This window comes from Streptomyces sp. NBC_01707, assembly GCF_041438805.1.
Lineage (GTDB): Bacteria > Actinomycetota > Actinomycetes > Streptomycetales > Streptomycetaceae > Streptomyces.
Genome location: NZ_CP109190.1, coordinates 6479687 through 6595029, shown reverse-complemented (window position 1 = coordinate 6595029; position 115343 = coordinate 6479687). Strand labels below are relative to the sequence as shown.

At 70.2% G+C, this 115343-nt stretch carries 94 protein-coding genes, 1 tRNA gene and 6 pseudogenes (2 of these 101 running past the window's edge); 57 read left to right on the top strand and 44 right to left on the bottom strand.

Annotated elements, in window-relative coordinates; translation table 11 throughout:
- Positions 1 to 470, bottom strand: partial view of a ribose-5-phosphate isomerase gene (locus tag OG963_RS29560; RefSeq protein WP_093774320.1) — the 5' portion only. The gene continues 19 nt to the left of window position 1, outside the view; the window shows 470 of its 489 coding nt (coding positions 1–470); its start codon is at positions 468 to 470; the stop codon falls past the left edge of the window.
- 250 nt (positions 471 to 720) lie between these two features.
- On the opposite strand from OG963_RS29560, the gene OG963_RS29555 reads away from it, so the two are divergent.
- Positions 721 to 2190, top strand: a complete 1470-nt coding sequence (locus OG963_RS29555; protein ID WP_051878118.1) for an amino acid permease — start codon at positions 721 to 723, stop codon at positions 2188 to 2190.
- Between the two features lie 263 nt (positions 2191 to 2453).
- Entirely contained in the window at positions 2454 to 2645 is a 192-nt protein-coding gene (locus OG963_RS29550; protein WP_371799646.1) for a hypothetical protein, read from the top strand.
- A 168-nt stretch (positions 2646 to 2813) separates the two neighbouring features.
- Here OG963_RS29550 and OG963_RS29545 read toward each other — a convergent pair whose 3' ends face one another.
- On the bottom strand, positions 2814 to 3407 hold the full coding sequence (locus OG963_RS29545) for a biotin transporter BioY (RefSeq protein WP_030921299.1): 594 nt from the start codon (positions 3405 to 3407) through the stop codon (positions 2814 to 2816).
- 261 nt (positions 3408 to 3668) lie between these two features.
- Here OG963_RS29545 and OG963_RS29540 point away from each other — a divergent pair, with 261 nt between their 5' ends.
- Together OG963_RS29540 and OG963_RS29535 are read left to right on the top strand one after the other, a co-directional pair.
- Positions 3669 to 5060, top strand: a complete 1392-nt coding sequence (locus OG963_RS29540) for an amino acid permease (protein ID WP_093774316.1) — start codon at positions 3669 to 3671, stop codon at positions 5058 to 5060.
- A gap of 159 nt (positions 5061 to 5219) precedes the next feature.
- Positions 5220 to 6662, top strand: a complete 1443-nt coding sequence (locus OG963_RS29535; RefSeq protein ID WP_093774315.1) for an amino acid permease — start codon at positions 5220 to 5222, stop codon at positions 6660 to 6662.
- Here the strand turns inward: OG963_RS29535 and OG963_RS29530 are convergent.
- Positions 6652 to 7284, bottom strand: a complete 633-nt coding sequence (locus OG963_RS29530) for a histidine phosphatase family protein (protein ID WP_093774314.1) — start codon at positions 7282 to 7284, stop codon at positions 6652 to 6654. The genes OG963_RS29535 and OG963_RS29530 overlap by 11 nt on opposite strands.
- A 645-nt stretch (positions 7285 to 7929) precedes the next feature.
- Between OG963_RS29530 and OG963_RS29525 the strand changes: the two genes are divergently transcribed.
- From OG963_RS29525 to OG963_RS29505, 5 genes are all read left to right on the top strand, one after another.
- Complete coding sequence (locus OG963_RS29525; RefSeq protein ID WP_371799645.1) at positions 7930 to 8571, top strand: superoxide dismutase; 642 nt, start codon at positions 7930 to 7932, stop codon at positions 8569 to 8571.
- Positions 8572 to 8729: 158 nt separating this feature from the next.
- Entirely contained in the window at positions 8730 to 9068 is a 339-nt protein-coding gene (locus OG963_RS29520) for a metalloregulator ArsR/SmtB family transcription factor (RefSeq protein WP_030970052.1), read from the top strand.
- The gene (locus tag OG963_RS29515; RefSeq protein ID WP_093930290.1) at positions 9065 to 9796 is read left to right on the top strand and encodes a DUF2071 domain-containing protein; all 732 of its coding nucleotides are present in this window, start codon (positions 9065 to 9067) and stop codon (positions 9794 to 9796) included. Before OG963_RS29520 ends, OG963_RS29515 begins: the two co-directional genes overlap by 4 nt.
- 186 nt (positions 9797 to 9982) lie before the next feature.
- A complete protein-coding gene (locus OG963_RS29510; RefSeq protein WP_093930291.1) occupies positions 9983 to 10642 on the top strand; it encodes a CatB-related O-acetyltransferase in 660 nt (219 codons plus the stop codon).
- On the top strand, positions 10639 to 11478 hold the full coding sequence (locus OG963_RS29505) for an MOSC domain-containing protein (protein WP_093774306.1): 840 nt from the start codon (positions 10639 to 10641) through the stop codon (positions 11476 to 11478). Before OG963_RS29510 ends, OG963_RS29505 begins: the two co-directional genes overlap by 4 nt.
- Positions 11479 to 11484: 6 nt before the next feature.
- Here OG963_RS29505 and OG963_RS29500 read toward each other — a convergent pair whose 3' ends face one another.
- Positions 11485 to 12063 carry a TetR/AcrR family transcriptional regulator gene (locus OG963_RS29500; RefSeq protein WP_093930292.1) on the bottom strand — a complete coding sequence of 193 codons (579 nt, stop codon included), beginning with the start codon at positions 12061 to 12063 and terminating at the stop codon, positions 11485 to 11487.
- 79 nt (positions 12064 to 12142) lie between these two features.
- On the opposite strand from OG963_RS29500, the gene OG963_RS29495 reads away from it, so the two are divergent.
- A complete protein-coding gene (locus OG963_RS29495) occupies positions 12143 to 12961 on the top strand; it encodes an NAD(P)H-binding protein (RefSeq protein ID WP_093774302.1) in 819 nt (272 codons plus the stop codon).
- Between the two features lie 294 nt (positions 12962 to 13255).
- Here the strand turns inward: OG963_RS29495 and OG963_RS29490 are convergent, their stop codons facing one another.
- Positions 13256 to 13906, bottom strand: a complete 651-nt coding sequence (locus tag OG963_RS29490; RefSeq protein WP_030921336.1) for a DsbA family protein — start codon at positions 13904 to 13906, stop codon at positions 13256 to 13258.
- A 131-nt stretch (positions 13907 to 14037) separates the two neighbouring features.
- Between OG963_RS29490 and pepN (OG963_RS29485) the strand changes: the two genes are divergently transcribed.
- The 4 genes from pepN (OG963_RS29485) to OG963_RS29470 all read left to right on the top strand — a co-directional run bounded on the left by pepN (OG963_RS29485) (position 14038) and on the right by OG963_RS29470 (position 22658).
- Positions 14038 to 16659 carry an aminopeptidase N gene (gene pepN, locus OG963_RS29485; protein ID WP_093774300.1) on the top strand — a complete coding sequence of 874 codons (2622 nt, stop codon included), beginning with the start codon at positions 14038 to 14040 and terminating at the stop codon, positions 16657 to 16659.
- A gap of 258 nt (positions 16660 to 16917) precedes the next feature.
- A complete protein-coding gene (locus OG963_RS29480; protein ID WP_093774298.1) occupies positions 16918 to 17970 on the top strand; it encodes a hypothetical protein in 1053 nt (350 codons plus the stop codon).
- Between the two features lie 168 nt (positions 17971 to 18138).
- Positions 18139 to 21444 (top strand): S8 family serine peptidase, encoded by a 3306-nt coding sequence (locus OG963_RS29475; protein ID WP_371799644.1) that lies wholly within the window; start codon positions 18139 to 18141, stop codon positions 21442 to 21444.
- A gap of 185 nt (positions 21445 to 21629) precedes the next feature.
- Positions 21630 to 22658: an aspartate-semialdehyde dehydrogenase gene (locus OG963_RS29470; RefSeq protein WP_030921345.1), complete on the top strand. Its 1029-nt coding sequence runs from the start codon at positions 21630 to 21632 to the stop codon at positions 22656 to 22658.
- 97 nt (positions 22659 to 22755) lie between these two features.
- On the opposite strand, the gene OG963_RS29465 is transcribed toward OG963_RS29470, so the two are convergent.
- Positions 22756 to 23103: a type II toxin-antitoxin system PemK/MazF family toxin gene (locus tag OG963_RS29465; protein WP_093774296.1), complete on the bottom strand. Its 348-nt coding sequence runs from the start codon at positions 23101 to 23103 to the stop codon at positions 22756 to 22758.
- The gene (locus OG963_RS29460; RefSeq protein ID WP_030921349.1) at positions 23096 to 23320 is read right to left on the bottom strand and encodes a ribbon-helix-helix domain-containing protein; all 225 of its coding nucleotides are present in this window, start codon (positions 23318 to 23320) and stop codon (positions 23096 to 23098) included. Before OG963_RS29460 ends, OG963_RS29465 begins: the two co-directional genes overlap by 8 nt.
- A gap of 103 nt (positions 23321 to 23423) precedes the next feature.
- Between OG963_RS29460 and pepN (OG963_RS29455) the strand changes: the two genes are divergently transcribed.
- Positions 23424 to 26000: an aminopeptidase N gene (gene pepN, locus OG963_RS29455; RefSeq protein WP_093774843.1), complete on the top strand. Its 2577-nt coding sequence runs from the start codon at positions 23424 to 23426 to the stop codon at positions 25998 to 26000.
- Positions 26001 to 26092: 92 nt separating this feature from the next.
- Here pepN (OG963_RS29455) and alc read toward each other — a convergent pair whose 3' ends face one another.
- The 5 genes from alc to OG963_RS29430 all read right to left on the bottom strand — a co-directional run bounded on the left by alc (position 26093) and on the right by OG963_RS29430 (position 31172).
- Entirely contained in the window at positions 26093 to 27238 is a 1146-nt protein-coding gene (gene alc, locus OG963_RS29450) for an allantoicase (protein WP_319325040.1), read from the bottom strand.
- A gap of 65 nt (positions 27239 to 27303) precedes the next feature.
- The gene (locus OG963_RS29445) at positions 27304 to 28224 is read right to left on the bottom strand and encodes a LysR substrate-binding domain-containing protein (protein WP_371799643.1); all 921 of its coding nucleotides are present in this window, start codon (positions 28222 to 28224) and stop codon (positions 27304 to 27306) included.
- A 144-nt stretch (positions 28225 to 28368) separates the two neighbouring features.
- Positions 28369 to 28599 (bottom strand): hypothetical protein, encoded by a 231-nt coding sequence (locus tag OG963_RS29440; protein ID WP_078878836.1) that lies wholly within the window; start codon positions 28597 to 28599, stop codon positions 28369 to 28371.
- A 20-nt stretch (positions 28600 to 28619) separates the two neighbouring features.
- The gene (gene malQ, locus OG963_RS29435; RefSeq protein WP_093774290.1) at positions 28620 to 30941 is read right to left on the bottom strand and encodes a 4-alpha-glucanotransferase; all 2322 of its coding nucleotides are present in this window, start codon (positions 30939 to 30941) and stop codon (positions 28620 to 28622) included.
- Positions 30942 to 31172: a hypothetical protein gene (locus OG963_RS29430; protein ID WP_093774288.1), complete on the bottom strand. Its 231-nt coding sequence runs from the start codon at positions 31170 to 31172 to the stop codon at positions 30942 to 30944.
- A gap of 310 nt (positions 31173 to 31482) precedes the next feature.
- Here OG963_RS29430 and OG963_RS29425 point away from each other — a divergent pair, with 310 nt between their 5' ends.
- Complete coding sequence (locus OG963_RS29425; RefSeq protein ID WP_371799642.1) at positions 31483 to 34488, top strand: beta-N-acetylglucosaminidase domain-containing protein; 3006 nt, start codon at positions 31483 to 31485, stop codon at positions 34486 to 34488.
- Positions 34489 to 34575: 87 nt separating this feature from the next.
- On the opposite strand, the gene OG963_RS29420 is transcribed toward OG963_RS29425, so the two are convergent.
- A complete protein-coding gene (locus OG963_RS29420; protein WP_371799641.1) occupies positions 34576 to 35112 on the bottom strand; it encodes an HNH endonuclease in 537 nt (178 codons plus the stop codon).
- 364 nt (positions 35113 to 35476) lie between these two features.
- On the opposite strand from OG963_RS29420, the gene OG963_RS29415 reads away from it, so the two are divergent.
- The 14 genes from OG963_RS29415 (at position 35477) to OG963_RS29350 (ending at position 54543) form a co-directional block, all read left to right on the top strand.
- Positions 35477 to 36544, top strand: a complete 1068-nt coding sequence (locus tag OG963_RS29415; RefSeq protein WP_030921384.1) for a mechanosensitive ion channel family protein — start codon at positions 35477 to 35479, stop codon at positions 36542 to 36544.
- Between the two features lie 229 nt (positions 36545 to 36773).
- Positions 36774 to 37997 (top strand): ROK family transcriptional regulator, encoded by a 1224-nt coding sequence (locus tag OG963_RS29410; RefSeq protein WP_093774283.1) that lies wholly within the window; start codon positions 36774 to 36776, stop codon positions 37995 to 37997.
- 100 nt (positions 37998 to 38097) lie between these two features.
- A complete protein-coding gene (locus OG963_RS29405; protein ID WP_319736273.1) occupies positions 38098 to 39435 on the top strand; it encodes an ABC transporter substrate-binding protein in 1338 nt (445 codons plus the stop codon).
- A 7-nt stretch (positions 39436 to 39442) separates the two neighbouring features.
- Complete coding sequence (locus OG963_RS29400; RefSeq protein ID WP_093774278.1) at positions 39443 to 40384, top strand: carbohydrate ABC transporter permease; 942 nt, start codon at positions 39443 to 39445, stop codon at positions 40382 to 40384.
- Position 40385: 1 nt separating this feature from the next.
- A complete protein-coding gene (locus tag OG963_RS29395; RefSeq protein WP_030921393.1) occupies positions 40386 to 41288 on the top strand; it encodes a carbohydrate ABC transporter permease in 903 nt (300 codons plus the stop codon).
- Between the two features lies 1 nt (position 41289).
- Entirely contained in the window at positions 41290 to 42555 is a 1266-nt protein-coding gene (locus OG963_RS29390; RefSeq protein ID WP_371799640.1) for a 6-phospho-beta-glucosidase, read from the top strand.
- The gene (locus OG963_RS29385; RefSeq protein WP_093774274.1) at positions 42546 to 43529 is read left to right on the top strand and encodes an N-acetylglucosamine kinase; all 984 of its coding nucleotides are present in this window, start codon (positions 42546 to 42548) and stop codon (positions 43527 to 43529) included. The genes OG963_RS29390 and OG963_RS29385 overlap by 10 nt, the downstream gene beginning before the upstream one ends.
- 316 nt (positions 43530 to 43845) lie before the next feature.
- Positions 43846 to 45240 carry a hypothetical protein gene (locus tag OG963_RS29380; protein WP_371126396.1) on the top strand — a complete coding sequence of 465 codons (1395 nt, stop codon included), beginning with the start codon at positions 43846 to 43848 and terminating at the stop codon, positions 45238 to 45240.
- Between the two features lie 11 nt (positions 45241 to 45251).
- Positions 45252 to 46283, top strand: coding sequence for a glutamate ABC transporter substrate-binding protein (locus OG963_RS29375; RefSeq protein ID WP_093774270.1), 1032 nt, complete (start codon positions 45252 to 45254; stop codon positions 46281 to 46283).
- A 50-nt stretch (positions 46284 to 46333) separates the two neighbouring features.
- The gene (locus OG963_RS29370) at positions 46334 to 47659 is read left to right on the top strand and encodes a hypothetical protein (RefSeq protein WP_093774268.1); all 1326 of its coding nucleotides are present in this window, start codon (positions 46334 to 46336) and stop codon (positions 47657 to 47659) included.
- 67 nt (positions 47660 to 47726) lie between these two features.
- Complete coding sequence (locus OG963_RS29365) at positions 47727 to 50483, top strand: serine/threonine-protein kinase (RefSeq protein ID WP_093930300.1); 2757 nt, start codon at positions 47727 to 47729, stop codon at positions 50481 to 50483.
- Between the two features lie 2 nt (positions 50484 to 50485).
- Positions 50486 to 51904 carry a PP2C family serine/threonine-protein phosphatase gene (locus OG963_RS29360; RefSeq protein WP_030921414.1) on the top strand — a complete coding sequence of 473 codons (1419 nt, stop codon included), beginning with the start codon at positions 50486 to 50488 and terminating at the stop codon, positions 51902 to 51904.
- Positions 51905 to 51986: 82 nt separating this feature from the next.
- Entirely contained in the window at positions 51987 to 53348 is a 1362-nt protein-coding gene (locus OG963_RS29355) for a VWA domain-containing protein (RefSeq protein ID WP_030921417.1), read from the top strand.
- A gap of 97 nt (positions 53349 to 53445) precedes the next feature.
- Positions 53446 to 54543 (top strand): FHA domain-containing protein, encoded by a 1098-nt coding sequence (locus OG963_RS29350; RefSeq protein ID WP_093930301.1) that lies wholly within the window; start codon positions 53446 to 53448, stop codon positions 54541 to 54543.
- 9 nt (positions 54544 to 54552) lie between these two features.
- Here the strand turns inward: OG963_RS29350 and OG963_RS29345 are convergent, their stop codons facing one another.
- Positions 54553 to 55548, bottom strand: coding sequence for a methyltransferase domain-containing protein (locus OG963_RS29345; RefSeq protein ID WP_319325043.1), 996 nt, complete (start codon positions 55546 to 55548; stop codon positions 54553 to 54555).
- Between the two features lie 117 nt (positions 55549 to 55665).
- On the opposite strand from OG963_RS29345, the gene OG963_RS29340 reads away from it, so the two are divergent.
- The 4 genes from OG963_RS29340 to OG963_RS29325 all read left to right on the top strand — a co-directional run bounded on the left by OG963_RS29340 (position 55666) and on the right by OG963_RS29325 (position 63388).
- Positions 55666 to 56070: a globin gene (locus tag OG963_RS29340; RefSeq protein WP_030921426.1), complete on the top strand. Its 405-nt coding sequence runs from the start codon at positions 55666 to 55668 to the stop codon at positions 56068 to 56070.
- 211 nt (positions 56071 to 56281) lie between these two features.
- Positions 56282 to 59602, top strand: coding sequence for an FtsX-like permease family protein (locus OG963_RS29335; RefSeq protein ID WP_371799639.1), 3321 nt, complete (start codon positions 56282 to 56284; stop codon positions 59600 to 59602).
- 1 nt (position 59603) lies between these two features.
- The gene (locus OG963_RS29330; RefSeq protein WP_093930304.1) at positions 59604 to 62429 is read left to right on the top strand and encodes an FtsX-like permease family protein; all 2826 of its coding nucleotides are present in this window, start codon (positions 59604 to 59606) and stop codon (positions 62427 to 62429) included.
- On the top strand, positions 62426 to 63388 hold the full coding sequence (locus OG963_RS29325) for an ABC transporter ATP-binding protein (RefSeq protein ID WP_093930305.1): 963 nt from the start codon (positions 62426 to 62428) through the stop codon (positions 63386 to 63388). Before OG963_RS29330 ends, OG963_RS29325 begins: the two co-directional genes overlap by 4 nt.
- A gap of 37 nt (positions 63389 to 63425) precedes the next feature.
- Here the strand turns inward: OG963_RS29325 and OG963_RS29320 are convergent, their stop codons facing one another.
- The 5 genes from OG963_RS29320 to OG963_RS29300 all read right to left on the bottom strand — a co-directional run bounded on the left by OG963_RS29320 (position 63426) and on the right by OG963_RS29300 (position 68708).
- Positions 63426 to 64124: a hypothetical protein gene (locus tag OG963_RS29320; RefSeq protein WP_093774252.1), complete on the bottom strand. Its 699-nt coding sequence runs from the start codon at positions 64122 to 64124 to the stop codon at positions 63426 to 63428.
- Entirely contained in the window at positions 64121 to 64543 is a 423-nt protein-coding gene (locus OG963_RS29315) for a thioesterase family protein (RefSeq protein ID WP_030921448.1), read from the bottom strand. The genes OG963_RS29320 and OG963_RS29315 overlap by 4 nt, the downstream gene beginning before the upstream one ends.
- A gap of 5 nt (positions 64544 to 64548) precedes the next feature.
- Positions 64549 to 66213 (bottom strand): energy-dependent translational throttle protein EttA, encoded by a 1665-nt coding sequence (gene ettA, locus OG963_RS29310; protein WP_078878838.1) that lies wholly within the window; start codon positions 66211 to 66213, stop codon positions 64549 to 64551.
- A 1472-nt stretch (positions 66214 to 67685) separates the two neighbouring features.
- Positions 67686 to 68075: a hypothetical protein gene (locus OG963_RS29305; protein WP_371799638.1), complete on the bottom strand. Its 390-nt coding sequence runs from the start codon at positions 68073 to 68075 to the stop codon at positions 67686 to 67688.
- A gap of 330 nt (positions 68076 to 68405) precedes the next feature.
- Positions 68406 to 68708, bottom strand: a complete 303-nt coding sequence (locus OG963_RS29300; protein ID WP_319736268.1) for a hypothetical protein — start codon at positions 68706 to 68708, stop codon at positions 68406 to 68408.
- A gap of 429 nt (positions 68709 to 69137) precedes the next feature.
- On the opposite strand from OG963_RS29300, the gene OG963_RS29295 reads away from it, so the two are divergent.
- Together OG963_RS29295 and OG963_RS29290 are read left to right on the top strand one after the other, a co-directional pair.
- Positions 69138 to 69500 carry a hypothetical protein gene (locus OG963_RS29295; protein ID WP_093930307.1) on the top strand — a complete coding sequence of 121 codons (363 nt, stop codon included), beginning with the start codon at positions 69138 to 69140 and terminating at the stop codon, positions 69498 to 69500.
- Positions 69501 to 69786: 286 nt separating this feature from the next.
- Positions 69787 to 71160 carry a PQQ-binding-like beta-propeller repeat protein gene (locus tag OG963_RS29290; protein WP_371799637.1) on the top strand — a complete coding sequence of 458 codons (1374 nt, stop codon included), beginning with the start codon at positions 69787 to 69789 and terminating at the stop codon, positions 71158 to 71160.
- Between the two features lie 112 nt (positions 71161 to 71272).
- Here the strand turns inward: OG963_RS29290 and OG963_RS29285 are convergent, their stop codons facing one another.
- Positions 71273 to 71518 carry a hypothetical protein gene (locus OG963_RS29285; protein ID WP_371799636.1) on the bottom strand — a complete coding sequence of 82 codons (246 nt, stop codon included), beginning with the start codon at positions 71516 to 71518 and terminating at the stop codon, positions 71273 to 71275.
- A 302-nt stretch (positions 71519 to 71820) separates the two neighbouring features.
- Here OG963_RS29285 and OG963_RS29280 point away from each other — a divergent pair.
- The 6 genes and pseudogenes from OG963_RS29280 to OG963_RS29255 all read left to right on the top strand — a co-directional run.
- Positions 71821 to 72429, top strand: a pseudogene (locus tag OG963_RS29280) (replication initiator); the annotation flags it as partial.
- Positions 72426 to 72620: an AlpA family transcriptional regulator gene (locus tag OG963_RS29275; protein WP_093930340.1), complete on the top strand. Its 195-nt coding sequence runs from the start codon at positions 72426 to 72428 to the stop codon at positions 72618 to 72620. The pseudogene OG963_RS29280 and the gene OG963_RS29275, both read left to right, overlap by 4 nt.
- Positions 72620 to 73879 carry a tyrosine-type recombinase/integrase gene (locus OG963_RS29270; RefSeq protein ID WP_371799635.1) on the top strand — a complete coding sequence of 420 codons (1260 nt, stop codon included), beginning with the start codon at positions 72620 to 72622 and terminating at the stop codon, positions 73877 to 73879. Before OG963_RS29275 ends, OG963_RS29270 begins: the two co-directional genes overlap by 1 nt.
- Positions 73880 to 74017: 138 nt before the next feature.
- Positions 74018 to 74623 (top strand): hypothetical protein, encoded by a 606-nt coding sequence (locus OG963_RS29265; protein ID WP_093930311.1) that lies wholly within the window; start codon positions 74018 to 74020, stop codon positions 74621 to 74623.
- Between the two features lie 570 nt (positions 74624 to 75193).
- Complete coding sequence (locus tag OG963_RS29260; RefSeq protein WP_319325074.1) at positions 75194 to 75865, top strand: RNA polymerase sigma factor; 672 nt, start codon at positions 75194 to 75196, stop codon at positions 75863 to 75865.
- Positions 75862 to 76959, top strand: a complete 1098-nt coding sequence (locus tag OG963_RS29255; protein ID WP_371799634.1) for a CU044_5270 family protein — start codon at positions 75862 to 75864, stop codon at positions 76957 to 76959. Before OG963_RS29260 ends, OG963_RS29255 begins: the two co-directional genes overlap by 4 nt.
- 200 nt (positions 76960 to 77159) lie before the next feature.
- Here the strand turns inward: OG963_RS29255 and OG963_RS29250 are convergent, their stop codons facing one another.
- The 4 genes and pseudogenes from OG963_RS29250 to OG963_RS29235 all read right to left on the bottom strand — a co-directional run bounded on the left by OG963_RS29250 (position 77160) and on the right by OG963_RS29235 (position 83163).
- A complete protein-coding gene (locus OG963_RS29250) occupies positions 77160 to 78614 on the bottom strand; it encodes an LAETG motif-containing sortase-dependent surface protein (RefSeq protein WP_176902206.1) in 1455 nt (484 codons plus the stop codon).
- 398 nt (positions 78615 to 79012) lie between these two features.
- Positions 79013 to 79396 (bottom strand): annotated as a pseudogene (locus tag OG963_RS29245) (single-stranded DNA-binding protein); the annotation flags it as partial.
- 93 nt (positions 79397 to 79489) lie between these two features.
- On the bottom strand, positions 79490 to 81514 hold the full coding sequence (locus OG963_RS29240) for a GTPase (RefSeq protein WP_371799633.1): 2025 nt from the start codon (positions 81512 to 81514) through the stop codon (positions 79490 to 79492).
- Positions 81511 to 83163, bottom strand: a complete 1653-nt coding sequence (locus OG963_RS29235) for a dynamin family protein (RefSeq protein ID WP_319325046.1) — start codon at positions 83161 to 83163, stop codon at positions 81511 to 81513. Before OG963_RS29235 ends, OG963_RS29240 begins: the two co-directional genes overlap by 4 nt.
- Positions 83164 to 83481: 318 nt before the next feature.
- Between OG963_RS29235 and OG963_RS29230 the strand changes: the two genes are divergently transcribed.
- Positions 83482 to 83554 (top strand) — tRNA-Arg (locus OG963_RS29230).
- Positions 83555 to 84183: 629 nt separating this feature from the next.
- Positions 84184 to 85101: an NADP-dependent oxidoreductase gene (locus tag OG963_RS29225; RefSeq protein WP_093774238.1), complete on the top strand. Its 918-nt coding sequence runs from the start codon at positions 84184 to 84186 to the stop codon at positions 85099 to 85101.
- A 433-nt stretch (positions 85102 to 85534) separates the two neighbouring features.
- Here the strand turns inward: OG963_RS29225 and OG963_RS29220 are convergent, their stop codons facing one another.
- Both OG963_RS29220 and OG963_RS29215 read right to left on the bottom strand, forming a co-directional pair.
- A complete protein-coding gene (locus tag OG963_RS29220) occupies positions 85535 to 87499 on the bottom strand; it encodes a SpoIIE family protein phosphatase (protein ID WP_093930320.1) in 1965 nt (654 codons plus the stop codon).
- Between the two features lie 401 nt (positions 87500 to 87900).
- Positions 87901 to 88050, bottom strand: a pseudogene (locus OG963_RS29215) (IS3 family transposase); the annotation flags it as partial.
- Positions 88051 to 88326: 276 nt separating this feature from the next.
- Here OG963_RS29215 and OG963_RS29210 point away from each other — a divergent pair.
- Together OG963_RS29210 and OG963_RS29205 are read left to right on the top strand one after the other, a co-directional pair.
- Positions 88327 to 88557: a DUF397 domain-containing protein gene (locus OG963_RS29210; protein ID WP_093774234.1), complete on the top strand. Its 231-nt coding sequence runs from the start codon at positions 88327 to 88329 to the stop codon at positions 88555 to 88557.
- Between the two features lie 656 nt (positions 88558 to 89213).
- The gene (locus OG963_RS29205) at positions 89214 to 89468 is read left to right on the top strand and encodes a DUF397 domain-containing protein (RefSeq protein WP_371127933.1); all 255 of its coding nucleotides are present in this window, start codon (positions 89214 to 89216) and stop codon (positions 89466 to 89468) included.
- A 512-nt stretch (positions 89469 to 89980) separates the two neighbouring features.
- Here the strand turns inward: OG963_RS29205 and OG963_RS29200 are convergent.
- The 6 genes from OG963_RS29200 to OG963_RS29175 form a co-directional block, all read right to left on the bottom strand.
- Positions 89981 to 90421 carry a PPOX class F420-dependent oxidoreductase gene (locus tag OG963_RS29200; protein ID WP_218133094.1) on the bottom strand — a complete coding sequence of 147 codons (441 nt, stop codon included), beginning with the start codon at positions 90419 to 90421 and terminating at the stop codon, positions 89981 to 89983.
- A gap of 173 nt (positions 90422 to 90594) precedes the next feature.
- A complete protein-coding gene (locus OG963_RS29195; protein ID WP_093774230.1) occupies positions 90595 to 91320 on the bottom strand; it encodes a 2OG-Fe dioxygenase family protein in 726 nt (241 codons plus the stop codon).
- 111 nt (positions 91321 to 91431) lie between these two features.
- Positions 91432 to 92718: an acetyl-CoA carboxylase biotin carboxylase subunit family protein gene (locus OG963_RS29190; protein WP_218160179.1), complete on the bottom strand. Its 1287-nt coding sequence runs from the start codon at positions 92716 to 92718 to the stop codon at positions 91432 to 91434.
- Positions 92719 to 92722: 4 nt separating this feature from the next.
- The gene (locus OG963_RS29185) at positions 92723 to 93979 is read right to left on the bottom strand and encodes an ATP-grasp domain-containing protein (protein ID WP_093774228.1); all 1257 of its coding nucleotides are present in this window, start codon (positions 93977 to 93979) and stop codon (positions 92723 to 92725) included.
- Positions 93980 to 94027: 48 nt separating this feature from the next.
- On the bottom strand, positions 94028 to 95251 hold the full coding sequence (locus tag OG963_RS29180; protein WP_319736242.1) for an MFS transporter: 1224 nt from the start codon (positions 95249 to 95251) through the stop codon (positions 94028 to 94030).
- Positions 95252 to 95299: 48 nt separating this feature from the next.
- Positions 95300 to 96589 carry an ATP-grasp domain-containing protein gene (locus OG963_RS29175; protein WP_319325051.1) on the bottom strand — a complete coding sequence of 430 codons (1290 nt, stop codon included), beginning with the start codon at positions 96587 to 96589 and terminating at the stop codon, positions 95300 to 95302.
- Between the two features lie 142 nt (positions 96590 to 96731).
- On the opposite strand from OG963_RS29175, the gene OG963_RS29170 reads away from it, so the two are divergent.
- Together OG963_RS29170 and OG963_RS29165 are read left to right on the top strand one after the other, a co-directional pair.
- Positions 96732 to 97784 (top strand): LuxR C-terminal-related transcriptional regulator, encoded by a 1053-nt coding sequence (locus OG963_RS29170; protein ID WP_371799632.1) that lies wholly within the window; start codon positions 96732 to 96734, stop codon positions 97782 to 97784.
- A 253-nt stretch (positions 97785 to 98037) separates the two neighbouring features.
- Positions 98038 to 99087, top strand: coding sequence for a LuxR family transcriptional regulator (locus OG963_RS29165; RefSeq protein WP_319736241.1), 1050 nt, complete (start codon positions 98038 to 98040; stop codon positions 99085 to 99087).
- A gap of 142 nt (positions 99088 to 99229) precedes the next feature.
- Here OG963_RS29165 and OG963_RS29160 read toward each other — a convergent pair whose 3' ends face one another.
- From OG963_RS29160 to OG963_RS29115, 10 genes and pseudogenes are all read right to left on the bottom strand, one after another.
- Entirely contained in the window at positions 99230 to 100741 is a 1512-nt protein-coding gene (locus OG963_RS29160) for a solute carrier family 23 protein (protein ID WP_093930324.1), read from the bottom strand.
- A gap of 114 nt (positions 100742 to 100855) precedes the next feature.
- Entirely contained in the window at positions 100856 to 102091 is a 1236-nt protein-coding gene (locus tag OG963_RS29155) for an ATP-grasp domain-containing protein (protein ID WP_093930325.1), read from the bottom strand.
- Between the two features lie 59 nt (positions 102092 to 102150).
- Positions 102151 to 103200 (bottom strand): isopenicillin N synthase family oxygenase, encoded by a 1050-nt coding sequence (locus OG963_RS29150; RefSeq protein WP_176902203.1) that lies wholly within the window; start codon positions 103198 to 103200, stop codon positions 102151 to 102153.
- Between the two features lie 17 nt (positions 103201 to 103217).
- Positions 103218 to 103778 (bottom strand): TIGR00730 family Rossman fold protein, encoded by a 561-nt coding sequence (locus OG963_RS29145; protein WP_030921520.1) that lies wholly within the window; start codon positions 103776 to 103778, stop codon positions 103218 to 103220.
- 30 nt (positions 103779 to 103808) lie between these two features.
- The gene (gene thyX, locus OG963_RS29140; RefSeq protein ID WP_093774214.1) at positions 103809 to 104573 is read right to left on the bottom strand and encodes an FAD-dependent thymidylate synthase; all 765 of its coding nucleotides are present in this window, start codon (positions 104571 to 104573) and stop codon (positions 103809 to 103811) included.
- Positions 104574 to 104637: 64 nt separating this feature from the next.
- Complete coding sequence (locus tag OG963_RS29135) at positions 104638 to 104835, bottom strand: hypothetical protein (RefSeq protein WP_030921525.1); 198 nt, start codon at positions 104833 to 104835, stop codon at positions 104638 to 104640.
- A gap of 221 nt (positions 104836 to 105056) precedes the next feature.
- Entirely contained in the window at positions 105057 to 105401 is a 345-nt protein-coding gene (locus tag OG963_RS29130) for a hypothetical protein (protein ID WP_063756066.1), read from the bottom strand.
- 29 nt (positions 105402 to 105430) lie between these two features.
- Positions 105431 to 106072: a hypothetical protein gene (locus OG963_RS29125; RefSeq protein ID WP_362270773.1), complete on the bottom strand. Its 642-nt coding sequence runs from the start codon at positions 106070 to 106072 to the stop codon at positions 105431 to 105433.
- A gap of 405 nt (positions 106073 to 106477) precedes the next feature.
- Positions 106478 to 106675 (bottom strand): annotated as a pseudogene (locus OG963_RS29120) (hypothetical protein); the annotation flags it as partial.
- A gap of 104 nt (positions 106676 to 106779) precedes the next feature.
- A pseudogene (locus tag OG963_RS29115) lies at positions 106780 to 107526 on the bottom strand (SDR family oxidoreductase).
- 250 nt (positions 107527 to 107776) lie between these two features.
- On the opposite strand from OG963_RS29115, the gene OG963_RS29110 reads away from it, so the two are divergent.
- From OG963_RS29110 to OG963_RS29090, 5 genes and pseudogenes are all read left to right on the top strand, one after another.
- Positions 107777 to 108241: a hypothetical protein gene (locus tag OG963_RS29110; RefSeq protein WP_371799631.1), complete on the top strand. Its 465-nt coding sequence runs from the start codon at positions 107777 to 107779 to the stop codon at positions 108239 to 108241.
- Positions 108242 to 108406: 165 nt separating this feature from the next.
- Positions 108407 to 109273 carry an acetyl-CoA carboxylase biotin carboxylase subunit family protein gene (locus OG963_RS29105; RefSeq protein WP_371799630.1) on the top strand — a complete coding sequence of 289 codons (867 nt, stop codon included), beginning with the start codon at positions 108407 to 108409 and terminating at the stop codon, positions 109271 to 109273.
- Positions 109254 to 109769, top strand: a complete 516-nt coding sequence (locus OG963_RS29100; protein ID WP_256328119.1) for a hypothetical protein — start codon at positions 109254 to 109256, stop codon at positions 109767 to 109769. Before OG963_RS29105 ends, OG963_RS29100 begins: the two co-directional genes overlap by 20 nt.
- A gap of 84 nt (positions 109770 to 109853) precedes the next feature.
- A pseudogene (locus tag OG963_RS29095) lies at positions 109854 to 110051 on the top strand (aspartate 1-decarboxylase); the annotation flags it as partial.
- A 154-nt stretch (positions 110052 to 110205) separates the two neighbouring features.
- Positions 110206 to 110601 (top strand): molybdopterin-binding protein, encoded by a 396-nt coding sequence (locus tag OG963_RS29090; RefSeq protein WP_093774837.1) that lies wholly within the window; start codon positions 110206 to 110208, stop codon positions 110599 to 110601.
- Positions 110602 to 110859: 258 nt separating this feature from the next.
- On the opposite strand, the gene OG963_RS29085 is transcribed toward OG963_RS29090, so the two are convergent.
- Positions 110860 to 111336 (bottom strand): molybdopterin-dependent oxidoreductase, encoded by a 477-nt coding sequence (locus OG963_RS29085; RefSeq protein WP_093930327.1) that lies wholly within the window; start codon positions 111334 to 111336, stop codon positions 110860 to 110862.
- A gap of 295 nt (positions 111337 to 111631) precedes the next feature.
- Between OG963_RS29085 and modA the strand changes: the two genes are divergently transcribed.
- The 4 genes from modA to OG963_RS29065 all read left to right on the top strand — a co-directional run bounded on the left by modA (position 111632) and on the right by OG963_RS29065 (position 114743).
- Positions 111632 to 112462 carry a molybdate ABC transporter substrate-binding protein gene (modA, locus tag OG963_RS29080; protein WP_093774205.1) on the top strand — a complete coding sequence of 277 codons (831 nt, stop codon included), beginning with the start codon at positions 111632 to 111634 and terminating at the stop codon, positions 112460 to 112462.
- On the top strand, positions 112459 to 113316 hold the full coding sequence (gene modB, locus OG963_RS29075) for a molybdate ABC transporter permease subunit (RefSeq protein WP_362270738.1): 858 nt from the start codon (positions 112459 to 112461) through the stop codon (positions 113314 to 113316). The genes modA and modB overlap by 4 nt, the downstream gene beginning before the upstream one ends.
- The gene (locus OG963_RS29070; RefSeq protein ID WP_319325058.1) at positions 113313 to 114404 is read left to right on the top strand and encodes an ABC transporter ATP-binding protein; all 1092 of its coding nucleotides are present in this window, start codon (positions 113313 to 113315) and stop codon (positions 114402 to 114404) included. The genes modB and OG963_RS29070 overlap by 4 nt, the downstream gene beginning before the upstream one ends.
- A gap of 159 nt (positions 114405 to 114563) precedes the next feature.
- Positions 114564 to 114743 (top strand): hypothetical protein, encoded by a 180-nt coding sequence (locus OG963_RS29065; RefSeq protein ID WP_037822304.1) that lies wholly within the window; start codon positions 114564 to 114566, stop codon positions 114741 to 114743.
- Positions 114744 to 114913: 170 nt separating this feature from the next.
- Here the strand turns inward: OG963_RS29065 and OG963_RS29060 are convergent, their stop codons facing one another.
- Positions 114914 to 115343, bottom strand: the final stretch of a protein-coding gene (locus OG963_RS29060) for a SpoIIE family protein phosphatase (protein WP_319325059.1). It continues 2603 nt past the right edge of the window; the window shows 430 of its 3033 coding nt (coding positions 2604–3033); its start codon lies beyond the right edge, outside the window; its stop codon occupies positions 114914 to 114916.

Genomic DNA, 115343 nt, shown 5'->3' with positions numbered 1-115343 from the left:
TGGGCCGGGATCGGGGGAAGCTCGCCCGTCGCCTCGTAGGCGGTCAGCATCGCGATGCGGCGGGTGTGACGCTCCTCACCCGAGTACGGCGTGGCGAGGAAGATCTCGACGAACTTCGTCGACTCCTCCACGGTGTGCATGCGGCCACCGATGGCCACCACATTGGCGTCGTTGTGCTCGCGGCCGAGAGCGGCGGTCTGCTCGCTCCAGGCGAGTGCGGCACGTACGCCCTTCACCTTGTTGGCGGCCATCTGCTCGCCGTTGCCGGAGCCACCGATCACGATGCCGAGGCTGCCCGCGTCCGCGGCCGTCCTCTCGGCGGCGCGCAGGCAGAACGGCGGGTAGTCGTCCTGGGCGTCGTAGATGTGGGGGCCACAGTCGACGGCTTCGTGGCCCTGGGCCGTGAGCCACTCGACGAGGTGGTTCTTGAGTTCGAAACCGGCATGGTCTGAGCCGAGGTACACGCGCATGGGTCGAGTGTGGCATGCGGATCACGGGGTAGCCGTCATCGGGGTCGGGACCCTCCGGGCCTACCCCGTGCGGAGCCCTTGTGCGGAGCGTGTGTGCGAAAACCCACACCGGCAACGATCCGGACAACGATCCGGAAGAGGGGGTTCCGCTTCCAGGGTTCTGCGGCTTCAATGCCTGGGACTCGCCGCCCACCACCGTGCAGCGGCACAGCCACGGAACCGAGTGATCCAGAACGTAAGGATTCGATCCATGACGCAAACGACTCTGGCAGGGCCGGGCCACCAGCCCGGCGAGCCGGGCCGGGCGGACAAGCCGGGCTCCTCGGACGGGCTCCAGGCCGGTCTCAAGAACCGTCACCTCTCGATGATCGCCATCGGCGGAGTGATCGGCGCGGGCCTCTTCGTGGGTTCCGGTGCCGGTATCGCCGCCGCGGGACCCGCCATTCTGCTCTCGTACGCGCTGGTCGGCCTCATGGTCGTCTTCGTGATGCGGATGCTCGGCGAGATGGCCGCGGCCCGGCCCAGCTCGGGCTCCTTCTCCGCCTACGCCGACCACGCCCTCGGCCGCTGGGCCGGCTTCTCGATCGGCTGGCTGTACTGGTTCTTCTGGGTCGTGGTGCTCGCCGTCGAAGCCACGGCGGGTGCCAAGATCCTGGAGGGCTGGGTACCGGGCGTCCCGCAGTGGGCATGGGCGCTGATCGTCATGGTGGTGCTCACCGCGACGAACCTGGTCTCGGTCAGTTCGTACGGAGAGTTCGAGTTCTGGTTCGCCGGGATCAAGGTCGTGGCGATCGCCGCGTTCGTGGTCGTCGGGTTGCTCGCCGTCTTCGGACTGCTGCCCGGTTCGGACAACCCGGGGTCGGGGCTCGCCCATCTCACCGACAGCGGCGGCTTCTTCCCCCACGGCCCGGGTGCCATCCTCACCGGTGTGCTCATGGTCGTCTTCTCCTTCATGGGCAGCGAGATCGTGACGCTGGCGGCCGGCGAGTCGGAGAACCCGCAGCGCGCCGTCCAGAAGGCCACCAACAGCGTGATCTGGCGGATCGCCGTCTTCTACCTGGGCTCGATCTTCATCGTGCTGACCCTGCTGCCGTGGAACGACGCGTCGATCCTCAAGGACGGCAGCTATGTCGCCGCCCTGAACTCGATCGGCATTCCGCACGCCGGACAGGTGATGGACGTCATCGTGCTGACGGCCGTGCTGTCCTGCCTCAACTCCGGCCTCTACACGGCCTCGCGGATGGCGTTCTCGCTCGGCGAGCGCGGTGACGCGCCGAAGGCGTTCGCCCGGACGAACAAGCGGGGCGTGCCGCGGGCGGCCATCCTGTCCTCCGTCGTCTTCGGTTTCGTCGCCGTGTTCTTCAACTACCAGTGGCCGGACACCGTCTTCCAGTTCCTGCTGAACTCCTCCGGTGCCGTCGCCCTGTTCGTCTGGCTGGTCATCTGCTTCACCCAGCTGCGGATGCGCGGCATCATCCTGCGCGAGTCGCCGGAGAAGCTGGTCGTGCGGATGTGGCTCTTCCCGTACCTGACCTGGGCGACGATCGCCATGATCTCGTTCGTGCTGGTCTACATGCTGACCGACGACAGCGGACGTGAGCAGGTGCTGCTCTCGCTGCTCGTCGCGGCGATCGTGGTGGCGATCTCGCTGGTGCGTGACGTCCGTCAGCGCAGGGCCGGAGCGGCCGCGGTCACGGCGGACGCGTCCGCCGACGCCTGATCGAGCCCTTCCCCACCTGACGGTCGATGTCAGGTGCACCGGGGAGGCTCCCTCCTGCCGCACACCGCGCGAACGGAGAGCGCCTCCCCGAGTACCACCAACTGTCCGCCCGGATCACCCTCCGCCCCCGGCGACCCCGGACATGCGGAGGCACTGGCCGGGTTCCGGACAGGTTCCACGTTGCGGCCCGGACCTTGTCGGCATCACCGATGCCGACAAGGTCCGGGCCGCTGTCGTGTACACCGCCGGGCACGGACAGCGCGATGCCGAACGCACCGGTCGACGATGACGGTGGTACGGATCAGCCGGTCGGGCCGCCGGCCGCGGTGCCCGCGGTGACCCATGCCGTGCCGAACCGCGGCGCCGCCTGTCCGGTGCGGCTGCTGTCGCTGCTCGACGGTACGGACGTGACGCGGCGGTACGGGAGCTGTACGCGCGGGTGTCCGGTGCCCTGAGCCACCGTCCGTGGGCCGGCCGCCGGACTTCTCGTCGGGCGACGGGGACCGCACCGAAGCACCACGACGAGCGCGCACGGAAGAGGCCCGCCGGTCTGGTGTCGCAGTGCGACCCGGCGAGCCTCTTCGGAACGGTTCACGAAAGCGCGTGAGGCGCGTGAGCCTCCGTCAGCCGCGGCGGCCGACGAGCTTCCAGGCTGCGGGCAGCGCGCCCATCGCCAGCGCCGCCTTCAGCGCGTCACCGAGCAGGAAGGGCACCAGGCCGGCGGCGATCGCGGCGCTCGCCGACATGCCGGTGGACAGTGCGAGGTACGGGACACCGACGGCGTAGATGATCGCGGAGCCGAGCACCATGGTGCCGGCGGTGCGCAGCACGGAGCGGTCGCCGCCGCGGCGGGCGAGATCGCCGACCACGGTGGCGGCGAGGAGCATGCCGAGGACGTAACCGAACGAGGCGCCGCCCGCGCCGGAGCTGCCGCCGGCGAACCACGGCATGCCCGCCATGCCGACGAGCGCGTACACCGCGAGGGAGAGGAAGCCGCGGCGCGCGCCGAGCGCGGTGCCGACGAGGAGCGCGGCGAAGGTCTGGCCGGTGACGGGGACCGGGGAGCCGGGGATCGGGACGGCGATCTGGGCGGCGATGCCGGTGAGCGCGGCGCCACCGACGACCAGGGCCGTGTCGACGGCGTAACGGTGCCTGACGGCGGGCAGCAGGTCGGCGAGGACCGCTCCGGTACGGACGGGGGCGGCAGCAGTGCTCATCGGGACTCCGCGGTGGTGAGGGCAGGTGGGGACAGACTGAGGCTGACGTTAACCCACGGGTTAACGCTCGATCACCATCAGCCGCCCACAAAGCGGCGGTTGGCGGGTTGGTGGGATTCGCACAAAGACCGCCACACAATCATGTGACGGCGTGATGCTTGTCACTGAGGTGGGGGCCTGGAGGGGGTGCCCGAGGGGGCGCGTCTCGCAGCGTGAGACTGTAGGTTCCCCATAAATTATCCGAGAGTGACCCGCACCCCCATGCACGACGCCCCTCCCCCCACGCAGCAGGAACCGCTCTCGCACGGACTGAAGCAGCGCCATCTGACCATGCTCGGCCTGGGCGGGGTGATCGGCGCCGGACTCTTCGTCGGTTCGGGCGCCGGGATCGCGGTCGCCGGGCCGGGCATCGTCGTGTCGTATCTGATCGCCGGCGCGCTCGCGATGCTGGTGATGCGGATGCTCGGCGAGATGTCGGCCGCGATACCTGCCTCCGGCGCCTTCTCCGTCCATGCCGAGCGGGCGCTCGGTCGCTGGGCCGGGTTCAGTGTGGGATGGCTCTACTGGTTCCTGCTGGTGGTCGTCCTCGCCGTGGAGGCGACGGCCGCCGCGCAGATCGCCCACGGCTGGGTGCCGGGCGTGGACCAGTGGGCGTGGGTGCTGGCGTTCATGGTGGTGTTCACCGTCACGAATCTGACCGCGGTGAAGAACTTCGGCGAGTTCGAGTTCTGGTTCGCCGCTCTCAAGGTCGCCGCGATCGTGAGCTTCCTGGTGCTCGGGCTGCTCGCCGTGTTCGGTCTGCTCCCGGACACCGATCCGGTCGGGCTGACCGATCTCACCGGGCAGGGCGGCTTCCTGCCGAACGGCTGGGGCGGCGTCGTCTCGGGCGTGCTGACCGTCGTCTTCGCGTTCGGCGGCCTGGAGGTCGTGACGATCGCTGCGGCCGAGACCGACGACCCGGCGCGCGCGGTGGGACGTGCGGTGCGCAGCGCGGTCGTGCGGATCCTCTTCTTCTACGTCGGCTCGATGCTGGTGATCGTCACGGTGCTGCCCTGGACCGCGCAGCAGGCCGGACTGAGTCCGTACGTCAAGGTCCTGGACGCGATCGGGGTGCCGTCGGCCGGGCAGATCATGAACATCGTGGTGTTCGTGGCGCTGCTCTCCGCGCTGAACGCCAATCTCTACGGCGCGTCCCGGATGGTCTTCTCGCTGGCCGAGCGCGGCGAGGGGCCCCGCGGACTGCTCAAGGTGTCGGGGAGCGGTGGCGGGGGCGGGGTGCCGCGGCGGGCGGTCCTCGCATCGGTCGCCTTCGGCTTCGTCTCCGTACTGCTCAATCTGAAGTGGCCCGACTCCGTCTTCCTCTATCTGCTCAACTCGGTGGGCGCGGTGCTGCTGTTCGTCTGGGGGCTGATCGCCGCGTCGCAGCTGCGGCTGCGCCGCCGGCTGGAGCGCGAGGCGCCCGAGGCGCTGACCTTGCGGATGTGGTGCTTCCCGTGGCTGACCTGGGTGACGCTGGCCGCGCTCGTGGCCGTACTGGTGCTGATGCTGACCGATGACGCGGCGCGCCCGCAGGTGCTGTGGTCGGCGGGGGCGACGGGTCTGGTGCTGCTCGTCGCGGGGGCGCGGGAGCTGCGGGACCGGCGACGGGCCTGACGACCGGTTCCGTGGCGGGGCGTGTACCCGGGGTGTGTGCCCAGGTGTTCACCTTGTGTGAGCCTGGTGCCCGTATAGCGGACACATGTTCCGTGTGAGCGGCGGGCGCGCACAGACTGTGGGCTCGTCCCTGTCTCAGCTACCGAACAGAGCACGTCCATGTCTCGGACCTCCGCGTCTCCCCCCACCGCCGGCTCCGAAGTCTCCGCAGTCCCGGCCGGCTCCGACGTGTCCGCCGTCAAGGCCGACTCCGCCCTCACCCATGGACTCAAACAGCGCCATCTGTCGATGATCGCCCTCGGCGGCGTCATCGGTGCCGGGCTGTTCGTAGGTTCCGGAGCGGGTATCGCCTCCGCCGGGCCCTCGATCGTCATCGCGTACGCCATCTCCGGGCTGCTGGTCATGTTCGTGATGCGCATGCTCGGCGAGATGTCCGCGGCCAATCCGGCCTCCGGTTCCTTCTCCGTCCACGCCGAACGGGCGATCGGGCCGTGGGCGGGGTTCACCGCCGGCTGGGCGTTCTGGGTACTGCTCTGTGTCGCCGTCGGGCTGGAAGGGATCGGCGCCGCGAAGATCGTCACCGGCTGGCTGCCCGGCACTCCCGAGTGGGCGTGGGTGGCGCTGTTCATGGCTGTCTTCCTCGGCACGAACCTGGCCGCAGTGAAGAACTTCGGCGAGTTCGAGTTCTGGTTCGCCTCGCTGAAGGTCGCCGCGATCACGCTCTTCCTGGTGCTGGGCGTGCTGGCGATCCTCGGGGTGCTGCCCGGCACGGACGCCCCGGGCGGCACCAATCTCCGCGGCGACGGCGGGTTCCTGCCGAACGGCTCCAACGGCTTCATCATCGGACTGCTCGCCTCCGTCTTCGCGTACGGCGGTCTGGAGACGGTCACCATCGCCGCGGCCGAGTCCGAGAACCCGGTGCGGGGCGTCGCCAAGGCGGTCCGGACGGCGATGTGGCGGATCGCGCTGTTCTACGTCGGTTCGATGGCGGTCATCGTCACTCTCGTACCGTGGGACGACCCGAAGGTCGCGGCGGTCGGCCCGTTCTACGCGGCCCTCGACCACCTGGGCATCAGCGGCGCCGCGGAGATCATGAATGTGGTCATCCTGATCGCGCTGCTCTCCGCGATGAACGCGAACATCTACGGTGCTTCGCGGATGGCCTGCTCGCTGGTCGCCCGCGGCCAGGGGCCGAAGCGGCTCGGCCGGGTCAGCTCCGGCGTGCCCCGTACCGCCGTGCTCGTCTCGTCCGTCTTCGGCTTCCTGTGCGTGCTGTTGAGCTACTGGCGGCCGGACGATGTCTTCCCGTGGCTGCTCAACATGATCGGCGCGGTGATCCTGGTCGTCTGGATCTTCATCGCGGTGTCGCAGCTGCTCCTGCGCCGCCGGCTGGAGCGCGAGGCACCCGAGAAGCTGGTCGTGCGGATGTGGCTGTTCCCGGTGGGGACGCTGCTCGCGCTGGCGGCCATGGCAGGCATCTTCCTGCTGATGCTGCGCGAGCCCGACACGCGTGACCAGCTGCTGGCGACCGGTGCACTGACCGTCGTACTGGCCGTCATCGGTGTGGTACGCCAGCGGCGGGCCGCGGCCGTCAAGAACTGACGTCGGGGGCACACGGCACGTTGAGGGAGAGCAGCGCGCCGCCCTCGTCCCCCAGTTGCACCTCGCTCACCGCCGCGTTGCGCAATTGCGGAAGGACCCGGCGGTAGGCGCCGAGCGGGATCGACAGCAGTTCGCACAGCACCAGCCGCAGCAGCGTGTTGTGTGCGACGACCAGTACCCGCTGCCCCGGATGGAAGTGCGCGATCCGGCGCAGCGCCGCCGTCCCCCGGGCCGCCGCCGTGCGCGGGTCCTCGGCCCCGGGGAACGGATGGGTCACCGGGTCGGCGACATACGCCTCGGCCCATTTCGGATCCTCGGCGGCGAATTCGGCAAGGGTGCGCCCCTCCACCGCCCCGAAGTCGCACTCGCGCAGATCGTGTTCGCGGCCGGGTACGAGGCCGAGCGCCCGGCAGGCGGGTTCCGCGGTCTCGATGGCGCGGGAGACGGTCGACGTCCAGATCGCGTCGACCGGATGCCGGACCGCCCACTTGGCCAGCTGCTCGGCCTGGTGGCGGCCCTCGTCGGTGAGTGCGACCTCGCTGACCCCGGCGTAGCGGTTCTCGGAGTGCCAGACGGTCTGTCCGTGCCGGGCGAGCAGCAGCGTCGTGGGGAAGATGGTCATCGGCTCTCCGTTCGGGCCCGGGCGTGGGCGGCGAGCGCCCCGGGCCGTCGGCCCCGCCGTTCCAGTTCGTCACCAGCTTGAGGTACGGGGCGGTGCGGCGGGCAGTGCGCGCCGGGGCCCGGCGCAGGATCTGCCGGATTCTCACCATGTGGCCCGCCGCCGGTGGCTCGTGGTCACGGGCCGAGGCGTCCGGTCGCGCCGGGACCCGTCCAGGGAATGCGGCGGTCGGCGCCCCGCCGCCGCAGCCCGGCACTCGCCCGGTGCCCAACTTCCTTTCGGGAAAAGGCAGTTGTCAACCACGCCGGTACGGTACCCGACCGACGGCGCGGTGACGCCCATGAGGACCGGGGTCGCGCCAAGCACCGGATTCCACGATCCGGCGGACAGTGCACCGGAGGCGATCCGCGCCGCGCATCCGCCCTTCGCCGCGGCCGCGACGAGCCGGGCCGCCGCCATGCCGGACCGCTCGGCCCCGCCCTCCCGTCGCCGTACACCGGACCGACGGCGAGCCACCTGACGGCGCCCGCCCGGGACGGCCTGCGGTCCTGGGCCGAAGGGCTGATCACATTCCCTCCTTCCTGCTGTTAGCCTGCTCTTGCATATAGGTTGCAATAACAACAGGACAGCAGTTGGAGGGTTCGCCTCATGGCCACCTACACGCTCCCGGAACTCCCTTACGACTACGCGGCGCTCGAACCGGTCATCAATCCGCAGATCATCGAGCTCCACCACGACAAGCACCACGCCGCCTACGTCAAGGGCGCCAACGCCACCCTGGAGCAGTTGGAAGAGGCGCGTGACAAGGAGGCCTGGGGAGCCGTCAACGGCCTGCAGAAGAACCTCGCGTTCCATCTCTCCGGCCACATCCTGCACTCGATCTACTGGCACAACATGAGCGGCGACGGCGGCGGCGAGCCCCTCGCGGCGGACGGCGTCGGCGACCTCGCGGACGCCATCACCGACTCCTTCGGCTCGTACGCGGGCTTCAAGTCCCAGCTGACGAAGGCCGCCGCCACCACGCAGGGTTCCGGCTGGGGGGTGCTGGCGTACGAGCCGCTCAGCGGCAGGCTGATCGTCGAGCAGGTCTACGACCACCAGGGCAACGTCGGCCAGGGCTCGGTTCCGATCCTGGTCTTCGACGCCTGGGAACACGCCTTCTACCTCCAGTACAAGAACCAGAAGGTCGACTTCATCGAAGCCATGTGGCGCGTCGTCAACTGGCAGGACGTGGCGAAGCGGTACGCGGCCGCCAAGGAGCGCGCCGACGTCCTGCTGCTCGCCCCCTGACCCGGGCGCACGGACGCCCTGCCTCGTGATCGTCTTCTCAACCTTCACCGGCAGGCGGATGAAACGGGGAGCCCCCGCGAGGACGTGACTCGCCGGGGCTCCCCCATTCCCGCACATTTAGCTTGTTCGCTAATTAGCTCATGTGCTAAATATGAGCCATGGCAACGACCGATGACGAGGCGAGCGCCTTCCGCGCCCTCGCCGATCCGACCAGGCGCCAGATCCTGGAGGACCTCCGGGGCGGCGAGCTGGCGGCCGGGGAGATCGCGGCCCGGTTCGCGATCAGCGCACCGTCCATCTCCCGCCACCTGGGCGTACTGAAGGGCGCCGGGCTGGTCACCGAGCGCCGCGACGGCAACCGCATCCTCTACTCGCTGGCCGAGGACCGGCTGGCGACCAGCATCGGACGGTTCCTGAGCTCCGTCTGCCCCGAGCAGATCGTCCTGCGTCACACCAAGTGGCGGTCCGCCACGCAAGAGGAAGGCGGCACATCATGATCCAGCCCCGACTCTCCAGCGTCATCGAGCGCCGTCTCCTGGTGAACTACCGGGTCGCCCCGGACGCCGCCGCCCGCCTGCTGCCCGCCGGCCTGCGGCCCCAGTTGGTACGCGGTCACGCCGTCGCCGGCATCTGCCTCCTGCGCCTGGGCTCCGCACGCCCCACATGGGCGCCCGCGCCGGTGGGTCTGCGAAGCGAGAACGCCGCGCACCGCATCTCTGTCGAGTGGGACGGTCCGGACGGCGTCGAGACCGGCGTCTACATCACACGCCGCGACACCGACTCCCGGATCAACTCCTGGGCGGGCGGGCGGTTTTTCCCCGGTGAGCACGGCCGCGCCGACTTCACGGTGCACGAGAGGCCCGCCGAGGTACGCGTCGCTCTCGCCACCCGGGACGGTGAGATCCGGGTCGACGTCACGGCCGAGGTCACCGACGAACTGCGCGGCAGTGAACTCTTCACCGATCTCCAGGAGGCATCGGACTTCTTCCGCGCCGGGGCCAGGGGCCTGTCCCCGACAGCTGCAGGCCGCCGCCTCGACGCCATGGAGCTGGAGACGGACGCGTGGCAGGTGGCAGCCGGACGGGTGCGATCCGCGCGGTCGTCCTTCTTCGACGACCCGGGCCGCTTCCCGCCCGGCACCGCGTCCCTGGACAGCGTCCTGGTCATGCGCGACGTCGCGGCCCGCTGGCGGCCGCTGCCGACGAGGCCCATGGCCCGTCGCTGACGAGCTGCGGTCATCGGCCCGTCGTGCCGCTCGGCACCGGCGGTCCGTACCGCGGGGCACCCGGCGTCGGCCCGACCGCGACCGGTTCGGCGAACCGGTGCCCGCCCCACACCTTCCGCCGGCGTCACGGCATCGCCTCCTTGCCATCCAGCGGCTGCCCTTCGGGGTGAATGCGATGATGGCGCCATGAGTCCGGTCCCCGCCGCCCCCGCCGATCCCACCGCTGTGCACCCCATGCCCGGGCAGCCGCGTGTGGTCCAGCTGAAGCCCCTGGTGACATCGGAACTGATCGAGGTGGGCGCCTACTCGTACTACGACGACCCCGATGACGCGACCGCCTTCGAGACCCGCAACGTGCTGTATCACTACGGCCCGGAGAAGCTCGTCATCGGAAAGTTCTGCGCGCTCGGGACCGGCGTGCGGTTCCTCATGAACGGCGCCAACCATCGTATGGACGGCCCCTCCACGTTCCCGTTCCCCACGATGGGCGGCTCCTGGGCCGACCACTTCGACCTGCTCACCGGACTGCCGAACCGGGGCGACACCGTCGTCGGCAACGATGTCTGGTTCGGCTACGGATCGATGGTCCTGCCGGGCGTACGGATAGGGCACGGCGCCGTCGTCGGTGCCGGCGCGGTCGTCGCCGGCGACGTCCCGGACTACGGCATCGTCGGCGGCAACCCGGCGCGGCTGATCCGTACCCGCTACGACGACGAGACCGTCGCCCGGCTCCTCGCCGTCGCCTGGTGGGACTGGCCCGTCGAGCTCATCACCCGGCACATCCGCACGATCATGTCCGGCAGCGTCGACGCACTCGAAGCGGCTGCCCGGGAGGGGACGTCATGACCATCACCGTTCAGGGACTGGCGTACTACCCCGTCAAGGGCTGCGGCGCGGTTCCGGTCGACCGGGCGGAGATCACCGCGACCGGTCTCGTGCACGACCGTACGTTCATGGTGGTGAACGCCGAGGACGGCGCGTTCCGTAGTCAGCGGACACACCCCGCGATGGCTGCGATCAGGGCCGAAGTCCTGGACGGCGGCGCCGTCCTGGCCCTCTCCGTGCCGGACCTGGAGCCGCTGGAGCTGGCCGTCGACCGGGACGGTCGGCGCCGCGCGGTCAGTATGTTCGACCGTCCGCTCGGCGAGGCGTGCGACCAGGGGGACGCGGTCGCCGAGTGGTTCTCGGAGGTGCTCGGCGCGAAGTCCCGGCTGGTACGGGTGGCGCCCGGCTTCGACCGGGACGGCTGGGGCGAGACCCCCGGCAAGGTCGCCTTCGCCGACGCCCATGCGGTGCTGGTCGCCTCCACCGCGTCGCTGGCCGGCCTCAACGCCCGTATCGAGGCCCGGGGCGACGCGGCCGGCGTACCGATGGACCGCTTCCGCCCGAACATCGTCCTGTCCGGTGCCGACGAGCCGCACTTCGAGGACCGGGTACGCCGGATGACCATCGGATCGGCCGAACTGGCCTACTCCGTGAGGGCGATGCGGTGCAACGTCCCGCTGGTGGACCAGTCGACGGGCCTCCGGGCGGGCCCGGAGCCGGTCCGGACCCTGGCGACGTACCGCCGCGAACCCGACTACGGCAACAAGGTCAGCTTCGGCGTGAAGAACGCAGTGGTTTGCGACGGTGTGGTGGCCGTCGGCGACACCGTCGAGATCATGAGCCGACTCGACGCGTGAACCCCGTCAGGTGAGCGAGTCGATCCAGCGTTCCAGCCGGCGCCCTTCGGCGGCCATCAGGTCGGGGTCCCGGAAGGTGTTGGTGAGCAGCGAGATCCCCTGATAGGCGGCGATCAGAGCGACCGCCAGTTCACGGGAGTCACTGCGGCCCATCGACTGGAACTGCTGCTCGACCCAGTCGAGCAGCACCTGGATGACCTTGGCGACCGACTGGTCGAGACCGTCGGCCCGCTTGTCGAGTTCCGAGGCCATGGTCCCGGTGGGACAGCCGTACCGAGCCGTCAGCTCGCGCTGTTCGACCCAGCCGTTCAGGAGTGCCTTCAGCCGGTCCTGGGGTGCGGGAAGCTCGTCGAGCACGCCGATCATCGACCTCAGGCTCTGCGCATGCGCGTCGATCGCCGCCTCGACGAGCTGATCCTTGGTCTTGAAGTAGTAGTACACGTTGCCCAACGGGACATCGGCCGCTCGTGCGATGTCGGCGATCGTCGTCTGTTCGACGCCCTGCTCGTGAAGTACCTGGGCCGCGGCGGCCGCCAGCCTTTCCCGCTTGCCCGGCGACTGCCGGACACTTTTTGAGTGAGTCACCTGACTAACTGTAGACGCGCGCCGGGCGACCCGCTATCGTCACGTCTAAGTCAGTCAACTAACTAACTCGGGGAACCTCATGATCGTTGTAACGGGAGCGACCGGAAACGTCGGACGGGAACTCGTACGGATCCTCGCCTCGGCCGGTGAGCAGGTGACGGCCGTCTCCCGGCGGCCTCCGGCGGACCTGCCCGACGGCGTACGACACCAGCGGGCCGATCTCGCCGATCCGGAGAGCCTGCGCACCGCACTGGACGGCGCCGACGCACTGTTCCTGCTCGTCGCGGGCGACGACCCGCAGGGCATCCTCGACATCGCAGAGGCCGGCGGGGTGCGGCGCGTCGTCGTGCTCTCCTCCCTGGGCGTCGGGACACGGCCGGAGGCCTACCGTCACCCGGGGGCGTTCGAGGACGCCGTCCGCCGGCCGGGCCTCGCATGGACGGTCCTACGGTCCGGCGGCCTGAACTCCAACACCTTCGCGTGGGCCGAGTCGATCCGTACGCAGCGCACAGTCGCCGCACCCTTCGGCGACGTCGGGCTGCCCACCGTCGACCCGGCGGATGTCGCCGAGGTCGCGGCCGTGGTCCTGCGCGAGGCCGGACACGCGGGCCGTACGTACGAACTGACCGGTCCCGCGGCGGTCACCCAGCGGGAACGGGCCGAGGCGATCGGCGACGCGCTGGGCACTGCGGTGCGGTTCGTCGAGCAGACCCGCGAGGAGGCCCGCGCGCAGATGTTGCAGTTCATGCCCGCGCCGGTGGTGGAGGGCACGCTCGGCATCCTCGGCGAGCCGCTGGCGGCGGAGCAGAAGGTCAGCCCCGACGTCGAGCAGATCCTCGGCCGCGCGCCGCGCACCTTCGCCGACTGGGCAGCACACGCCGCCGGGTCCTTCCGGTGAGACCGCTGCGCGGCGAACTTCGCGGGCCTCGGGATCGAGCGCCACGGCGTGGCCCGCCGGACAGCGCAGCCCGGAAGCCCCTCCGCCACCGGCCGCCGAGGCAGTCGCAACATGGGCGGACCGCCAGGAACTCCGCCGAACCGCCCGGTTGTTGACCCTGCGGAGCTGATTGCCTGACCCGTCCGGATGCTGCGACGGGTGGGCCGGGCGGCTGCCGAAGCCCGCCCAGCTGTACGCCTGACGCACCAGGGTGCGGGTTCCGGACGGTGGCCGGAACCCGCACCGGTGGGTACGTCAGTCGAAGATCGGGCCCTGCGTCCGGGTCCGCTTGATCTCGTAGAAGCCGGGGATCGACGCCACCAGCAGCGTGCCGTCCCACAGCTTCGCCGCCGCCTCGCCCTTCGGGGCGGGGGTGACGACCGGGCCGAAGAAGGCGATCTGCTCGCCGTCGGAGCCCGGCACGGCGATGACCGGCGTGCCGACGTCCTGGCCGACCTTGTCGATGCCCTCCTGGTGGGAGGCGCGCAGCTCCGCGTCGTACGTGTCCGAGTCGGCGTACTCCGCGAGTTCGGCCGGCAGACCGACGTCTTCGAGCGCCGCCACGATCGCCTCACGGGTGGGGCCCTCGCCCTGGTTGTGGAAGCGGGTGCCCAGCGCGGTGTACAGGGGGCCGACGATGTCGTCACCGTGCTTCTGCTGGGCGGCGACGACGACGCGGACCGGGCCCCAGGCCTTGGTCTCGAGCATGTCGCGGTACTCGTCGGGCAGCTCGTCGAGCCTGTTCTCGTTGAGGACGGCAAGGCTCATCACATGCCAGCGGACCTCGACGTCGCGGACCTTCTCCACCTCCAGCATCCAGCGGGAGGTCATCCACGCCCAGGGACAGAGCGGGTCGAACCAGAAATCGGCGGGCGTCTTGCCGTTCACCGTGGCGTTCTCAGACATGTCTCTCCTCAAGAGGCGATCGCACCTGTGCGCGAGAACACCGCCGAACGGCCCTGCCATTCCCGCGCGCCCGGGCCGGGACGCACATGGGAGGATCAAACTGTTCGAACGTGACACAAAGGAGTGCACCAGTGCCCGGTCAAAACCTGTCCCGCGACGAAGCCCACGAGCGGGCCGAGCTGCTGACCGTCGACGGATACGACGTCGTGCTCGACCTGCGGTCCGCGATCGGCGATCCCGACAGCGGCGGCTGGGACGGCGGGGACCGGCCGGCCGTCGATCCCCGGACCTTCCGCTCGGTGACCACGATCCGGTTCCGCTCCGCGCGAGCGGGGGCGTCGACGTTCGCGGATCTGCTGGCGCCGAGCGTGACCTCGGTGACCCTGAACGGGCAGGCACTCGACCCCGCCGCCGTCTTCGACGGGACGCGGGTGGCGCTGGACGGTCTGCCGGAGGGCGAGAACGTCCTGGTGGTCGACGCGCAGTGCGCGTACAGCCGGACCGGCGAGGGCATGCACCGGTTCGTCGACCCGGAGGACGGCGAGGTCTACCTCTACACGCAGTACGAGCCGGCCGACGCGCGGCGCGTCTTCGCGAACTTCGAGCAGCCCGACCTGAAGGCCCCTTTCCGCTTCGAGGTGACGGCACCCGAGGGGTGGACGGTCTGGAGCAACGGGGCCGAGGAGTCCCGGGACGGCGGGGTCTGGCGGTTCGCCGAGACGAAGCCGATCTCGACGTACATCACGGCGGTCGTCGCCGGTCCGTACCACCATGTGACCGACTCGTACAGCCGTACCTTCGACGACGGCACGACGCTGGACATCCCGCTCGGCGCGCTCTGCCGCAAGGGGCTCGCCCGGCACTTCGACGCGGACGACATCTTCCTCGTCACCAAGCAGGGCCTGGACTTCTTCCACGACAACTTCGACTACCCGTACCCGTTCGGGAAGTACGACCAGGCGTTCGTCCCCGAGTACAACCTCGGCGCGATGGAGAACCCGGGCTGTGTCACGTTCCGCGAGGAGTACATCTTCCGCGGCAAGGTCACGCAGGCGTCGTACGAGAGCCGTGCCAACGTCATCCTGCACGAGATGGCGCACATGTGGTTCGGCGACCTCGTCACCATGCAGTGGTGGGACGACCTGTGGCTGAAGGAGTCGTTCGCCGACTTCATGGGCGTCTTCGCCATGGTGGAGTCGACCCGCTTCAAGGACGGCTGGATCACCTTCGCCAACAACCGGAAGTCCTGGGCGTACCGCGCCGACCAGCTGCCGTCCACGCACCCGATCACGGCCGACATCCGTGACCTGGAGGACGCCAAGCTGAACTTCGACGGCATCACGTACGCCAAGGGTGCGTCGGTGCTGAAGCAGCTGGTGGCGTACGCGGGACGGGACGCGTTCCTGGAGGGGGCCCGGCGCTACTTCAAGAAGCATGCGTACGGCAACACGCAGCTGGGCGACCTGCTGTCGGTGCTGGCCGAGACGTCCGGGCGGGACATGGTCACCTGGTCGCGGTCGTGGCTGCAGACCGCCGGCGTCAACTCGCTGACGCCGGTGGTGACGTACGGCGCGGCGGACCGGATCACCGAGCTGGCGGTCCTCCAGGAGGCAGCCGACTCGCACCCCGAGCTGCGGCCGCACCGGGTCGCGGTCGGCCTGTACCGCCGCACGACCCGCGGCGACCTGGTGCGGTACGCGCGCGCCGAGGTGGATGTGGCGGGACCGCGCACGGTGGTCGCCGCGCTGGCCGGCGTCGAGAGGCCCGAGCTGATCCTCGTCAACGACGACGACCTCACGTACTGCAAGGTCCGCTTCGACGAGGCGTCCCTCGCCACCCTGCGCGCGCACCTCGGGGACATCACCGACCCGCTGGCCCGGGCGCTGTGCTGGTCCGCGCTGTGGAACCTGACGCGGGACGGGCTGATGCCGGCCCAGGACTTCATCTCGCTCGTGCTGGCCTTCTCCGGCCAGGAGTCCGATATCGGCGTCCTGCAGATGCTGCATGCCTGGACCCGGACCGCGCTCGTCCACTACGCCGCCCCGGGGTGGCGTGAGGAGGGCGGACGGGCGCTGGCCGAGGGTGCGCTGCGGGAGCTGCGGATCGCCGACCCGGGGAGCGAGCACCAGCTGGCGTGGGCGCGGTTCTTCGCGTCGGTCGCGGACTCGGAATCGGACTTCCAGCTGCTGTCCTCACTGCTGGGGGAGTCCGCACGGATCGACGGGCTGGAGGTCGACCAGGAGCTGCGGTGGGCGTTCGTGTCCGCGCTGGCCGCGCACGGGGTCGCCGACGAGTCGGTGATCGATGCCGAACTGGCCCGGGACGACACGGCGTCCGGCAAGCGGCACCAGGTGCGGTGCCTGGCGTCGCGGCCGTCGGCGGCGGTCAAGGCGCAGGCGTGGGCGGCCGTGGTGGAGTCGGACGCGCTGTCCAACGCGCTGGTCGAGGCGACGATCGCGGGGTTCGGGCAGTCGTCGCAGCGGGAGTTGCTGGCGCCTTACGCAGCCCGGTACTTCGATGCGATCGAACGGGTGTGGGCCGAGCGGTCGATCCAGATCGGGATGTCCGTGGTGAAGGGTCTGTTCCCGGCGCTGCAGGACGATCCGGCGACGCTGGCGGCGGCGGATGCCTGGCTGGAGGCGCATGCGGATGCGGCGCCGGCGTTGCGTCGGCTGGTGCTGGAGGCGCGGGACGATCTGGCGCGGGCGTTGCGGGCGCAGGCGTGTGACGCGGGGGCCGGGGCCGGCCTCTGACGGGGCGCCCCGGGGCGAGCGCGGCAGCGCCACCCTCGATCGCCGGACGGGCCTGATCTTCGGCCCGTCCGGCGCCGGGGCCGGCAGCAGCCGAGGCGAGCCGCAGCGGCCCGCGTGGGCCGACGCGACGCACAATCCCCGTCGGGATCGCCCTTTTCGGTTGTCGAACGTCTGTACTTTAGGACGGCGTTGTCCTGAATTGTCGACGGGCGTGTAACAGGGGTTAGCCGCACCGCGGCCTGCGGCATACCCCGGAGCATGACCCAGAACACCCCTCTCTCCCCCCACTTCCGACCCCCCGTCGGCGAACGGCAACGCGTGCTGTCCGTCGAGCAGTTGAAGACACTCGGCGTCTCCCCCGCACGGGCTGCCGCGCAGTGCCGGGCCGGTGGTCCGTGGCAGCAGCCGCTGCCCGGCGTGTACGTGCTGCACCCGGGGCCGCCCACCGGCGAGGAGCGGCTGCGGTCCGCCCTGCTGTACGTCGGGCGGCGGCGCACCGTCCCCGCGCAGGGCGGCCCGGCGCGCACCACCGGCTACGGCGAGGCCATGGTCACCGGCTCGGCCGCGCTCGCCCTCCACGGGTTCTCCCTCGTACCGCCGTTGGGTTCGCTCGGCCGGATCGACGTGCTGGTACCGCGCCACCGGCGGCTGCGGTCCGTCCGGTACGTGCGCGTGGTGCGGACGACCGAACTGCCCAGCCCCGAGCAGCTCGCCGGTCTGCCGGTGGCCCCCGTGGCACGAGCACTGGCGGATGCGGTCAGCGGCCTCGGGGACACCGCAGCCGTACGGCTGCTGCTCACCGAGGCGGTCCGCGGCGGACACTGCGAACCCGCAGCGGTCGTACGTGAGCTGAGCCGCAGCAAGTTGCTGGACCGGCCCCACATCGTGGACGCCGTCGACTCGCTGCTCGCGGAGGGGCGGGCGCTGGCGGAGAGCCGGCTGTACGACATGGTGCGGACCTACGACCTGCCGGAGCCGCTCTGGAATGTGGACCTGCGGCTGCCCGGCGGCCCGCACCTCGGCGGGGTGGACGCCTACTGGCCCGACCAGGCCGTCGCTGTCGAACTCGACAGCAGGGCGCCCCTGCACAGCACGCTCGACGGCGACCGGCGCCAGGAGGGGCACGACGCCGAGTGGTACGGCTGCGCCGCCGAGCGGGAGCATCTGGAACGGCTCGGGGTCACCGTCGTCCACGTCGCGCCGAGGAAACTGCGCGTCGCGGCGGAGCAGCAGGCGACCGTGGTGCGCACCGCGCTGATGGCGGCGGCCGACCGCGAACCCGCCGCGTATGTGGTCGTTCTTCCCCGGTGACAAGGCAGTTATCGACCCTTTCGTCCCTCATGACGCATCAGCCCCAGTGGCGGGAGTACGCCATGGCCGCATCTCGCCTCCCTCAACCCTCCACAAACCCAGGTCATTTGCGAAAGGCTGAGCGGTCATCCGGTACCGAATTCCGGACTTTCTCTTTCACATACAGGGATGCTGATGACCTCCGAATCCCCCAGCTCCATATCCGGGGCGAGACGCGTGGCCCGAGTCGCGGCCGCCGCCGGTCTGGTGGCCGCACTGGCCGCCTCCGGCGCGGCCCCGGTCTTCGCCGCCGACGACCCGGCCGATGCCCCCGTGAAGGCGGCCGCCACCAGCGACAAGCTCGGTACGGCCGACGCCGACCTCCTGACCAAGGCGAAGGCCAAGGGCGAGAAGAACGTCACCATGATGGTCGCCACCGCGCCCGGTGCGACCGAACAGGTCGCCGCGCAGCTGGACGCCGTGAAGGGGTCCGTGCTGGGTCGTACGTACGACAAGCTCGGCTACGTACGCGCGACCGTGCCGACCGCGACCGCCGAGGCCACCATCAAGGCGGCCTCGAAGCTGACCTCCGTCCACGGCATCGATCTCAAGCAGGAGATCATGCTCGACGACCCGACGCCCACGGGCGACCGGGCCGCCGGGGCGAAGACGAAGACGAAGACCACGGGCGACTACCCGGCGCCCGGCAAGAACACGCCGGCGAAGAACCCGTACAACCCGTCCTTCGAGACGGGCGCGGTCGACTTCGTCAAGCAGCACCCGAAGGCCGACGGCCGCGGCGTGACCATCGGCATCCTGGACTCGGGTGTCGACCTCGGTCACCCGGCGCTCCGGAAGACCAGCACCGGCGAGCGCAAGATCGTCGACTGGGTGACGGCCACCGACCCGGTCAGCGACGGCGACGGTACCTGGCTGCGGATGACCGCCTCGGTGACCGGCCCCGTCTTCACGATCGGTGGCCGCACCTACTCGGCGCCGGCCGGATCGTACAAGATCCAGCTCTTCTCCGAGGCCGCCACCAAGGGCGGCGACATGGCCGGGGACCTGAACCGGGACGGCGACACCACCGACACCTGGGCCGTGCTCTACGACCCGGTCGCCGGTACCACGCGCGTCGACCTGAACAACGACGCCAACTTCTCCAACGACGCCGTCATGAAGCCGTACAAGGAGAAGTACCAGGTCTCCTACTTCGGCACGGACGACCCGCGGACCCAGGTCGTCGAGCGCATCCCGTTCGTCGTCGAGACGCGCAAGGACGTCGTGTACAACGCGGCGGGCGACAAGGCCGACTACGTCAACATCGGTGTCATCGAGAGCGAGCACGGCACCCACGTCGCCGGCATCACCTCCGCCAACGGGCTCTTCGGCGGCAAGATGAACGGCGCCGCGCCCGGCGCGAAGATCGTCTCCTCGCGCGCCTGCACCTGGTCCGGCGGCTGCACCAACATCGCGCTCACCGAGGGCATGATCGACCTCGTCGTCAACCGCGGTGTCGATGTCGTCAACATGTCGATCGGTGGCCTGCCGCCGCTCAACGACGGCAACAACGCCCGCGCCGCGACGTACAAGCGGCTCATCGACACGTACGGCGTCCAGCTGGTCATCTCGGCCGGCAACGACGGCCCGGGTGTGAACACCATCGGTGACCCCGGCCTCGCCGACCACGTCATCTCCGTCGGCGCGTCCATCTCCAAGGAGACCTGGGCGGCCAACTACGGCTCCAATGTCACCAAGAAGTACGACATGCTGCCGTTCTCGTCCCGTGGTCCGCGTGAGGACGGCGGCTTCGCCCCGATCCTGACCGCGCCCGGCGCCTCCATCAACACCACCCAGACCTGGCTGCCCGGCGGCCCGGTCAAGGAGGCGGGCTACTCGCTGCCGGCCGGATACTCCATGCTGCAGGGCACCTCGATGTCCTCGCCGCAGGCCGCCGGTGCGACCGCTCTGCTGCTGTCCGCCGCGAAGCAGAAGCACATCGAGCTGCCCCCGGCCGACCTGCGTACCGCGCTGACCAGCACCGCGACCCACATCCAGGGTGTGCCCGCGCACGCCCAGGGTTCCGGCCTGATCAACATCGTGGGCGCCTGGAAGCAGATCGAGAAGCAGGGTTCCCCGGCGCACGAGTACTCCGTGAAGGCCCCGGTCGACACGGCGATCGACTTCGCGCTGAAGACCCCCGGCTTCGGCACCGGTCTGTACGACCGCGAGGGCGGCCTGAAGGCCGGCCAGAAGAAGTCGTACGACGTCACGGTCACCCGCACCACGGGCCCGGACAAGGCCGTCGCGCACAAGCTGTCCTGGAAGAACAACGACGGCACCTTCGCACTGACCGGCAGCAGCACCGTCTCGCTGCCGCTGGGCAAGCCGGTGACCGTCAAGGTCCAGGCGAAGCCGGGCAGCGCGGGCGTGCACAGCGCGATCCTGCAGGTCGATGATGCGAAGACCTCCGGTGTGGACCAGCAGATCCTCGCCACCGTCGTCGTCGCCAAGGACCTGGTGAAGCCCGCCTACGCGTTCGCCGCGTCCGGCTCGGTGCAGCGCAACGGCACCACGTCGTACTTCGTGAACGTGCCGGAGGGCGCCAAGACCCTCGAGGTCGCGATGAGCGCGCTGCGCTCGGGCAGCCAGACCCGCTTCATCTCCATCCACCCGTACGGGGTGGCGATGGAGGACAGCGGTACGCCGTTCTGCTACCCGAACTACGACAACCCGACCAACACCTGCCGCCCCGACGTGCGCTCGTACACCGACCCGCAGGCCGGTGTCTGGGAGATCGAGGTCGAGGCACGGCGTACGTCGCCGCTGCTGGACAACCCGTTCAAGCTGGATGTCAGCCTGCTCGGCGCGTCCTTCGACCCGGCCGTGCAGACGCTGCCCGAGGCGAAGGTCGGCACGCCGACCGCGGTGAACTGGACCGTCACCAACTCCGCGGGCGACCTGGAGGGCAAGCTCAAGGGCGGCTCGCTGGGCTCGGCCAAGGTCGACACGCCGTCGATCAAGACGGGTGACCAGCAGGTCACCACGGTCACCATCGGTGAGGGCGTCGAGAAGCTGGACGTCGCCGTCGGCGGCACCTCGGACGCCAACGCCGACATCGACCTGTACGTGCTCGACGCGGACGGCACCGAGGTCGGTTCGTCCACGAGCGCGGGTGCGGAGGAGTCGGTCAGCCTGGCCGCCCCCGCCGCCGGCACGTACACGATCGTCGTGGACGGCTACTCGGTTCCGGCCGGGACCACCACGTACGACTACCGTGACGTGTACTACTCCCCGTCGCTCGGCACGCTCAAGGTCGACGAGTCGAAGGCCGTGAACCTGGCCAGCGGCGCTTCGGCGCAGGTCGGCGCGGACGTCGTGGTCGGCGGTGCGGCTCCCGAGGGACGCCAGTTCTTCGGCGAGGTGCAGCTGGTGAACAGCCGCGGCACCGCGGCGGGCACCGGCAGCGTCGTGATCGAGAAGGTCACGCCGTAACGACCCGGATGCGTTGTCGGTAACGACAGTGGGGCGGGCGCTCTCCGGAGCGCCCGCCCCACTGCTCTGCCCGGCCCGAACCCGGACACCGTCCGTCTGCCGGACAATGGATTGGACAAGGAAGCCGTGGACATACGCATCATGGAGCGGCAACCGTGCCAGTTCGTACGTTTGAAGGAGTCCCTGTGAAGGTCGGAATCGTCGGCGCCACCGGTCAGGTCGGCACAGTCATGCGCAGGATCCTGGCCGAGCGGAAATTCCCGACCGACCAGCTGCGGCTCTTCGCCTCCGCCCGCTCCGCAGGCTCCACCATCGAGTGGCAGGGCCAGGAGATCACCGTCGAGGACGCCTCCACCGCGGACTACACGGGTCTCGACATCGTGCTGTTCTCGGCCGGCGGCGCCACCTCCAAGGCGCTCGCCGAGAAGGTAGCCGCCCAGGGCGCCGTGGTGATCGACAACTCCTCCGCATGGCGCAAGGACCCCGAGGTCCCGCTCGTCGTCTCCGAGGTCAACGCGCACGCGATCAAGAACCGCCCCAAGGGCATCATCGCGAACCCGAACTGCACGACGATGGCCGCGATGCCCGTGCTGCGCCCGCTGCACGACGAGGCCGGTCTCGACGCGCTGGTCGTCACCAGCTACCAGGCGGTCTCCGGCTCCGGCCTGGCCGGCGTCTCCGAGCTGCACGGACAGGCGTCCAAGGTGGTCGCCGACGCCGACAAGCTCACCCACGACGGCGGCGCCGTCGAGTTCCCCGAGCCGGCCGTCTACAAGCGGCCCATCGCCTTCAACGTACTGCCGCTGGCCGGTTCGATCGTGGACGACGGCTCCTTCGAGACCGACGAGGAGCAGAAGCTCCGCAACGAGTCCCGCAAGATCCTGGAGATCCCGGAGCTCAAGGTGTCCGGCACCTGTGTCCGGGTCCCGGTCTTCACCGGTCACTCGCTCCAGATCAACGCCCGCTTCGCCCGCCCGATCGGTGTGGAGCGCGCCTACGAGCTGCTCGAGGGCGCCGAGGGTGTCGAGCTCTCGGAGATCCCCACCCCGCTCCAGGCGGCCGGCCAGGACGTGTCGTACGTTGGCCGCATCCGGGCCGACGAGACCGTCGAGAACGGTCTGGCGCTCTTCGTCTCCGGCGACAACCTGCGCAAGGGCGCGGCGCTGAACGCCGTGCAGATCGCGGAGCTGGTCGCCGCCGAGCTGAACGGCTGACACCCACGAAGCATGCGAGAGGGCGGCCACCGGTGCTCGGTGGCCGCCCTCTCGCATGTCACCGGGGAGCGTGTGCGGGCTCCGGCGTCCGCATGTGTCAGAGGGCGAGGTGACGTCGCAGGGCGGCGTCGATCTCGGCCATGCGCGGGCGCGGGACGGTGCCGATCCGTTTCAGCACACGGTCCGGAGAGACCGCCCGGACCTGCTCGCACTGGACCTTCGAGTCCTTCAGCAGACGGCTCTCGTCAGCCCTGAGAAGGACCTGGAACGTGAGAACACGCGCGATGTTCGACGTCACCGGCACGACAGTGATCACACCTCGGCCGCTGAGCTCCGCCGACTGGTTGGCCGCGTTGTTGGACACGATCACGGCCGGCCTGACCTTGTTGGCCTCACTGCCCCTGGCCGGCTCCAGATCGACCAGATGGATATCGCCTCTACGCATCGGCGATTCCGTCCCCCACCGTGCGGTCCCAGAGCGCGGCGTCCTCGCTCGCGTCCCACTCCTCGAACGCCTCGGTGTACTCCGCCTCGAGTCCGGCGACACGCAGCAGCTCGATGGCGGCATGTATCACGGCGGACCGGGAGTCCGCGTCGGTCTTCATGGCGTACTCGTCGACGAAGGCGACATCCTCCTGCGGCAAGCTCACACTGATCTTCATACCACCAATGCTACCGCAGTAGGCAAACAGTGGCTACTCCGCTTCTCCCGGGGATCGACGTGGAAGGATGACCGGAAACGTCACCATCGAAGGAGATGACCGCGTGCCTGGCACGAATCTGACCCGCGAAGAGGCACAGGAGCGGGCGCGCCTGCTGACCGTGGACGCGTACGAGATCGATCTCGACCTCTCCGGAGCGCAGGAGGGCGGCACCTACCGGTCCGTGACCACTGTCCGCTTCGACTCCGCCGAAGCCGGTGCGGAGACCTTCATCGACCTGGTCGCCCCGGCCGTGCACGAGGTCGAGCTCAACGGCAAGACCCTGGACGTCGCCGCCGTCTTCCGCGACTCGCGGATCGCGCTGCCGCACCTGCACGCGGGCTCCAACGTGCTGCGGGTGGTCGCGGACTGCGCCTACACCAACACCGGCGAGGGTCTGCACCGGTTCGTCGACCAGGTCGACCAGCAGGCCTACCTGTACACACAGTTCGAGGTCCCGGACGCGCGCCGGGTCTTCGCGAGCTTCGAGCAGCCCGACCTGAAGGCGACCTTCCAGTTCACCGTGAAGGCACCGGCGGGCTGGACGGTCATCTCGAACTCCCCCACGCCGGAGCCCAAGGACGACGTCTGGGTCTTCGAGCCGACGCCGCGTATCTCGACGTACATCACGGCCCTGATCGTCGGCCCGTACCACGCGGTGCACAGCAGCTACGAGAAGGACGGCCAGTCCGTTCCGCTCGGCATCTACTGCCGCCCGTCGCTCGCCGAGTTCCTCGACGCGGACGCGATCTTCGACGTCACACGGCAGGGCTTCGACTGGTTCCAGGAGAAGTTCGACTACGCGTACCCGTTCGCCAAGTACGACCAGCTGTTCGTCCCGGAGTTCAACGCGGGCGCGATGGAGAACGCGGGCGCGGTCACCATCCGCGATCAGTACGTGTTCCGCTCGAAGGTGACGGACGCGGCGTACGAGACGCGGGCCGAGACGATCCTGCACGAGCTGGCCCACATGTGGTTCGGCGACCTCGTCACCATGGAGTGGTGGAACGACCTGTGGCTGAACGAGTCGTTCGCCACGTACACGTCCATCGCCTGCCAGGCGTACGCGGAGGGCTCGAAGTGGCCGCACTCCTGGACGACGTTCGCCAACTCCATGAAGACGTGGGCGTACCGCCAGGACCAGCTGCCGTCGACGCACCCGATCATGGCGGACATCCGTGACCTGGACGACGTCCTGGTCAACTTCGACGGCATCACGTACGCCAAGGGCGCCTCGGTCCTGAAGCAGCTCGTGGCGTACGTCGGCATGGACGAGTTCTTCAAGGGCGTCCAGGCGTACTTCAAGGCGCACGCGTTCGGGAACACCCGCCTCTCCGACCTGCTGGGCGCGCTGGAGGAGACCTCCGGCCGCGACCTGAAGACCTGGTCGAAGGCGTGGCTGGAGACGGCCGGCATCAACATCCTGCGCCCGGAGGTCACCACCGACGGGAACGGTCACGTCACCTCGTTCACCGTGCTCCAGGAGGCCCCCGCGCTGCCCGCCGGCGCCAAGGGCGAGCCGACGCTGCGCCCGCACCGGATCGCGATCGGCTGCTACGACCTCGACGGGGACGGGAAGCTGGTCCGCACGAACCGGATCGAGCTGGACGTCGACGGCGAGCGCACCGAGGTCCCGTTCCCGGCGGGCACCGCCCGTCCGGCGGTCATCCTGCTCAACGACGACGACCTGTCGTACGCGAAGGTCCGGCTCGACGAGGAGTCGCTACGGGTCGTCACCGAGCACCTCGGTGACTTCACCGAGTCGCTGCCGCGCGCCCTGTGCTGGGCCTCCGCCTGGGACATGACCCGCGACGGCGAACTGGCGACGCGCGACTACCTCTCGCTCGTCCTGTCCGGCATCGGCAAGGAGTCGGACATCGGCGTCGTCCAGTCGCTGCACCGCCAGGTGAAGCTGGCCCTGGACCTGTACGCGGCGCCGGGGTTCCGCGAGGCGGGCCTGACCCAGTGGACGGAGGCGACGCTCGCGCACCTGCGCGCCGCGGAGCCGGCCGGCGACCACCAGCTGGCCTGGGCCCGCGCCTTCGCGGCGACGGCCCGCACCCCTGTCCAGCTGGACCTGCTCCGGGCGCTGCTGGACGGCGCGGAGACGGTCGAGGGCCTCGTCGTCGACACCGAGCTGCGCTGGGCGTTCGTGGAGCGGCTGGCCGCGGTCGGCCTGCTCGACGAGGACGAGATCGCCGCCGAGTACGAGCGCGACAAGACGGCAGCGGGCGAGCGTCACGCGGCGACGGCCCGCGCGGCGCGCCCGTCGGCCGAGGCCAAGACGGAGGCCTGGGCCTCCGTCGTCGAGTCCGACAAGCTCCCGAACTCCCTCCAGGAGGCGGTCATCGGCGGCTTCGTCCAGACCGACCAGCGGGAACTGCTGGCCCCGTACACCGAGAAGTTCTTCGCAGCGGTGAAGGACGTCTGGGACTCGCGAAGCCACGAGATGGCCCAGCAGATCGCCGTCGGCCTCTACCCGGCGCTCCAGGTCTCGCAGGAGACCCTGGACGCGACGGACGCCTGGCTGGACTCGGCGGAGCCGAGCGCGGCACTGCGCCGGCTGGTCTCCGAGTCGCGGGCAGGCGTGGAGCGCGCGCTGAAGGCCCAGGCGGCGGACGCGGCCGCGGCAACCGCGTAGCCGCTGCCCATGTGCAGAGAAGTGCCCCGGACCGTCCGCACGGTCCGGGGCACTTCTGTTCCGCGGCTGCTCGCCGGGGGCGGCGACAGGGATTACACGCTCGACTCCTCGTAGCGGGCCGCCAGTTCGGCGGTTCCCCGTTCCGTGAGTGTGCCGTGCAGGCGCATCCGGGCCACTCCGCCGTCCGGGAAGGCGTCGAGGCGGACGTGGGTGACCACGGCCTGGGCCTGCAGCGGGAAGCGGTGGAGGGTGTCGGGCTGGAGCTTGGTGCGGGGGATGATTTCGAACCATTCACCCGCCTCGCCGTTGCGACCCTGGAGGGCGATCCAGCCGGCCGCATTGCCCTTGAGGCAGGCCGTGTCGATCTCGACCGCGCGGACCGCCCCCTGGGCGACCAGGCGGAAGCGGACCCAGTCGTTCGTGTCGCGTACACGGCGGCGGCGGTTCTCCCAGCCCTCGTCCATCTTGCGGGAGGTGCCGGGCAGGATGATCTGGGTCGGTGAGGAGTAGAAGCGGTCCGAGGCGTCCTCGTACGTGCCGCCGTTGAGGACCGCGATCAGGTCGATCGTGCCGAGCGCCGCCGGCCAGGCGGGGTCGGGGACCACCTCGCCGTGGACGCGGAGGCGGGCGACGCCGCCGTCGGGGTGCTGGCAGAGGCGGACGTGGGTGTAGCGGCGGCCACCGGTGATCCCGAAGCCGTTGGCGGCGTGGCCCCGCACCGGGGTCGGCGGCACGATCTCCTCCCACTTCACGTCGTCGGCGAGGAGATCCGAGGGGCTGGGAGAGCCGTCGACCGATGTCGCCTGCACCGAGACGCGCTGCGGATAGTTGCCGCGGAAGTGGGCGGTGTCGACGACGATGCCACGGATGATGCCGGGGGCACCGAGCCGGACGAGGGCCCAGTCGTGGTCCTCGGAGGCCGGGAATGGGTGTGCGGCGTCGGTGCCGCGGCGACGCCGGGTCTCCCAGCCGTCCATGATCTTGCCCTTGTGCCCGAAGCGCTCGGGGTCGAACACGGCGCGTTCGCGGTTCAGCAGGTTCTCGCGCTCGGCGAAGAACTCGTCGTTCGCGGCGACCACTCCCGCGCCCAGACGGCGGTCGGCGAGGTCCACCAGGCCGGTGAAGGGGAATTCGCCGGCGCGGTAGTCGGCATACGGGTCGCCGCCGCCGTACGGGGCCGCGTCGTTGGCGTGGGGGTCGTTGTCCTTGGCGGTGTTCGCGTTCACGTCGGAGGTCATGTACGGAACTGTCGCGCCGAATGACCCATCAGGTCTATCGAAAGTTTTCGTACTATTCTTTCAGCTCAACTGAATGGTCCCACGCGGACGGCGCTGACCTGCTGAAGCGCGGACAGGACCCGGGCCACCGCGGGCCCACCCTCCGCACCCTGCCGTACGGCGGCGACCACATGGCGCCGGGGCAGGTCCGCCTCCAGGACACGCATCACCACACCCGTACGGCGTTCCGCCGACGCCATCCGCGGGATCAGCGCGACACCCATGCCCGCTTCGACCATGGCGAGGATCGCGGTCCACCCGGAGGCACTGTGCGCCTGCTCCGGCACGAATCCGGCGGCCTCGCACGCGGCCGTGGTGATCTCCGACCAGGGGCCCGAGCCGCCGAAGATCCATGGCTCGGCGGCGAGGTCGGCCAGCCGCAGCCCGGGGGCGTCCGCCAGCCGGTGTCCGGCGGGGAGGGCGACATCGAGCGGGTCGGCGAGCAGAGGGAGGAGGGCGAAGCGCGGGTCGTGGGCGGTCGGCGCGTGCGCGGCGAGGGAGAGCGCGAGGTCGACGTCGCCGGCCGACAGGAGTTCGTACGCCTCCGCCGCCTCCGCCTCCCGTACCCGCACGGACGGTCCGGGCCGGTCGTCGGCGCGCAGGAGCCGGACCGCCGGTACGACGAGGGCGGGCACGGCCGTCGAGAACGCCCCGACCCGCACCTCCCCCGCCTCACCCCGCAGATATCCCGTCAACTCCACGTCGGCGCGTTCCAGTTGAGCGAAGACCGCTTCGGCGTGGCGGAGTACGAGATGTGCGGCGTCGGTGAGCCGGACCCGGCGGCCCTGGGCCTCCAGAAGGGGTACGCCGAGCTGCTTGGCCAGGTTGGAGAGCTGCTGGGACACGGCCGAGGGGGTCATCAACAGCGCCTCGGCCGTTGCCGTGACGGTCCCGCGCTCGCTCAGCACGCGCAGGATCCTGAGCTTCTTGACGTCCCACTCGATCATGTCCGCACATTAGCCGCCGGGGCCGGCCCGGCCCGTCCGGTGGCGGAACGCGGAGCAGGGCGCCTCGAAGTGCTCACACACTTCGAGGCGCCCTGAAGAAGCGCTGGTGGAACTACGCGGGCCCGGCGCCGCGCAGCGGGAGGGTCAGGCCTGCTTCTTGGACTTGTCCAGGAGCATGACCAGGCCCACGATGATCACGAACAGGGCGATGGGCGCCACGACGTAGAGGCCGATCGTGTCCATCACGCTCAGGCCGGAGCCCGGGTCGTCACCGTCGTCACGGGTCAGCGCAAGCGCGGGGGACGACATGAGCAGCATCATCAGCGTCGTACCGGCCGCCACGGCGCCGGCGCGCATTGCGTTCTTCTTGTCCACGGTGCAAACGTAGCGAACGTCTAAGTGCGGCGCGCGCCCGGGGGTGCCGTACGGGGCTTCGACTGTTCTTTCGGGTGTCCGTCCACCGGCTTCAGTACCTCCATCAGATGGTGCAGACGCGGCGACGACGCCAGCTCCTCCAAAGTGACCGGGTGGCCTTCCGCATCCGCGACGGGCAGCCGCCAGTTGGGGTATTGGTCCCAGGTGCCGGGCAGATTCTGCGGACGGCGGTCACCGACCGTGTCCGGGAGCCAGACGCCGACCATGCGGGCAGGGGTGCGCAGCAGGAAGCGGTGGACGGCGCGGACCGCCCCCTCCTCGTCGCCCTCGCCCTCCGGCAGCAGGCCGAGCCGGGCGAGCAGGCCGAGCCACGTGGCGGTGTCGGTGGCATCCTCGGCCTGTTCCTGCTCCAGGGTGTGGGTGAGCAGTCCCAGGCGGTGGCGGAGTGTCACATGGTCGCCGGTCAGCCGCGCGGCGGTGGACGGCAGGTCGTGGGTGGTGGCGGTGGCGAGGCAGTCCTCCCGCCAGCGCTCCGGGGGCAGCGGTCGGCCGGTGCCCGTCCAGTCGCGCTCGAACCAGAGCACGGAGGTGCCCAGCACTCCGCGGCGTGCGAGCGACTCGCGTACACCCGGTTCGACCGTGCCGAGGTCCTCCCCTATGACGACCGCCCCGGCCCGGTGCGCCTCCAGGACGAGGACGGCGAGCATCGCCTCGGCGTCGTGGCTGACGTATGTGCCCTCGGTGGGCGGTCTCCCCTCGGGGACCCACCAGAGCCGGAACAGGCCCATGACGTGGTCGATGCGCAGGGCGCCGGCGTGGGCGAGGAGCCCGCGCAGCAGCCCGCGGTACGGGGCGTAGCCGGACGCCGCGAGGACGTCGGGCCGCCACGGGGGCAGCCCCCAGTCCTGACCACGCGCGTTGAAGGCGTCCGGGGGCGCGCCGACCGACATACCGAGCGCGAAGGCGTCCTGCTGGGCCCAGGCGTCGGCGCCGCCGGGGTGCACGCCGACGGCCAGGTCATGGACGATGCCGACGGCCATCCCGGCGTCCCGCGCGACGCTCTGGGCGGCGGCGAGCTGGTTGTCGGTCAGCCAGGCGAGCCGGCAGTGGAGGTCCACCCGGTCGAGCAGCTCGGCACGCGCGCGGGCGACCTGCGGGGAGCGGGGGTCGCGCAGCGCGGACGGCCAGGCGTGCCAGTCGGAGCCGTGCACCTCCGCGAGGGCACACCACAGGGCATGGTCCTCCAGGGCCTGCCCCTGGGCGGCGAGGAAGTCGCAGTACGCGGCACGCCGGCCGGGGGTCAGCGGCACCTCCCGTACGAGTTCGAGAGCCTGACGCTTGAGCTCCCAGACGGCGTCCCGGTCGATCAGCGCGCCCTTGTTCAGCACGGTGTCGCTCAGTGTCTCGGCGCTCTGCCGCAGGTCGTCGAGGGCTGCCCGGTCCGGCACGTGCCCGTACTCCGGGATCGACTCGACGTGCAGATGCACGGGGTCGGGGAAACGGCGCGAGGACGGGCGGTACGGCGACGGATCGGTGGGTGCACCCGGCACGGCGGCGTGCAACGGATTGACCTGTACGAACCCGGCGCCGAGGGTCCGCCCGGCCCAGGCGGCGAGATCGGCGAGGTCACCGAGGTCGCCCATGCCCCAGGAGCGGCGGGAGAGCAGGGAGTAGAGCTGGACGAGGAAGCCGTGGGTGCGCCGCGGCGGCTGGGGTACCCGGGCCGGGGCGACGATCAGGGTGGTGGTCATCGTGCGGCCGTCCTGGGCGCGGACGGTCAACCGGTGCACACCGAGCGGGGGTTCCGTCCACCAGGCGGGGGCCGGGGCGGGTGCGTCGGGAGCGGAATCGGTACTGCCGGTTCCGGCAGTCGTCCCGACGGGGGCCGTCCCAGGAGACGCCGCCTCGAGAGCGACCACTTCGAAGGCCTGGGCGGAGCCCGCTCCGGAGACCGGGTCGGCGGCGGCACCGACGACCGTGCCGACCGTCGCCGAAACGGCCGGATCCGGTCGCCCGCCGGGCACCCGCATCCGCGACGTGGGAGGCGAACCGGCCGCGTCCTCGGGCTCGATCTCCAGCGTCGTGCCGGGCCGCAGGGCGGTCAGGGCGGGCGGCAGCGGTTCCCCCGCCCACACCACCAGCGTGGGCGGGAGCAGCCGGGAGGCGGCAACCGCCTCGGCGGCGGCAAGCGATTCCTGCACCGCTTCAGGGGTGGCGGCGTCCACGCCGAGCGCGGCGAGCACGGCGATGACCGTGTCGTCGGGGACGGACACCGTGACATCCGCGGACGGCGCGTAGGAGGTGGCGACGCCGTGCAGTGCGGCGAGCCGGGACAAGCCCATTCAGACTCCTGGGGACTCCGTGCCCCGCGCAGCGCCGGGGGCGGTCGGCTCGCTGGTCAGTGGGGCGATGACGGCGAGCGGCGGCTCGCTGGTCAGAGGTGCGGCATCGGCGAGCGGCGGCTCGCTGGTCAGGGGTATGACATCGGCGAACGCGGGCTCACCGGTCAACGGTCCGGGACCCGGCACCTGTTTGGACAGGGCGGAGAGCAGAAGCTGCGCAGCAGCGGGCATGGCGGCCTCCTGGCCGTGGAGAACTGGACACAGCAGGCCTACCCAGCGGACGCGGCCGCAGACATAGGCGTTACGACAACGACTTCAACGTGCCCCGGGTCACATTCCGTTCCCCAGCGGGCAGTTACCCGCAAGTTATCCGCCGTATTCGGCCATCTGACGCCATCTCTGCTGCGGCTGCCCGGTCGCCCCCGGCATCCCGCCCCATCCGTCACAACGGGCAAATACGGCACAACGGCCACACGCATTGACACCCTCGCGCGTGGGGTGGTGGGCTCGGAGCCCATCGGTGGGAGCGAGGGAGTGCGGCATGCGGCTCAGGCACAGAAAGCACGCCACGGCCGTCGCCGTCGCCGTGCTCGGAGGACTGCTCTCCACCGGAACCCCGGCCGCCTTCGCCGCGCCGTCGGACCCCGGCTCCCCCGCCGTCACCACACCCGACCGTACGGACGAGGACGCACTGCCCACCGTGTGGCCGCGGCCACAGACCATCAAGGCGTCCGGGACGGCCGTACCGCTCTCCACCGAGGTGACCCTCGTCGCCGGCGCGCACGCCGACCCGTACGCCGTCGACGCCGCCAGGCAGGTGCTGCGCGACGCGGGCGTGCGGACCGTGCACGAGGCACTGCCGGGACGCGGGCCGGTCGTCCGGGTCGGCGGCGACGGCGCGCAGGACGCCCTTCGCACGCTCCGCGCCCCCGAGCGCGCCGACCTGCCGTCCGGCGGCTACCGGATCGCGGTCGGCACGGTCGCGGGCCGGTCCACCGTCGCCCTGGACGGTGTCGGCGACGACGGCCTGTTCCACGCCGTGCAGACGCTGCGCCAGCTGGTCCGGAACGGAAGCGTCGCCGGGGTCACCGTGCGGGACTGGCCGGGCACCGCCGTACGCGGAATGACCGAGGGGTTCTACGGGCAGCCGTGGACCCGCGACGAGCGGCTCGCGCAGATCGACTTCATGGGGCGTACGAAGCAGAACCGGTACCTCTATGCGGCGGGCGACGACCCGTACCGGCAGGCCCGCTGGCGCGATCCGTACCCCGCCGAGCGGCGCGCCGACTTCCGGGCGCTGGCCGAACGGGCCCGTGCCCGGCACGTGACCCTCGGCTGGGCGGTCGCCCCCGGCCAGGCCATGTGCATGTCCTCCGACGGCGATGTGAAGGCGCTGACCCGGAAGATCGACGCCATGTGGGCGCTGGGCGTGCGCGTCTTCCAGCTCCAGTTCCAGGACGTCAGCTACAGCGAATGGCACTGCGACGACGACGTCGCCACGTTCGGCCGCGGCCCGGAGGCGGCGGCGAGGGCGCAGGCGCGGGTCGCGAGCGAGGTCGCCCGGCATCTCGCGCAGCGGCATCCGGGCTCGGAGCCGCTGTCGGTGATGCCGACGGAGTTCTACCAGGACGGGGCCACGGACTACCGCGCCGCGCTCGCCAAGGAGCTGGACGATCGGGTGCAGATCGCCTGGACCGGGGTCGGCGTCGTACCGCGGACCATCACCGGACAGGAACTGGCCGGTGCGCGCGCCACGTTCCGGCATCCGCTGGTCACGATGGACAACTACCCGGTCAACGACTACGCGCAGGACCGTATCTTCCTCGGCCCGTACACCGGCCGGGACCCCGCGGTCGCGATCGGCTCGGCGGCGTTGCTCGCCAATGCGATGGAGCAGCCGTCCGCGTCCCGCATCCCACTGTTCACCGCCGCCGACTTCGCCTGGAACCCGAAGGGTTACCTGCCGCAGGAGTCCTGGCAGGCGGCGATCGACGATCTGGCGGGCGACGACGCGGGGGCCCGGGAGGCACTGCGTGCGCTGGCCCGGAACAGTGCGACGTCCGTGCTGGGCGGCGACGAGTCGGCGTACCTGCGGCCGCTCCTGGCCGCGTTCTGGAAGTCCCGTACGACGACGGCGGACGCGACGGCGCAGGCGGACGCGGCGCGCGAGCTGCGGGCCGCGTTCACGGTGATGCGCCAGGCGCCGCAGCGGCTGAAGAGTCCGGCGGACGGGCGGCTCGACGACGAAGTGCGACCGTGGACCGAGCAGTTGGCCAGGTACGGCCGGGCGGGCGAACTCGCCGTCGATCTGCTGCAGGCCCAGGCGCGCGGCGACGGCGCGGCCGCATGGAAGGCGTCGCTGGCGCTGGAGCCGCTGCAGAAGGCCACCGGGGCCGGCGGCGCGACGGTCGGCAAGGGGGTCCTCGATCCGTTCCTGGACCGGGTGCGCAAGGAGGCCGACGCGTGGACCGGCGCGGACCGGGACGCCGGGACGGTGAACGAGGCCCCGGGCAGCTACACGGTCCGGCTGGACCGCGCGCGCCCGATGGAGGCCGTGACCGCGATGACCGTTCCCGGGGTGGGGGCGGACGCGACGCTGCAGGCCCATGTGCCGGGCGAGGGCTGGCGCAGCCTCGGCCCGGTGTCCCGGACCGGCTGGACCCAGACCGCGGCCGGTGGCCTGCGAACCGACGCGATCCGGCTGATCTGGCCCACGGGCTCCTTGGCGACGGCCCCGGGCGCGAGCGCGGGCACGCTGCCGCCGATCGTCTCCGGAACCGTCACCGCACCCGAAGCCCCCCGGGTACGCGCCCTCGTGCCGTGGTTCGGCGACGAACCCGTCGCCTGGCTCGATCTCGTACGTGGGGAGACCGACGCGGAGATCGGCGGCAGGCCGCAGCGGGTCCAGGCACGGCTCGCCGCCCGCCGCCCCGCCGCGGTGCGCGGCGCACTCACCGCGAAGGCCCCGCAGGGCATCAAGGTGTCCGTCCCAGGTCGGACGACGGTGCCGCGCGGGTCCAGTACCGACGTCCCGGTGGAGATCACGGTCCCGGCGGACACCCCGGCCGGCGAGTACGAGGTGCCCTTCAGCTTCGGTGGCGAGGAGAGCACCCTCACCGTCCGGGCCTACCCGCGTACCGCCGGCCCCGACCTGGTCCGCACCGCCACCGCCTCCTCGTCCGGCGACGAGACCCCGGACTTCCCGGCCACGGGCGCCTCCGACGGCGATCCCACCACCCGCTGGTCGTCCCCGGCCGAGGACGGCGCCTGGTGGCAGGCGGAGCTCGCGGAGCCCGCCAGGATCGGCCAGGTGGTGCTGCAGTGGCAGGACGCATACGCCTCCCGCTACCGCATTCAGGTCTCCGCGGACGGCCGTACCTGGCGTACGGCGGCCACCGTCCGGGACGGCAAGGGCGGCAGCGAGTCCGTCCGGATGGACGCGAAGGACACCCGTTTCCTCAGGATCCAGGGCGACGGGCGGGCCACCGAGTTCGGCTACTCGCTCTGGTCGGTGGAGGCGTACGCCGTCGCGGAGCAGAGCGACTGAGCAGCCCGGGGCGACCGGCCCCACCTGGGGCTGCCCCGGGCCTCTGTCGTCCCCGGAGCTGCCCCGAGGACGACAAAGGCCCGGGTCTCAGGCTGAAATGCCATCGATCCGGGCCATTGCGTCGTCCGCGCCGAACGGTTGCAGGTACGGCAGCCATCGCGGGTCCCTGTGCCCCGTCCCGATGATGCGCCAGGCGAGACCGGTCGGCGGCGCGGGCTGTTGGTGCAGCCGCCAGCCGAGCTCCGGCAGATGGCGGTCGGCCTTGACGTGGTTGCAGCGGCGGCAGGCCGCCACCACGTTGTCCCAGGCGTGCTGGCCGCCACGGCTGCGTGGAATGACATGGTCGACGCTGGTCGCCGCGGCGCCGCAGTACATGCAGCGGCCGCCGTCCCTGGCGAAGAGCGCCCGGCGGGTGAGTGGAACGGGCCCCCGGTAGGGGACCCGTACGAACCGCTTCAGGCGGACGACGCTGGGTGCCGGTACAGCACGGGTGGCACTGTGCATGAAGGCGCCGGACTCCTCGAGGCAGACGGCCTTGTTCTCGAGGACGAGGACGAGCGCGCGGCGGAGCGGTACGACGCCGAGCGGCTCGTACGACGCATTGAGAACCAGGACATGCGGCACGGTTGATGCCTCCTTGTACGCCGGCGGCGCGTGGCTCGCGCCGGGACGATCCGATCTCAGTCTCTCCTCCTGCCTGGTGGAAGCGCCACCACGTGCGAGTAACGGGCCGGAAGGATTTTCCCCGGCCCGCTGTCGCGCGCACCGCCCGAAGACCCCGGATCAGGCGCTTCGGGGCCGCAGCCGAGGCGGCCCCGACCCGGTGTGCGATCGGCCACACCCGGCCCGGCGCCCGGATTCCGCTCCGGTCCCCACTCCTCCTGTATCCCCGGCTCAAACGGGTCTCTCCCCTACGTCACGGCAACGGAGCACTCCGGATGCCCCGTTAGTGTGGTTGGTCAGCCCTCGCCCATATGGAGGTTCCGCCGTGTCTCTGTCCGCGCTGTTGGCCGCTGCACCGTCACCCGAGCCGGGCGGCTCGCTGGACGAAGCCGCCAAGCAGGCCGGCGATGCCGCGGGCTGGGTGGAGGAGAACTGGTCCACCTGGCTGAACACCGGTCTTCGTATCGTTCTCATCGCGGCGATCGCGATCGTGTTGCGCATCGCGATCCGTCGTGCCCTCAGCAAGCTCATCGAGCGGATGAACCGCAGCGCCCAGGCCGTCGAGGGCACCGCGCTCGGCGGGCTGCTGGTCAATGCGGAACGCCGACGTCAGCGCTCCGAGGCCATCGGGTCCGTACTCCGGTCGGTCGCCTCGTTCCTGATCCTCGGTACGGCCGCCCTGATGATCCTGGGTGCGTTCCAGATCGATCTGGCCCCGCTTCTCGCCTCCGCCGGTGTCGCCGGCGTGGCGCTCGGATTCGGCGCGCGCAACCTCGTCACCGACTTCCTCTCCGGCGTCTTCATGATCCTCGAGGACCAGTACGGCGTCGGCGACACCATCGACGCGGGCGTCGCCTCCGGCGAGGTCATCGAGGTCGGGCTGCGGGTCACCAAGCTGCGCGGCGACAATGGCGAGATCTGGTACGTCCGCAACGGCGAGGTGAAGCGGATCGGCAACCTCAGCCAGGGCTGGTCGACCGCCGGGCTCGACGTGCAGGTACGCCCCACGGAGGATCTCGACCGGGTACGCACGGTGATCACCGAGGCCGCCGCGAGGATGGCCAAGGAAGACCCGTGGAACGAGCGCCTGTGGGGTCCGGTGGAGATCCTCGGCCTGGACTCCGTGCTCCTCGACTCGATGACGGTCCGGGTGACGGCGAAGACGATGCCGGGCAAGTCCCTGGGCGTGGAGCGCGAGCTGCGCTGGCGGATCAAGGGGGCCTTCGACGAGGCGGGCATCCGGATGGTCGGCGGCGTACCGGCGCAGCCGGACGAGGCGTCGGCGGCGGACCCGACGGCCGCGATGGCCGCCCCGTCGGCGTACGCGTCCGCGACGTCGCCGCAGTCGCTGGCCACGTCGCCGATCACCCCGCCGTCGAACCTGGGCAAGTAGGGCCCGGGATCCGAGGGCCTCCGGCCCGGCCCGTGAGGAGCCGCGCCGGGCGCCCTTCCGCGTGACAGGGGCTCGACCGGGCCGCGCAGCTTGGCGTGAATGCGGCTTGACCGGCCCTCCAGGTAACGCTTTGGTTGCCAGCGAAGCCCTGCCCATTGACGGGCCGGTGACGTGCGCCATACCGTCCTCTCACCGAATAGGAAAGTTTCCTAACAGAGGGCAGGTGCTCATGGCCGGAACAACACCGGGTACCCCCCGCGTCCTGCGGGCCATGAACGACCGGGCCGCCCTCGACCTGCTGCTGGAGCACGGCCCCCTCTCCCGGACCCGGATCGGCAAGCTGACGGGCCTCTCCAAGCCCACCGCCTCGCAGCTGCTGGCCCGGCTGGAGGCGGCCGGTCTGGTCGTCGCCACCGGCACCGTCGCGGGACGCCCGGGGCCCAACGCCCAGCTGTACGCGGTGAACGCCCGGGCCGCCCATGTCGCCGGGCTCGATGTGAACGCCCAGCGGATCGTCGCCGCCGTCGCCGATGTGACCGGTGAGACGGTCGGCGAGTTCGAGCTGCGCACCCCCGGCCGGCGCGCCGACAGCGTGGTGCGGCAGGTGACCGAGGCGCTGGACGGCGCGGTCAAGGACGCCGGACTCACCCGTGCCGAGGTGCACCGGGTGGTCATCGGCACACCGGGCGCCTTCGACCCCGGCACCGGACGGCTGCGGTACGCCTCCCATCTGCCCGGCTGGCACTCCCCCGCACTGCTCGACGAGCTGGCCGCGTTCCTGCCGATGCCGGTCGAGTACGAGAACGATGTGAACCTCGTCGCCGTGGCCGAGCAGCGGCTCGGGGCGGCACGTGGACACGACGACTTCGTTCTGCTGTGGAACGAGGAGGGGCTCGGCGCCGCCCTCGTCATCAACGGACGGCTGCACCGCGGCTTCACCGGCGGCGCCGGCGAGGTCGGCTTCCTGCCGGTGCCCGGCGCCCCGCTGGTCCGCCAGGTCACCAAGGCGAACTCGGGCGGCTTCCAGGAGCTGGCGGGCGCGCAGGTGCTGTCCCGGCTGGCCGGGGAGCTCGGCATAGACGACGAGCTGAGCCGCGCGGACGGCACCCACCATGAGGTCGCGGCCGGCCTGGTCGCCCGGGCCGCCCAGGCCGCGGAGCTCGGCGAGGACGGCCCGTACGCCCGGCTCCTCGATCTGTTCGCCACCGGGCTCGCTACCGGTCTGGCCTCCATGGTCGCCGTGCTCGACCCCGAACTCGTGGTGCTGTCGGGCGAGTTGATAGCGGTCGGCGGCGAACCGTTGCGCGAGCGGGTGCAGGCGGAACTCGCCGAGCTGGCGGCCTCCCGGCCCCGGCTGATCACCGGCGCCGTGACCCACCGGCCCGTACTGCGCGGAGCGCTGGAGAGCGCCCTCGCCACGACCCGCGACGAAGTCTTCGACACCTCACGCTGACCCCCGCCGCGGCCGTCCCCACGCGGACCCGCACCTTCACAGACCCGCACGTTCGCAGTCCCAGCCTCTTCCCCGTCCCAACCCATCGGGAGACACTGCCATGTCCGGAAACCGCCGGAAGACGGCCGCCGCGCTCGCCGCGACCGCCGCGATATCCCTCTTCGCCTCTGCCTGCACCGGTCAGAGCAGCAACGGCGCCAGTGATGATCCGTCCAAGGAGACGACCATCAACTTCTGGCACGGCTGGAGTGCCCCGGGTGAGGTCAAGGCCATCCAGGCCACGGTCGACGCCTTCGAGAAGGCGCACCCGAACATCCATGTGAAGGTCGTCGGAAACATGACCGATGACAAGATCAACCAGGCTCTGCGGGCGGGCGGTTCCAAGGCCCCTGACGTGGTCTCCTCGTTCACCACGAACAATGTGGGCAAATTCTGCTCGTCCAAGGCCTTCATCGATCTGAACTCCTTCCTGAAGAAGGACGGGATCGACCCCGACAAGACGTTCCCGAAGGCGATGAACGAGTACACCCAGTACGACGGGGTGCGCTGCACACTGCCGCTGCTCGGTGACGCGTACGGGCTGTACTACAACAAGGACGCGTTCAAGGCCGCCGGGATCACCGCCCCGCCGAAGACCTGGTCGGAACTGGCCGAGGACGCCAAGAAGCTGACGAAGAGCAAGGGCGACTCGTACGAGCAACTCGGCTTCATGCCGAACTACCACGGCTACGAGTCGACGACCGAGCACTACCTCGGCGGCTGGAACCCGACGTACTTCGACGCCGACGGCAAGTCGAACATCGCCAAGGACCCGGCCTTCGCGTCCATGCTCACCACACAGAAGAAGCTGGTCGACGACCTGGGCGGCTACGCGAAGCTGGAGAAGTACCGGACCTCGTTCGGTGACGAGTGGGGCGCCAAGCACCCGTTCCACACCGGCCAGGTGGCCATGCAGCTGGACGGTGAGTGGCGGCTCGGCATGGCCGAGGACACCAAGCCGAAGTTCGAGATCGGGGTGGCCCCGATGCCCGTCGCCGACGACGAGGCCGACACGTACGGCAAGGGCTACCTGACCGGCACCATCGCCGGTATCGCGTCCACCTCCACCAAGCAGAACGCGGCGTGGGAGCTGGTGAAGTTCATGACGACCGACACCGACGCGGTGGTCGCCTTCGCCAACGCCATTCACAATGTGCCGTCGACGATGGCCGCCCTGAAGTCGCCGAAGCTGAAGTACGACCCGCGGTTCAAGACCTTCCTGGACATCGCCGCGAACCCCGACAGCACCACCACCCCGCCCTCGGTGAACGGCGGCGCGTACCTGGTGTCCCTGCAGAACCTCGGATTCGACATCGAGAAGGGCAAGCAGACGGACATCAAGGCGGGCCTGGAGAAGACCGCCGAGGAGATCGACGCAGCCATCGCGCAGGCGAAGTAGCACCGCGATGACCACGTACACACTCCGTTCGAAGCGCCGAACGGCGGCACTGCGAACGGCGGCCTTCATGTCGCCGTGGCTGATCGGGTTCTGTGTCTTCTTCGCCTACCCGCTGATCTCCACGCTCTACTTCTCCTTCACCCACTACGACGGTTTCGCGGCCCCGGAGTTCAACGGGCTGAAGAACTGGTCGTACGTCTTCGACGACTACCCGCTGTTCTGGCCCGCCCTGCGCAACACCTTGTGGCTGGTCGTGGTGATGGTCAGCTGCCGGGTCGTCTTCGGTCTCGGCGTCGGCCTGCTGATCACCAGGATCAAGACGGGTACAGGTGTCTTCCGCACCCTGTTCTACCTGCCGTATCTGGCTCCACCGGTCGCGGCGACACTGGGTTTCGTCTTCCTGCTCAACCCGGGTACGGGGCCGGTCAATTCGATCCTCGGCGATCTGGGGCTGCCCACGCCGGGCTGGTTCACCGACGCCACCTGGTCCAAGCCGGCCCTGACCGCGCTCGCGGTGTGGGGGGTGGGCGACCTGATGGTGATCTTCATGGCCGCGCTGCTCGACGTACCGAAGGAGCAGTACGAGGCGGCGGAGCTGGACGGGGCGACCGCGTTCCAGCGGTTCCGCTTCGTCACGCTGCCGAACATCTCGCCGATCGTGATGTTCGCCGTGGTCACCGGGATCATCCAGACGATGCAGTACTACACCCAGCCACTCGTGGCGGGGAAGGTCGCCTCGGGCGTCATGGGCGGCTCCGGGCAGCAGTTCGAACCGGGATATCCCGACAAATCGACACTGACGCTTCCGCAGCTCGTCTACAACCTCGGCTTCCAGCGTTTCGACTACGGGTCCGCCTGTGTGGTCGCGCTCGTTCTCTTCGTACTCGCCATGGCGTTCACCGCACTGCTGATGCGGCGCCGCAGCGGGCTGATCCAGGCAGGTGAGTGACGTGGCGCAGGCTCTCGACACCTTCAAGGCCGCCGACCCGTCCGCCGGGCCGGTCACCCCGGCCGAGCGCGTCGCACGCCGCAAGGCACTGCTGAACTGGATCGCCGTGCACACGCTCGGCGTCGCGGCCGCACTCTTCTTCGTGCTGCCGTTCGTCTTCCTGTTCCTCACCTCGCTGATGAGCGACCAGCAGGCGCTGACCCGCGATCTGTGGCCGCACCCCTTCGAGTGGAGCAACTACCGCAGGGTGTTCGACACCCCGGGCTTCCTGACCTGGTGGAAGAACACCCTGCTGTACGCGGGGCTCGGCACCGTCCTCACGGTCGTGTCGTCGCTGCCCGTGGCCTACGCGCTCGCCAAGTTCCGCTTCCGCGGCCGGCAACTGTCGCTGATGCTCGTCATCTCGATGATGATGCTGCCGCCTCAGGTCGTCGTCATCCCGATGTACCTGTTCTGGGCGAAGCAGCTGGACATGTCCGGGACGCTCTGGCCGCTGATCATCCCGATGGCCTTCGGTGACGCGTTCTCCATATTCCTGCTGAGGCAGTTCCTGCTGACCATCCCGAACGAGTACCTCGACGCGGCGAAGGTCGACGGCTGCGGCGAACTGCGCACCCTGCTGAAGGTCGTGGTGCCGATGGCCAGGCCGGGCATCGCCGCCGTCGCGCTGTTCCAGTTCTTCTACGCCTGGAACGACTACTTCGGGCCGCAGATCTACGCCTCCGAGAACCCGGCCGCCTGGACGCTCAGTTACGGACTGGAGTCCTTCAAGGGCGCACACCACACCGACTGGAACCTGACCATGGCCGCGACCGCACTGGTCATGGCCCCCGTGATCCTCGTCTTCTTCTTCGCCCAGAAGGCTTTCGTCGAGGGCGTCACACTGACCGGAGTAAAGGGCTGACATGAAGCTCGCAGTAGTTGGTGGCGGGTCCACCTACACACCTGAACTGATCGACGGGTTCGCCCGGCTGCGGGACACACTCCCCGTCGAGGAACTCGTACTCGTCGACCCGGCGGCCGACCGCCTCGAACTGGTCGGCGGCCTCGCCCGGCGGATCTTCGCCAAGCAGGGCCACCCGGGCCGGATCGTCACCACCTCGGACGTCGACGCGGGCGTCGCAGACGCCGACGCGGTCCTGCTCCAGCTGCGCGTCGGCGGCCAGGCCGCCCGCAACCAGGACGAGACCTGGCCGCTGGAGTGCGGTTGCATCGGCCAGGAGACCACCGGAGCCGGCGGTCTCGCCAAGGCACTGCGCACCGTCCCGGTCGTCCTCGACATCGCCGAGCGGGTCCGCCGCGCCAACCCCGACGCCTGGATCATCGACTTCACCAACCCGGTCGGCATCGTGACCCGGGCGCTGCTCCAGGCCGGCCACAAGGCCGTCGGCCTGTGCAACGTGGCGATCGGCTTCCAGCGCAAGTTCGCCGCGCTGCTCGACGTCACCCCCGGCGAGGTGCACCTCGACCACGTCGGCCTCAACCACCTGACGTGGGAGCTCGGGGTCAGGCTCGGCGGCCCGCACGGCGAGAACGTGCTGCCGAAGCTGCTCGCCGAGCACGGCGACACGATCGCCGACCATCTGCACATGCCCCGGGCGATCGTCGACCGGCTCGGCGTCGTCCCCTCGTACTACCTGCGGTACTTCTACGCGCACGACGAGGTCGTACGCGAGCTCGGCAGCAAGCCGTCCCGGGCGGCCGAGGTCGCCGCGATGGAGAAGGAACTCCTCGCCATGTACGGCGACCCGGCCCTGGACGAGAAGCCCGCACTGCTCGCCAAGCGCGGTGGCGCGTTCTACTCGGAAGCGGCCGTGGACCTGGCGTCCTCGCTGCTGGGCTCCGGCGGCTCCGCCGTGCAGGTGGTCAATACGTACAACAAGGGGACGCTGCCGTTCCTGCCCGACGACGCCGTGATCGAGGTCCAGGCCCGCGTCGACGGCACGGGCGCGACACCGCTCGCCGTTCCCGAACTGGACCCGCTGTACGCCGGTCTGATCTCCCATGTGACGGCGTACGAGGACCTCGCCCTGGAAGCGGCGCTCCGCGGGGGCCGGGACCGGGTCTTCAAGGCACTGCTCGCCCACCCGCTGACCGGCCAGTTCGAGTACGCCGAGGCGCTCACCGACAAGCTGATCGCGCACAACCGGGAGCACCTGGCGTGGGCGTGAACGCTGCGGTCCTCGCCATCGACGCGGGGAACAGCAAGACCGATGTGGCACTGATCGGACCGGACGGAACGGTGCTGAGCACGGCCCGCGGGGGCGGCTTCCAGCCGCAGGCCGTCTCCGTCGCGGCGGCGGTCGACGTCCTCGGCGCGACGCTCGACGAAGCGCTGGCGAAAGCACGTGGGACCGCGGGCCCCGTCGACTCCGTCGGTCATGTGTCGGCCTGTCTCGCCAACGCCGATCTCCCGGTCGAGGAACGGGAGTTGACCGAGGCACTGCGGAACCGGGGCTGGGGCGACACGGTCGAGGTCCGTAATGACACCTTCGCGATCCTGCGCGCGGGCGTCGACGAGCCACGAGGAGTCGCCGTCGTCTGCGGCGCGGGGATCAACTGTGTCGGCATGGTGCCGGACGGGCGGACCGCCCGCTTCCCCGCGATCGGCCGGATCTCCGGTGACTGGGGCGGCGGTTCGGGTCTCGCCGAGGAGGCCATGTGGTTCGCCTCGCGGGCCGAGGACGGGCGCGGGGAGCCGACGGAGCTGGTCCGCGCGCTCCCCGCCCACTTCGGGCTCGACTCGATGTACGCGCTGATCGAGGCGGTGCATCTGGGACACATCGAGCTCGAGCGCCGGCACGAGCTGACGCCGGTGCTGTTCGCGACCGGTGCCGCCGGGGACCCGGTGGCACGTGCTCTGGTGCACCGGCTCGCGGAGGAGGTCGTCGCGATGGCCTCGGTCGCGCTGACCCGCCTCGGGCTGCTGGACGAGGAGGCACCGGTGGTGCTGGGGGGCAGCGTGCTGGCGGCCCGGCACCCGCAACTGGACGACGCGATCGCCGAACTCCTTGCGGTACGAGCCCCGAAGGCGGTGATCCGGCTGGTGGCGGAGCCGCCGGTGCTGGGCGCCGGACTTCTGGGCCTGGACCGCACGGGGGCGGCGCCGGAGGTGCACAACAGGCTTCGTGCGCAGTACGCCTGACGCATCGGGAACATCAGGAGCACGGACGGGCGTCCTGCGGCCATTGTGCTGCGGGACGCCCCTTGCGTACGGGAACCGATCAGTTGTCCCGAACGTGTTCATGGATGGGGAGATCGGTCCGCTTCGGGGGCTTCTCCGCCGATCGTCTTGATCGGCGGCGCCGTCCTTGATCGAATGCGTGTGCATCCGTGGCCCGGTGCAGGATCCAGGCGTTCCTGGTGTGGATGTCAGTCCCTGCGGCCATACTTCTGGCCGGGCACCAGTCCCCCGATCGGCCGGGGGGCGTGCCACCGTCAGCGACCGAGGGGGAGGTCACGTGACATACCCGCCGAATGTGCGCACGGCGCCGGAGCACGCGTCGGCCCAACCGCCCGCGCCCGTGCCCGTGTCGGTACCCGCGCCGCGTCGCAGCGCCTGGTCCGGGTCGACGGCGCGGCTGAGGGCCGCGGCGACGACCGAACCGGGCAGGCTCCAGATCATCGGGGCCGCGCTGGCGGCACTCGTCATCGCATTCGGAGCAGTGACGGCGTTCGAGATCTCCGGCCGTGCCGCCGCCACCGACGACGTGGTGAGCCGCAGCCAGCCACTGAGCGCCGAGGCGGCGAACATCTACCGCTCGCTGGCCGATGCGGACACTGCGGCGGCCAGCGGATTCCTCGCGGGGGCGCAGGAGCCGCGCGATGTCCACGAGCGGTACGAGAAGGACATCAAGGACGCGTCCAGGCTGCTGGTGAAGGCGGCGTCCACCACGGACGCGTCGTCGCCGTCGGGGCAGGAGATCACCAAGCTCAACGAGGAACTCCCCCGGTACACCGGTCTGATCGAGCGGGCCCGCGCCAACAACCGGCAGGGGCTGCCTCTGGGCGGCGCCTATCTCCGGTACGCGAACCAGAAGATGTCCACCGAGCTGCTGCCGGCCGCCGAGCGGCTGTACACGGCGGAGACCGGCCGGCTCGACCAGGACTACGACTCCGCGAGAGCGTGGCCGTTCCTCTCTCTGGGCCTCGGTGTCGTGGCGCTGGGTGCGCTGTTCTGGGCACAGCGGCGCAACTACCGCAGGACGAACCGGGTCTTCAACCACGGGCTGCTCGCCGCGACCGCCGCGTCGACGGTACTGCTGCTGTGGCTGGGCGTGGGGCACACGGTCGCGCGGTCCGAACTGCAGGACGCCAATGTGCACGGGCAGCAGTCGCTCGATGTGCTCAATCACGCGCGGATCAACTCGCTGAAGGCGCGCGCCAATGAGAACCTCACCCTCGTCGCCCGCGGCGCCGTGCTGACCGCGGACGGCAAGAACGACAAGTACCAGACCGACTACACCACGGGCATGAAGGCCCTCCGCGAAGAGCTGGGGACGGCCAGGAAGCTCGCCGACGACTCCCAGGGGAGCGGGCCGGTGGCGGATGCCATCAGCGGTGTCTCCGAGTGGCAGGGCCGCCACCGGACCGCCCGCACGACCGACGACAACGGCGACTACGAGGGCGCGCTGAAGCAGATCATCGGGCCCAGGAACTCCACCGGGGAGTCGTTCAACCGGGTGGACGAGGCGCTGGAGAAGGCACTCGCCCATGAGCAGGGCGAGTTCACCCGGGCCGCCGAGGACGGGCGCGGGGCGCTGGGCGGGCTGCCGATCGGGGCGGCCGCTCTCGCCGTACTGGCCGCGGTCGCCGCGATCGTCGGGGTCAACCGCAGACTGTCGGAGTACCGGTGAGAGGGGGAACGATGACCAGGACCTTTTCCACCCGGGGCAGGCTGCGCGGCTGGGGCGGGGTGACGGGGATGGCCGTGGCCTGCGCGGTGACGGCATCCCTCACCCTGCTGCCGCTCTCGCACGGCGGCTCCGGGCCGTTCGGCGTCGGACTCTCCGGGCCGGGTACGGCCGCGGCGGTGCCGGCCAGCGCCGACGACTGCACGGACCCGGAGGCGAGCCTGCAGCCGTCGAGCGCCGACGGACCGGGCATCGAGAAGATCAAGGAGCGCGGGAAGCTGATCGCCGGTGTCGACCAGAACAGCTTCCGCTGGGGCTACCGCAACCCGGAGACCGGGAAGCTCGAGGGGTTCGACATCGACCTGGTGCGGGCCATCGCACAGAACATCCTGGGCGACCCGGACAAGGTGATCTTCCGGGCCATCCCCACCAACCAGCGCATCGCCGCCCTGGAGAACGACAAGGTCGACGTCGTCGTCCGGACGATGACGATCAACTGCAGCCGGCTGGACCAGGTGTCGTTCTCCACGGCCTATTTCCAGGCCGGTCAGCAGGTCCTCGCGCCGAAGGACTCGCCGATCACGGGGTACGACAAGTCCCTGGCCGGCAAGCGGGTCTGCACCGCCGAGGGTTCCACCGCTTACGAGGCACTGGAGAAGCAGTCGTTCGGCGCCAAGTTCAAGGATCCTCACGACGGCACCGAGGCGGACGAGGACCAGCTCACCGTCCCCAACCAGCTGGACTGCCTGGTCCGGCTGCAGTTGGGCGAGGTCGACGCGGTGGTCACCGACAACGCGCTGGCGGCGGGCCAGGCCGCCCAGGACCCGGCCGTCGTCCTCAAGGGCGACAAGCCGTTCACCACCGAGTACTACGGCGTGGCCACGAAGCACGGGGCGAACGACCTGGTGGCCCGGGTCAACCAGGTGCTGGTCGACTACCGCAAGGGAGGCAAGGACAGCCCCTGGATGGTGTCGTACCGGAAGTGGCTGGCGAGCGGACTGCCCGGGATATCGGCGCCGCCTGCGCCCAAGTACCGGAGCAACTAGTCCTTGATCCTGCCGGGCCCGGCCCGGCAGGGAGAGCAGAGAGGTGATCGATGGGCGTCGCGGGCCCCTTCCCCGGCTACGCGGGGAAGCCCCCCGGCCCGGTCCTGGACCGGGACGAGGCGGACCGTGCGCTGGCCCGGCTCGGTGCGGAGCACGAGGCGATCGAGACCTCGCTCCTCGCCCTGCAGGACCATGCCGGCCGCCGTCTCCTGGAGGGCGCCGATCTGACCGGTGTCACGAAGGAGCGCTGGGCCACCACCGAGCAGTCGATCACGCTGCTGTGGGGGTATTTCGACGCCTACGCCGCAGCGATCGAGGAGGCCCGTGAGATCCGGGCCAGGCGGCGCTCCCCCAACCATGACGACCTGCTGGCGCTGACCGAACTGCTGCGCGGCCAGAGCGTCACGATGGCGTCCACCGCCACCCGGGTCGATCCGTCGATCACCGGCCCGGCCAAGCTCTCCGAGCGGTTCTCGCTGGAGGAGCTGGTCGCACGGATGAACGACCTGTACGCGCGCTCGCTGGACATGGTCGTCGCCTCCGACTCCGTCTGGTCCGCGCTGCCCGCCCGGATAGATCTGCTCGCCGCCGAGCTGCGCCGTACGCGTTCGCTGGCGCACTCCGTCGGCGTACGGCCCGGGGAGCATCCGGCGGGCGACGACCTGGAGTCGATCACCCATGAGCTGACCACGCTGCGGGTGCAGGTGATCTCCGATCCGCTGGCGTTCTGGCTGCCGGGCCCCGGCAGCGCGGCACCCGGCGGCGGCCGTCCGGACACGGCGCGCTACGACCGGGCGGCCCGCGCCCTGGACGACGTGCGCCGCGAGATCGAGGCGGTCCTCGCGGTCCGGCAGGACGCCGAGCAGCGCCTCGTCCAGCTGCGCGACGTGCTCTCCCGGGCGGACCGCACGCTGGCCGAGGCCAGGTCGGCGCGCGGCGAGGTACTGGCGAAGATCGCCGCCTCCGAGGTGCCCGCGGTCAGCGGCCCGCCGACGGCCCTCCAGGAGCGGCTGGCCGCCGCGTCGGAGTACCGCAGGCACGCCCAGTGGCACCGGCTCTCACCGCTGCTGGAGTCCCTGGAGCAGGAGGCCGAGGACGAACTGCTGCGCGCCCGCGAGTCGCTGACCGCGGTCACCGCGCCGCTGGCGGTCCGGGCGGAGCTGCGCGGCCGGCTGGACGCGTACAAGGCGAAGGTCGCCCGGCACGGCCTGGCGGAGGACCTGGTCCTGATCGAGCGGTACGACGCGGCGCGCCGCATGCTGTGGAGCGCGCCGTGCGATCTGCGGGTCGCCTCGCAGGCGGTGCTGCGCTACCAGGAGGCGGTGGCGGAGCTGCTGAACCCGCGCCGGCCGTTCGCACCGGAGGACCGCCGATGAGCAGGCGTACGAGTACGGGCAGGGCGAACAGGCCGCTGCCGCGGCGGGGCGAACAGGGGGACAGACCATGAGTACGCAGTGCCAGCGCCCCTCGTGCGAGGGCAATTACGAGGACATGGGCGGCGGTGAGCTGTACTGCGACACCTGCGGTCTGGCTCCGGTCGTCTCGCCGACGGGGATGGTGAGCTCGCCGCCCACCGGTATCGCGGCCGGCGGCGCGAGCGGCAAGGGTGGCAAGGGCGGCAACAGCAGTTCGGCGCGGAGCGGTTCGCGGGCGTCGTCCCGGGCCTCCTCGCGCGCCTCGGCCCGCTCGTCGACCTCGCGGCGTTCGGTGTCGGGGCGGCTGTCGCGTTCCCTGTCGGGCAGCGCCACGTCCCGCTCGGTGTCGGTGCGTTCCTCCGGTTCGTCGACGGGGGCGTCCGGGCGCAACCGGCTGGGAGCGGGTCTGGTGCAGGTGCCGGACGTGCCGCGCCCCGACCCACGCTCCGCGGTGATGGAGAACCCGCAGGTGCCGGAGCGGAAACGGTTCTGTTCGCGCTCCGACTGCGGGGCCCCGGTAGGCCGGTCACGTGGTGAACGGCCGGGCCGGACCGAGGGGTTCTGCACCAAGTGCGGTCACCCGTACTCCTTCGTGCCGAAGCTGCACGGCGGCGACATCGTGCACGGCCAGTACGAGGTGGCGGGCTGTCTGGCGCACGGCGGGCTCGGCTGGGTCTATCTCGCGGTGGACCGTGCGGTCTCGGACCGCTGGGTGGTCCTCAAGGGCCTGCTGGACACCGGCGACCAGGACGCCATGGCCGCCGCGATCTCGGAGCGCCGCTTCCTCGCCGAGATCGAGCACTCCAACATCGTCCGGATCTACAACTTCGTCGAGCATCTCGACCAGCGCACCGGCTCGCTCGACGGCTACATCGTGATGGAGTACGTCGGCGGCAAGGCGCTCAAGGAGATCGCGAACGAGCGCCGTACCCCCTCCGGGAAGCGGGATCCGCTGCCGGTCGAGCAGGCCTGCGCGTACGGCATCGAGGCGCTGGAGGCGCTCGGCCATCTGCACAGCCGCAATCTGCTGTACTGCGACTTCAAGGTCGACAACGCGATCCAGACCGAGGACCAGCTCAAGCTGATCGACATGGGCGCGGTGCGCAGGATGGACGACGAGGAGTCGGCCATCTACGGCACGGTGGGCTATCAGGCGCCGGAGGTCGCGGAGGTCGGCCCGTCGATCGCCTCCGATCTGTACACGGTCGCACGGACGCTCGCGGTGCTCACCTTCGACTTCCAGGGCTACACGAACGTCTTCGTGGACTCGCTGCCGGACCCGGACAACATCGAGGTGTTCCGGGCGTACGAGTCGTTCTACCGGCTGCTGGTGCGGGCCACGGATCCGGATCCGGCGAGACGCTTCGCCTCGGCGTCGGAGATGGCGGAGCAGCTGACGGGGGTGTTGCGGGAGGTCGTGGCGCTGCAGACGGGGCGGCCTCGGCCGGCGCTCTCGACGCTGTTCGGCACGGAACTCCGCGTCACGGACACGCAGTTGTTCGCCGAGCTGACGGACGATGTGTCGCGACTCGGGGTACGGACGGAGCCGGCCGGCCGGCGTGGCGGGAGGAACCGGGGTCCGGTTGCGGCGTTCGGCGGGGTTCCGGTCGCCTCGCCGACGGCGGTCGGGCATGTGGCGCCCGGTGCGCCGCCGTTCGTTCCCGGGCAGTCGGCTCCGGGGGCCGCACCGCTGTCGGCCTCCGCCACGCACGTACGGGGCGGCAACGGCGCCCCGTACGTGCAGACGCAGGTGGTCGTTCCGGCACCGCGGGTCGCGCCCGCACCGGCCGGCCCCGGCCCGCTGCCGGCGACCTCCGCCCCGGGCGTGCCACGGCTGGCCGGGCTCGACGCGCGGGCCACCTCGCTCGCGCTGCCCGTACCGCGGGTGGACGCCAACGACCCCAACGCGGGCTTTCTCGCCGGGCTGATGGCGTCCGCACCCGCCGAACTGATTGCCGCATTGCAGGCCGTACCCGCCGCCTCGCTGGAGACCAGACTTCGGGAACTGCGCGCCCGCCTGGAGATGAACGAACTGGGGTCCGCCGGCCAGACCTTGACCGGTCTGGAGGCGCAGCACCCGGACGACTGGCGGGTCGTCTGGTACCGCGGTATCACCTCGTTGGTGACGGGTGACAACGAGACCGCCGCGCTGTCGTTCGACGCCGTCTACGACGCGTTCCCCGGTGAGCCCGCTCCCAAGCTGGCGCTGGGCATCTGTGCGGAGGTCCTCGGCCAGCTGGACAACGCCGCCGAGTACTACCGCCTGGTGTGGACGACCGACCCGAGCTTCGTCAGCGCCGCGTTCGGCCTGGCCCGGGTGCAGATAGCGGCCGGGGACCGGGCCGGGGCCGTACGGACGCTGGAATCCGTGCCCGAGGCGTCGATCCACTACACGGCCGCCCGGGTCGCCGCCGTACGGGCCCGGCTGCGTGAACGCGCCCCGCACGAGCCGCTGATCGCCGATCTGACGGCCGCCGCCGACCAGGTGTCCGGGCTGCAGAGTTTCGGACTGGACGCGGTGCGCCGTGAGCAGCTGTCGACCGAGGTACTGGGAACGGCGCTGGACTGGGTACTCTCCGGTAGCCCCACGGACCGGCCGGACTCCCCGCAATCCCGAGCTCCTGCCGGACCGAGGATGCTGCTCGGCAGCGAGGTGGACGAACGCGGGCTGCGTTTCGGTCTCGAGCGTTCGTACCGGATGCTCGCCCGGCTTGCGCAGCGTGGCGACGAGAGGATCGAACTGGTGGAGCGGGCCAACCGCTTCCGCCCCCGGACGTGGGTGTGAAGATGTCGCAGATGCACCAGGAGACCGCCTTGTCGAGGTGTCCGAACTGCGAGGAGCCGCTGGAATCGGGCGACCTGTTCTGCGGTGCGTGCGGGTACGACCTGTCGGTCGTGCCGGCGCCGCCGCAGGACCACCCGACGATCGCGATGGCCGCGCCCGTGGAGGGCGGTGCGCCGGGGGGCACGGCCCTCGGCGGTGCGCCGGGGGGAACGACGGCTTCCGGGCCGGGCGCGCCCACCGCGGCGGCCTCGGGTTCGGTCGAGTGGTCGGCCGCCCCCGTGGCCGGCCGGTCCGAGCCGCCCGCGCCGGGTGGCGCACCGGTACACGCTCCCGCAGGTGTCCGCTTCGACCGTCCGAACACCTCGGGGCCGAGCCCCGACCCGGTCTCCGGCTCAGGGGACTTCGAGCTGGCGGCCCCCGTCGCCCCCGACCCCCGCACCTCTGCAGGCGTCGCCTTCCCGGAGGCGGCCCTCACCCCGCCGGACGGCACCAAGCTGTGCGTCGCCTGCCGCGCCGGCCATGTCGATCCCGACGGCTACTGCGAGAACTGCGGTCACGCCCAGCCCCGCGAGCGCGACCACATGGAGCAGGAGCTCGGCTCGGTGGCCGCCGTCAGCGACCGGGGGCTGCGCCATCACCGCAACGAGGACTCGTTCGCCGTGTCGACCACCGCCCTGCCGGACGGCTCACCGGCCGTCGTCGCGATCGTCTGCGACGGCGTCTCCTCCGCCAGCCGCCCCGACGAGGCCTCCGCCGCTGCCGCGATCGCCGCCAACGAGTCACTGCTGGAGTCGCTGCCGCGCGGCGCCCACCCGCAGCAGGCGATGCACGAGGCGATCGTCGCCGCCGCCGAGTCGGTCAACTCGCTCGCCCACGACGACGGCCAGGCCCGGGAGCACGATCCGCACCACCATCAGAACGCCCCGGCCTGCACCCTGGTCGGCGCAGTCATGGCGGGCGGCCTGCTGGTCGTCGGCTGGGTCGGCGACAGCCGCGTCTACTGGGTGCCGGACGACCGGACCACCCCGCCCGCCCGGCTCACCGAGGACGACTCCTGGGCCGCGCAGATGGTGGCGACGGGCCTGATGAACGAGGCCGAGGCGTACGCGGACGAGCGCGCCCACGCCATCACGGGCTGGCTAGGCGCCGATGCGTACGAACTGGAGCCGCACACCGCCTCGTTCAAACCGGACCGGCCGGGTCTGGTGGTGGTGTGCACGGACGGGCTGTGGAACTACGCGGAGTCGGCCGCCGAGATGGCCGCCGTCGTCCCTCCGGACGCGCACGAACGACCGCTGCACGGAGCCCAGGTGCTGGTGGGGCACGCGCTCGACGGTGGGGGCCACGACAACGTAACAGTGGCTCTGCTGCCGTTCGCCGTACCCCCACAAGGGGCAGGATCGGCCTACAGCACCGCTTGAGTCCTGTTGAGTCCGGTTCCGTCCGTCCGTTCGCCCACTGCGACCTTTGCCAGCTCTGCCACCTTTGCCAGGAGCCGATCAGATGGCCAACTTCTCCAAGTCCCACGTGCCGCAGTTCTCCGTCGAGGTGTACCAGAACGAATATCTGCCGGAGGGCGGCCGCGAGGTCAACGCGATCGTCACGGTCACGTCGACCGGCGGCGGCACCACCGGTGGCATCCCGCTGACCGGCGCGACCGCCTCGCCCGCCCGTGTGCCGGGGCAGGGGCCGAACGCCGCCGTGGTGATCATGGTGGACTGTTCCGGTTCGATGGACTATCCGCCGACGAAGATGCGCAACGCGCGCGACGCGACGGCCGCGGCCATCGACACCCTGCGCGACGGCACGTCGTTCGCCGTGGTCGGCGGTACGCACGTCGCCAAGGAGGTCTACCCGGGCAACGGCCGCCTCGCCACCGCGGACGCACAGACCAGGGCCCAGGCGAAGGAGGCACTGCGTCGGCTCAGTGCGGGCGGCGGTACGGCGATCGGCACCTGGCTGCGGCTGGCCGACCGGCTGCTCGGCGCCGCCGACGTGGACATCCGGCACGGGATCCTTCTCACCGACGGCCGCAACGAGCACGAGTCGCCCGAGGACCTGGCGGACGCTCTCGAGGCGTGCGCGGGCCGCTTCACCTGTGACGCCCGGGGCGTCGGCACCGACTGGGAGGTGAAAGAAGTCACAGCCATAGCCTCCGCGCTGCTCGGCACCGTGGACATCGTCGCCGATCCGGCGGGGCTCGCCGCGGACTTCACGCAGATGATGGAGAACGCGATGGGCAAGGAGGTCGCGGACGTGGCGCTGCGGCTCTGGACGCCCGTCGGAGTCGAGATCAAGTTCGTGAAGCAGGTCGCGCCGACGGTCGCCGAGCTGACCGACCGCCGCACCGAGGCGGGCCCGCGCGCCGGGGACTACCCGACCGGGTCCTGGGGCGACGAATCCCGCGACTACCACGTGTGCGTACAGGTGCCGGAGGCCGGGATCGGGCAGGAGATGCTCGCGGCCCGCGTCTCGTTGATCCTCCCCGACCCGTCGGGGACGGCGGCTCCGCAGACGCTTTCGCAGGGCTTGGTGCGGGCGGTGTGGACCGACGACATGGTGGCGTCCACCTCGATCAATCCGCAGGTTGCGCACTACACGGGCCAGGCGGAACTGGCACAAGTCATCCAACAAGGGCTCGATGCGCGCAAGTCGGGCGATTTCGACGGAGCGACGGCGAAATTGGGCCGCGCGGTGCAGCTGGCATCGGCCTCCGGGAACGCCGATACTGCGAAACTGCTTTCGAAGGTGGTGGACGTCGTGGATGCGGCGACAGGTACTGTGCGACTGAAGGCGAAGGTGGCGGAGGCCGACGAGATGACCCTCGAGACGCGCTCCACCAAGACCGTCCGCGTGAAGAAATGACCTGATGGCCGACCGGCAGCCGGCCGGCTCGGCGACCTGGCGAAGCAGCAGAGACGACGGCCCCCGGGGCCGGACGAGGAGAGGGGGAAGCGCCGACATGCCGACCTGCCCGAACGGACACCAGTCGGGTTCCGACGACTGGTGCGAGGTCTGCGGCCATCGCATGGCCGGCGCGGGCGCGCCCGCGGGTGCAGTCCCACCGCCGCCTCCCCCGCCGCCCGCGCCCGGATACGGCTACCCGCAGGGCCCCGGCCCCGATGCGACGCAGCAGGCGGAGCTCTGCCCGCAGTGCCGCACCCCGCGTGAGGCGATGGCGCCGTTCTGCGAGGAGTGCCGGTGGAACTTCCTCACGAACACGGCGACGTCGTACACCCCGCTGGCCCCGCAGCACGGGGGCCCGGGTGCCGGCGGACCGGTGCCCGGCCTGAACCTGCCGCCCGGCTTCCAGGCGCAGCAGGGTCCCCCGCCGCAGCAGCAGCGCGATCCGTTCGAGTACCAGAGCTCGCGGCCCTCGCAGGTGAACCGTCCGGCCGAGCCGCTGTCCGGTCCCGGCAGCCACCCGGGTCCTCCCGGACCGGGTCCGCAGCAGCCGCCGAACCCGTTCCAGCGGCAGGGCCCGCCGCCCCCGCCGTCCTTCCAGCAGCAGACCGCACCGCCGCAGCCACAGGTCCAGCAGCCTGCCGGTGACGACTGGATGCTGCCGCCACCCTCGCAGCCGCAGGCACCGCAGGCACCGCAGCCCCCGAGGCAGCAGCCGCCCTTCCAGAGCCAGGTCCCGAACCAGGCGCCCGCGAACTGGACGGCGGTCATCGCCCCGGACCGTGAGTACTTCCTCGCGATGATGCAGCGGAGCGGCCCCGAGGCGACCGGGCTCAACCTGCCCGCGTACTCCCCGGAGCAGCACCTCCCGCTCACCGGCAACCAGGTCACCATCGGCCGTCGTCGGCACAGCACCGGCGAGTCCCCCGATGTCGATCTGTCCGTGCCGCCGGAGGACCCGGGGGTCTCGCACCAGCACGCGGTGCTGGTGCAGCAGCCCGACGGCAGCTGGGCCGTGGTCGACCAGAACTCCACGAACGGCACCACGCTGAACGGCGCCGAGGACCCGATCCAGCCCTACGTCCCCGTACCGCTCCAGGACGGCGACCAGGTGCACGTCGGGGCGTGGACGACGATCACCATCCGGCGCGGCTGACCGGAACGCTCAGTCCGAGAGGTCGGCAGGCAGCGGCCAGGCGTACGGCCCCTCCGGGTCGTCCAGCCAGGCCCACTGCCGCCCCTCCCGGACCGTGAGGCCGAACCTCGCCCGCTCAGGGCGTCCCTCCCGCTGCCAGAGGGAGAGGGCCTCGCGCGGGTCGAGAGTGGATCCGGTCAGCGTCAGCATGAACAGGAACAACTCGTCGTCGGCCACCCGCCTCGGCACTCCCGCGGTGCGCGGGTGGCGCACCGGCGGCGGCACCGCCCCGCGCAGCGGCACGAAGTACGCGGGCGTGTACAGGAACCGCCCCTCGGCACACCTGCCGTGCGGCGTCTCCCGGACCCCCAGCATGATCAGACCGGTGGCGAACGGCGCCAGGATCCGCGCCCCCGGCCTGCACTGCGCCAGCCATGCCTGCGGTACGGACGGCAGGGTGCAGGTCGCGATGATCCGGTCGTACGGGCCCCGCTCGGGGCAGCCCCGCGCCCCGTCCCCGGTGATCACCGCCGGGCGGTGGCCGGCCGCCGCGAGATGTCTGCGCGCCGACTCCGTGATCTCCGGGTCGAGGTCGATGGTGGTCACCGCGTCGTCGCCGAGGCGGTGGGCGAGCAGAGCGGCGTTGTAGCCGGTGCCCGCACCGATCTCCAGGACGGTCATGCCGTCCGCGATCTCCAGTTCCTCCAGCATCCGGGCCATCAGCGACGGCTGACTGCTCGACGACACGAGTTCGCCGTCCCGGATCCGGGTGGCCAGCGCCTCGTCCTCGTAGGCGCCGTGCAGCCACCGGGCCCGCCGGGCCGGGTCGGGGTCCTCGCACCAGAGCCGCTGGGGCCCGCCGGTCCCGGCCACGAAGTAGTACGGCACGAACAGGTGGCGCGGCACCTCCTCGAACGCGGCACGCCAGGCAGGGTCCTTCAGCGCACCGCGCCTGACCATTTCCCGCACCATCGCGCGTCGGGCCTCGGCGCCCGCCTCCGAGAACTGATCCAGGTATGCGCCCATACCTCCACTCTCCCGCTCGCGCCCCGCGGAAGCGACGAGGCGCACAGTGACCCTCCGGTCCCGGGCCCGGGTCCTAGGACCCAGGTCCTCGGCCGGTGCGTCTGCGACCATGGACGGGTGACAGAGAATCCGCACGACACGCTTCAGGAGCAGACCTTCTACGAGCAGGTCGGCGGCGAGGAGACCTTCCGGCGCCTGGTCCACCGCTTCTACCAGGGGGTTGCCGAGGACCCGCTGCTGCGGCCGATGTATCCGGAAGAGGATCTGGGGCCGGCCGAGGAACGGTTCACGCTGTTCCTGATCCAGTACTGGGGTGGTCCCCGGACGTACAGCGAGCAGCGCGGTCACCCCCGGCTGCGGATGCGGCACGTCCCGTTCCGGGTGGACCGGGCCGCGCACGATGCCTGGCTGGCCCGGATGCGGGTGGCTCTCGACGAGCTCGGACTGTCCCCGGAGCATGAGCGGCAACTGTGGGACTACCTCACGTACGCCGCTGCCTCGATGGTGAACACCGAGGGCTGACGGTTCCGCCCCGTTCTCCCTTTTCTCCCCCTCTCTCACCTTTCTCCCCATTCCGTGCCCGTGCGCTGTGCGGAATGCGGTGCTCCACCGCCGCATAACGGTCACGATCCCATCAAGGTGCACCTGCAAGCGGTTTCCAGAGGTGGGTGCGCTCTGAAAGCATCCTGGGAGCGTCGGGGGGCGTGCGGGGTGACAGTGTCGAGGGGGCCAGGTGACGGGGTTCGTCTTTCTGCGGGTGAGGGCGCATCGGCTCCTTCTCGCCGCAGCCGTCCTGGCCGTCCTACTCACCACATCCGTGCTGGCGGCGCTCACCGCCTTCTCCGGCTCCATCGGCGACGCGGCCCTGCGCCACACGCTCACCCACCGCTCCGCCGCGTCCGCCTCGCTCGTCATCTCCGCGCAGGTGGAGCGCGAGCAGCGGGAGGCGGCCGACGCGACCGCTCGCAAGACCGCCCGTGAGACGTTCGACGGCCTGGCGGTGACCGTAAGGACGTTGAAGTCCTCGGGGCCGTACGCCCTGCCACGCAGCCTGCAGGCGCCGGCGGCCCGGCGCGGCGATCCGGATCTCACCCGATTCGCCTCGCTCGACCGCAGCCGGGTCCGTCTCACCGCCGGCCGCATGCCCGGCGCCGGGAGCGGGAAGAGCGGCGCCCCCGTCGAGGTGGCCCTGCCCTCCGTCGCCGCCGATGTCCTGAAGCTGAAGCCCGGCGCGCGACTCACGCTCACCGACCGGCTCGCCGACGGCACCAGGCTGCCGGTCCTGATCACCGGCCTCTACGAGGCAGCCGACCAGGCCGACCCGTACTGGCAGTTGGACGAGCTCGGCGGGCGCGGCATCCGCAAGGTCGTCTTCACCACGTACGGTCCGCTGCTCACCGATCCCGCCGTGCTCGACTCCGGGCGGATCAGCTCGGGCGAGATGTCGTGGCTGGCGGTCGCCGACTTCCGTACCGTCACCACGGACCGCATCCACGCGCTGCACACCGCATCGACCAGGGGCCCGAAGGCGCTCCTCGCCTCCCCGGAGTTCAAGGACGGGGCCCTCGCGCAGACGTCGCTGCCCACCGTCCTGGACCAGATCGACCGGGCACTGCTGGTGTCCCGCTCGACCCTGATGATCGTCGCCGTGCAGCTGGTGCTGCTCGCCGGTTACGCACTGCTGCTCGTGGCCCGGTTGCTGAGCAGTGAGCGCGGCGGGGAGACGGACCTGCTGCGGGCCCGCGGCGGTTCGCGCGGCCGGATCACCTCGCTCGCCGCGATCGAGGCGCTGCTGCTGGCGCTGCCCGCCGCCGTCATCGCCCCGCTGCTGGCCGGGCCGCTGACCCGGCTGCTGGCGGACCGCAGCGAGCTGACCCGGCTCGGGCTGCGGCTCGACGCGGGCGCGACCGGCACCGTCTGGCTGGTGGCCGCCGCCGTCGCGCTGGCCTGTGCGCTGGCCGTCGTCGCCCCCGCGCTGGCCGCCAGCGCGGGCGGGCGCAGCCGCAGCCGGGCCACCGCGCTGCCCGGCCCGGTGCGCGCGGGCGCCGACATCGGACTGCTGCTGATCGCGGCGGTGGCGTACTGGCAGCTCGACCGGCAGACCGGCAGCTCCGGCAGCGGTGCGCTCAGCGGTGACCGGGAGGGCGATCTCGGCGTCGATCCGCTGCTCGTCGCCGCACCCGCGCTGCTGCTGCTCGCGGGCACCGTACTGACGCTGCGGCTGCTGCCGCCCGCGGCCAGGCTGGCGGAACGTCGTGCGGCAGGCGGTCGGGGGCTGTCCACCGCGCTGGCCGGCTGGCAGTTCAGCCGCCGTCCGCTGCGCGGCGCCGGACCGGTGCTGCTGCTCGTCCTGGCTGCCGCGATGGGGATGCTGGCGATCGGGCAGAGCGCGTCCTGGGACCGTTCGCAGGGCGACCAGGCCGACTTCAGGACCGGCACGTCGGTGCGCATGGTCGGCGGGGTCAACGGCGATCCGGCGAAGGCCGGGGCGTACGCACAGCTGCCGGGGGTGCGGGAGGCCGCGCCCGCGTTCCGCACGAAGGTGGATCTGTCCGGCGACCGCACGGCCGACGTGGTCGCTCTCGACACCGCGCACGCCGACGAGCGGATGCTGATGCGCGACGATCTCGCCGGCGAACCGGTGGACCGGCTGCTCAGCGCGCTCGAACCGCCGAAGACCGCGCGGACCGGGCTGCTGCTGCCGAAGGGCAGCAGGGAGATCCGGTTCGACCTGCGGATCGCCGTGCCCTCCGCGCCGCACCGGGCGTCACCGTCCGGCATGGCCCCACTGGTCACCGTGGAGCTGGAGGACCGTTACGGCCTGCCGTACCAGGTGCTCCTCGGACCGGTACCGGCCGACGGCCGGGTGCACCCCCTGTCGCTCGCGGTGGCGGCCGCCGGTGAGCTGGCCGTGACCGGGTTCGAACTGGACAGCAGGCAGCCCGTCGAGCACGCCGAGACGCACCTGGTCACCGTGAACCGACTGCGGACCGTGACCGCGGACGGCACCGAACAGCCGGTCCCCGTCCCGGCCGGGTTCGACTGGCAGGGCGCCCTGACCACCAGTCTGCTCAACGAGACGCAGCCGGGCGCCCGCGTCCACGCGACCTCCTCCGACCGGGACCCGCTGACGCTCCGATACGACACCGGGTCCGTTTCGGTCGAGGACACGGGCTACGGGGTACCGACCCTCAACCTGCGGGCCGCTGCGCCCCACGCCGAGGCCCAGCCGCTCCGCGGGGTCGCCACCGACGCCTACCTGAAGGCGACCGGAGCGAAGCCGGGGCAGAACGTCGATGTCACGCTGGCCGGCCAAACGGTCCGGGTGAAGATCGTGCGGACGACCCGTCAGCTGCCCACCACCGGGCCGGGCGTCGCCACCGCCGCTGCCGCCGAGACGTCCCGGCTCCGGGACGGCGGCGCGCTGCTGCTCGACCTCAGGGCTCTCGGCCAGGTCTTCGCAGACCGCCCGAACGCCGTCCTCACCGCCACCGAATGGTGGCTGAGCACCGATCCCGGCCAGACCGGGAAGGTCGCCGCCGCACTCCGTGCACAGCCCGACACCGACCCGGCGCAGGTCCTGGTCCGTGACGAGGTGGCCCGGGATCTGCTGGGCGACCCGCTGGGCGCCGGGCCGCAGTCCGCGCTGCTCGCTGTGGCGGTCGTCGCCGCCGCGCTGGCAGCGGTCGGCTTCGCGGTGAGCGTTGTCGGATCGCAGCGCGAACGGTCCGCCGAATTCGCCGTGCTGCGGGCGCTCGGGGCGCCGCGCCGCGCGCCGGCCCGGATGATCGCCACCGAGCAGGGCGTACTGATCGCCATCGCGCTGCTGGTCGGGTTCGCGCTCGGGGCCGTACTGACCAGGGCCGTCGTGCCACTCATCGTGCTGACCGGGCAGGCCGCCCAGCCGGTGCCGCCCGTACTGGTGCAACTGCCGGCCGGGCAGGTCGCCGCACTGCTGGCGGGCGTCGCCGCGCTGCCGCTGCTGATCGTGGCGGCGATCGCCCTGCGCCGCGCCGACCCGGTGACTTCACTGCGCCACCAGGGGGACAACTGACATGAGCCCACGTTCCGACAGCGGTCGTTCCGCAGGCGTCGCCCGGGCCGCGGCCTGTGCCCCGTGGGTCCGCACCCGGCTGCGTACCGCCCCCGCGGCCGCCTGCGCGCTCGGGTTGCTGGTGCTGGTCACGGCATTCCTCGCCGCCGCCTTCCCACGGGCCGTCGACACGTACGAGAGCAAAGGGCTGCGCCACGACCTGGTTGTCGAGGACCCCAGGCGCAGCGTCCTGGAGCTGACCGCTCCGCCGCCCGCCCTGGGTGTCGAGGCGGCGCGCGCGGCAGCGGTGCGCGAGGCGGCGCTGGGCGCGGTCCACCGCAAGGTGCTGGCCGGGCTGCCCGAACCGGTGCGGGCGGACGCCTTCCAGTCCTCGTACGGCATCCGCACGACGGAGCCGATCGCCGCCGGGGAGAAATGGCTGCCCCGGCCCTACGGCCTCGATCCCGAGCTGACGTACGCCACCCCCTCGGCCCTGCCCGCCCACGCCACGCTGCGCGACGGTGCCTGGCCCACCGTCCACGGCGAGGTCACCACCACCGCCACGGAGGTCGAGGCCGCGGTCACCGAAGAGACCGCGAAGGCCCTGGGGCTCAAGGTGGGTTCGACGATCGATGTACCGACCCGGGGCGAGGAGCCGCTGACCGTACGGATCACCGGCATAGTCGCCCCGAAGCTTCCGGGTGCCGCCTACTGGTCTTTCGAGCGCCTGCTGCGTACACCGGCGCTGGTCCCGACGAGCGGCAAGGGCCCTCCCCTCTACTACTGGATAGCGGCCCTGTTGCTGCCGCCGGACGCGGCGCCCGCGCTGCTCTCCACGACCGGTGCGCCCGAGCCGTACTGGCGGATCGCGCCGGACGCCTCCCGGCTCACCGCTCTCGACGTGGACCGGCTCCGTTCCCGGGTGGCTTCTCTGGAGAGCGGCCCGGAGCTGCTCAAGCTCCGCGCGCTGGCCGGTCCGGCGGCGACGCTGACGACCGATCTGGACGTGGTCCTCACCCGGTACGACGCGTTGCGTTCGGCGATCAGCCCGGTCGTCACGGTCGCCGCCGTCGGGATCGGCGCCGTCGCCGCCGTCGTGCTGCTGATGACGGGCGGCCTGTTCGCCGCCCGCCGCCACAGCGAACTGGCCCTGCTGCGCTCACGCGGCGGATCGTTGCGCGGCATCGGCGGGCGGCTGCTCGCGGAGACCGCGGTGACGACGGTGCCCGCGGCGGCACTCGGACTGCTGCTCGCCGTTGCCGCCGTCGGCCCGGCCCGGCTGTGGCCCGCGGTCGTCGGGGCCGCCGCCGTCGCCGTACCGGTCTGCGTCGCCCTGCCGCTGGGTACGACGCTCCTTCACCGCCGGCCGCGGCTGCACGGCGCCCGCGACGACATGATGACCGCCCGTCCGTCGCGGCGGCGCACGGTTGCCGAACTCACCGTGCTGGTGCTGGCCGTCGGCGCGGTGTCCGCGCTGCGCCGTCGCGGTACGGCCGCGGGCGGCGGCACGGACTTCCTGGTCAGCGCAGCTCCGGTGCTGGTCGGGCTGATCGCGGCGCTGGTCCTCGCCCGTCTGTACCCGCTGCCGCTGCGGCTCGCCTCCCGCACCGTCGCGCGGCTGCGCGGCGCGGTCGGCTTCCTCGCCCTGGCCCGTGCCGGGCGTGCGTCGGTGAGCGGCGCACCGGCTCTGTTGGCGCTGCTGGTCGCACTGACGACGGCGGCGTTCGGCGGCTCGGTGCTGGCGGGTGTCGCGAACGCCCGGGACGACGCGGCGGTGCGGGCCACCGGTGCGGACGCCCGGATCAGCGGCGAGGGCGATGCGATGCCGATGCCGGACCGGCTGGTCCGGGACGTACGGAAGGCGGGCGGTGTACGGGATGTGGCGCCGGTCCAGATCGAGTACGGCGTACCGCTGCCGTCCGACGAGCCCGGCGTCGAGGACGCGAAGGGCACCACGCTGGTCGGAGTCGACCCGGGAACGTACGCGAAGCTGGCGCGCGCAACCGGTATCGGACCGTTTCCGGCAGACCGTCTGAAGGCCGGCGGAGCGGCACCCAGGAAGGGCACGCTGCCGTCGAAGGACCGGGTGCTGCCCGTCCTCGCGTCACCGGCCGTGGCCGAGCGGCTCGGCGAACGGCCGCGCGACATCCGCTCGCAGGCCGGGGACTTCAAGGTGCGCGTCGTCGGAACGGTGACGCGCACACCGGCCGTCGACACCGCCGGCTTCCTGATCGTCGACGCCGCGTCCCTCACCCACCGGCAGACCACCACCCTGCTGGTCACCGGCGCCTCCCCGGACGCGAAGGCATTGCGCGCGGCCGCGCACCGGGCGGGCTCGACGTTCGCCGTGCAGCTGCGGTCCGAGGAGCGTGCGGCGTTCGTCGACACCCCCATGCAGTCGGGCGCCGAGGGGATCTACGCGGCGGCGATCGCGGCCGGCGCGGGCTACGCGCTGCTGGCCGTACTGCTGTCGCTGCTGCAGACCGCACCGGAACGCACCGCGCTGCTGGCCCGGCTGCGGACCATGGGCCTCACCCTCCGGCAGGGCAGACGGCTGCTCGGCCTCGAGGCGATGCCGCAGGCGCTGCTGGCCGCCGTCGGCGGACTGCTCGTCGGCTGGTCGACGATCGTCCTGTTGGCCCCCGGCGTCGACCTGGTACAGCTGGCGCTGTCCAGCGGGCCCGGCTCCGACGCACTCGACACCGCTCCGCTGCGGGCCGACCCGTGGTCGCTGGCGCTGCCGGCGCTCGGCGTGGTCGCCCTCGCCGCCACCGTGGCAGCCGTACAGGCCTGGTGGGCCGGGCGCCGTGGATCGATCACCGAACTCAGGGCAGGAGACACCCGATGACGACCTCGACGACCGAGGCCACTCTGGCGGAGCTCGAACAGCGGGCCGCCGCACGCCGTGACCGGCCCTCGTACGGGCACGACGCGCTGATCGCCTGCGATCGGCTGGTCCGCATCTTCAGCGCGGACGGGGTGGAGGTGCAGGCCCTCCAGGGCCTCGATCTGCTGGTCACCGAGGGCGAGTTGATGGCGCTCGTCGGGGCGTCCGGCAGCGGCAAGTCGACCCTGATGAACATTCTCGCGGGCCTCGACGTACCGACGGCGGGGTCGGCGAAGGTCGCGGGCTGCGATCTGCTGTCGATGGGCCCGAAGGAACGGCTCCGTTACCGCCGGGACGTCGTCGGGTTCGTCTGGCAGCAGACCGCCCGCAACCTGCTCCCCTACCTCACCGCCGTCCAGAACATCACGCTGCCCATGCAGTTGCGCGGCCGCGGCCGGAACCGCGAACGCGCCGCGCGCGCCGAGTCGCTGCTGCAGATGCTCGATGTCGCGGACTGCCGCGACCGGCGGCCCCCGCAGATGTCCGGCGGCCAGCAGCAGCGGGTCGCGATCGCTGTCGCGCTCGCCAACAATCCCCATGTGCTGCTCGCCGATGAGCCGACCGGCGAGCTCGACTCGGCGACGGGCGAGCAGGTCTTCGCCGCGTTCCGCCGGGCCAACGAGGAACTGGGCACGACGATCGTGATCGTCACCCACGACCAGGCGGTGGCGGGCGAGGTCCGACGCACGGTCGCCATCCGCGACGGCCGTACGTCGTCCGAGGTGCTGCGTCGTACGGAGGTGGACGCGGCGACGGGCCAGGAGTCCCAGGTGGCCCGCGAGTACGCGATGCTCGACCGCGCGGGGCGGCTGCAGCTGCCCGCCGAGTACACGGAGACGCTCGGGATGGAGCACCGCGTGATGCTGGAACTGGAGCAGGACCACATCGGGGTGTGGCCGGACGACCAGCAGCGCGGATAGCGGGCGCCTCTCCGGCGGGTTGGTTCCGGACGCGGCGTCAGCGGACGCCGACCGACACCCCGAGATCGCCGAGGCCGCCGCCCGCACCGCGCAGCGCGATGGAGCCGAACGGGGTACGCAGCCGCAGCCAGGGGCCGGACGCGAGCAGGGCGACCGGGAAGTCCGGGGCCGGGCGGAGGAAGCCGAGGGACTGGGCGGCGTGGACGGCGCGCAGCGGGAGTTCCGTGTCCCCGACCGTGCGCGACCAGATCTCGCGGCCGATCAGGTCCCGTTCCGCCCTGGTGCGGCGGTCCGCGGGCAGCGCCTCGTCGCGGGAGCGGAACTCCGCCACCGCGGCGCTCAGTTCGACGCGCAGCGCGACGGGGTCGGGCAGCCCCGGCTGCTCGTGCCACCCGCCGCGCGGCGGGAGGACTCCGGTCCACGGCGGCCCGGTGACGGGCGCGGGCAGGGAACCCGCACCGTGTGCCTCGCGGGTGGCGTCGTCGATGTCGAGCGATTCGAGGAGTTCACCGGCGGACACGGTGATGTCGAAGTCGTGCGAGCCGCGCAGCCGCGCCGTCCGGATGGCCAGGACCTCGAACGACGGCGGCCTGCCGAACACGGCCAGCGCGCCGCCGCCCGCCTGCAGACGGACGGCGGCGGCCCGGTCGTAGTGGAGCAGCCGTCCGAGGAAGGCGGCAAGATCCGCCGCCTCCCTCGCGTCCGCGAACTCCAGCGACTGCACGGGAACCGTCATGCGGCGGCGGGCTCCTCGGCCAGGAACTCCTGGAGGAAGTGCTTCTCCTCCGCGGAGATCCGCCGCGGCCGCTCCTCGGCCAGGTTGTACGGCACGACGACGGTCGAGGCCCGCACGTACACCTGGTCCGGGTCCTTGATCTCGTAGCAGATCGTCAGCGACGCGGCACCTATCTTCGTGACCCACGACTCGACGGTCACCGGTGCGTGCCGGTGGACCAGCGGGCGCACGTAGTCGATCTCGTGCCGGGCCACGACGGACCCGCCCGCGAAGGACGGCGAGCCGTCCCCCGGCGCCAGCCGGAACATGAAGTCGATGCGCGCCTCCTCCAGGTAGCGGAGGAAGACCACGTTGTTGACGTGGCCGAAGGCATCCATGTCCGACCAGCGCAGCGGACAGCTGTAGATGTGACGAGCCAAGACGATCAGCCTCGCGTGAGCTTCTTGTACGTGGCGCGGTGCGGGCGGGCCGCGTCCGCGCCGAGACGCTCGACCTTGTTCTTCTCGTACGACTCGAAGTTGCCCTCGAACCAGTACCACTTGGACTCGCCCTCGTACGCCAGGATGTGCGTGGCGACGCGGTCCAGGAACCAGCGGTCGTGGGAGATGACCACCGCGGCGCCCGGGAACTCCAGGAGTGCGTTCTCCAGCGAGGACAGGGTCTCGACGTCGAGGTCGTTGGTGGGCTCGTCGAGGAGCAGCAGGTTGCCGCCCTCCTTGAGCGTGAGCGCCAGGTTGAGACGGTTGCGCTCACCACCGGAGAGGACCCCGGCAGGCTTCTGCTGGTCCGGGCCCTTGAAGCCGAACGCGGAGACGTACGCCCGCGAAGGCATCTCGACCTGGCCGACGTTGATGTAGTCGAGCTCGTCCGACACGACCGCCCAGAGGGTCTTCTTGGGGTCGATGTTGGCGCGGCTCTGGTCGACGTAGGAGATCTTGACGGTCTCGCCGACCTTGATGGCGCCGCTGTCCGGCGTCTCCAGGCCCTGGATCATCTTGAACAGCGTGGTCTTGCCCGCGCCGTTCGGACCGATGACGCCGACGATGCCGTTGCGCGGCAGCGTGAACGACAGGTCGTCGATGAGGACCTTGTCGCCGAAGGCCTTCGAGAGGTTGTTGACCTCGACGACGATGGAACCGAGCCGCGGGCCCGGCGGAATCTGGATCTCCTCGAAGTCCAGCTTCCGCATCTTGTCCGCCTCGGCCGCCATCTCCTCGTACCGGGCGAGACGTGCCTTGGACTTGGTCTGCCGGCCCTTGGCGTTGGAGCGGACCCACTCCAGCTCTTCCTTGAGCCGCTTGGCGCGCTTCTCGTCCTTACGGCCCTCGACCTTGAGGCGGGCGGCCTTCTTGTCGAGGTAGGTGGAGTAGTTGCCCTCGTACGGGAGCGCGCGGCCGCGGTCCAGCTCGAGGATCCACTCGGCGACGTTGTTCAGGAAGTACCGGTCGTGCGTGACGGCGACGACGGCGCCCGAGTACTTCGAGAGGTGCTGCTCCAGCCAGTTCACCGACTCGGCGTCGAGGTGGTTGGTGGGCTCGTCGAGGAGGAGCAGGTCCGGGGCCTCGATCAGCAGCTTGCAGAGCGCGACGCGGCGCTTCTCGCCACCGGAGAGGTTGACGACCGGCCAGTCGCCGGGCGGGCAGCCCAGGGCGTCCATGGCCTGCTCCAGCTGGGCGTCCAGGTCCCACGCGTTGGCGTGGTCCAGGTCCTCCTGGAGCTTGCCCATCTCCTCCATCAGCGCGTCCGAGTAGTCCGTCGCCATGAGCTCGGCGACCTCGTTGAAGCGCGTGAGCTTGCCCATGATCTCGGCGGCGCCGGCCTGGACGTTCTCCAGCACGGTCTTCGACTCGTCGAGCAGCGGCTCCTGCATGAGGATGCCGACGCTGAAGCCGGGCGACAGGAACGCGTCACCGTTGGACGGCTGCTCCAGGCCCGCCATGATCTTCAGCACCGTGGACTTACCGGCACCGTTGGGGCCAACGACACCGATCTTCGCGCCGGGCAGGAAGTTCAGGGTGACGTCATCGAGGATCACCTTGTCGCCGTGCGCCTTGCGCGTCTTGCGCATGGTGTAGATGAACTCAGCCAAGAGAAACCGTCCGGCAGCAATAGAGGTGTGGGCAGATACACCCCATCTTGCCTGACGTCCACCCCAGGAAGGAAACGGGAACCCGGGCGACGTCCCTCACGCCCGCGACCTGGGCACCGACCGTCCCGTACCTGTCGTCGTCTGTCGCCGTCGGTCGACGCGGGCCATCCTCGGACGGCCCAGGGACGGCCCAGGTGTCCCCGCATGGCCAGTGGCACGGCTTCGCGGGCCGGTAGCCGCCTCAGCCTTACGGATCTTGGCGTCCACGGCGTCGAGCTGCATCTGTAGATACAGCCTGATCACTCGCAGGCGTTCTGGATCTCGAGGAAGGTCGTACATGTGTTCGACATTACCTCTGCGGCTCCGATCGCTGCGAGATCGCGGACCAGACCACGGATGTCAGCCGCTGCGTCGGAGCCGGCGCTTAGAAGATGCGGGCAGGCATCGGTGGGCTGGGCCGGCGGCACTACGCCAGTTCCGCGCTGGGCCGTCGAGCACCGCTGCCGTCTGCCGTCGTTGCCGTCAGCGCTGCCGTCACTGCCGTCGGTCCTGGCGTTGAGCGAGCCCCCAGCGTCACGTCACTCATGGTCGCTCATCTCCTCCCCACAACGGTCAGTTCTTCTGGGTCTTGCTCGAGATCTCTGCGACCTGCGCTTTCGCTGGTCCGAGCGGTGCCTCGGTTCGCCTGAGCGGCTGTCGTTGGTCGTCGTGATCCGCTGTTGAGCAACCTCGCACGTCCCAGAGACGGCCCAGGAAGCCCGGACCTCCGCCGCCCCGAGCCTTCTGATCCGTGGCGAGAGCCGGATCGGCGCAGGGCGGTCGGTTGGGTCACTTCACGGCCCATCGGGGTCACTACTAGCCGCGTGGGTTGCTGTACTTCCCTGCGGCCTGGCGCGCTTCGCTGCCGTGTTCCGGGCGTGAGCCTCACGCCGTAGCCGTCGCTCATAGTCCGCGATCTGCTGGGAGACGGGTATGCCGGTCCCCCTCTGAACGAAGCGCTCGTTCTCTCGATCCACCAAAAGGGGGCGTTCCCGCCGAGGCTCGGCCGCGTGCAGGCGGGGCGACCTATGTCCTGTCGCGCGCACCAGTAGAACACCCAGCCGAACGAGACGGGTTCAACCCTGGAGATCGCAAGGTCCATGTTGAGCGCTTCTGCGTCCCGTGCGAGCTCGGCCAAAACGACCTCTCTGGCTTCATCTTCAGTCAGCATCTGCCCAGCGTCTCAGGGGCGCGGCATGTGTCTTGCCTCTTCGTCCCGAAGCAATTTGGGTGAGCGCCTGGCCTTGGGCTGGTGTGCCGCTCACCTGCTGCGATGGTCCGCACGCGTGCGTGGCCGTCCGCCGTTGTGCGTCGGCGTTGTCACGCAGTTAGACACTCATGTGGGGTCCGGCGTAGTTCCTGGCGGGCTTTGCATCTGCGGGGCGGCCGCCGCCGGGTGTGGTGCCACCACACGCTGGACTGGGCACCCAGATCTACTGGTCGGACACCTTCGTGAGCACCAGGGACCACGACCCATCCGGCTCGCTGAACTCCACCTTCCCTCCGCCGCGCGCGTAGAGCTGGACACCGGAGACCTCACCGATGCCACGCTCCTCGATGTCCAGGTAGACGAAGTCGCTGCCGCTGCTGTCGACGAAGTCCCAGTGGCCGTGCAAATCTTCGGGGTCGGTGTGCGCGTCTGTCGACAGATCAGTGGCGGTGAATGTGTCGTCGGAATCGAGCGTGATCTCGCCGCCGGTCTTGCCGTTGCGGTACATGCCGGGAAGCTCGTCGGGGTCGACCGAGTACGCACACCCTGAGATGAGTACCGAAGCAGCGCCCAGTACAGCGACGAACCACCGTCCGACTATCCCCTTGCTCATTCTGTCCCCCTGATCATCACGGCGCCACGGCTCAAGACGCGCTGTACTTGCCGAGCCAGATCTTGAACGCGTTCAAAACGTATGTCAAGCGTGAGTGGGTGTGACTTCCTTGGTCGCTTCGTGGGGCTGATCATTTTGCCGCTGCGGTCGGCTCTCGGCGCTCCCGTGGCCCCTGTCCAATCCGGCACGGGGGTGGCACGACTGCCTTCTGATCCGTAGCTCTAAGCGAAGTGGTCATCTACGGCCATTGCGGTTGCTTCCGCGCTTCGGAGAGTCGAGATCGGTCGTGATCGGTTGCTGTGGTTGCGGTACAACGCTGCGGTACCGCACTCAGTGCAACTCGGTCTCCCAAGGCTCGAACGGTGGCACCACTTGGTAGGTCGGATCGCAGTGCAAGCGGACCCATTGCGCAGCACGGAACTGGGCGTCCCCCTGGTTCAGCACTTCCCCACTTTCGTCCACCTCGAGGACGTTGGCGAAGATCGCAAAGACCTGCTCCAGCGAAGATCCGAAAGCCATGAGCTGAGGCCGGTAGTCGATGCCCTCCATGAGATCCTCGTCAAGGGTGCCATTCGCGATGTAGAAGGCGAAGAGGCGCAGCGCTGCGCGTACGTCTACAGGAAGGTGATCCACGGGGACATCATCTCTCTGGCGCGGTCTATGCAGCCCCAGTTTGGAAGACGCCGTATGCGGGTGGCGGCTGACCTGCGAAGACCCTGACCTGGGCCGGAGCGTGGTCGGTGCCGCTGTTCCCCGTGAGTCCCCGCTGCGTCCCGCCGGAACGGGCATGCAACGGGCACGGTCCCCGCAGGGTAAGAGCACGCATGGGCACGGCACGCGTGTTGACGAGCGGGCTACCCCCACCAGTAGCCGAAGAAGTGAACCGGGGGTCCGCTGACCTGGGTCTGCCTAGACGATCGATGCCGTGACCTGTGGTCGACTAGTCAACGGTTGCCAGCGCTGGTTGTTGTTGGGCGACCTCGGACGGCCCAGAGGCGGCCCAGCGCCGACGCCGTCCTCGCCTCGGCCTCTCGCACTAGAGCACCTCGCTACTCTGGGCCCATGGCGCACCCGGCTCAGCAGTACTACAACCCCGACCTGAGTGACGGAGAAGAACGTGCGCTGCTTCGCCGGAACTACCTCCTTCTCGCGACAGGGCAGGCTGCATTGGGGCTGATCGGCCCTGATCTTCTTGGGCTGGCTGTGGAGCCTCGGCACGGTGAGGTCGTCATCCACGCTGCAATACGCAGAGAGACACCCGAAGTGCTTGAGGATCTGGACGACATAGCCGGCGACCTCGATGCGTTCCTGCAAGGCGGCCCTGAAGCCGAGTCGGCCATCACACGGCGTGTTCACATCGGCCCGCCCGACGCGACTACCTGGCCAGGCTTCGCCCACGCGCTTCTCTACGTCGCCAAGACATAGAGAAGTAGGTGGCCCCAGTTTGGAAGACCCGGTATGTGGGCGGCTGTTGACCAGCGAAGCCCCTGACCTGGGCCGGATCGTGGTCGGCGCTGCTGTTCCCCGTGAGTCCCCGCTGCGTCCCGCCGGAACGGGCACGCAACGGGCACGGTCCCGGCCGGGTAAGAGCACTCATGGGCATGGGCACGGCACGTTGACGGGCGGGCCACCTCCACCAGTAGCCGAAGAAGTGACACGCCGGGGTCCCGACCTGCTGCGGTCACGTCATCGATCAACGCTGTGACCTGCTGTGGATCGGTCATCTGCCCCACCCTTGTTTCTCCGACAGAGGGGCGGGAAGATCACTGCGCCGCCGGATCGCGAGGATCAGGGGGTTGGCTGGTGGGGAAGTGCTGTGACACAAATACCGCGTCTGCTGACGGAACCGGACCCGGCGGCGATGCGCAAGCGCATGGTCTTTTTGGTGGCCGTTCTGGTCATTATGATGTCGAGCCTGCTGGTCGAGTGGTACATGGAGCGGGACGTGATCACCGGCAACCAGGGCCCTTTCCCTGCGGCGTTGGGGACTGAGGCTCCAGCCGCGCCATCCCATGTCTCACGCCAGTCCTATCGCCCTGAAGCGCTCGTCCATGGTCTGTCCATCGTCCCCACTGACTCCGGGGTGCGGGCCCTGAACTTGCGCACGGGCAAGGAGTACTGGCGCTACGAGCGGCGTGATGAGGGCGCCGACATGCCCTCAGACGAGGTGTCGGCCACCACGGTGGTGGCCTGGTTCGATGACGGCAAGCTGGTGGGCATCGACCTGCGTACGGGGAACGTGCGGTGGCGTACGGAATTCCCACGTGGCGGCTTCCAGCACATTCACATGGGCGCGGGGCAGGTCGTCGCGCGCACCCCGGGTGGTGTTGCCGCCTTCTCGGAGCGCAGCGGGAAGAAGCTGTGGACGCTCCGACTTCCCCGTTCCTGCAAGTACCCCTGGGCCGTGCACGACCTGCCGAATCATCTGACCGTGGTCGACCTGGGCTGCGAGTCTTCGGACGGCCAGAACCGCGTGGCTATCGGCGTCGACAACCGTACGGGCGCCGAGCTATGGAAGCGCACTGACCGGCAAGAACTTGACAAGACCGACAATCACACCCTGGTCACAGTCTCCCCGATCACCACCAGCGAGCGGCGCGAAAGGGCCCGCGTCCAAGTACTGGACGTCGACAGGAAGGGCGCCAGACTGCGGGCCGAATTCTCCAGCGACTCCTGGGCCCCGGACGACGCAGGAGACGGCATCATCATCTCCGGCGGGAACCCCGAATCGCCGGGAAGCCCCGGCGCCTCCGTCCTGACCGGCTACGACACGCAGGTCGGCAAGCGTGCCTGGGAGCGCCGGGCTCTGGCGGGCCATTCGTTCGGCTTCGCCAAGTTCGCCGACGGCCGGGTCTACGTCGTCCAGAACTCGACGATCTCCGAAGGGGACGAGAGCCGGGTCCTCCATGCCGATCTGCTCGTCCTGGACGCCCACAGCGGAGACCTGCTCCACAGGCTGCGGTTGCCAGACATGACAGTGCCGCGCGGCTTCATTGGGACTGGCCTCACGGTCCGGGATGCCAGTGACGGCGTGATCAGACTCGGGTGGCCCGAGGCGCTGCACGACGAATTGTTCGTGACCTGAACGGCCCCAGCCGCGGTGCCGACGTCGCTGAAGGGCCTGCGGAGCCCTTGCCCTTCTCGATGTGAACTGGCGATCGGCCTCGTTACAGCAATGATCTTGACGAAATGCCCGCTCAGGCCAACGGATCTTCGGTCGCATCAGTCAGGCGCCCTGGCGGGTTCTGGTCACTCGCAGTGGTGCTCCGATTTCCGCCAGCGAACCCGAGCAGGTAGACGAGCAACATCAACGCGAAGATCGCTACCTCCTGAGCAAATCGGTGCCCGTCGAGGTACGGCCAGACGGTGCCCCTGCCAGAAATGAAGATCATCATTGTGATCCACAGGCCGTATATCCGGCCTCCACTGCGCTTCTCGGTCATCGCCACCACCAAGAACCAGCACTGTAGCGCGCGACCAATGAGCACATCTCGATCAGCGGCCAGGGTGTCCTCCTGGGCCGCCGAACAACTCACAGAGCGGTACGCGCTGCTCCCCGAGCTGTATCAACCCGCGCCCTCCCCCTTCCCTAACCCACCACTCGCCCCAGCTTCCATCCCGTCCGCCTTCGGCCCACACGCCGTGGAGCGGGCGTGGTTCAGGGCGTCAAGGTGGAGCGCGCCACTGTACGACCGACCTTGACGCCCTGGGCCGCGACTGCTCGGCTCTGCCTGGGTCGAAGGTGGCCAACCCGGAAGCAGGGTTCGTCAATGACTGGGTGTTGCACTGGGGCACGCAGATCGACGTCCAGCCCATCCGAGCTTTCGGTAACGGTGAAGACCTCACGGAACAGGCCGTCGCCTCCTACGTCGCCAAGTACGCCACCAAGGCGGCCGAGACCACCGGCACCGTCGACCACCGCATCGGCAACAAAGAAGCCCTGATCCTGCTCGACGTGCAGGATCACCCTCGGCGCCTGATCGAAGCCTGCCTCGACCTCCACCACGCCTACCCGGACCGCAAGCTCCGGGACTGGGCCCACATGCTCGGCTTCCGCGGCCACTTCTCCACCAAATCCCGCCGCTACTCCACCACCCTCGGCGCCCTCCGCCAGGTCCGCGCCGACTACCGCGCCCACCAGCAACGCGCCGCCCTCGGCCTGCCCGACCCGGACGACCACCCCGAAGCGACCACGCTCACGCTCGCGCACTGGGCCTACGCCGGCCACGGCCACACCCCCGGCGAATCCTGGCTAGCCGCCAACATCCACCGCGACATCCAACACAACCGTGAAGCCTCACGCGACGCACGCGCCGATGTGAACTTCCTGGACGACGAGGAGACGTGGACGTGACGCGCTCCCTGCCTACGCGCTACCTGACCCCCGTTGACCTCGCAGACCTGCTTGGTGTGCCCCTTGAAACCGTCTACCAGTGGCGACGCAAGCAGACCGGCCCCCGTGGCTTCCGAGTTGGCCGACACCTTCGCTACGACCCCGAAGACGTGCGGGCCTGGGTCGCCACGCTGATGGAGGAGGCTGCCTGATGGCTGGGCACATTCAAGACCGCTGGTACAAGGTCATCACTGGTCCGGACGGCAAGACGGTCAAGGCCAAGTCAGACCGCTTCGGCACGGGCTTGCGCTACCGTGCCCGCTACATCGGCCCGGACGGCACCGAAAAGAGCAAAAGCTTCCCGGACAAGCAGAAGCGGTTGGCCGACCTCTGGCTGACCAACATCGAGGCCGACATGGCGCGCGGCCAGTACATCGATCCCCAGGCTAGTCGGACCACCTTCCGGGATTACGCCGAGCGCTGGATCGCCGCACTCACCACAGACCTGAGCAGCCGCGCGGCCGTGGAGGGGCGCCTTCGGCTTCACGCGCTGCCGTACCTCGGTGGTCGCCCGATCGGCTCGTTCCAAGCGGAGCACATCCGCGACTGGAGCCGACAGTTAGAAGAGACCGTGGGGTCCGCCTCGTACCGGCGGCTGATCTTCGACGCGGTGTCCTCAGTGCTGAACGCTGCCGTGGACGATCGGCTACTCGCCTCCAACCCGTGCCGAGCCCGCTCAGTCAAGGCTCCTCGGCCGGCGCCAACTCGGTTGCACCCCTGGTCCGCCTCGCAAGTCTTCGGAGTGCGTGCGGGCCTGCCTGAGCGGTTCCAAGCCATGGCGGACGTCGGTGCCGGATGCGGTCTCCGCCAAGGGGAGATCTGCGGGCTTGCGGTCGACAACATCGGGGATCTCGGCTGGCTCTATGTGCGCCAACAGGTCAAGAAGGTACGTGGCGGCCTGGTCTTCGCCCCTCCCAAGCGCGGGAAGGTCCGGGACGTGCCGCTCGATCCTGAGGTTTCGGCGGCCCTCCGGGAGCACATGAGAAGCATCCCACCGGTCGAGGTCACCTTGCCGTGGTTGACGCCGAGCGGGCCGAAGGTGACGCACCGGCTGATCTTCACTGCTGCTGCCGGCACACCGCTCTGGAGCAACGCTTTCAACGACCAAACATGGAAGCCAGCGCTCGCGTCCGCCGGGGTCATCCCGGTGCCCGAGAAGGGGCACCGTTACGCCGCGGCCCGCGAGCACGGGATGCACGCACTGCGGCACTTCTACGCCTCGGTCCTCCTGGACGGAGGCGAGAACATCAAGGCGCTGAGTCTCTACCTCGGGCACAGTGATCCGGGCTTCACGCTCCGGGTGTACACGCACCTCATGCCGAGCAGCGAGACGCGGACTCGAAAAGCCATCTCCGCGATGTACCGGGCCGCCGGCCACGCTCACGACGGCCCTGCTACCCAGGCTGCCTGAGACAGCCCCTCATCGGCGGGAATCCTGCTGGTGAGGGGCTGTTCTGTACTCCCCCCGCTGAGGCCGCGCACTGGGGAGTCATGGAACTACGGCGCGGTGGGACATCCCCCACCGCATCACGGGCAGGATGCCACCGACGTGACTCTCGCAATCAGCCAGGGGGACTCCATGGGAAGCGCGCTCATCGGGTTAGCTGCTGCGGTGGTCGGTGTGACAGGGACGCTCATCGCCTCCGTTCTGTCGCAACGCCTGCTCGGCCGCGTCCAATCAGAACAGTTCGAGCGTCAGCAGCAGGTGTCTGAAGCACAGTGGCGTCGTGAGCAGCGGGTAGCCGAGCTAAACCGTCGACGAGACGGCTACATGCAGGTCAACGCTTCCCTTCGGCGCTACCGGACGCACCTCATGAACTTCCTGTGGACCGTGCACAAGGGAGCCGTCACACCGGAAGCTCGGGAGGTGGTCGAGGAGGCCCGACGCGATCACCACTCGGTTTTCGCTGAGGCTCAGCTCATCGCGTCCACAGCTGTTCTGGCCGAGCTGGATGAGATGACCACGGCACTGTCTGAGGTCTACCGGCGGACCATGTATCTGGAGGAGGGGAACCCGGATCCGGATGGATCCTTCGACGACATAAGGGCGGACTTCGTTCGCCTTTGGGAGCGATGGGAGAGGATGCGCGGCGTCATGCGCACCGACCTCGGTGTGGGGCGGGTCGCTGCCGAGCACCAGGCAATCGGAGCCTGACAGCTCCGCCCGGCTGACGGCCCAGAGACGGCCCAGGCTGCCTGAGACGGCCCCTCATCGGCGGGAAAACTGCTGGTGAGGGGCTATTTTGTGCCCTCGCTCGGCGAGAAACACCCCATCTTGCCTGACGTCCACCCCAGGAAGGAAACGGGAACCTCGGAGCCCCCTCGTCAGGGTGGCACGAACGATCAAGCCCGAAGGAGCCGTCACTGTCGGTCGTCGCCGGTCGACGCCGACCCCCTCGACGGTCCACGGACAACCCGCCCGCACGCACCGGGCAGGGACCAACCGCGCCGGCGGTCGTCCCGTGACGGCGAACCTCGAGCCGGTGCCGTCGAAGTTCGCCCGCCACCCCGTTCCGGCGACCGGAGCGGCGGTTGGCAGGATCGTCCACCGGGCGGGACCCGGCCACCGCGTCACGGGGAGGGGATCCGTCGCCCGCCCCTGTGACGCGGGCCACGGGAACCCGGCGCGGGTCGCGGAGAGGTACAGGGCGTGGAGCACATCGAACAGCCGGCGCGACCGGCGCAACCACCGGACGACTCGGGCGACCGGGCCACCCCGGACGGCTTGAGGGCATCGGCGGAACCCGGCGTACGGGAACGGATCCGCGCGGGCGACCGGGAGGCCTTCGCGGACCTCTACGACCGGTACGCCAGGACCGTCTACCACCACGCCTGCCGCCTCACCGGCGACCTCTCGGCTGCCGAGGACGTCATGTCGGAGACCTTCCTCGTCGCCTGGCGCACCCGCGAGCAGGTCGATCCGGAGGGCGGGCCGCTGGGCCCCTGGCTCCTCGGCATCGCCACCAACAGGGCGCGCAACCACCGGCGCGGCGTAGGCCGCCGCCTCGCGTTCCTGGCCCGGCAGCCGAAGCCGAAGGAGACCGAGGACTTCGCCGAGGCCTTCGCCGAACGTCTGGACCAGCAGCGCGAGCTGGCGGCCGTACGCGAGGTGCTCGACCGGCTCCGGCAGCCCGAGCGCGAGGTGCTCGCGCTCTGCGTGTGGGCCGGGCTGGACTACGCCCAGGCAGCGGCCGCGCTGGACGTCCCGGTCGGCACCGTACGCTCCCGGCTCTCCCGGGCCCGGGCCCGGCTGCGCTCGCTGGCGGGCGAACGGCTCGCGGAGGACCGGCTTTCGCAGGGGCGGCGGGAAACCGGGCGGGAACCCGGCGCGGGTCGCGGAGAGGTAGGAGGCAGGGCGGCATTCGTCGCCCTGCCCAACGAGGGGGGATCGCGATGACCGCGACGACGGGTACCGACGACGGCCGGGACGACCGCGCCGAGCTGGCGCGGCTGCTGCCGCCCGCCACCGGATTCGACCTTCCGCCGGGCCGCCACGAGCACCACAGGGAACGCCTGATGAACCTGATCGACGACGACACCGACCGCTCCGGGAACCGAGGCCAGGACAGGGGCCGGGACCGCGCGGCCCGTGCCGACCGCCCCGCCCGCCCGCGCCTCCTGCGCCCGTCCTTCCTGGCCCCGGTCGCGGCGCTGGCCCTGGCCGGTGTGATCGCGGGCTACACCGCGCAGGTAGGCGGCGACCCGGCGGCCGGACCGGAGGCGGCGCAGGCGGACGGCAACGCCTCGGCGCGCGCCGGGAACGCCCAGCCGGTCGCCCTGGTGCTGAACCGGATCTCGGACGCGGCGGCGAAGAGCGACGCCGGACCGGTCGGCGACGACCAGTTCGTCTATGTGCGCAGCCAGGTCCAGGACAGCGACCTCACCAGCGGGAAGCTGGTGACGGGACCGCTGAAGGAACGGGAGATCTGGTACGCCCAGAAGCCCGGGCCGCTCAAGAAGCTCGGCTACATCCGCCAGGACGGGGACACCCTCCCCATCAACGCCGAGTTCGGGGACACCGACGGCACCCAGGAGGGCCTGACCCGGCCCACCTACCGCTGGCTGGCCGCCCTGCCCACCGACCCGCAGAAGCTGCTCGCGCACCTCACCGCCCTCACCCCGAAGGAGGAGGGCCAGGAGCACGCCCAGGCGGTGTTCGAGCAGATCGGATACCTGATCGGGGAGACCGTGCTGCCGCCGGAGACCGCCGCCGCACTGTACAAGGCCGCGGCGCTGATCCCGGGGGTGACCGAGGCCCCTCACGCGGTGGACGCGCTGGGCCGCCACGGGGTGGGCATCGCCCGTGAGGACACCCGGCACGCCACCCGCTCGGAGTGGGTCTTCAACCCGAAGGGGCTCTCCTTCATGGGCTCGCGCACCTTCCTGACGAAGGACACGGAGATCGGCCGGAAGGGCGCCCTGCTGGACGCCGACGCCGTACTGAAGCGATCCGTGGTGGACAAGGGCGGGGTCCGGCCGCAGGACCGGTAGGGCCGGCTCCGTCAGGTGGTGTCGTGGGACTTGCCCCGGGGCGGGTTGCCGGCAGATGCGGCAGGTCTCCTGACGGAACCGGTCCGGCCGTCGGTATCCGGCACGGATCGTCCGTTACGCGACAGCCCCGGTACGCGTGGGCGTACCGGGGCTGTCAGCCGCACACCGTGACAATGTGCCGCTCAGCTGTCACATTCTGCTCATCCCTCGGTCGACTGCCCCGCGGACGGCGCCTTCCGCTTGCGGAGGAAGAAGACCGCGCCGCCGCCGACGACGACGAGTGCGATGGCGATTCCCGCGATGATCGGCGTGGCGCTGGAGCTGCCGGTCTCGGCGAGGTCGCCACCGGTTCCGGTCGAGCTGCCGCCGGCCGTGGCCGGGACGGGCTGGTCGGCGGTCTGGGTGTCGGGACCGCCGGTACCGCTGCCGGTGGTCTTGCAGTCCAGGACGCCCTTGAACGTCTTGGAGAACCCGCCGGGACCGGTGATCGTGAAGTCGTACGCCTGGTCCTCGGCGACCGGGACGGTCACCGTCTCGGTCTGTCCGGCCTCGACGGTGTGCTCGGCACCGGCCAGCTCGAAGGTGAACGCCTCGTCGCCCTCGTTGCTCGCGGTGACGTCCACGCCGCCCTTGGCGCAGTTCTTCTTCGCAGTGATCGCGGGGATTGCGCCCTTCTTGGCCCAGGTCGCGGTGGCGGTCGCGGAGACCGTGGACTCGCTGGAGCCGGCCAGGATCTGGGTCTGGCTCTTGGTCACCCCGGCGAAGGCCCGGCCGACCGGCACCGAGGTGGTCGCCTGCACGGTCAGCGAGGCGGTGCCGTCGGCGGCACCCGCCGGGACGTCGAAGTAGAGCTCGGCGCCGTTGACGGCGGCGGTGACGGGCTTGCCGCTCTTGTCGGTGACCTTGACGCCGCTGGCGGAGTCGGCGGGCGGGGTCACCGAGACCTGGCCGGCGTCGGTGTGGACGGTGACCGGCCCGAGCCGCTCACCGGACAGGCCGGAGACCGCTGCCGGGTCCAGGGCGAGGGACGCCTTGGGCTCGGCGACGTCCTCGGCGTGCTCCCCCAGCCAGTCGGCGAGCTTCTCGGCCTGCTGGTCGGAGGCGTCGACATCGGCGTTGTCCGAGTAGCGCCAGATGGCGACCTGGGTGCCCGCCGCCGCGGTCTTCTCGGTCAGCGGTCCGGTGCCGGCCTGTTCGGCGAGCGCCGCGAGGTCGTCGATCTGCGGGTAGGAGTGCTGCAGGATCCAGCGGATCTTGCCCGCGTTCTTGTTGGCGCCGAGCGACGTCTGGTTCCAGGGGGTCTCCAGGTACTTCGCCTGGTCCTGGGTGGGGTTGTGAATGTCGATGCAGTACGTCTTGAGCTTGCCGCCGCCGTCGACGGTCATCTCGAAGAGCCCGGCGGCCAGCTCCTGCTTCTTGCCGTCCGTGTGGAGCACTGCCCGGTCGTAGGTCTTCAACCCGTCCAGGACGGCGGTCGCGCCGCCCTGGTGCTGAGGCGCCTCGTCGGCGGCCGCGCTGCCTGTGCCGACGAGAGCGGCGGCTATGACGAGCCCGGATGCCACCGCGGATGCGGCCAGCCGGGATATGCCCGGTCTCCGTGGGGGATTCGTCCCCGCACTGGATGCTGAAGCGGTCGCTGAAGAAGCAGAAAACACGGATGTCCCCTCCGGGCGGGATCCTCGCGCTTGGTGCGCGTGTGGGGTTTGTCCCGCCAGCCGACTCAAGTTCCTTATGAGTATTGGGAGATCCTAAGGAAGCGGCGATGCGTATTCCCCCGTCATACCTTCGTATAACCATTCCGACTCAGAATCGTTATCGCCGATAACTCCCGTACCCCCAAGCCCGGTCACGGCGCCGACGCCAGCTCCGGGATCTGTTCCTGACGTACCGTCGGCCCACGCTGCCCACGCCGCGCGCCCCGCTCGCCCTGCGCTCTCCGCTCCCCCTGCGCCCGCTTCGCGGACCGCACAACAGGCCCCCTCCGCTCGACCGACCCCCCGAACCGGTCGGAGTTCCCCTCTCCCTCTTCCTCCGCCTGGCCGCCCCGCCCGCCCGGGCCGGCCGTCAGCGTCGGATCACCCCGCACCACCCGCCGGAACGCCGCCGTCCCCCGTGTCAGATCGTGTCCGACCGCCAGCGCCTCGATGTCCACGAACGTCCGGCGCTGCCCGTCCCGTTCCTCCTCACGCACCTTCAACCGACCGTGCACGACCAGTGGTTCTCCCACAGCGACCGAACCCGCGAGATTCGAGGCCAGCGTGCGCCACGCCCACACCGTGTAGAAGCTGGTGTGCCCGTCCGTCCAGAACTGCTTCTCCCGGTCCCAACGGCGAGCCGTCACAGCGAAGCGGAAGCGCGCCATTCCGCCGGTCGCGGTCTCCCGGAACTCCACTCCGGTCGCCGCGTTGCCCACCAGTGTCACCACGGTCTCGTTCATGCCTCCGCCTCCCCTTCGTCGCCCGTGGCCGCTGCCGCGCGGTCACTGATCTCATGCTGAAGGGGAGGCGGGGATCCTGCTCGGGGCTGTGGACTACCGGCCGCTTGTGGAAAACTCCGTCACCGCCACGAACCGCTCGCGCACCTCGCGGTACCGCACCAGTTCGGCCGCCACCGGATCGAGCACCCGCGCCCGGCCGCAGGCCGCCGCCGCCTCACGCAGCCGCCGCTCGGCCTCCAGTCCGTACCGTCGTGCGGGCCCACGCGCGGCGGCCGCACACGACCACTCGACCAGTGGCCCGCCGACGACGCCGGCCATCATCACCGATGCGGCGGTGAGCAGCCCGGGTTCGACCACACCGACGATCTGGCCGATCAGCCAGAGACCACCGAAGATCTGCAGCAGCGTCATGGAGACCTGCGCCATTACGGCGGCGGGCCACCACGCGGGACGCGGCGGCCTGCCGGCCACCCGCCCGCTCCGTGCCACACCGGATCCACCGGCCGTCGCGGCAGCGACCGCAGCCCCGCCGTCGGCGTCGACGGGCGCCGCGCCGGGCCCCGCATCCTCGCCCGCACGCTCCCCCTCCCCCACGGCCCTGCCAGGGCCCTCCGAAGTCGTGCCGCTCTTCTGCGCCAGCTCGTCCAGCGCTTCCGGCAACCCCTCCGCCCCGTTCATCGCGGCCTCGCGGACCGCCTGCGCCCAGGGGCCGGGCAGCCCGTCGGCGGCGGCGTCCGCCACCGTGCGGACCGCCTGCTCGACACGCTGCCGGGCGGTGAGCTGCTCCTCCGGCGGCGCGGGCAGCGCTGCTGCCCAGTCCGTGGTTCCCGGCTGCCTGGTGGACTCGTACCAGCGCCACAGACGCAGCCAGGGCGTCCCGCAGGCCCGCCCTGCGTTCCTGCGCCACTCGCGCTCGGCGGCCTGACCTGCCGCGGCCGCGCCGACGGCCTCGGCGAGCCGGTCGGCGAACTCCTCACGGGCACACTCACCGAGCCCCGGCCGCCCCTCGGCGACGTACGCCGACCGCAGTCTGGCCGCCACGGCGTCCACATCGGCGGAGAGCCGACGCGCCGCAGCCGTGCGCTCCTGGACGAACCGGCCGAGCAGCTCACGCAGTTCGCCCACCCCGTCGCCGGTGAGAGCCGACAGGGACAACACGGTGGCGCCCGGTTCGCCGTGCTCGCCGAGCGCCATGCCGTCCTCGTCGAGCAGTCGGCGCAGATCGTCGAGAACCTGGTCGGCGGCGTCACCGGGCAGCCGGTCCACCTGGTTGAGCACGACGAACGTGACCTCCGCATGCCCGGCCAGCGGCCGCAGATAGCGCTCGTGCAGAGCCGCGTCCGCGTACTTCTCCGGATCCACGACCCAGATCACCGCATCGACCAGCGCAAGCACCCGGTCCACCTGCTCGCGGTGCCCGGTCGCCGCCGAGTCGTGGTCGGGCAGATCGACGAGAACGAGCCCCTGAAGCGCCTCGTCCGCTTCCGTACCACCCTGGTACGGCCTGCGCCTGAGCCGCCCGGGAACGGCGAGCCGGTCCAGCAGCCCGGCGGCGCCGTCGGTCCAGGAGCAGGCGATGGGCGCGGCGGTGGTCGGCCGTCGCAGCCCGGTGTCGGAGATCTGCGCGCCCGCGAGGGAATTGAATAGGGTCGACTTGCCGCTGCCCGACGCACCGGCGATGGCGACGACGGTGTGCCGGGAGGAGAGCCGCTGCCGGGCGGCGGCCTCGTCGAGTACGCGCCCCGCCTCGGCCAGGGTGGCTTGGTCGAGCCGGGCCCTGGACAGTCCGACGAGCTCACGCAGCGCGTCGAGCCGCGGCCCGAGCGGGCTGCCGGACGGTACGTACGCCTCGACCTGGGGCCGTACGTCGGAGGCGGCCTCGCGGCCGGGATCGGGATCGGGTCCGGATTTCCCGGAGGGTTCCTTGGCGGCGGCCGCGGCGCGCCGGGCAATGAGCCCGTCGTCCCAGCGCCCGGCGGGCTCGGGGACGTTGCGGATCGCGACGTCCGCGGTCCGGCCCTGCCGCGGCTCGCGGTCCACGTCCCGGTCCGTCTCCGGTCCCGGGTCCCGCACCCGGCCCTGTTCCTGGCTGTGGTCCTGGTCAGTGACGACAGTCAACGCTGCCACCTCTCCTTCTGCAGTACGGACAGCGCGGCAATCAGTTCTGCCTGCGGCTCCGGGGTCACATCGAGCGCGTCGAGCGGCGCGAGCCGCCGGTCCCGCTCACCGTTCAGCACCCGGTCGAGATAGGTGGCCAGCAGTGCGCCACCCTTGTCGCGCAGTCGCAGGGCCCCCTGGACACCGATGCGTTCGGCGAGCTGCTCCCCGGCGCTGCGGGCACGCCGTCCGCCGAGCAGCGCGGCGGCCAGCAGTGCGGCGACCGTCTCGGCGTCGGGTGCGGCATTGCGTTCCAGCCGGCGCACCTCTTCCTCGGCCAGCTCCTCCAGCACCCGCCGCCACCGTCGTACGGCCATGGCGATCCGGCCCCGGACGTCCTCGGCCGGCCCCCACCCCCCGGCCTGGCGGCCGGCGGCCTCGGACCCGAGGACACCGGCCGCCGGCTCGTGCCGCCAGGTCGTGCGGATCTGCTCGTCGGCGGCGGCGACAGCGCACTGCAGGAGTGCGGCCAGGCTCTCCACCAGTGCGTCGAGAAGTTCCTCGGAGGAGCTGTAGAGCGGGTATCCGCGCCACCGGGTGCGGGCGTCCCCGGCGAGCACACCCCCGTTCTGCAGCCGCCGCTGCACCCGGGCGCCCTCCTTCCGGTACGCGTCCTCGACCACGCCGGTGAGCCGCACGGCCGCCGCGTACTGCGCGGCGACGGCCCCGGCCAGCTCCGGCATGCGTACGTCCAGCGAGTCGATGACACCGGTCGCCGTACGCCCCACGGCCTGCTGGCGGGCCGCCGGATCGTGGACGCGATGGCCGAGCCAGGAGCGCAGCGGTGCGACCGCGGTGGTGGGCAGCAGCCCACTGCCGCCGCCCGCCGACTCGGGCAGTTCCGGGATGGTGAAGCGCGGCACCTCACCGAGACCCGCCCTGGTGAGCAACGCTCCGTACTGCCGCGACACTTCGGCGATCACCTGGTGCGGCACCCGGTCGAGCACGATGACGAGGGAGGCGTCGTACTCCTTTGCCGTACGCAGCATCTGCCACGGCACCGCGTCGGCGTACCGGGAAGCGGTGGTGACCATGACCCAGATGTCGGCGGCGGAGACGAGTTCGGCCGCCAGCACCCGGTTCCGTACGACGAGCGAGTCGATGTCCGGGGCGTCCAGCAGCGCGAGTCCGCGCGGCAGACTCGCGGCGGTCTCGATCCGCAGCGCGGTCCCGTCCTCCAGCTCGTCCTCGCCGAGACCGTCGCGGTCGTCGCGGAGGCCGGGATCCGCGGACTCCTCCGGCGGCAGCCAGACCCGGGTCAGTTGGGGCAGTACGCGTACCCCGGCGAACCAGTGATGATCATCCGGATGGCAGACAAGGACAGGGGTCCGGGTCGTCGGCCGCAGCACCCCGGCCTCGCTGACCCGTCGCCCCACGAGCGAGTTGACGAGCGTCGACTTCCCGGCCCCGGTGGATCCACCGACGACCGCGAGCAGCGGTGCTTCAGGATCCTTCAGTCGGGGAAGCAGGTAGTCGTCGAGCTGCGCGAGCAGCTCCACCCTGGTCTGACTGGCACGTGCCGCCCCCGGAAGCGGGAGTGGCAGACGCACGGCAGCGACACGGTCGCGCAGGGCGGAAAGTGCGTCGATGAGCTGAGGCCGTACGTCCATGGTCACCACATGCGAAGAATGCCCAATTTTGGCGCCATTTTGAAGCGTATAGCCACCTCTGCGCGCCGGTTACGCCGTCGGGACAGAGGGGACGAGTGGGGCGCAGGCATAACGAGTGCACAACACCCGGGGCGTCAGGCGTCAAAAGCAGTGCAAGATCCGCACCCACCTGCGATTATCGGTTCGCTTCACCGAACCTCCACATCGTGCCACGCAGGTGAAGCAACCGGGTCGAGGCGATCGGAGCCCTATCCTTGTCCCGGCAAGGTCACGGACCGGCCCGGTCCCAGGGCTCCAGGCCGCCGAGGCCACCACCCGGCCCCCGTAGCTCAGTGGATAGAGCAGGCGCCTTCTAAGCGCTTGGCCGCAGGTTCGAGTCCTGCCGGGGGCACACAGTCCGCACCAAGCCAGGCCCTCCCTCGGGAGGGCCTTTTCAGCAGGTCACAGCACCGTAGCGAGGGCCGCGTAGAGAACGCATAAGCGCCGGACCCTACCCAGGTCACGGTGGGGATTGCCCGACGCCGTCCGACTGCCACCGGGTTTCCGCGGGTGGCCGCGGTGGACACGCGGTGGCGCTCCCGGAGCCGCACTCAACACTCCGACAGATCCGGTAGGCCCCCTCCGGTCGCGAGCAGTACCGGGACCCCGATGTTCCGCCGCAGGCCCTCCTGCGGCGCCGAGCGTGCGGGAGGAAGGCAGCCGGGTGCCGGGTGCCGGGTGCCCGGAGCGGACCGCTTCCCGCAGCGCCTTCGTCAGCGCTTTGCGCAGGCCCGGCCCGGTCGACTCGACATGCAGGTCCAACCCCGGAGTGGCCCAAGGTCTCGCCATGGAAATGGACCACCTTCCTGGGCTGCTCCGCGCCTAAGGTCGAAGACATGACGACGAGCGAATAGCAGTCCGACCGGCGCCGTCCAGATCGACCGGCCGCGTCCCATCAGCCCCGCCGAGGGGGTGCCGCACAGGCTTTCCACTCCTGCAACATTTCCGCCGAAGCGACAAATGGCCAAGGAGACAATTCCCATGAAAGCGATCGTGGTGACGGACCAGGCTGCGGGAACAGCCGGGATGACGCTGGTGGAGCGGCCCGAGCCGCAGGCAGCGCTGAACGATGTCGTCGTTCGGATTCATGCGTCGGGATTCGTCCCGACCGAGATGGCGTGGCCCTCGACCTGGACCGATCGCCTGGACCGCGACCGAACACCATCGATTCCTGGGCACGAACTGGCCGGAGTGGTCACCTCCCTCGGCTATGGCACGACGGGACTGTCGGTGGGACAGCGGGTGTTCGGCCTCACGGACTGGACTCGCGACGGCACCCTGGCCGAGTACGCGGCCGTCGAGGCACGCAACCTCGCGCCGCTGCCGGGCGACGTCGACTTCACGGTGGGCGCGAGCCTGCCGATCTCGGGCCTGACCGCGTGGCAGGGACTGTTCGAGCACGGCCGCCTTCAGGCGGGGCGGAGTGTGCTCGTGCACGGTGCGGCCGGCGCAGTCGGGTCGATGGTGACACAGCTCGCACGTGAGTTCGGTGCGTATGTCATCGGCACCGGACGCGCTGCCGACCGTCAGACAGTGCTCGACTTCGGCGCGAAGGAGTTCGTCGACCTCGAGAACGACGCCCTGGAAGAGATCGGCGGCGTCGATCTGGTGTTCGACGGTATCGGCGGCGACATCGGGAAGCGGTCCGCAGGCCTGATCCGGGCCGGTGGAACGCTGGTGTCCATCGTCGGGCCGCCGGAGGCACGGCCTGCCGACGGCCTGGCGGTCGACTTCGTCGTCGAGTCCGATCGTGCGCAACTGGGTGAGATCGTCCGGCGGGTGCAGGACGGACGGCTGCGGACGAACATCGGCAACGTCTCGACCCTCGACGATGCCGTCGCCGCTCTCAATCCAACCGAGCGACGCAAGGGGAAGACGATCATCCGCGTTCGTCCGTGAGGACTCGGGGGCAGTGACCGGCCCCGCCCTCGTGGCGGCCCCCTCCTCGTGGATCAGAGTCGGATACCTGGCAGGTCGGGCGACTCGTACCGGAACACGTCATCGGCCTGGTCCGCCATCCGGTGCGCGCCCCGCGTAAACACGGCCGCCTGCCGCCCGACAGCGATCGTCGGAAGCAAGGCCGGCACGACCCGCCGGCCCGGCATGCCCCGGAACTGGTGGAGATCGAGCTCGTCGACAAGATGTGGCCGGCTAAAGACTGTCCCCGTGTGGGCTCGGCGCCGATCGCGTTCCGACCGGTCAGTGCCTTGCCAAGTCGGCCTCGATCCGCACAGGGCGCCTTTCGAACCAGAGCTCCGGGTGACTGGGGCCGGAGGGCACTCTCCGCGGCCGGCTTCGCCGAGTCATCGAGAACACAGCGACGCGGGCGCCCTCATGTGCGTCGGATGATCAGCACGGCCACGTCGTCGAGGTGGTCCTCCGCGACCGCGGCGTCGAGGATGCGGTCGGCGGTCTCCTCGGCGTTCAGTCCGTCGTGGAGGGCCGCGCCGATCAGTGTTCCGGCTCGCTCCAGTCCGGCGTCCAGTGTCAGGGCCGGTCCTTCGACCACGCCGTCGGTGACCATGACCAGCGCGGCGCCCTTGTCCAATGTGAAGGTTTCTTCGGAGTAGTCGGCGTCGGGCAGGACTCCGAGCACCGGGCCGCCCGGCAGCTCACGGATGCTGTGGGTGCCGTCGTCGCGTGCGTACAACAACGGCACGTGGCCGGCGCTGGTGCCGGTGACCCGTCCGTCGTCCGGGTCGATGTGCAGCATGGTGCAGCTGGCGAATCGTGTCGTGTCCATGGTGACTAGCAGCTCGTTGGTGCGCATCAGCACGGTTGCGGGATCCGGTTCGTGGGCGGCGATCGCACGCATGGAGGCGCGCACCTGTCCCATGAAGGCGGCGGCGTCCACGTCGTGCCCTTGGGCGTCGCCGATCTCCAGGGCGACGCCACCGTCGGGCGTGACGAAGGCGTCGTACCAGTCTCCGCCGATGTCGAGCCCGTCGCGGCTCGGCCGGTAGCGGGCGGCGACCTCCAGGCCTGGGAGGTGCTCGGGCAGTGTGGGAAGCATGGCCTGCTGGAGCGCCGTGGCCAGCTCGACTCGCGCCTCTTGCAACCTGACGCGTTTCAGAGCCTGGCCTGCAAGGTCGGCAAGAGTACCTATGAGAGCCCGCTCGTCCGGGGACGTGTGGTGTTCGCCGTCGTAGGTCACCAACCAGGCCCCCAGCGGAGGATCGCCGATCGGGCTGAGGGAGGTGATCGAGACGGCGTAGCCGGAGTCGAGCTGGTCGAAGTGCGGCACCATGGCCCCGTGCGGCCAGCGGCGGATGTACTCCTCCTGGTTGCAAATGAACTGCGGCTCGCCAGTGCGGATCACATGGGGCAGCGCGCTCGGGGCGTCCAGCGGCAGGCCGTGCAGGGCGGCCACCGGTATCGGGATCCCGGCATCGGAGCAGACGCGCAGGCGGCCTTTCGTGATGAACGCCAGCGCGGCGCCGCTACCACCGAAGGTCGCGGCGAGCCGGGTCAGGACGACCTGCTGTACTTCTTGCTCCGTGACTGCGGTCATCACGGCGGAGGAGAAGGCCGCGATCTCGTCGGCGCGCTGACGCTCAGCACTCAGCGCGACCAACGCTCTGCGTAGGCGCGCTTCCCCCTTGGTCTCGTCGCGGATCACTCCGAAGACCCGCTCAGGGCCGCCAGAACCCAGAATGATCCGATGGGCCTGGCAGACCAGATGGTGGCAGCCATCGCGCTCGGTAAGGAACCGCAACCTGATCCAGGGGGACCGGGCGGCCGTCGAAGTCACGAGCTGCCGCAGAGCCCCGCGGTCATCGGGGTGGACTCGCCGAACCACCTCGGACAACGACATGGAGGCCTCCGGGAACAACGCCGCCAAGGCGGGTGCGCCACCGAGCCACTCCAGCTCGCGCTCCTGGGGTGAATACATGCACAGACCGAGGTTGGCGGCCTTGGCCGCCAGGCGGAACGGGATCATCAGACCGCCCAGGTCGTTTCCCGCGTCCAACGAATGCACCCACACCAGCGGCTCGCCACCTACGGGATCGTTCGCCGATCGCGCCTCGACAAGGCAGACGACAGATGCTGCACCTGGCCCCGGGAACTCCAGCACCCGCATCGCGATCGTCTTCGTCGTGGCGGCGTGGGCCACGAGACTCCCGACCGCAGTCCGCTGGCTTACGGGCAACAGATCACCGAAGCCACGACCCACACACTGCTCCGCCGGCCTGCCCAGTGTCCTGGCCATCGCCGCGTTGAGGCTGCGGATAGCTCCGCCCAGGGTCAAGAGAGCCGAAGGGGCAACCCTACGAAGAAGTTCTTCCGAGGCGTCCATCTGCTGCTCCCTGTTACATGACAAAAACAGCCTCTTCAATGGTATTCGCGTATTTTGCTGAGATCTCTCCGTAAAGGGTGTGCCTGACCGCCTGCAGCGAGTGACGACGGCAGGGAACGCGCTGGAAACGGTAGGCAGCGGCCCGTGAAGATGGGCACCACCGGACTGGTTCGGCGATGTCCCCCGGCCTGGCCTCACGCGGTCCCACAGCCCGTCACAGGGAGACGCGGGCCGACCACCTGCCTCGTGACCTTCGGCGACCGCCTGAAGGCTGCCCCTGCTCCGAGCGGGCGTCCGTACCGGAGGGCACCGGGTGTGTCACGCCTTTCCTGCTCATCCATGAGGGGTGGTCACCCGGCTTCGCACGGCACTGCAGTGGCGTGCAGCAACCACAGCGACAGCGTCCCCACGGTCTCTGCCGCTCCGGTGCCCGGCTTCGTAGCGACAGCCTTCATCGCGGGCCACTCAGCCGGGTAGTTGGGACGGGCGTCCGCGACCATGCGCACCGCACGCTCACGAAGCTCAGCAGGGTAAGGAGATGTACGGGCCATGGCCCGATCCGCTCAGGGAATCGAGCCTGCAGCAGACCCGGAGCACTTCATGGACGGACACCCGGCCGTCGGAGAGCTCGCCCTGGCACCGCGCGGGCGAGTGGCACCAAGTCCGGCTCCAGCAGCGGCGGATCCCGATCGAGCGTCGTCCACTCCTTTCGGCCCGTGCCTTCAGGGCGACGGGGCGGACAGCCGGCCAGGAGGGCGAGATGCACATCAGGACCATCAGAGTGATCCTGAAAGGAGAAGGTCCGTCCGATATCAACAGGAGATCCCATGACCGCCGCAGCCAAGGATGAGCTGTACGCAATGGACCTGACTGATGCGGACTGGGTCACGAGCAGCTACACCAACAGGTGGACAAAGACGTGCGTGGAGGTCGCAGACCTCGGCGGCGGAGCCGTTGCGGTCCGCGATTCGCACAACAGGGAGCTGCCGCCGCTGCGATTCACCGCAGCGGAGTGGGCGGCGTTTCGACTGGGCGTGCGTGACGGCGAATTCGGCTAGAGACCTTGCCGAAGGCCGTAGGGCCGGGTCCGACAGCAACGTCACCAAATTCGGACCGAGGGTGCGACGCCTCTACGAGCGAGTGCAGCGTGTTCGTGATCACGGTCGGAAATTCGCGATGAGCGGGACCAGGCAGGACAAGGGCCGAATTACGCAATGCCTTTCTGAGCAGATCATCGGAAGGCCGGCCCTGACAGTCGTCGGGAAGGGCCATGGTTACGGTGGTCAGCGTCTCAGATCCCCACCCGAGTGTCCGGCGCAGCATGCGGCCGCTTATGACCAGGTACTCGAGCGTGAGCTCGTACCACGTCAGCGTGCCTCTTTCTCGGACATCGACTCGGGGAGGCCGCTCGAGATCGAACTCCCCTCCGTCGTGCGAGGTCCGCAGCAGCCTAGAGCCGTAGTGGTCAGCGAGGCCTCTCGCCCTGAAGGTCTCGGCTAACACCTGGCGGGCCGTCGTCCAACACACCTCGTACGAGGGCGTCTTGTACGGCCTCTCACGAACGTCCCAGATTTTCGCTTGCAGAGACTTCATCCCAGCAGTCGGTCGACCGGTGACGCGGGTCCGACGCAATGGTCTGCATTCACGTCGCAATCAACCGTGCCCACCTGGCCAGTTGCACGGCTGGAACGAAAGGGTGAGGGTGGAAAGAGGAATGTACGACGAACATCGAAAGGGGTATCTGATGCAAGCAACAAAGGCTGAACTGTACGCGATTGACCTGACGGAAGCACGCTGGGTCAAGAGCAGCGCCAGCCCCTACAGGGTGGACTGCGTCGAGGTGGCAGACCTTGGTGGCGGAGCCGTCGCGGTCCGTGACTCGAACAATACGGACCTGCCGCCTCTGCGGTTCACCGCGAAGGAATGGGCAGCGTTCCGAGACGGTGTACGCAAGGGCGAGTTCGGTTAGAACATCCTGCGTCACACCGACACTCAGCTGGGCCCGTTGCTCCGAAAGCGGGCCCGGTCCCTGTTTTTCACGGCTGCACTGCGGTGGTTCAGGGCTGCTGTTCGGGAGGGCCGTTCGGGCAGGTCAACCGCCGTCGCGAGCACGTGCAGCCGGCGCATGAGCGCCGGGCCCTCCCCAGGTCACGGTGGGGAGGGCCCGGCGTTGTCCGGCTGTCACCGGGGTTCTGCGGGTGGGTCGCGTTCCTCGGCGGGTACGGATGCCTTCGAGCCCGCTCCTCATCCGGCGGGTCGCACCTCCCCACCCCGGCCGGAAAGATGCGCACGCCGGCCCGGGGCCGTCGGAGAGGAGCTACGGGCTGTCCCGTAATCCCTGGCGGGCGCACGACGACGGCTACGGCACCTCGCCGCGTTGCCGGAACGCCCGAATACGTCCAGTACGAGGACGCCCCTGCGCCTTGCGATGCACCGCGTCCGACGCCGCGCGCCGATCCACCAGGCATGACGGGGCAGCCCTCAGTCCGCGATTCCGGTGAAGGCCGTCACCCGGTCGATCGTGGCGCGGATCAGGTACTCGCCCGGTACCGAGTTCCGTTGTCCGTACCGGTCGGCCCGGTCGGCGCCCATGTAGCGGGCACCGATCCTGGTGGCCCAGCGGCGGAGGTCGGCCGGGTCCTCGGTGAAGGTGGCGGTGCATTCGAGCATGACGTACGCGTAGGGCGGTTCCTGGTCGTCGATGCAGAGTGCGAACCGAGGGTTTCTGCGCAGGGACTTCGCCTTCAGGGATTCGTGCCACGTGGTGAAGAGGACCTGCGGCCGGCCGGTCTCGGCGCGCTCGGCCTCGTCGAGGAGGAACCACACCGGCGTGACGTGAGGGCGGCCGTCCTTGCGGTGGGTCGCCAGCTTCGCCGTTCGGGTACCGGAGAGGGCGAACGCGCGCCACTCGGCCTCGGACATGGACTGCATGGATGGGATGCTCCTCTGCTCTCTCAACTCTGTTCGACCCGGTTCCCGCCCTCGCCCTGGCCGGTGTCCGCGCACCGTAACCGGCGTGCCGAAGCTCCGCCGGGAGCAGTGGACTTGGGGAGAAGTCCGGTGCCTCGGCGGAGCAGTCGGTCGGGGCGTCCCGGTCAGTCGGCGAGCGGGAAGAAGTCGATCAGCATCATGTCGCGGATGCCCTCGGTGGCTCCGGGGGCCGGGGTGATGCCGGAGACGCCGTGGAAGACCCGGCGGTCGTCGATGACGATCGACTCGAGCGGCTCGAGCAGCGTGGTCCGGAAGATCGGGGCGCGGTCGCGGTCGTACAGCTGCGACTCGCCCCCGGTGACGCCCTCTCGGTTGATCAGCACCTGGGCGACGAAGTGGTGACCGTCCTCGTGGATGCCCTCCGGGGCGGGCATCGAGGCCTCGTCGTGGCTTGCGGTGATCCGGATCTGGTGGACGCCTATGGCGGCGTTGGACCGGTCGATCTTCCCTGGCAGGTTGTCCAGGAAGGTGAACACGACCGTCTCGAGCAACGCCGAGGCCGCCACGTCCTCACGGAGCGGCTCGAAGTGCCGCTGGACGCCACCGAACAGCGAGTTCACCTCCTTGGACTGTTCGAACACGATCTGGCCGCTGGGTACCAGGCGGTCGTCGGCCAGGTGGAACTGGCTGTACCTTCGGCGGCGGAACGTCGCCCCGCCCTTGAGATATGCGTCGACCGGCAGGTCCTCCCAGGACGAGGTGAACTCCTTGCGCTCCCAGTCCGCGTGCCGGGCCAGGGCTCGGCGGAGCAGGGTCGCGGAGAAGTGGCGGAACGGAGTCGTTCCGGTGGCGGTCGCGGGGGCGGTGGCGACGGTGGCTACTGCGGACATGGTGAGCTCTCCTCTTTGTGACCGTTCTGGCTGAACAGGCCTCTGGTGCGGCGATGTCGGGTGGAGATGTTCCGGCTGCGGCTTCGGGCCGAAAACGCGCGGCGAGCCCGGTCAGCCCCGGCTCGCGCCGGCCAGCTGGCCCAGGGGTGCGCCGCCCTGGTCCGTGGGGGTGGCCGGGACGCCGGAGACCCGGAACGCCGCGGCGGTCGCGACGAGGGCCTGCTCCACGTCGCGGCTCGTCGCACCCCGGAAGCGGAAGCGGCCGCCGACGTGCTCGTAGTACGCGTCGGCCAGCGGCAGGATGTCGCCGACCTCCAGGAGCGCCTCGGCGTACGGTCCCGGGGTGCTGCCGACCATCGAGGTGACCTCGGTGATGCGGCACGGCCGGGCCTCTGGGGCCGGGATCAGCAGATAGCCGCCGATCTCCTCGGGCCGGGTCATCCGCCCCTGCGGAACGGGGCGTCGGAGCTGGAGCTGGAATGCGGCGTCCATCAGGTCGTAACCGTGGAGCTCACGCCAGACGAAGGGGATCTCGGCGCCGCCGACCCGTGCGCCCACCTCCAGGAAGCTGCAGCGGGGACCGTCCGGGGTGTCGTTGACGAACAGTTCCAGGTGGAAGACGAGCGGGTCGCCGGAGAGCGCCCGGAGGTAGTCGGCCGTGCTCTCGCCGATGGCCCTGTTGACCGCCTCGTCGTCCTCCTCGACGGAGCCGAGGAAGTCGCCCGAGCGGAATCCCAGGCAGGTGTTCACGTAGCGCGAGGCGCGCCAGTGCTGGATCTCGCGGCCGGTGAAGACGCCGTCCACGTGGTAGATCCGGCCGGGGTTGAAAGTCTGCACCATCATGGGCGTGTCCGCGAGGTCGACGGCGAGGACGTCCTCGGGGCCGTCGAGCTTGACGACACCCTCGCTCGAACTGCCCATCACGGGCTTGAGGATGAGCGGCCAGCCGTGCTTCGCGCCGAATTCCAGGATGGATGTCTCGTCGCCGGCGAGGCTGAAGTCCGGCAGGTCGAGGCCGGCTTCCGCGACGGCGGTGGCCATGAGGTACTTGTCCCGGAATCGCGCCAGGTGGCCCACCCGTTGGCCGGGGCAGTTCCACTCCTCGCGCAGCTCGGCGGCGATCAGGAGATCGTCCTCCTTGAGGGCGACGATCGCCTCGGGCCGGCCGTGCCGCACGGCGAGCACCCTGAGTGCGGCGCGCACGGCCTCCAGGTCGTCGGTCCGCTCCACCACCAGGATGTCGCCCGCTGCCTCGGGTACGGACGGCAGTCCCACCTCCGTGGTGATGTAGGAGACCTGGTGGGTGGCGTGGTCGAGGTATTCGGCATAACGGGCGTACTGCTCGCGCCAGCGGTTGATGACGACGATGTGCGGCGCGGCGGCGTTGTTCGCGTTCATGGGGTCAGGACTCCTCGGAGAGTGCGTACATTCCGTCGCCGTCCAGGTAGTGGATGGTGTTGATGTCACGCATGACGACTTCCTCGAGCTCGTGGAAGAGCCGCACGAAACCGACGTAGGTGCTGTCGTTGACCGTGGGGACGACCACGCCGCCGAGCGGGACGAACTGCGACAGGTCGTGGAAGCTCTCGAGCTCCTCGATCTCCTTGAGGTGGCGCAGCGACTCCAGCTGCCCGGCCTTGGCGGAGACCAGGCCGACCGAGGCGAAGTACCGCTGGATCTCGTAGTCGTCGTCATGGCGTTCGTGGAAGCGCTCCGGCCGCACGAAGGCGTCGACGGTCCAGTCGAAGGGGGACTCGCCGGTCGCCAGCTGCACGTAGTGCGGCAGGTCTCCGCCACAGATGCGGGCACCCATCTCGATGAGCACGGGCCCTGAGGGGGTGAGCTTCAGCTCGATGTGCGAGGGGCCGTGCCGCACGCCCAGTGCGTCGAGGACTTCGAACGCGTACGGGACGAGCTGGTCCTGCGCCTCGCCGTGGCGGGGGAGCAGGTAGCAGGAGTTGCTGATGTCATGAACGCCGTTCACGGAGATGCGGGTGGTGGCGATGATGTCGGTGACATGGTGCTTGCCGTCGCGGCTGACGGTGTTGACCATGTACTCGCCGCCGAAGAGGTGCTCCTGGGCGACGACACCCTCGTTGCGCTGGCTGAACAGGTTCTCCGCGCCGGTGAGTTCGAGGAAGGCGGCCGCGCTCTCCTCGGGGGTGGCGCAGAACCTGACGCCGTCGTTGCCCGCGCTCTTGAGCGGCTTGACCACGACACGGGTGCCCAACTCCTTGTGCCACCGGGAAAGTTCGTCGGCACTTGTGGCGAGCAGCTGCCTGGCTCCACGCACTCCGGCGGCCTTGATCGTCTCGATCATCGTGAACTTGTCGCGGCGCGCGGCGCTGAGCTGCGTACCGTTGGTCGGCAGGCCCATGGCCTCGCTGAGCCGGTCGGCGAACTCGACACCGAACTCGCTGCCGGCGAAGACCGCCACCGGTTCGTACGCACCCGCGGCCCGTACGGTCTCGTCGAGGTCCCCGGTGTGGACGATGTTGTCGGCGTAGAGCGTCAGGTCGAGGGAGCCGGCGAAGGCCGGGGGGATCTCAGGGGTGCTCTGCACCCGCACGCATGCGTAGCCCGCTTCGTGGAACTCCGGCGGGAAGAACCGGGCCGGGGCGAATGCGTCGACGATGACGACGTAACCCTTGGTGTCCATTCAGGTCTCCAACTGCTGTGCACGAGAGGTGGTATGAGGTGTCTGCCGTCAGGCGGCGGCGTCGGCGAGTACCGGTGTGTTCTGCGGCTCGGCGGCCGGCCTGCGAGCCAGCCAGGCGGTCCAGCCGAGGGCGACACCGGAGAGGGCTGCGCTGGTGAGGCCGATGACCACGAAGGCCCAGAGTGGGCTCCTGGCGTCCTGGATCGCCCCGGACAGGGGGGCACCGATGCTGTTGCCGAGGGTGAGGGAGGCGCTGTAGATGCCCATCACGACGCCTCGGGCCCCGGCCGGGGCCAGCCCGCTCGCGGCGCCGCCGGTCGCCGCGAAGGAGGGCGAGCAGAGAGCGGCCGGCAGCACCATGGCCAGGCACAGCAGGCGCCAGTCGCCGGTGGCGAAGCCGCCGACCACGGTCGTGAGACCCACCAGTGCCGAGATGAGGGCGAAGTGCGGCGGCCGTTTCAGCGTGCCGTACAGGAGCGCACCGATGAAGGAGCAGAACCCGCAGACCGTGAGGACGAGGCCGGCCCATTCGACCTGCCCCGAGTCGCGCAGGCCGCCCACGATCGCCGTCTCGTAGCCGGCGGTCGCCAGAGTGGTGGCGGTGGTGGCCACGAGGACCGGGACGAGCGCGGGCTTGAACCACTGGCGGAACCTCATGCGGGGGGCCGGCTCGCTGCCGGTCTCCTTGGCGAAGTCGCGGACCTGGGGGTTGAGCAGGGCCAGGCCCGCCCCGGCGAGTGCGACGATCAGGCCGAGGCCCCGCATCGAGACATCGCTGGAGACGGTGGTCGCCACGGTCACCCCGAGCGCCGGGCCCACCATGTACGAGATGTTGGACGTCATGGCGTCGAGCGCGAAGGCGGTGTGCCGCTGCTCCTCCGGGATGGCTACGGCGAGCCTCAGCCGCACGACGGCGAACCCCGGGAGGTTGAGGAGTCCGCAGCCGACGGCGGCCACCGACAGCACCCCGTAGGACATGCTGGGGCCGATCCCCCAGAAGAGCGCCTGGCCGGTCAGCGAGACGATGAGTACGGGCCGTACGCCGTACCTGTCCATCATGCGGCCCTGTACCGGACCGCCGATCGCCACGCCCACCGTCCACAGCGCGATCACCAGGCCGGCGGCCCCGAAGCCTCGGTCGAGGCCGAACACGACGCCCAGGTTCATCACGACGGGGATCGCCACCACCGCGATCTTCGAGAAGAACCCGAGGAGCATGAGCAGACCGATACCTGGCCGGCTCACGACCTTGCGATAGCCGTCAATCCGCATGGCTGCCTGCCGTTTCCTTCATCTCTTTCTCCCACACTTCGGTTTTCTTCATGCCGTTGCCACAGCGGTCTCCGCCGGTTCCGGGACGGCCACTCCTACGGCCGCCGCGATCTGCCGCAGGAATGACCGGTCGGTGAATTCGTGGCGCTGCCAGAGCGATTCGAGCTTCGCCGGGAGTTCCGCCCGGTCGTCGAGCTCGCAGGTGATGATCACGTTGGGGTGGTCGACGCCGTCGATATTGAGCGACTGCGTCCGTACGACGTCCAGTTCGCGGGTCAGGTCGCGCACGAATTCCGGGGAGAGTTCGCGCACCGGGAACTGCAGGCACACCCGCTGGAGGCCGTGGCCGTGGTCCGCCTCGTCCGGCCAGGTACCGTCCAGGATCGAGAGCAGGCAGTCGTACGTGTTGAAGCCGGTGGAGGCTATGCAGGGGGTGGTCGTTCCGGTGACCCGCGGGTTGATTTCGAGAATCCGGTAGATCCCGTCCTCGTAAATCATGTCCAGCCCGACCGCTCCGTGCAGATCCAGGTCCTGAGCGAGCTTCTTGAGTTTCTCGGCCACCGGGGCGAATGCCAGATCCGCCTCCCGGCGCGGTGCCACATAGCGCAGTCGGCCGAAGTTGAAGACGGGGCCGATCTCCGCCGGCCCCTGCCACACCACCGGGTGGACCACGTACTGTCCGCGGGCGCCGACCACTTCCACCGAGCAGATCTCACCGGACACACAGCGTTCCAGGATGAAGTTTCCGCTGTGCGGTTCGGCCAGGTGCCGTTCCAGTTCCGCTTCGTCGGCCAGCGGCACCATGCCGGCACCCATGCAGTCCCAGAGCGGCTTGCTGAGCACGGGATATCCCATGTCGGCGGTCTGGATCAGGATCGAGTCGACGTACGCGGGAATGCGCAGACCACGACCGGCGAGTACATCGCTGTCCACGAGCACTCCGGGCGGAATGTCGAATCCGTGCTCCTCCAGCAGCCGCTTCGTCTCCCACTTGTTGGCGGTGAGGCTGGTGGCGGCGAGGCTGTGCGCCACCATGGGAATTCCCACGGTCTCCAGGCGGCGCCGCACCACCGAGTCACGCAGGGCGTTCTCGTCCGCGATGGAGAGGGAGATCACTCCGTGGGCGCCCCAGCCTATGACCTTCTTGGCGAGTTCGTCGGCGGATATGTCACCGGCTATCTTCTCCGATTCACCGGGGAAGTCATCGGGTCCGCACTCGCCGTCCGTGTAGAAGAGTTTCGCTTCGGTGTCCTCCCGCTGAAGACGTGCCTCAAGGGCTGTGAGAAAAGGCTTTGTCTGCTGAATCTCAATGGATCGCAGGAATGCGATTCGGCGCATTGCTTCACCCTTCCGGGGAACCTCGGTCGTTCAGATCGACCGTGCTGTACAGCGCGATATGAAGACTTTGCCAGCAACAGCGGCTCAGTTGGAGAGATACTCGGTGTCCTAAGCTGGCCAGACCGGAAGAGGATCTCGACAAATGGCGCGTTCAGGGACACAACGCGGCGCCTCGGCGCTCATTCTCGAGCCAGTCTCGCTGTCCGTCTATGAATGGGCGCTGCGGAACGGCGGGCTCCGCGACGCGGACGACGCTGCGGCCGAATTGGGCCTGTCCATAAGCGAGTTGACTCTTGCGCGCGACAACCTACTGGAACTCGGGTTGCTTGTGTCCAGTGCCGACGGCGGCGAACTGCTGCCGGCGGACCCGGCGATCGCCGAGATGCTCGCGCGGGCACCGTTGGAGCAGGAGATCCGGCAGCGGCAGCAAGAGCTGACCCGTATGCACGCCCAACTTCGGCCTCTGGCGTCACTGTTCGCGGAGCACAGCCGTGCCGGGCGCACCTCGGACGGGCTGCGCTCCTTCGACGATCCCGCCGAGGTGCGCCGCGAGTTGTCGATGATGACCCGGCTGTGCACCGAGGAGATGGTCTCCATCCAGCCGGGCGGCGGCCGCGACCCCGACACGCTGAGCTCGATCGTCGCGGAGAGTCTGTCGATGCTGGAGAGAGGGGTGCGGCTGCGCACCCTCTACCAGCACACCGCCCGGGCGAGCCTGTCGACGCAGGCCTATGTGCGGTCGGTCTCCGCGGCCGGGGCCCGGATCCGCACCACCGCCGAGGCGTTCGACCGGATCATCGTCTTCGACCGGGAGACCGCGTTCGTCCCGCAACCCCGGGCCGCGGGCCGGCCGCAGGGGGCCTCGGTGGTCACCGACCCGACGGTGGTGGGTTTCCTGTACCGGATGTTCGAGAGCCTCTGGGAGTCGGGCCGGCCCTTTGACGCCCATCAGGCCGAATTCCAGCCATCCACTGAGGACTTGAAGACCTCGATCCTGCGCCTGATGGCGACCGGCCTGAAGGACGAGGTGATTGCCAAGCGGCTGGGGATGGCGACGCGGACCTTCCGCCGGCACGTGAAGGAGATCACCGACGAGCTGGGGGTGGAGAGCCGCTTCCAAGCCGGGTTCCGGGCTTGGCAATTGGGGATTTCGCTGGGAGAAGGCGACGATCCCGGCACATCCGGGACGGATTGACGCGCCTGCGGTTCCGGGCGGGCCGCCGGGTCACGGCTTCACCGTCGGCCGGCATCCGACGGCTATTTGACATCTCTGTGAAATAGGCGCGTTCTGTTCACCGCTCAGCGGACGAACAGGCACAATGCCCATGCAGCAGGCACACAACCCTGCTCTGTCGGCGGCGGATTCGGCTCACTATCGGCACTCGGCCCATGGGAGCTACACTCCGCCTCCTTCTGCGTGATCACCAATACTCTCAACGGAGTTGGCTATGTATCCGGCAAAGCCAGTGGTGCCCATACCCAGCACGAAGGCGCGCGCCACGTACGTCGAACTCCTCCGGAAGGACTCGGGTGCGCAGTCCGAGCGGGAGCGGTCGGACGGCCCGTCGGTGTGCCCCGCGGACGGCGTCCGCGAGGATCGCGAGATCATGGATGAGCTCCTGTCCATGGGGATGGTCCGCGAGGACACCTCCTCCCCCTCGCACTTCGTCGCGGTGGAGCCCGGCATCGTGGAGGCACGGATCGGAGCGCTGCTGCGTTCTTCCGCGTTGACCATGCTGGAGGAGGCCCGGAACCTCACGGACCTGCTACGACCCCTCATCGTCGACTCCCGGCACACCGCGGGACCACAGGGCAGCGAGTCCATCGTCCGCATCCAGGGCAAGGCCGCGATCAGCGCCATCGTCAACGAGAGTGTGCAGCAGAGCACGTCGGAGCTGTTCACCGCCCAGCCCGGGGGCGGCCGGCCCAAGGCCACGCTCGAGCAGATACGTCAGCAGACCGCCGAGCTGCTCGACCGCGGGGTGGAGGTGCGGACGCTCTACCAGCACACCGCCTGGCATGACGGGCCCACCCGTGAATACGTGACCGAAATGACGTCGCTGGGCGCCCAGGTCCGTACTCTCGACGAGTTCTTCGACCGGTTGATCATCGTCGACCGGAGCATGGCATTCGTCCCTGCCGACACCGAGCGGGACCAGGCCGTCATTATCAGGGAACCGGCCGTGGTGCGATTCCTCACCGAGGTCTTCGAGCGCAACTGGCAGCGCGCCAAGCCCTTTCAGGGATCTCGGACTCCGAATGAATCGAGCCATATCAGTGCCGTGTTGCGCGAGACCATTATCAGGTGCCTCATCCATGGGGACAGCGACAATGCCATCGCCAAGCGGATCGGGCTCAGCACCCGCGCCTACGCCACCCACCTGGCCAAACTCAAGGCCGATCTCAAAGCCGAGAGCCGATTCCAACTCGGATACCGACTGGGTCAGTTGGCCGGTGGCGGCCCGGCTCCCGAGGCAGGCGAAACAGCCGGGGTGTGAAGTGATCCTGGGATCACTTCACACCCCGGCTGCAGGTGCGCCGTAGCGACAGCTGGTCGATGAGCCTCGCCGACCTGCTCCAGGGCCTCACGTGTGGATCATGCTGGGCTCGCCGGGCTCAGCCTGATCCACACGAAAGACCCTAGGAGGCCGTGACCGCCGGAGCCGGGCTGGGCTCGAGGAGGGCGGGCGCGGGCTCCTGGACCGGGGCCGGGGCGAGCCGGTCGGTGGGAGCCGGCGTCCTGGGCGCGGCAACGCCTGGCTGCGCGACGGGGCTCGGACGGGACTCCGCAGCCGACTCGGCGGCAGGACGCCGCAGGGCCGCCAGGACGTGGTAACCGAGGAGGGTGACGAGGGTGCCCAGGGCTATGCCGCTGACCGAGAAGGTGTCCGTCACCTCGATCGAGACCCCTCCGATGCCCAGCACCGCGCCGGCTGCGATCGGGACCAGGTTCACCGGGTCCGCGAAGTCCACCGCCGACTTGATCCAGATCTTGGCGCCGAGCAGCCCGATCATCCCGTACAGGACGACGGTGATGCCCCCGAGGACACCACCCGGGGTGGCCGCGACGAGCGCGCCGAACTTGGGGCACAGGCCGAACAGCAGAGCCGTGGCGGCCGCCATCCAGTACGCGGCGGTCGAGTAGACCCGGGTCGCGGCCATCACCCCGATGTTCTCCGCGAAGGTCGTGGTCGGCGCGCCGCCGACCGCCGAGGAGACCGCCGTGGCCAGTCCGTCGCCGAGGATGGCGCGCCCGAGCACCGGGTCGAGGTCGGAACCCGTCATCTCGGCCACCGCCTTGATGTGCCCGGTGTTCTCCGCCACCAGCGCGATCACGCCCGGCAGCACCAGGAGCGCGGCGGATGCGGTGAACGTCGGTGCGTGCATGGTCGGCAGGCCGAACCACGGGGCCGATGCGGCCTCGGAGAGCTGCACCCGCAGATGGCGGGTGACCTCGCCGGTGGCGCCGGGCGCGGTGATCGGGCCCGCCGTCCGGTCCAGCACCCATGAAAGGGCGTATCCGAAGACCAGACCGACGAAGACCGCGAGCCTGCTCCAGAATCCGCGCAGCAGCACGCCCGTGACGACGACCACGCACATGGTCGCGAGAGCCACCCACTGGTCCTGGGGCCAGTAGATGTCGGCCACCACCGGCGCCAGGTTGAGCCCGATGAGCAGGACCACCGCGCCGGCCACGACGGGCGGGAACGCTTTGTTGATCAGTCCGGGCCCGGCGAAGTGGACGATCAGGCCCACCGCGGCGAGCACCAGCCCCGCGACGAGGATCGCGCCGGTGACGGTGGACGTGGTGCCGCCGGCCGCCCGGATGGCCGCCACCGCGCCGACGAACGAGGCACTGGTGCCGAGGTAGCTGGGGATCCGGCCCTGAACCACCAGCAGAAACAGAACGGTCGAGACTCCGGACATCATGATGGCCAGGTTCGGGTCGAGCCCCATGACCACCGGAAAGACGAATGTCGCACCGAACATCGCCACTACGTGCTGGGCTCCGAGGCCCACCGTGCGCGGCCAGGAGAGCCGCTCGTCCGGCATCACCGCGGCGCCCGGTCGCGGTGCCCGGCCGTCGCCGTGCAGTCGCCATCCGACACCGAGGATCCGGCGTACCGGACTCGGGCTGTGTGTTCCCTTCATGGTTCTCGTTCCTCCGGTCATGGGCAGGCCGCCGCACCGCCGTGGCGGCGATGCGGCGGTGCCGTTCAAGGGGTGGGTGCGGAGAGGGGGACAGCCGGTCTCTCCGGGCGGGGCTCAGCTTTCGATGCAGCTGGAGATGCCCGCGATGGCCTCGTCGGCGCGGGCGTCGGCCTGGTCCGGTCCGGAAGCCAGGACGATGACGTGGCCCAGACGGGTGTACTTGGAGTGGGTGCTGCCCACCAGGTCGCCCGGCTCCGCGTAGGAGCGGACGGCGATGACGTGCGGGCTGGCGGCGAGGCCGCTCAGACCGCGGAAGACACCGTGCCGAGGGGTGTTGATGAACCGGAGCGCCACCGCACCGCTGCGGGTCGGCCGGGTGTCGGGCAGCTCGCCGAGGACGGCCTGGAGATAGGCCGCGGCCACACCGACCCCGGTGGCGTGCTCGATCATCTCCATGACGGGTCCGTCGGGCGGTCCCGCCCCCACCTCGATGAGCCGGGGACCCTCTGCCGTCATCTTCAGATGGCTGTGCGCGATGCCGTCCCGCAGTCCGAGGGCCGCGAGCCCGCGCTCCACGGTGGCCAGGATCGTGATCCGGGTCAGCTCGTCCACGTCGGCGGGCAGAGTGCGCCCGAGCTCCTCGCTGTTCCGGCCGCCGGTGGACATCCTGCGGACGATCGCCAGGTGCGTGCAGCCGCCGCGGTGCAGCACGGTCTCCACGCTGTACTCGGCGCCTTTCAGGTGCTCCTGGATCACCGCGACGGCGTCGAAGCGGATTCCGTAGGTGATGTCCTCGCGCCATTTCAGGGCGCGCCGGACCGCTCCGGGCAGCTCGTCCGGCGTCTCGACGAGGGTCAGCCCGATGCTGCCCGAGCCCTCGGCCGGTCTGACGACGACCGGATAGTGGAGGCCGGCCGACCGCAGCCGCTCCTCGGCGGCCTCGGGGGAGACGACCGCCACCGTGCGCGGCCCGGGTACGCCACGCGTGCGCAGGGTCTGCGCCATCTGCCACCTGCCGTGGGCGGACTGTGCCGTGACTGGATCATGGCCAGGCAGTCCCAGCCGGTCGGTCAGCGCTGCGGCGACCGGGGACAGCGTCTCCCGGTCGACCGCCACTCCGCCGATGCCTTCCTGGGCGCAGTACTCGGCGAGTTGGTCGACCGCGTACGCCGTGCTGCGGAAGTCGGTGAAGACGGTTCCGGCGAGCTGCTTGCGCAGTTCGTCGGGACAGCTCCGGTACAACTCCCGGTGGGTCGCGATGTGCAGGTGGATCTCGAGGGTCTGGGCCGCTCCCACCAGTTGCTCGGCCACGGCGCCTTCGGCACCCAGCAGCAGAACCGCTCTGGCCATGGTGTTCTCACCTCGCTTTCGACGGCATCTCGTAGTTCGCGGAACTCTTCGCCCCGGACTTACGCGCCATACGCTCTGCTGAACTTACCGATGATGTAGTCGCCCGAGCGCACCGGTTCGTGCCTCGGTGGATTGAGCGGACCGGTGCAGGTGGGGATGCACTCGATGAGGGCGTCGTAGGCCGGCTGGTGGAAGAAGGGAACCGAGTAGCGTTCCTTTCCAGCCAGTTCACGCGGCGGATTGACCACCCGGTGGACGGTGCTCACCCACCGATTATTGGTCCAAATGGCCATCAGGTCACCGATGTTGACAACAAAGGAACCCTCGATGACGGGTACGTCGAGCCACTGACCCGCCTTGTCGAGGACCTGCAGGCCGCCCGGACCGTCGTCCTGGTAGAGGATGGTCAGGCTGCCCCAGTCGCTGTGCATTCCCTTGCGGAGCTGCCCGGGTGCGGGGGGTTCCGGCTGCTGCGGGTAGAAGTTGGCGGTCAGGTTGGTCATGTGCTGCTCGATCTTGTCCTCGAACCAGTCCTCGGGCAGATCGAGCGCAAGGGCGAACAGTCGCATGATGTCCCCGGCCAGCACCTCCATGGCCGCGTAGTAGGACCGGTACGCCTCGGTGAAGCCGGGCAGTTCGGGCCAGCGGTTCGGGGTCCGCAGAGCCGGGTCGGCGTCGACGGGCAGCGCCCGGTCGGCATCCGGCTCTCCCAGACGGTTGACCGTGAAGGTCTCCGAGATGTCCGGCAGTGCCCGCTCCTGCTCGACCTCGGCCTCCGCGTTGGAAGCCGCGAGACTGCCTTGGCGGCCGAATCCCCGCATCAGCGGGTCGGCCGGGACGGCGAGCAGTTCCGCCTTGGTCTCGGCCGACAGCGCGAAGAACTCCCGGGTGGCCCGGTACATCTCCGATATCGTGCGCTCGGGCACGCCGTGGCCGACGATCACCAGGAAGCCGCTGGTACGGCAGACCTCGTCGATCACCGCGGCCAGTTGCCGTTCCGCCGCCCCGCCCGACCGCGCGGAACTCAGGTCGATCACCGGGACATAGCCGTCCACCACGGTGACCTGCGCGGCCTCGGGGGCCGCACTCTCCACATTCAGTACCGACATCGCTCCTACTCCCGATCTCAGCCCCATCGCGGCGGCGGGGGCTCCCACTGGCTTACAAGGTCGAGGAATTCGTTCGCGTCCCCGACGGACGCGAGGGTGCCCAGCTCCTGCTCGCGCAGGAATCCGCTGGCGGACATGCGGCAGATCATCCGCAGGAGCCGGTCCCAGTAGCCGTCCACGTTCAGCATCGCCATCGGCTTTCCGTGCCGGCCGAGGATGAGCCAGGCCCAGGCTTCGAGGATCTCCTCGACGGTGCCCACCCCGCCCGGCAGCGCTACGAAGGCATCCGCCAGGTCGGCCATGATCTGCTTGCGTTGGTGCATGGTGTCGACGATGTGCAGTTCGGTCAGGCCCTGGTGGGCGACCTCGGCGTCGACAAGGTGTTTCGGGATCACTCCGGTGACCCGGCCGCCGGCCGCCAGGGCGGAGTCGGCGACGACCCCCATGAGGCCGGCCGCTCCCCCGCCGTAGACGATCTCATGCCCCTCGGCGACGAGTTGCTTGGCGAAGGCCGCGGCGGCTTCTTGGTAGATGGCCTGGTTCCCCAGGGCCGAGCCCGCGTAGACCGTGACTCTCATGGCAGGAACCTCCGTCGGATCACGATCCGGTCAGGGACTGACGCGGCCGAACTTCTCGAAGGCCTCGTGGGTCAGTGGCATCAGCCGCGCGAACTCGTCCTCCATCTGCTCGGCCACCACCTCGATCTCCCGCTGCGGGTGCGACACATAGGCGGCGTCGGCGCGGTTGGTGCGCAGGCCGAGGAAGTGCATCAGCGAGCGGGCGTTGCAGGTGGCGTACACGGTGGAGAAGGTGGCCACCGGGAGCACCATGCGGGCCAGCTCGCGGGCGATTCCGGCATCGAGCATCTTCTGGTATTCGCGGAAGGCGGACCGGTAGGCCTCGCTGGTGGCGGTGGAGAGCAGCTCGTAGTCCTCCTCGCTGCCCGGAACGTACTGGTAGTGACCGGGCTTCCCCTCCTGTTTCAGCGCCCGGTCGCGGTCGGGCACGTAAAAGACGTTCTTGAGGTCCTTGTAGCGGGCGCTCTCCTCATTGAAGGACCACATTCGGTGACGCATCATGTGGCGGATCGCGAAGATCGGCGCGTGCACCAGGAAGGTCATCGAATTGTGCTCGAAAGGGCTGCCGTGACGGCTGCGCATCAAATACCGGATGAGACCCCCGATATATGCGTCACCGCGCTCCTCTCGGTGCGCCTCCTCGCCGGCGGTGGAGACCCGCGCCGCACGTACGACTCCCAGGTCGGAGGCGGTGTGGTCGACGAGCTCGACGGTGATCTGGCTGCGCAGTTCGATTTCGGGACCGAAGACGGGTGCGTCGGGGGCGTGGACCTCAAGGGCCGGGCTGATCGTCATCGTACGTTCCTCCGGTGGATTCTGTTCAGCGGTGCTCGATATTGTGCAGATGGAATATGCCTGTTCAGTCCCAGCCGTGATCGTCGGGCGAGGCGCTCGTGCTGGGGGTGGTCGTCGTAGTGGTCGTGTCGGCCACCGCGGAACCGGCGGTCGCCACGCCCACCGCAGTGGCGACGAGTACCGCCGAAGCGGCAGCGACCAGGGCGGACTGAATCCCGCGGCGAGTGGCGGAAAGCTTCATCTGGAACGTGTTGTTACGCATAATTCGATTCCTCTTCTCGTTGTTTGTGGGCGGCTCCCCCGCTCACATCTCCATTCTTCGAAAACAGGCGGCCCCCAATAAGGTCAGACTTGTGCAGTGCGTAAGTACGAAACCAAGTGCACGAACATGCGCCCCACGCCGAAGCCCCGCTGCCGCAGTGCGGCAGCGGGGCTTCGAGAGACCGGGACAGGGCTCCTGACCTGGGTGGAACTGTCGCCCGCCTACCGGTCGAGGCCGCAGCAGACCCGGCCCGGACCACGCGCGGACCCGGCCGGCGGCTTCCCGGGAGTGGGCAGGGACACCGGCTCGGACGTCTCCCGGGCCTGGGCGTGGATCTCCCGTACGGCACAGGTCGCGGTCACCACCGCCGCGCGGGCCAGTCCGAGCGCCTCCCGCGCCGAGTCGATGTCACGGTCTGGCAGTCGTACGACGACGTCCGTGGCGCACTCGATGAGGTGCAGCGCGGCGCGGGCCAGCCGGTCGTCGCAGGGATAGCCCTGCGAGACGGCTTTGTGGGCGGTCTCCAGGAGCGCGGCAGCGCTCAGGGTGTGCTCGTTGGTTTCCAACTCTCTTCTCCTTCGATGGTGTGGGCCGATCAGTTCGTCGGTCGGTCACTTCGTCGGTCGGTCAGGAAGCGGATGTTTTTGTCGATCTCCTCGCACCGGGTGACCGCGGCCTCCCGGTCCACGCCGGACGCGATCACATATCCGGACACGCAGTCGGCGACGGTGAGCAGCTCCGGAACGGTGTCGCCCGGGCTCTTGGCGATGACCGCCGCGGCCGGCAACTGCCTGAACTCGTCGAGGTACGGCAGGAAGACCAGCGGTGTCTCCCCTCGCGGGACCCGCCTCACCTCGGCGCCCACCTCGGTGGCCACCTCGACGGCGCGGACCTGTCCCGGCTGCGGGGTGAAGAACCGCACCGCGGCGCCGCCGACCGGCTCGGGCGAGGCGGCCGGCAGCTCGTCGATGCCGAGCGGGACGGTGAGGAACCAACGGTTCAGATCCACGCCGAAGGCACGCCGCACCAGTTCGGGCGCCCCGCTGCCGGCCAGCCGGGCATGCGATTCGAGCACCCGGGGGCCCTGCGGAGTCAGGACGAACTCGCTGTGCGAGGGCCCTTCGGTGAGCCCCACGGCGTCGAGCAGCTGCACGGTGAGCGCTCGCAGCTCGGCCAGGTGCGGGGCGGCCGCCCGGCTCGGGGTACTGACCTCCCACTCCACGAAGCGCTCGTTCATCCGGTACTCGGAGTACGTGCCGTCCGTCGAACGAGAACGAGTCGACGCTGACGACCGGGCCTTCGAGGTACTCCTCCGCGATGGGCGCGTCGAAGCCGTCGACGGCGAGGTCGCGCCAGGCCCGCGCGGCCTCGTCGGCATTCGCGGCCGGGTGGATGTGCAGGCTGGCGACGCCGTCGACCGGCTTGAGAACGATGCGGCCGCCGACCGACCGCTGGAACTCGGCCGCCTCCTCGGCGCTGTGCACCACCTGGTGACGGACCGGGCTGAGGTCGTACTTGGCGAGCAGCTCGCGGGTGAGGCCTTGTCCTTGAGGGCCCTGGCCGTCGCTTCGGTGACCCCGGTGAGTCCCAGCGCGTCGACGACGTATCCGGTGGACTCCGCGGCAGGCTCCGTGGTGGTCAGCACCCGGTCGAACGGCCGCTCCTCGTGCAGCGGACGCAGCACCTCCAGGATCGCGGGCCCATCGGCTATCGGTGCGTGCACGATGCGTTCGCAGTGCCGCGCGACGGCGGGATCGTAAGAGCCCTCCTCGTGCACGACCGGGCCAGAATTCCACGCAGAAAGGTCATGGCAGAGAGCCCCTTTTCCTGGTTCGGACATCACTGGTTCGGACATCACTGGGTTGAACGTCACCGGTCTCGGACGTCGCCGGGTGCCGGTGCCGGCAGATCGCCGGGCGGGCAGGCGCGAAGGAGTGCCCGGACTCAGCCGGCGAAGGGACCGCCTCGGTGGATCTTGTGCTGGGCCGCCTGGGCGAGCGGGCGCACCACCAGCTGGTCGATGTTGACGTGCTGCGGCAGCCCGACCGCGAAGGAGACGCATTCGGCGACGTCCTCGGCGCTCAGCGGACGGTCGACCCCCGCGTAGACGGCGGCGGCCCGCTCCCCGTCACCGTGGAAGCGGTTCAGGCGAATCCCTCGGTGTGAACCATCCCGGGTGCCACCTCGACGACCCGGACGGGCTCGCCGCAGAGCTCGAGCCGCATCGTCTCGGTCATGGCGTGCTGTGCGTGCTTCGCCGCGCTGCATCCGCCGCCGGTCTCGTAGTTGACGAACGCCGCCGTCGAAGTCACGTTGACCACGGTGCCCGCGCTCCGCCTCAGCAGCGGGAGCAGGGCCTGGGTGACATGGAGCGTGCCCAGCACGTTGGCCGCGTACATGTGCTGCCAGTGACCGGGATCCGCGCCCGACACCGGGTCTGCGCCGAGCGCGCCGCCCGCGTTGTTCCCCAGGATGTCGCAGGAGTAGATCCGCTCGGCCAGGGCCCGTACGGCGTCGGCGTCGGTGATGTCGACCGCCTCGGCCCGCCCGCCCGTCTCCTCGGCGACCCGCTGGACCAACTCGCCCCGCCGGGGCCACCAGTACGGTGTCGAACCCGTCCTTGGCGAGGCGTCGGGCGACAGCCGCGCCGATCCCGCTGCTCGCCCCGGTCACCACAGCTGTTCTGGTCATGCCGGCCTTCCCCACAGTCGTCTGTCCGCGGTCGTTCCCGCGGTCCTCTCCGTCGGGCTGTGCTGCCCAGAACGACTCTGCGCCGGGTGGTCGGGCCTCGAAAGGGTCACAAGCTTGCAGCTGCAGGGATCTGAACCGGCCGCTGCCTTCATGACTGTGCGGCGTCATATTTCTGATGGTTCCGATCCTCCGGGGCCGACGGAAGAGTCACCTCCGACCGAGGAGGACCCTTCACGAACCGGGAGGAACCATGGCGGAGCAGAGGGTGACGCTCACCCCGCAGATGTTGGCCTACGACGATTTCGACGGCCGGTCCCGGACCCGATGGCTTCCGTACCTGATGTACTTCCACCGCGCCGGCTACTGGTCCGATGTCGTCAACACCCGTGAATTCGGGTTCCGTTACTCCCATGGCCCGGGCGACGGGAGCGCGTCGGCGGGCACCGTCGCGCAGACGGGACCTGTCCGGCTGCTCGCCGGCAGCTCCACAGCATTCGGCATCGGTGCGCGGAGCGATGCGGCGACCCTGCCCTCCCGCCTGTGGAGCGCTTACGCGCCGTCGGCGCCGTGCCTCAACTTCGCGGGCCGCAGCTACAACTCGGGGCAGGAATTCACGCTGTTCGCCCTCTGCCGTCACCTGCTGACCCGCGTCACCGACATCGTGGTCTTCTCCGGCTTCAACAACCTTGCGCTCTCCCCGCTGCCGAAGGAGTAGCGCAGTGACCACGGTGGCTTCTTCAACTGCGGTGAGTACTACGAGCAGATGGAAGAGCTACGGCAGCGGCGCCGCGCCCCCGCGCCGCGATTCGGGCGGCGCGGCCGGAGGGCCGCAGGCGCCGCGCCGGCATCCGCATAGAGACCGAAGAGACAGGTGCCTGACATGACCCACAACCCGATGCCGTACCGGACCGCCCCGAGCGATCCGGCAACCGTCCCGACAGAAGATCCGGTCGAGGACACCGCCCGCACGAGCCGTACGGGACAGCGGCGCACGCCCGGCGCCACCACCCACCACGCGGCCGTCGACACCCGCCCGCACATCTTGGTCGTGCACCGCTGGCGCGACGAGCACGCCCTGTACGAGAACTACATCGACCACGCCACCCACCGGGTCACCTACGTCACCACGGAGCTCGGCTGGTCCTCGCTGCCGCCTGCCGCCGCCGGCGTCGTCGAGGTCACCGCCACCGACGACTTCGACCAGGTCAGCGCTGCGGCCGCGACACTGACCGCACTCTTCGGCGCCCCGGACCGGGTGGTCGCGCTCAACGAGGGCGACCTCGACACCGCCGCCGCTCTCCGCGCCCGTCTGGGCCTGCCCGGCCAGCCCCCTCAGGACCTGGCGAGGTTCCGGGACAAGCTGGTGATGTGCGAGACGGTCGGCGCGGCCGGTGTCCGCACGCCCGCCTTCGCCGACGCCCCGGACGCCGCCGCCGTGCGCGCCTTCGCGGAGACCCACGGCTGGCCCGTCATCGTCAAACCCCGCCGCGGCACGGCCGGTCGGGGAGTGCTGCGCATCGACTCCCCCGCCGGCCTGTCCGCGCTGGACGAACTGCCCGGCGAGGAACGGCTGGTGCAGGAGTTCTGTGCCGACCGGATCTACCACATCGACGGCCTGTGGTCCGGCAGTCACCTCGGCCCCTGGCGCGCCTCCCGCTACGTCAACTCCTGCGCCGACTTCACCACCGGGGCCGTCCTCGGCTCGGCGGAGGAGGACGACCCGCAGCTTGCTGGACGCACTGGGTGAGTTCACGGCGTCCATCGCGGGTGCGCTGAGCGCGGAGCCGTGGGTGTTCCACCTGGAGGTCTTCGTCGGCGCCGGCCCCGACGGGCGGCCGAGCCTGCACTTCCTGGAGGCCGGCTACCGGGTGGGCGGCGTCGAGATCCCCTTCGTATGGCGGGAGGTCCACGGCATCGACCTGATGGCCGCGGCCGTCGACGTCCAGCTGGGCCGACGCCCCGCGCTGACCGGGCCGAAGACCTGGCACACCGGGGGCTGGCTGCTCGTCCCGACGCCGGTGCCCGCACCCTGCCGGGTGATCGCCGCCGAGCCGCTCACCGCGCTCGTCGACGGCCCGTACGCGCAGGTGGTGCCACCGGCCGGTTATGTGGTCCCCCGGACCGGCGGTTACGAACACGTCGGAGCCAGGTTCCGGTTCCGCAGCCTGTGCACCCGCGAGGTGGAGAGCGCCATCGCGAAGGCCGCGGCGGAGTTCCGGCTGGAATGCGCCGCCGTCTCATGAAGGCCTTTCCGACGCCGCTGCGACTTCGGGACTACCGACTTGCTGTGGTCCGGGGCGGTGCTGAGCCGGCTCGACGACGGTGACGCTCGCCTGGTCTCCCCCGGCGACCTGGTGATCATCATCGCCCTCTACACCCGCGAGGAGGCCCTGGCGCTGCGCCCCAGCGTGGTCCACGTGGACGGGTACAACCGTGTGGTCCACCTCGGCACCGACCCCACGGAGGCCCTCGTCCCAGGCCTGACCACCAGCCCGTCGGTCGCCCGCACGGCGCCGGGGACCTGATGGACACGGCGCGGCTCCCATGGAGGGGGCCGGTTCCCCGGGCCCCCCGACGGGGCGGATCACTGCTCGGCGACAACGCCGCAGATCCGGCGCGCGACCGGCGCGTCCCGGGCCTGTTTGGGTCCCGCGGGTGAGTGCACCTATGTTGGCGCACATGCAGTCCTACACGATCGGCCAGGCCGCCCGGTTGCTGGGCGTGAGCCCCGACACCGCCCGGCGGTGGGCGGATGCCGGCCGGGTGGCGACCCACCGGGACGAGGGCGGGCGGCGGCTCATCGACGGCAAGGATCTGGCCGCCTTCTCCGTGGAGCTCGCCAAGACCGGGAGTGGCGAGGAGGACACCTCGTACACCTCGGTCCGCAACGCCTTCCCCGGCATCGTCACCGCCGTGAAGCTCGGCGACATCGCGGCGCAGGTGGAGATCCAGGCCGGTCCGCACCGACTGGTCTCGCTGCTGACCCGGGAGGCCGTGGAGGAGCTGGGCCTCGAGGTCGGCATGGAGGCCACCGCCCGTGTGAAGTCGACGAACGTGCACATCGACCGCGCCTGACGCGGCGCGTTCGGGCGGCTCCCGTGGACCACGCCGTCACGAAGCGGAGGAGCCCCCCGCGGATGTGACGGGCGGCCGCCCGGGCGAAACGCCGCTCATGGGCGAGCGCGACCAGGTGCTCCGGCCGGCTCAGCGGCCTGCGCCGCCCGGCCGGCCCGCCTCCTGCGGTACGGGCTCCGCGACCAGGACGCCCACCGGCCCGGCTCGCCGAGCACCGCGCGCCCGTGTCACGTCCACGAGCCGATCCCTCTCGCGGTGTCACGTCCACGAGGTGTAACCACCGTCCACGCGTATCGCGTTGATGCCGCTGATGTGCCGGGCCCCGCAGCGGTCCTGAGGCAGCACGAGCTGAGGTCCGGCACGGTCGAGCGGGGTGTCGTCGATGCTGACCGCGAGCAGGACGGCGGCACGGCCGAAGTCCGGGTCGATCTCCGCCCAGGAGAGGAGGGCGTGGTGGCCGTCCGCGCCCGTCACGGCGATCAGGAAGCGAAGGCGGTCCTTGCGCCGGGCCGGGTCGAAGACGGGGCCGGCGGCGGACAGGACGTCGTGCAGCAGCGGCCCCTTGAAGCCGTGATGCTGGATGCCGCTGGTGGCGCACTCGAAGCTGACCCGCACGCGGTGCTGAGGCCAGGCGAGCAGGTCGGACACAGTCATCCGGGCCGGGCTCGCAAGATCCCCGGTCAGGGCGAGTTCCGCCACCGGATCGGTAACGCGTTCCGTAAAGGGCCGGCTCACTGGCCACCACCTCCCCCGGATGACGGTACCCGGACCACGGCCCCGTACAAACGCACATGCCCACCCTGTCCGCAGACGGTCCAGCTCATGCAATGCAACAGGAGACTTCCCCCTTGCATCTGCGGCAGTATCATCCCCATGTGCATGCCCACCGGACCGGGGAGGCGGCTGCCTTGACGGGCGTCGGTGTCGACGCGCTCGGGCGCCGGGTCGGCGGCGGCAGGCTGCACGCCGAGCCGGGCCGCCGGATCGTCCTCGGACCGGGCAGAGAAGAATCAGAGGGAGTGGACCCGTCATGACCCGTTCCGCACGCCGGACCCGCCGGACCCTGCAGGTGGCCGTGGCAGGTACTGCTGCGCTGCTGGCACTGAGCGCCTGCTCCTCGTCCGACGACTCGTCGTCCAATGCGGACTCGTCCGCCTCGGCGCCCACGGACTCGTCGAAGAAGCTGTCCGGCACGGTGACCGTGTTCGCCGCCGCCTCGCTCAAGGAAAGCTTCACGACCCTGGGCGAGGAGTTCGAGAAGGACCACCCCGGCACGAAGGTCACCTTCAACTTCGGCGGCAGCGACACCCTCGCCGCCGGTATCACGGGTGGCGCCCCGGCCGACGTCTTCGCCGCCGCCAGCCCCAAGACCATGGCGATCGTCACCGACGCGAAGGACGCGTCCGGCAGCCCGTCCACCTTCGTGCGCAATCAGCTGGAGATCGCCACCCTGCCGGGCAACCCCGACAAGGTCTCCTCCCTCAAGGACCTCACCAAGGCAGGTCTCAAAGTCGTCCTGTGCGACAAGACCGTGCCGTGCGGCGCCGCCGCGCAGAAGGCCCTCGACGCCAGCAATCTGAAGCTCACCCCCGTCTCGTACGAGCAGGACGTTAAGAGCGCCCTGACCAAGGTCGAGCTGAAGGAGGCCGACGCCGCGGTCGTCTACAAGACGGACGTGAAGGCGGCAGGTGACAAGGTGGAGGGCGTGGAGTTCCCCGAGTCGGCCGACGCCGTCAACGACTACCCGATCGCCCTGCTCAAGGACGCGCCCAACGCGGACGCGGCAAAGGCATTCATCGAACTGGTGCAGTCCGCCGAGGGCCAGCAGGTCCTGACCGAGGCCGGGTTCCTCAAGCCGTGACCTCGCTCGACAAGTCCGACGCCGCGGTCGAGCCCCTCCCGGGCGGGCCGCGGCGCGGGCGCGTCCGGCGCCGCCGCGCAGGGGTTCCGCTCCCGCTGCTGGTGCCCGCGCTGATCGGTCTGGTGTTCCTGCTGCTGCCCCTGGTCGCGCTGCTCGTACGGGCGCCGTGGCGCAGCCTGCCCGCCCAGCTGACCAGTACGGAGGTCTGGCAGTCGCTGCAGCTGTCCCTGGTCTGCGCCACCGCGGCCACGGCGGTGAGCCTGGTCATCGGTGTGCCGCTGGCCTGGTTGCTGGCCCGTACGGACTTCCCCGGACGCGGCCTCGTACGCGCTCTGGTGACCCTGCCGCTCGTCCTGCCCCCGGTGGTGGGCGGTGTGGCACTGCTGATGGCTCTCGGCCGCAACGGCGTCGTGGGACAGTGGCTGGACTCCTGGTTCGGGATCACTCTGCCGTTCACCACGGCCGGGGTCGTGGTCGCGGAGGCGTTCGTCGCGATGCCTTTCCTCGTCATCAGCGTGGAGGGCACACTGCGGGCGGCGGACGCTCGCTACGAGGAGGCCGCCACGACCCTGGGCGCCTCCCGCTTCACCGCGTTCCGCCGGGTCACCCTGCCGCTGATCGCCCCCGGCATCGCGGCCGGCTCCGTGCTGGCATGGGCGCGCGCGCTGGGCGAGTTCGGCGCGACGATCACTTTCGCGGGCAACTTCCCGGGCCGTACACAGACGATGCCGCTGGCCGTCTACCTGGCGTTGCAGAGCGACCCGGCCGCGGCGATCGCACTCAGTCTGGTGCTGCTGGCCGTGTCGATCGCGGTCCTGGCAGGGCTGCGGGACCGTTGGATGACGACCTCATGACCCACATCGACAGCGCCACCCCCGGTCCCGTCTCCGACGCCGTACGCGGCGACGGCCTCGACGCCCGTCTCGTCGTGGAACGCAGTTCCTTCCGGCTCGACGTGGCGTTGACCGCCGCGCCCGGTGACGTCGTCGCGTTGCTCGGGCCCAACGGCGCCGGAAAGACCACCGCGCTGCGCGCGCTCGCCGGGCTCACCCCGCTCACCGGCGGTCATCTGCACCTCGACGGCGCCTCGTTGGACCGTACGCCGCCCGAGTCCCGCCCGGTCGGCGTGGTCTTCCAGGACTATCTTCTCTTCCCGCACCTTTCCGCCTTGGACAACGTCGCCTTCGGCCCCCGCTGCCACGGCGCGTCCAAGTCGGAGGCCCGCGCACAGGCCGCCCGGTGGCTGGACCGCATGGGCCTCGCCGACCACGCCGGGGTGAGACCCCGCCGCCTCTCCGGTGGCCAGGCCCAGCGCGTCGCCCTGGCCCGCGCCCTGGCCACCCACCCCCGGCTGCTGCTGCTCGACGAACCGCTCGCCGCGCTGGACGCCCGAACCCGTCTGGATGTACGCGCTCAACTGCGCCGCCACCTCACCGAGTTCGAGGCAGTCGCCGTGCTGGTCACGCACGACCCGCTGGACGCCATGGTCCTCGCCGACCGGCTCGTCGTCATCGAGCACGGCCACATCGTCCAGGAGGGCGCTCCCTCCGACATCGCCCGTCATCCGCGTACGGACTACATCGCCCAACTGGTCGGCCTGAACCTCTACAAGGGGCGGGCCGAAGGCCACACCGTACGACTCGACGCGGGACCCGCGATCACCACCACCGAGGACGTCACCGGCCCCGCCTTCGTCGCCTTCCCGCCGGGCGCCGTGACCCTGTACCGCGACCGCCCCACCGGCTCCAGCGCGCGCAACCTCTGGCGGTGCGAGGTGGCCGGCCTGGAGACCCACGGCGACCAGATCCGCGCGGACCTCACCGGCGAACTCCCCCTCGCCGCCGACCTGACCACGGTCGCCGCGGCCGAGCTCGACCTCCACCCGGGCGCCACGGTCTGGGCAACGGTCAAGGCGACCCAGACGCACGCCTACCCCGCCTGACCACAGCGGGCCCCGACGGGGCCGCCCGACGGCATCCGGTGGCGATCCGGACCGGCCCGGCGACACCGTGCACAGCGGTGCCCGAAATGCGACGTTCGTACTTACATGCGAATCTGATAGTGGCCTATTTCCCGAGAACGACAGCCGCTAACAGGAGGCATGATCGTGAGCAAGAAACAGAGCCGGCAGAACCGTGGTGCCCGTACCGGCGGCCATGAACGCAGCGCTGCTGCGGAGACGAAGGAACAGCAGCCGCAGACGACGACCACGCCCGACACGGTGCGCTCGATATCGGAGCCGGTGTCGCACAGGAAGCAGCGCAAGTTCGGCCACAACTGATCATCTCCAGCGGTCGACCACCAGGACCGCAGTGTCGGCGCACCCCTGAGGGGCCACGCATGGGCCCCTTCAGGGGCTTTTCTTGCGTTCGAGGGCGTCCTGCGTTCGTTCGAGGGCGTCCTGCGTTCGAAGGCGGATCGCTGCCGACCCGGCGCCCGGCTGAAGGGCGGTCAGGGCACCGGCTGTTCGGTCCAGATGCACTTGCCGGTGGCCGTGTAGCGGGCGCCCCAGCGCTGTGCGAGCGCCGCGACCAGCTGAAGTCCGCGGCCGCCCTCGTCGGTCTCGGTGGCGTGCCGGATGCGGGGCGTGGTCAGGCTGCCGTCGGAGACCTCGCAGATCAGGCCCTCCGCGCGCAGCAGCCGGAGTCCGATGGGGCTTCGGCCGTACCGGACGGCGTTCCCGACCAGCTCGCTGACCAGGAGTTCCGCGGTCATGGCGAGCTCGTCGAGCTGCCAGTCGGCCAGCTGGTCCCGGACGTGGTTACGGGCCTCCTGGGCGGCGATCGGGCCGTCGGAGAGGACCCAGCCGGCGATCGACTCGGCGGGTATCGCGCGAGTGCGGGCGACGAGCAGCGCGGCGTCGTCCGTGAGCTGCTGGCCC

Bases quoted from the DNA above. Each gene is read 5' to 3' on its own strand.
- OG963_RS29190 (WP_218160179.1), bottom strand. From the start codon at position 92,718: ATGAACGCGAACAACGCCGCCGCGCCGCACATCGTCGTCATCAACCGC.
- OG963_RS29530 (WP_093774314.1), bottom strand. From the start codon at position 7,284: ATGACCATCTTCCCCACGACGCTGCTGCTCGCCCGGCACGGACAGACC.
- OG963_RS29285 (WP_371799636.1), bottom strand. From the start codon at position 71,518: ATGACCGAGAAGCGCAGTGGAGGCCGGATATACGGCCTGTGGATCACA.
- OG963_RS29235 (WP_319325046.1), bottom strand. From the start codon at position 83,163: ATGGACGTACGGCCTCAGCTCATCGACGCACTTTCCGCCCTGCGCGAC.
- OG963_RS29430 (WP_093774288.1), bottom strand. From the start codon at position 31,172: ATGCCCGCTGCTGCGCAGCTTCTGCTCTCCGCCCTGTCCAAACAGGTG.
- OG963_RS29225 (WP_093774238.1), top strand. From the start codon at position 84,184: ATGAAAGCGATCGTGGTGACGGACCAGGCTGCGGGAACAGCCGGGATG.
- OG963_RS29110 (WP_371799631.1), top strand. From the start codon at position 107,777: ATGGCGGAGCAGAGGGTGACGCTCACCCCGCAGATGTTGGCCTACGAC.
- OG963_RS29200 (WP_218133094.1), bottom strand. From the start codon at position 90,421: ATGTCCGAGGCCGAGTGGCGCGCGTTCGCCCTCTCCGGTACCCGAACG.
- OG963_RS29125 (WP_362270773.1), bottom strand. From the start codon at position 106,072: ATGAACGAGCGCTTCGTGGAGTGGGAGGTCAGTACCCCGAGCCGGGCG.
- OG963_RS29210 (WP_093774234.1), top strand. From the start codon at position 88,327: ATGACCGCCGCAGCCAAGGATGAGCTGTACGCAATGGACCTGACTGAT.
- OG963_RS29170 (WP_371799632.1), top strand. From the start codon at position 96,732: ATGGCGCGTTCAGGGACACAACGCGGCGCCTCGGCGCTCATTCTCGAG.
- OG963_RS29220 (WP_093930320.1), bottom strand. From the start codon at position 87,499: ATGGACGCCTCGGAAGAACTTCTTCGTAGGGTTGCCCCTTCGGCTCTC.
- OG963_RS29460 (WP_030921349.1), bottom strand. From the start codon at position 23,320: ATGAAGATCAGTGTGAGCTTGCCGCAGGAGGATGTCGCCTTCGTCGAC.
- OG963_RS29365 (WP_093930300.1), top strand. From the start codon at position 47,727: ATGAGTACGCAGTGCCAGCGCCCCTCGTGCGAGGGCAATTACGAGGAC.
- OG963_RS29490 (WP_030921336.1), bottom strand. From the start codon at position 13,906: ATGTCTGAGAACGCCACGGTGAACGGCAAGACGCCCGCCGATTTCTGG.
- OG963_RS29270 (WP_371799635.1), top strand. From the start codon at position 72,620: ATGGCTGGGCACATTCAAGACCGCTGGTACAAGGTCATCACTGGTCCG.
- alc (WP_319325040.1), bottom strand. From the start codon at position 27,238: ATGACCTCCGACGTGAACGCGAACACCGCCAAGGACAACGACCCCCAC.
- OG963_RS29510 (WP_093930291.1), top strand. From the start codon at position 9,983: ATGAGTCCGGTCCCCGCCGCCCCCGCCGATCCCACCGCTGTGCACCCC.
- OG963_RS29345 (WP_319325043.1), bottom strand. From the start codon at position 55,548: ATGGGCGCATACCTGGATCAGTTCTCGGAGGCGGGCGCCGAGGCCCGA.
- OG963_RS29525 (WP_371799645.1), top strand. From the start codon at position 7,930: ATGGCCACCTACACGCTCCCGGAACTCCCTTACGACTACGCGGCGCTC.
- OG963_RS29390 (WP_371799640.1), top strand. From the start codon at position 41,290: ATGAAGCTCGCAGTAGTTGGTGGCGGGTCCACCTACACACCTGAACTG.
- malQ (WP_093774290.1), bottom strand. From the start codon at position 30,941: ATGGGCTTGTCCCGGCTCGCCGCACTGCACGGCGTCGCCACCTCCTAC.
- OG963_RS29445 (WP_371799643.1), bottom strand. From the start codon at position 28,224: ATGATCGAGTGGGACGTCAAGAAGCTCAGGATCCTGCGCGTGCTGAGC.
- OG963_RS29545 (WP_030921299.1), bottom strand. From the start codon at position 3,407: ATGAGCACTGCTGCCGCCCCCGTCCGTACCGGAGCGGTCCTCGCCGAC.
- OG963_RS29400 (WP_093774278.1), top strand. From the start codon at position 39,443: ATGACCACGTACACACTCCGTTCGAAGCGCCGAACGGCGGCACTGCGA.
- OG963_RS29405 (WP_319736273.1), top strand. From the start codon at position 38,098: ATGTCCGGAAACCGCCGGAAGACGGCCGCCGCGCTCGCCGCGACCGCC.
- OG963_RS29355 (WP_030921417.1), top strand. From the start codon at position 51,987: ATGGCCAACTTCTCCAAGTCCCACGTGCCGCAGTTCTCCGTCGAGGTG.
- OG963_RS29155 (WP_093930325.1), bottom strand. From the start codon at position 102,091: ATGGCCAGAGCGGTTCTGCTGCTGGGTGCCGAAGGCGCCGTGGCCGAG.
- OG963_RS29150 (WP_176902203.1), bottom strand. From the start codon at position 103,200: ATGTCGGTACTGAATGTGGAGAGTGCGGCCCCCGAGGCCGCGCAGGTC.
- OG963_RS29370 (WP_093774268.1), top strand. From the start codon at position 46,334: ATGGGCGTCGCGGGCCCCTTCCCCGGCTACGCGGGGAAGCCCCCCGGC.
- OG963_RS29325 (WP_093930305.1), top strand. From the start codon at position 62,426: ATGACGACCTCGACGACCGAGGCCACTCTGGCGGAGCTCGAACAGCGG.
- OG963_RS29090 (WP_093774837.1), top strand. From the start codon at position 110,206: ATGCAGTCCTACACGATCGGCCAGGCCGCCCGGTTGCTGGGCGTGAGC.
- OG963_RS29425 (WP_371799642.1), top strand. From the start codon at position 31,483: ATGCGGCTCAGGCACAGAAAGCACGCCACGGCCGTCGCCGTCGCCGTG.
- OG963_RS29550 (WP_371799646.1), top strand. From the start codon at position 2,454: ATGCCGAACGCACCGGTCGACGATGACGGTGGTACGGATCAGCCGGTC.
- OG963_RS29465 (WP_093774296.1), bottom strand. From the start codon at position 23,103: ATGCGTAGAGGCGATATCCATCTGGTCGATCTGGAGCCGGCCAGGGGC.
- modA (WP_093774205.1), top strand. From the start codon at position 111,632: ATGACCCGTTCCGCACGCCGGACCCGCCGGACCCTGCAGGTGGCCGTG.
- OG963_RS29350 (WP_093930301.1), top strand. From the start codon at position 53,446: ATGCCGACCTGCCCGAACGGACACCAGTCGGGTTCCGACGACTGGTGC.
- OG963_RS29070 (WP_319325058.1), top strand. From the start codon at position 113,313: ATGACCCACATCGACAGCGCCACCCCCGGTCCCGTCTCCGACGCCGTA.
- OG963_RS29105 (WP_371799630.1), top strand. From the start codon at position 108,407: ATGACCCACAACCCGATGCCGTACCGGACCGCCCCGAGCGATCCGGCA.
- OG963_RS29505 (WP_093774306.1), top strand. From the start codon at position 10,639: ATGACCATCACCGTTCAGGGACTGGCGTACTACCCCGTCAAGGGCTGC.
- OG963_RS29175 (WP_319325051.1), bottom strand. From the start codon at position 96,589: ATGCGCCGAATCGCATTCCTGCGATCCATTGAGATTCAGCAGACAAAG.
- OG963_RS29160 (WP_093930324.1), bottom strand. From the start codon at position 100,741: ATGAAGGGAACACACAGCCCGAGTCCGGTACGCCGGATCCTCGGTGTC.
- OG963_RS29495 (WP_093774302.1), top strand. From the start codon at position 12,143: ATGATCGTTGTAACGGGAGCGACCGGAAACGTCGGACGGGAACTCGTA.
- OG963_RS29065 (WP_037822304.1), top strand. From the start codon at position 114,564: ATGATCGTGAGCAAGAAACAGAGCCGGCAGAACCGTGGTGCCCGTACC.
- OG963_RS29475 (WP_371799644.1), top strand. From the start codon at position 18,139: ATGCTGATGACCTCCGAATCCCCCAGCTCCATATCCGGGGCGAGACGC.
- OG963_RS29520 (WP_030970052.1), top strand. From the start codon at position 8,730: ATGGCAACGACCGATGACGAGGCGAGCGCCTTCCGCGCCCTCGCCGAT.
- OG963_RS29360 (WP_030921414.1), top strand. From the start codon at position 50,486: ATGTCGCAGATGCACCAGGAGACCGCCTTGTCGAGGTGTCCGAACTGC.
- OG963_RS29205 (WP_371127933.1), top strand. From the start codon at position 89,214: ATGTACGACGAACATCGAAAGGGGTATCTGATGCAAGCAACAAAGGCT.
- OG963_RS29410 (WP_093774283.1), top strand. From the start codon at position 36,774: ATGGCCGGAACAACACCGGGTACCCCCCGCGTCCTGCGGGCCATGAAC.
- OG963_RS29535 (WP_093774315.1), top strand. From the start codon at position 5,220: ATGTCTCGGACCTCCGCGTCTCCCCCCACCGCCGGCTCCGAAGTCTCC.
- OG963_RS29145 (WP_030921520.1), bottom strand. From the start codon at position 103,778: ATGAGAGTCACGGTCTACGCGGGCTCGGCCCTGGGGAACCAGGCCATC.
- OG963_RS29480 (WP_093774298.1), top strand. From the start codon at position 16,918: ATGACCCAGAACACCCCTCTCTCCCCCCACTTCCGACCCCCCGTCGGC.
- OG963_RS29180 (WP_319736242.1), bottom strand. From the start codon at position 95,251: ATGCGGATTGACGGCTATCGCAAGGTCGTGAGCCGGCCAGGTATCGGT.
- OG963_RS29515 (WP_093930290.1), top strand. From the start codon at position 9,065: ATGATCCAGCCCCGACTCTCCAGCGTCATCGAGCGCCGTCTCCTGGTG.
- OG963_RS29375 (WP_093774270.1), top strand. From the start codon at position 45,252: ATGACCAGGACCTTTTCCACCCGGGGCAGGCTGCGCGGCTGGGGCGGG.
- OG963_RS29255 (WP_371799634.1), top strand. From the start codon at position 75,862: ATGACCGCGACGACGGGTACCGACGACGGCCGGGACGACCGCGCCGAG.
- OG963_RS29555 (WP_051878118.1), top strand. From the start codon at position 721: ATGACGCAAACGACTCTGGCAGGGCCGGGCCACCAGCCCGGCGAGCCG.
- OG963_RS29330 (WP_093930304.1), top strand. From the start codon at position 59,604: ATGAGCCCACGTTCCGACAGCGGTCGTTCCGCAGGCGTCGCCCGGGCC.
- thyX (WP_093774214.1), bottom strand. From the start codon at position 104,573: ATGACGATCAGCCCGGCCCTTGAGGTCCACGCCCCCGACGCACCCGTC.
- OG963_RS29320 (WP_093774252.1), bottom strand. From the start codon at position 64,124: ATGACGGTTCCCGTGCAGTCGCTGGAGTTCGCGGACGCGAGGGAGGCG.
- OG963_RS29165 (WP_319736241.1), top strand. From the start codon at position 98,038: ATGTATCCGGCAAAGCCAGTGGTGCCCATACCCAGCACGAAGGCGCGC.
- OG963_RS29195 (WP_093774230.1), bottom strand. From the start codon at position 91,320: ATGTCCGCAGTAGCCACCGTCGCCACCGCCCCCGCGACCGCCACCGGA.
- OG963_RS29305 (WP_371799638.1), bottom strand. From the start codon at position 68,075: ATGAGCAAGGGGATAGTCGGACGGTGGTTCGTCGCTGTACTGGGCGCT.
- OG963_RS29295 (WP_093930307.1), top strand. From the start codon at position 69,138: ATGGCGCACCCGGCTCAGCAGTACTACAACCCCGACCTGAGTGACGGA.
- OG963_RS29135 (WP_030921525.1), bottom strand. From the start codon at position 104,835: ATGCGTAACAACACGTTCCAGATGAAGCTTTCCGCCACTCGCCGCGGG.
- OG963_RS29540 (WP_093774316.1), top strand. From the start codon at position 3,669: ATGCACGACGCCCCTCCCCCCACGCAGCAGGAACCGCTCTCGCACGGA.
- OG963_RS29185 (WP_093774228.1), bottom strand. From the start codon at position 93,979: ATGGACACCAAGGGTTACGTCGTCATCGTCGACGCATTCGCCCCGGCC.